The sequence below is a fragment of the Haloferula luteola genome (genome assembly GCF_014201715.1).
Taxonomy (GTDB): domain Bacteria; phylum Verrucomicrobiota; class Verrucomicrobiia; order Verrucomicrobiales; family Akkermansiaceae; genus Haloferula; species Haloferula luteola.
Genome location: NZ_JACHFD010000002.1, coordinates 115,343 through 230,685 on the forward strand (window position 1 = coordinate 115,343; position 115,343 = coordinate 230,685).

Below are 115,343 nucleotides of genomic sequence, written 5' to 3' on the forward strand. Positions count from 1 at the left end.
GAAGCCATCCGGCGCGCATGGTTCTCGCATGAAACCTCTGGCTACCGGGGTGAATCGGCTTCTCCTCCCCTTCCCAAGCCCACCCCTCCTCCCCGCCGTCCACTCGCTTTGCATCCATCGCCCGCACCGCAGGCGCCCCCTGACCGATCCCTCCAACCACCCGCCCAAGCCACCGCACCTAAGTCGACGAAACATCAGGAGTCCAACCGCTCCCCCTCCCATCCTTCGACACTCCCACCGCGCGCCTCCGAGAGTCCTCCTACGACGCCGCCGCCTTCGATCTCAGCTTCAACACCGTCGATTCATGCCACCCCATCGGAAAAACCGCTCACACCTTCCCCATCTCAGGTCAATTTCCCCACCGCGGTGCCGATTCCCGGCCGCAAAGGCATGGTGAAAATTCCTGTCGACGGCCAAGAACGCATCCTCGACGTCAAAGGGATCCCCTCCGGCAATCTCGTCGAGGACCCCATCACCAAAATCCGCTTTTACGTGCCCTGATTTTCCACCGGAGATTTCCGTGGTCGGTGCACCCAGCGGGCCGTCAATTCACAGCCGATCGGCGTGCTTCCATACTTCATCAGCCACCGCACCATCCGGAGGGCCATGGAGATGAGCTTGCGGGACTCCCGCGGCTTCGTCTCGCGGAGCGCCCACGGGTTGGAGAGTGAGGTGTTCTTCATAACGCCCGCAGTTTGCCCGAGATCCGAGACCAAAAACAGATACACAAAATGAGTTTTTCATGCAGTACAGAGATCAAACGGCAATCTGTACTGGTCGCATGGAGCCCGATCTGTCACCACGAACTCGCACTCACCCATCAGCGAGGCAAATCATGGCAGATGCCCTTTATCAGGAACTGGCCGATCGCATCGGCAACCTCATCCGTGGCGGCACCTTCGCATCCGGAAGCCGACTTCCGTCGGTAAGACGCCTTAGCCGTGAACAAAACGTCAGCGTCACCACCGTTCTCGAGGCCTATGGTCGCCTCGAGGGTTTGGGAATCATCGAATCGCGACCGCGCTCGGGCTACTTTGTGTGCCCACCGAAAGTCGTGAATGGCCAACTTCCCCGGCCCGCGGCCGCGCCCAAGCGACCCGTAGCCGTGCGGAGCCCTGAGATCTTTCAGGCCGTCATGGAAGCCGCAACCGATCCAGGCATCGTCCCATTCGGAGCAGCGGTCCCCGGCGACGAAACCATTCCCGCCAAGCGACTCACCTCGATCGCCAGTTCGTTGGCACGACGCCTTGGACCCGGAGTCTACCAGTATTCCATGGTCCCCGGTCGCCATGAACTTCGGGCCGCCGTATCCCGCCGTCTGCTTTCCGCCGGCGTCCAAGTCACCCCCGACGAGATCATCGCCACCCAAGGAGCCTCCGAAGCGCTGGCTCTAGCACTCCGCGCCACGACTCGCCGCGGCGACGTGATCGCCGTCGAAGCTCCCACCTACTTCGGCATCCTCCACCTTGCCCGTGACATGGGACTGGAAGTCCTCGAAGTTCCTATGGACGCCAGCGAGGGCATGGACCTTAATGCCCTCGAAGAACTCTCCGGTCGCCATCCGATCAAAGCCTGCGTCGTCCAGCCAGTCTTCCAGAATCCTGTGGGATCGCGCATGAGCGACACCGCCAAACAGCGTCTCGCTGAAATCGCGCGTCAACGTGACTTCGCCATCATCGAGGATGACCTCTACGGCGAATTGGGGCATTCCGGGACCCGGCCCATGGCTGTAGCCCACTATGATACCGATGGCCGCGTCCTGCTTTGTGGGTCCGTTTCCAAATGCATCGCGCCGGGCCTGCGCATCGGGTGGATCGTCCCGGGCCGCTATCTCGATCAGGTCAAACGTCTCAAAACCACCCATTCGCTCGCCAACCCGACTCTCTCTGAACTCGTCGTCGCCGAGTACTTCCGAAGCGGTGCTGCCGAGCGCCAACTGCGCCGCATCTCTTCCCTCTTTGCCGCTCAATGTGCCCGCATGCGGGAAGCCGTCCTGCGCGAATTCCCAGAGGGGACCCGAGTCAATCAACCCCGAGGCGGTTTCGTCATCTGGGTCGAAATGCCCGAAGGATACGATGCTGAAAAGCTGGCCGCCGAAGCCCTCCAACAAGGGATTGGACTGATTCCAGGAACCATCTTCTCAGCAAGCTGCCGTCTCCAAAATTGCCTGCGCCTGAGCTGCGGTTCCCGCTGGGATGAACGCTCCGAGCATGCCGTGCGCACACTCGGGCGACTCGCCTCCCATTGTCGGGTCGATGACCCGGCCTGAGGCCTTAAAAAGAAATCCTCGCACCCGAGTGCCAAATCCAACCTTCGGTATCGAAGCCAAGCCCGCTCTGGTCTTTCATGCTGGCATACTCAAGACCATTCATGATCACGACCTTGTCCTGATAGAGATACAGGTTCGTTCCCAGATAAAAGGAATGGAACTCGTCACCCACATACAACGGGGTGCTGTCGAAGAGCGGATCGTCATTCACGCCCAAACCACCAACTAAGCCTCCTGCCGTATCCGTGTCCGCATAATGATAGCGGCCGACCACTTGCAGCCGTTCAGGAAGAATCCAGTAACTCGGAGTCAGAGTCATGCCCCAAGCATTCAGATCACCATTGGCGAGCATGAAGTCCCCTTCCACGCCAAATCGTTCTCCCTCTGCAGAGAAGCCCGTCGAAACCAAATGCCGGAATGCCGGGTTGCTGATCGGCCCCTGGAATCCATTGCGAGCCGTCTGACCGGCCACCGAGTAACGAGGGACCGACTCACTCTTCCGGTGATCCATGTTATTGATGTAGTCGAGGTGCCAACGGACCCGCATGGCTTCTCCGTCTTCCATCCGTTCATCTCCCTGATAAGCGATGCTCGCTGCAATGAATCCATTGCCCTCAAATCCGGGAATCGCGCGGTCACGATCTCCAGAAAACCAACCCAAGCTCCAATCCCAATGTTCATTGTCCTGGGAAAACGACACCCCCAGCGTTTCCGCAGGCATCAGCATGGAAGTTAGCAAGGCGCGATTGGGAGTCAGCATCTGTTGAGGCTCCTTCGACCCCTCAATACCAAAGTGCGGACGGAACTTTCCGTACTCCACAGCCAAACCCTTGGGCAACTGGGTCTTTCCCTTCAGCCGTTCCAGCCGCTGATACTCATCGTCGCCGGCAAATTCTCCAACCGCCTCGATCTCCGTATGGCCGAAAATCTTCATTCGCGCACCCAGCCGTGCCCGACGAGTCCGAGTGGTGTCCACATCGACCACCTTCTTTCCCGCGACCTCGGCCTCACCCCAAGCACCGCGAAATTCGAAGAACCCCATCACCGCCAGTTGCTGGATCCACGGATCATCCGGGTTCTCATACAACACCGCACGCGACCAAATCGGGTCCAGCGGGCTCGGCGACCAAGTTTTTTCCTGAAAGACTACGGGCTTGTCCTCGGCTGCCGGGTCGTCCGCCCCTTCCGGCAATGGAGGCAAAGCGACCTCGTCGACCTTCTTGTTACCCTCGAGAATATCGAGAGCATCGTTGGCGGATGCGGTTGCGAGACTCGCCACCGCCCAGACGGAAATAATCGGAAGTTTCATGGGAATATCGGAACAGGGACTCATCGCTTGGTTTTCTCCTTCGCTTCGCGATCGGCAGCTTCCCGCTCCTCACGCTGGCGCTGGCGGTCGGCTGCTCGCCGCACCTTATTGACGTAAGACTTCAAATTCTCACTCGGTTTCATTTGCTCGGCACGCTCAAGGTAGGGCAGCGCCTCGACGTACTGGAGCTCCCGTGTCAGAAGCTGCCCCAGCGCGAGATTCCCCCCGTATCCCGTGTCTCCGTCACGACCCGACGCCACCTGCAAACGAGTCTTGGCCTCCATCAAATATTTGCGCTTCTCCTCTTCGCTGTCTGCTTCCTTGGCCAACTGATCGTAATGCTTGCCAAGCTCCAACAGAACTTCGCCATTCGCGGGATCACGCGCCAGCAAGTCCTCTAGCAAAGCTCCCACGCGCACCAGATTGCCGTCGGCCCGAGCAATCTGAACTTCGATCAAATCCACCTGCAGTCGATCCTCATCGGACAATCCATCGCCCGCCTTGCGCCGGACTTCCTCGACATAACTGGAGGCCTTCTCGGGAAAGCCGTAGTCGTTCAAGATTTTCGCCGATTTCAATGCCGTGTCGATATTGAGCGACGGTGCCTTCTCCAAGGCGGCCAAATACGCGAAAAGAGCCAGTTGAGGTTCGCTCTGATCCATGTAGAGATTACCCAAAAGGTTCAGCTCCGACTCTCCGGCCAGTCCCTTCATGCGCAGGACTTCAAGATTGGTCGCTGCCTCGATCTTCTTCTCCTGCGCGAGCAGCGCATTCGTCTGTTGCAGCCAAAGCTGAGGATCCTCAGGAAACTCCTCGATCAAATCCCCGAGCAAGGAACTCGCTTCGTCATACTTCTCCTGTTGGAGAAGTGCCTGGGCGAGGCCCAACTTCCAGTCCTTCGACTTTGGATCGAGCAGATACGCTTGCCGATACGCATTCTCTGCCGCCAGCGCCTGCTGCTGGAGGAGATACGTGTAGCCCAAGAGCCCAAACACTCGAGGATTTCCTTCCCCCAGCGAAATGGCCTCCTGGAAATGGCTCTGCGCCTTGTCGAACTCTTCTTTCGACACATACAAATAGCCCAGATTCACGTGGGCCCTGCGGAACTTAGGGAACCGCCGCAGCGCTTCGAGAAATGCGCGCCGCGCTTCATCGGTGCGATCCGCCGAGAAATACAAATTACCCAAAACAAAGACCATCGCGGCACTGATCTCCTTGGGCTGCTGTTCAGGATCGCTCGGTGCTTCCGTTTCCTTGATGAAACGGACCAACTCCGTCTCTGCTTCGGAGAACTTGGACTCCTCGAACCACTCTTGGATCTTCACCAGCACACGGCTTTCCTCCGGAGTGACTTTCGGCTCGACCTCCGAAATGAATCCGTAGCTGCCGACGAAATCCCGCACAAACTGCGGGTCGCGGAACATGTTGGAAGGTGGGATGATTTTTTCACCAAACGCAGGAGCCCAGCAAGCCGCCACGACTGCCCAAGCCCATAGATCATGGCTCCAATCGCGCCCACGCGCACTCCATCGCAGTTTCACACTCATCATCGCTTCACTTCGAAATTGAACGGCACGAGGGCCGTCGCCTGAATCTTCTTTCCGCCACTCACCGCCGGCCGGAACGTCCACTTCCGCACAGCCTTCAACGCGGCATCATCCAAATCGCGGTTGCCCGACGAATCGCGAATCGTCGCACTCGCCACCTTTCCCTCCGCATTCACCGTAACGGCGACCACGACTTTGCCACCGATCCCTTTCGAGAGCAGGCGGTTGGGATAGATCGGTTGCGACTTTGTGACGGGCTGAGGAGGGCTATCCAGATCCCCGCTACCAAACGGATCGTCTTCGCCAGCAAGGGCAAACTTAGGAATCTCCACAATGAACGATCCGCCTGTTCCCACCGATAGATCTCCCAGATCGAGCCCCAAATCGAGATTCGCGGGTTCTTCCATCGGTTCCTCCGGTGGGGTATCCTCCACCTCTTCCGGCGGCTCCTCCAGTTCCATCGAGAAGTCTTCCGGCGGCTCCAAAGCCACTTCGGGCATCGGAGCCACCGGAGGGTCCAGCGTTTCCGAAAGCTTTTGGGAAAGGGGAATCGCCACGAACACCGCAATCGTCGCCACCACGCCCCCGAGAATCGCAAAGATCCCGGTAAAGCGCCCGCGCGGCGGCCGATAAACGTGGAGTTTTCTCGCCATTTATTTGGTGGAAACCGAGATCTTGTCCTTCTGCGCACCGGCCAGCATCACCTGACCATGAACACGCTGCACCATTCCGTGGCTGGCCTCCTTATCCCCTTGGATGATCACCGGCATGTCGGGAGTCTCCGCCAACAGGGGCTTCACCTTACCGATGATCCCTTGAATGCCGATGCTCTCGCCCCCGTAGAAGACTTTGTCATCCTTGGTCACCGCCAACAGAATCGAATTGCTGTCCAGCGCACTCGCCGCAGCTCCCACATCCGGCTTGTTCACCTTCACCCCCGTTTCCTCGACGAAGACCGTCGAAACGATGAAGAAGATGAGCAGAATGAAAATACAGTCGATCATGGGTGAGAGGTCGATGTGAACCTCGTCATCCGAATCGTCTCCTAGAGATTTTCCGAACATGGCGTCTTAGTGTTCGCGGTGAAAGCGGGTGATGAGAATGAGAGATTCCAGCCGCGCCAGCGCAGCGGAAACGGCATCGCGCTTACTCTTGACGATCAGCGCAATGAACAGCCCAGGCAGGGCAATCGTGAGTCCAGTCTGGGTGGTGATGAGAGCTTCCTGCATTCCCTTCGCCACCGCTTGCATTCCGGCCTGCCCTTTGCCGTGGGCCAAACCTGAAAACATCGCCAGCATGCCCATGACAGTACCGAGCAATCCTGCCAGCGGCGCCGCCGCCGTTAGGGTTCCCACGACCAAAAGCCGACGATCAATGGCAGCCACGACGTTCATCCGAACTTCGCTCATCCGGCGCTGAACGGTCTTGATCGTCAGTCGCTCCCCGTGGACCACATAGCGCAGGGCTTCTCCCAGTCTCCCGGGAGCATTGGCCGGATCCTCCAGCCACTTCGGCCAGTCGGCAGCCTCTTTGTCATTGAGATTTCCCCGTGACACATAGGCCAGCGCCGCAAACGCCGTGGCATAGAGAATGAAGGCCACGCTCGCGAGCATGTACATGATGCCCCCACCGGTCAGGAAGGTTTGGAGGGCATCGCGAAAGATCGACCACATGAGCGTTAGATAGGATTGGGAACCAACTCAGAATCCTCGTCGTCGCCGCCATCCTCCTTGGCAGATCCACCCTTGGATTCCTGAACACGCTCCAGCTCGGTGGTGCCGTTCATCAAGGAGATCGCCACGCCCTCAACCTCTGAGAACTTGCCGCGCGCCAGACTCTTCATCAGCCCGTGAAGAACCAGCACCGGGATGGCCACGACCAGCCCTTCAGCCGTGGTGATGAGCGCCTCGGAAATCCCCTGAGTGAATGCCTTCTGATTACCCGAGCCATAAAGGGCCATCGCCTTGAAGGTCTTGATGATCCCGAGCACCGTTCCGAGCAATCCCATCAGCGGCGCGGCCGCTGCCGTCAGCCCCAAGAACGGAAGGAAGCGCTCGAGCTTTGGTTTGATGGCCACAAGCTTCTCAAACAACGCCTCTTCCAAAACCCGTCGTTTCTCGTAGAAGCGCTCGACTCCCGTTCGAACCAACTCCCCGGATAGACCTGAAATGGTGGCCGCCTTCTTCGCCGCAGCGCTCTGCCGATCGGCCAACAGGTCGTCGAGGACCTCGTTGACCAACCGTCGCGACGGCACGGGAAAGCGAGTGATCTCGATCACCTTGAAGACCGTCAATCCCAGAGCAATCGCACCAAGGAGAAGAATGGCATGGCCGACATAACCCCCTGCCTCAATCGTATCGCCCAGCGATTCCTCGGCGGCCTGAACTTCGATGGCCTTGCCCATCGTGGGATCAAAGGGCAGCGAGCCCGTTCCTGAATCGACCACTGTGGTGATGCCGCCTTGTTCCACGCCCTGCAAAGCAACCACTGTCGGCAACGCGGTGCCTCCTGCGGTGAACGTTGCGACGCCTTCGAAATCGCCGCCCTTTTCCCTCATGTAGACCGACGGCCCAAGAATGAGAAACTTCCCCTGGATCGCCTCACTCCCGTTGCGCAGGCCCTCTCCATCAAACCGATGCCCACCCAGGACCGCGCCCAGTCGCTCGATTCCTACCCGAGCCGCAACCAGCCGCTCATCCAACTCGGTGAGCAGGTCGTCGCCTGCTGCAGTCGCCTTCGCTGCAGCATCGTCGATACGCTCTTTGTAGAGTTGGTTTTCGGCGGGATGGAGCCGCGTCAAAAAGGCGTCGCCATATTGATTGAGAATTCCTGTCGTGTAATTGAATCCAGCTTCACGACCTTCGATCTCACGCTTGAGGGACTCCCGTTGGTTGTTCCTCAACTCGGCTTCGCGTTCGAGCCCTCGCAGCTCCGTGCCAAGCGCGAGGGCCTCATCGTCCAGCTTATTGATCTGTCGAAACAGATCCGTGCGCATCGCGGTGTACTCCGAACGCGTCGTCTTCAGCTCTTCTCGAGCATCATTGAGCTGTTTTTCGGATGCCGTTTGGGCGAACGCAGCGCCCGCCAGAAGAAGAAAGGCGAGGGAAATTCGGCGTTTCATTTGAGGGAAATCGGAAGGGTGATGAATTGGGCATCGGCATCGCCATTGAGCACGGCCACCATCTTCAAAATGTCCGGAGCGAGATCATTCTGCGGAACAAAGTCCCACCCGGAGGGGCTCGGAGTTCCGACCAGCGCGTAGTCTCCGGCCTCATTCACAGCGTAGGCACAGCCAAGACCGAAGTAGACCACCTGCATGTTGAACTTGTGACCATCCGGCGTGGTCCGTAGCTCCTCGCGGAGGTGGACGGTCTGCTGCCACTTCTCGGCTTCGGTCAGCAGATTCAGGATGTTATTGAGGCGCTTTGTCTGGCCTTTGGACGCCTCTTCACCGGTGGCCATGGAGTCCTTCTGCACCTGCTCCATGAGTTCCTTCACTCGGGGATCCTCTTTCAGGGGCGGCGGAAACAATGGCAATTGGGCGAGGAGAGACGACTCCAGTTCTCGGACCTTCCCTGCCAGAGTTTCATCCGCTTTCAGCAAGGCGTCGCGACGGGCAACTTGATCCACCGACTCCTTGTCAGCTCCCGCCTTCTCCGCCCGCGCGTCATCGAGACGCTTCTTCAGATCGACAATCTCACTATCCAAGGAATCCCGCTGACCCTCCAGAAGTTCCTTATCCCGTTCCCAGGACGTCTCTTCCGTTTGAATTTCACGCATGGTCTCGATCCACTCGCGAACCGATTCCTTGAGCTTAGCCGTCTCGGAAACCTGGGCTTCCTGGGAGTGAACCTGAACCGCCAAAAGCGGAACGAGGGCGGTGATGAGGATGGGGACACGCATGGGGTCGTGGGAAAGCGGGCGCATCAAATCAAACCGCGAGAGTTTGCCCACGGGTTCGATGTGACGCTTTTGTCAGATGGCGATCCGCTCTAGCAGGCAGGTCCGTCACACGAAAAAGCCGCCCGGCTCGATCGAACCGGGCGGCCTGAAGCGTTGAGATGTGGCGGGGATTATTGCGCCCCGTTCACATCGATGCGGTAGAACTGCTTGTTGCCTTCCATCGGAAGGGTCAACTGCAGATCACCCGCAGGCGTCCACTCATTGAGGTCACCCGACTTGTAAACAGGCAGAGCCAACTCCACGTTCGATCCTTCCGCTTGCAGGATCACTTGGCTGTCGGTGACAAGGTCAAGGATCGAGGATTCGGTGTAGATCGAGTCGAACAGCGCGCTATCGTTGACACCCACTGAGAAGCCGAGGGCTTGCAGTTCGGCGGTCGCTTCGAGCGTGTCGGAGATGCCATCATTGTCGACGTCGGCGAAAGGAGCTTCACCACCACCCGTAGTGGGCGCTTCACCCAGCAGGATGCCGGAAGCACTGAATGACGTCCAGCCAGCGGCCCAGTTGTCGGCACCGAAGGCACCACGATAGGTCGTGGCAACCGGAGCACCGGACTGAAGCTTGTTCGTCCAGAGCGGGGAACCCGAAGCTGGACGAGGGTCAAGGGCGAGGAGCTCATTGAACCCATCACGGGAGTAACTGCGATACATCGGATTGGTACCTCCATTGGAGTTGCCATTGATCGGCGAACCCGACGCATTGAAGAACGTGTTGGCGGCCCCTGCTCCATTGAGGAAGGTCAGGTTGCTGGCGTTGCTGCCAGTGTAGCTTCCGCCACCGAAACGTCCGATCGTGTTGTAGGCAAAGGTCAAGCCGGTGCCCGGACCATCCGAAGAAGACTCGATAAGGTGCTCACGATAGTCGTCGAAGACCGAGTTGTAGACCTTTCCGGCGAAACGGTCATCGATGTAGATGGCATTGTTCCCCTTGTCGTTGCCGACAGGAGCGGTCGTTCCCGCACCGATGAAGGTAGCATTGTAGATCGTCGGGCTCGAGTTGGCCGTGCTATCCACGATGGTGCCGGTCGTGCCGTCCCATTCGCCACCGTTGTCGTGGCCCGATGAGGCTCCATCTTCCGCGAACGGGGTTTGGACCGCGAACCAGAACTGGTGAGTGCCCTTGTGCCCTTCATCGATATCGAAGGAATCGTCCTGGTTGAAGGCCATCACGAAGTGATCGGTGTTGACCGTGCCACCGAAGAACTCGACGCCGTCATCCGCATTCGCAAAGACTTCAATGTGACTCAGGGTGGTTCCGTTTCCGACGCCGCCCAAGGTGAGACCGTTGATCTCGTGACCGGCCGAAGCATTGTAGACGTAACCGCCATGGCGGATGCTGCAGTAGGTCATGATCCCGCTGCTGTCGGCCGCATTGCTGCCACCGTATTCGATCACATCGGCGCGACCGTCATCATCAACGTCGGCAGAGGCACCTGGTTGGAAGCCCTCGATGCTGTTCTCAGCCGAACCGTCACCCACACCACCAATGGTGATCGGAGCGGAGCCAAGAAGCACCACGCCACCCCAACGGGCATAAGTGGTGTAAGTCGGAGCGGTGGCGACGAATCCATCGCCATCGATGTCCAATGCACTGGCAGCTTCCAGTTCGTCGGTCGTGGTGAAGATGATTGGCTCTTCAGCCGTTCCTTGGGCATCGATCTGCGAGCCGCGAGTCACCACAATGGCGCCGAAAGCATCGTCGTCCTTATTGCTGGTACCCTGGTCATTGAGGGTCGAATAAACCTTGGTTCCCGGCTCGATGGTCAACGTCGCACCGTTGGTCACGAAAACCTTGTCGGTGAGGATGTAGACCTTGTCGCTCGTCCAGGTGGTGTTGGTGTTGATGGCGTGTACCAAGGAACCGAAGGACGTGTTCGTCACAGTTTGCTCGGCGATGACATCCACCTTCACGCTGGTGTAGGTGCGGGCGTCAAAGGTCGTCCAGCCAGCCAACCAGTTGTCCGAACCGAAAGCACCGCGGTAATCCGTGGTCACCGGAGCACCGCTTTGCAAGGTGGCACCATTCGAAACCAGAAGCGGAGAGGTCGATGAAGGACGTGGATCGAGATAGCTCAGCTCGTTCGTCGAGGCATCGCGCGAGTAGGCAAGGTAAGCCGGATCGGTGTTGGCGTTGGAATTGCCGTTGATCGGATTGCCCGATGCGTCGAAGAAGGTGGTCGCTGCGCCTGCTCCATTGAGATAGGTGAGGTTGGAGCCAGGGGTTCCACCACCGAACCGGCCCACGGTGTTGTTGGCGAAAGTGAGACCCGTCCCTGGACCATCCGACGAAGATTCAATGAGATCCTCGCTGTAGTCGTCAAAGACCGAGTTGTAGACCTTTCCGGCGAAACGGTCGTCGATGTAGATGGCATTGTTGCCCTTGTCGTTGCCGACAGGAGCAGTGGTGCCGGCACCGATGAAAGTGGCGTTGTAGATCGTCGGGCTCGAGTTGGCCGTGCTGTCCACGATGGTCCCGGTCGTGCCGTCCCATTCGCCACCATTATCGTGACCCGATGAAGCTCCGTCTTCAGCATAAGGAGCCTGAACCGCGAACCAGAATTGGTGAGTGCCCTTGTGGCCCTCGTCGATATCGAAGGAATCGTCTTGGTTGAAGACCATCGCGAAGTGATCGGTGTTGACCGTGCCACCGAAGAACTCGACGCCATCATCCGCGTTCGCGAAAACTTCGATGTGGCTCAGCGTCGTGCCACTGCCAACACCACCCAAGGTAAGGCCATTGATCTCGTGACCCGCCGAAGCATTGTAGACGTAACCGCCGTGACGAATGATGCAGTAGGTCATCACCCCGCTGTTGTCGGCGGCATTGTTGCCACCGTATTCGATCACATCAGCGCGACCATCATCGTCGACGTCCGCAGACGCACCTGGCTGGAAGCCCTCGATGCTGTTCTCAGCCGAACCGTCGCCCACACCACCGATGGTGATTGGAGCGGAACCGAGAAGCACCACACCACCCCATCGGGAGTAGGTCGTGTAGGAAGGAAACTCAGCAATGAATCCGTCGCCATCGACATCATCCTGGAGTTCGAACTCCAACTCGTCAGTCGTGGTGAAGAGAATGGGCTCATCGGCCGTGCCCGCCGCGTTGATCTTCGAACCGCGGGTCACCACGATGGCACCGAAAGCATCGTCGTCCTTGTTACTGGTTCCTTTGTCATCAAGAGTCGAGTAGACCTTCGTGCCCGGCTCAATGGTGAGCGTAGCACCACCGGTCACGAACACTTTATCCGTGAGCACGTAGACGTTGTCTTTCGTCCAGGTGGTGTTGGTATTGATCGCGTGCACCAAAGAACCGTAGGTGGTGTTGGTGACGGTTTGCGTCGAGATCACATCGATCTGCGCGGCCTGCATCACGCACGGCATGGCCGCCGCTGCGAGAAGAAGTGAATGACGCGTTTTAGAGTGGGATGCGTGTTTCATTGGTTTGCTGACTGATTCGGAACCAAAGAGGCGCCTTGAGGGGGTGCCTTGGTTCTGTGGCGGGCCGAAACTGCAACTCCACCCTCACTGTCACGACCGATTTACTGTGTCGATCTCGACACCTGCTTCGTTTGACTTTCGTGTCACAAACGACTCCTTCCGACACGGAAACGCCGGGAGGAAAGATCCCCCCGGCGCTCGCCTTAAAACTTCCCCTTGAACTCGAGGTAAGCCTCTCGTCCTGGGGTCTCAGTCGTGTAGGTAAGCCCCGCATAAGGCGCAGACCCAGTCTCCGGGCCACCCCGGTATTCGTAGTGGCGGTCTTCCTCGGTTAGATTGCGGATCCCTAACGTGATGGTTCCCGTGAACCAATCGAATTCAAACTTCCGTGCAACCGTCAGATCGAGCGTGAGATTGGGCAAAGTCCACACATCGTACCCGTCCGGCTCACTCCGCAAGATTGTTGGATACTCGTCGGTAAAGTTCGCCGTTAGGTAGACCGCCCACGGAGAATCTTCAGGCGCCCACCCAAGCGTAAGATTGAGGATTTGGCTCGGCTGGAACGGGAATCGGGTTTCCAGGGGGGTGATCACCAAGCCCTGATTGACCTCATAGTTGAGGATCGAATTGATGTAGGCGTAGTTGCCCGTTACCGAAAATGGACCGTAGTTCCAGCTACCCTCCAACTCGAATCCACTGATCGAGCCAGTGTCCCCATTGACGTAGGTGTTGCTGTTGATGCCGAGGTCGACGCGCTGAACGACGACAATCGGATCCGTCAGATCCTTGTGGAAGGCCGAGACCCGCCCCGACCAATGGTCACCGAAGCGGAGGTCTGCCGAGATATCGAAGTTTGAGATACTCGTCTCGGTCAGGTCCGCATTTCCGCGACGGACGATGCCGGTATCCTGAGCCACCGATTCGATTGGCAAGAACTCATGGAAGGTCGGACGCGCAACGGTCCGCGACCAAGCCATGTTGACGATCGCCTTGTCAGGCACGACATCGATCCCCGCCATGACTGCCGGCATGAACGCATCGGTCGTCATCGAACCAAACCGGGAGGGATTATCTTCGGGCAGACGAGTCAACGGGTCAGCGGCCACCGCATAAGCTTTCTTCTCCTGCTCCCATCGCCCACCCAGCCCAGCGCGCCACCAATCATCGTAGTAAGTTGCTGAAGCGTGGAAGGCGAGCAAGGTGAGGTCCGAGTCGACATTGCGCACTTCGAGGCCGGAACCGTTCAAATAGTAAGGAGCATCCGGCAGAACATAAAACGCCCTCGACGAACCTGATCCAGTCCCCGGCACGGCGCCCGTGTTTTCGCTGGCGTAGCCGTTGTAGTAATCGATCAAGGCATCGGGATGGTCCGCAAGATACTGGCCGAGGTTCACATACCCTGCCGGGAGGGGACTTCCGTCCAACAAGGTCGTCGCATCCAAGGGAGAACCACTGGACAAGGGCGCAATCTCCGGATGATCCGTCCACCAGGAACGCAGACTCCGCTCCACCCACTTTTCCCAGCTCGCGGTCCGCAACAGATAGACGCGTCCAGACTGCTCTCGATCTTTGTCCAGGTGGCTACCGCCAATCGTGATGTCGAGCCGCCGACCGTCCTCTTCGTCGTCGGTAAAATAGATGCTCTGCGTCAGGCTCAACGAAGATTCCAAACCGGTTTCTTCCGTCGTCTGGGTCTCACGGGAAGAATCCAGACTGCCAATCCCGTCGTTCACGAAAGTCGAGTACTGCAACGTCGAGATCTTCCCGAGTGCGGGATTGTAGATGATCGTTGGGTCAATGGCGGCGGCAGCGGCAATCGATGGATCCGTGAAGTCGAGCATCCCGTTTTGGAATGTGCTCGTGTGAGGTCGGGATTCTCGTGCAAGCGACTGAGTGATCGACCATTCCAGCTTCGTTCCGGCGTCGTTTTTGTGAGTGCCTTGGAGTTGCTTGAGTTCCGTATCCCGGATGACCGGATCGATGGTCCAAAACTCTTTCGTGTAAATCGCAGAAGCGCCGTAGCGGCTGATCACCGCATCGTTCTTCGCCAACGCACCAAACACCCCGTCACCCTCCACCCGATAGTCGGTGCCGTGGGTGATGTTATCGGAGACGATGTGCTTTTTGAAGTAGGTCGCATTGATCTGGTGGTTCTCGCCGAGCTTCACCCCTGCACCGAGGTAGGCCGACCAATCGAGCTCGCGAGTGTAGCTTTCCTCATTCCAGCTTCGGGCGGGTTCGGTCACTCGGTTCTCCTCACCCGTCGCATTCACCTCGTCATGAGTGCTGTGCTGAAAGGCGCCGATCAGGCCAAGCTCGATGCCATTCTCGAATTTCTTACGGTCGCCGTAGACCAATGAAAATGACTCCGAGGGCTCAGGCTCGTCCACTTTCGGCATAAACGACTGGCTCTGATCGAGCATTCGCATCTGCTGAACATGCTTGTCGGCGAGCGCCTGCTGGGCGAGCGCCTCCGCGATCTGGCGAGCTTGCAGGGTGGCATTGGTCGTATTGCCAGGCACCACTCGATTTCCTCCCGCCTCGAAGGACTCTGGATCACCATTTGAGTCGAGACTCCACAACAAGGAATCGGGGATGGGATTGTCCACATCTCCCCAAAAGCCCAGCTCCCGATTCGGATGAACCAGCATCCGATCCTCGTGGTTGGAATTCGTGCCAATCTTGTATTTGAACTCGGCAACCCGCTCTTCTGGGATGTTGAGGGAGTGAATCTGGATGGTGCCCCCGCCAAAGTCTCCTGGCAGCCCGGGCCAGTAGGTCTTGTTCACGTCGATTCCCTGAATCGCCGTCGTCGGGAAGATATCCAACTGCACCGCCTTGCGCGAAGGGTCGGCGGAGGAGATCGCCGCGCCGTTGAACAGCGTGGTGACGTAACGGTCCGCCAACCCCCGCACCACAGCAAACTTGCCCCCGACAATGTTGGCACCCGCAACCTTGCCCACAGCTCCCGCCGCATCACTCACCCCGGTCTTGGTAAAGTCCTCCTTGGACAGCCCCGAGCTCAGCGTGTTGGTCAGATTGAGATCGAGATTGAAGTCCCCCTGATTGGCTTCGGTGTATTCGCCAACAATGGACTCTTCGGCGAGCATGTACTCCCCCTCTTGAGTATCCTGAGGTTTCACACGGAGTGCTACCCGAACTTCAGAGGTGTTGCCGTTGCGAAGGGTCGTCGGAGCCGTGCCCGTGCTGTAACCCAGTTTGAGCACTTCCACATTGGCATTCCCTTCGGGAAGTCCCTCGATGCGAAAGCGCCCTTGCGCATCTGTCTCATCTTCGCGGCCCGTTCCGGGCACCGAAACGATCGCTCCTGCAATCGGCTCCAGAGTGGTCACATCGGAGACTTCACCCACTAGGATCGCCGTCCCAATGCGTTGCTCAATCGGCAATGGCGTGCCCTCCAGTACTTCGGCCACCTCCTGGACTTCACCCTCCGGCACCCGCCCGGGCACCCAGGGACCCATGCCCTCAACATCGGGTAGCGATGGCACATCCACTTCCAGGACGGAGACCTCTGCGAGCACCTCGGGACTCCATGGCCCCACAGGCTGAGTCCACTGCAAATACGTCCACCCTAGTGGATCCATCCCGCTCATCGGCCCGGCAACTGCCAGAAGCTCGAACATCGAACCACTCGCCACCCAGAGTTTTTGCCGCGCTGCGCCATCCTTCTCAGGAAGAAGCAAGCTCCCTCCACCCGGCACCTCCGAGCCCTCCGCCTGAGGCAAAGCCAGCTCACCCGCCTGCACAGGCAGGAGGGTCGAGAACATCATTCCGGCGGCCACCACTCCTTGGAGCATGGCATCTTTCGGAAAACAGCTTGCGGTAGGGGACGCTTGCATCAGGCGGATCGCGGCAAGCCCCTATCCCCCCTCCTCATCGGGATGAAGTCGCCCCATGTGACGCTTCCGTCACGACGACTCTAGCAGCGTGTGACAAGTTCATGGCGTGACCCCTTTCGAGGTCCGAAAACCGCCCCGTTCGGAGACGAAAATGCCATGTGAAAGTAACGGCACAAGAATCTCAATGCCAGCGCTTGAGGGATTCCCCAGAGGCTAGCCGCCCCGGCACTCACCAAGATGAGTTCACCGGGAGCACAGCAAACCACAACATCCATGATGAAACGCCTTGTCACCCGTCGCCAGCTTGCGTTGGCCGCCCTTGTCGCCGGCTCCGCCAGCACGTTCGCCGGCACGCCTACCTGGTTCATCCCTCTGACCGAATCTGCCCCTGTCACCTCACCGGTGTCCGCCGAGGAATTGACCTCTCCTTGGGCCACTCCCGCCGGCATCAGCCAGAAGAACGCTGTGAGTCTGCGCGAAGTCGAAGACGAAATCCTCAGCTATGGCCAATCGATCGGCCGTGCCGCCAACCTTGGCAGCAACGCTTCGATGTTCGACATGATGGCGTACGACCCGCAGGGCGAGTACCTCTTCATTCCTCACGAAACCCAATGGAGCGCTGGCGTCACTCGCTACAGCATCTATGACAACCATGCGGAACTGATCTTCCAGGGCGATGGCAACGGAGAGTCCGGTGACTACACTCAAGACTTTGGGGCTTTCGACCCCTGCCGTTTCACCCCGAATGGCACCCTCTTTCTCGCCGAAGAATGGGCCGGCACCGGCCGTGTGCTGGAAGTTCTCAACCCCTACGCGCCAGTCGAAGAAATCGAAACCCGCGTGCTCGAAAGCATCCCCAATGTTTCCCACGAAGGCATCAACTTCTCCAAGAAATACAAGGACACCATCTACTTCGTCGACGAGGACAACTCGGGCTCGATCTACAAGTTTGTGATGTCCACCCCAGGTGACTACACCAAGGGCCAAAGCTTCGTACTTTCCGTCGATGATTTCGACGGCGTCGCTTCGGAAAACTGGAACTCCACTGCCAATGCCACTGCCACCCGCACCGGCAACGCCACCTGGATCCCGCTGACCGATGAAGACGGCAACGCTCTCCCCGGAATCACCGATCCTTTCGTCGATGACTTCACCAACTTGAGCTACCGTGCGGGTCGGGTCGCTTCCGACAATGCCGGAGGCACCCCGTTCGGCCGCCCCGAAGACTGCGCCGTTTCCCACCTCCGCAATGGCCGCGAGGTGCTCTATTTCGCCGCCACGTCGGAGAATGCCGTCTATTCTGTGGAAATCCTCGGCAAGCGTCGTGTCCGCGGCGCGGGCAAGGTCGACCGCGCCATCGTTCGCGTCTTCGCAAGCGAAACCGACACCCCGAAAAACCTCGGCTTCGACGCTACCACCGCGACCCTCAACTCTCCGGACAACTTGTCCGTCGATGCTTTGGGCAACGTCTACGTGGTCGAAGATGCCCCCAACAGCTCCAGCACCGGCGGGGACATTTGGATGATTCGCGATACCAACAGCGACGGTGTCGCCGAGTCGCTCGATCACTTCCTCAGCATTCGTGTCGACGGCTCGGAAGCGACCGGCATGATCTGGAATCCGGTGATCCCCACGGAATTTGCGGTCAACGTCCAGCACCCCGACAGCACGGACCTCGCCAACGTTCCGAACGGACTCGGTGATGCCGTTTGGATCTTCAACGTCACCAACGTTGCCGATCAGAAATTCGTGAAGCGCCTGAACAAGGCGGGCAAGAACCGCCCGTTTGGCGAATAAGCCTTTCCAGGGTACGGTGCCCATCGTTGGAGGGCGGGCCTTTGGGTCCGCCCTCATTTTTGAGTCGGGCGCGCCCGTGTGCCAATTTCGTCGCAGCCCCCCGATTTCCAAGGTCTCGCAGCCCGACAAACCTCCGCGCACTTCGCAGATGAAAGCCTTGCTCATCGCCCTCGCAGCCTTTTCAGGCACCCTCGCTCTGGCCGAGGATTCCGTACCCTCCGTGGTCGATCACGCCACGCCGGAACGCATGATCGAGGCACTGAAGGCCTCCCGTGGAGTGCTCCCGCCGGTTCCTGATGTCCACCCGAAACGGATCCTTTCCAATGCCGAGGCCGTCGTGCCACCCCAGTGCTACACGCAGACCGAAGCTCGCTACAACCCTTGCTACGTCTGCCACCAGGACCCCATCAACGGTCGAGAAAATGTCCTCGGCGATGGCGATCTGCAACGCGACTACGCCTTCAGTGATCTCGGCATGACGAATCACTGGAAGAACCTCTTCGAAGATCGGAGCGAACGCGTTGCCGCCATGACGGACGAAGAAATCCTCGCCTACATTCGGCAGGACAACTACTCCGAACTTCCCGGTCGCCTCCGTGAGGTCGATTTCGATGGTTGGATTCCCGACCTCGCCGATTTGCAGCTCGGCGACGCTGCCTTCGACGCACACGGATTTGCGCGCGATGGCTCAGGCTGGGTAGCTTTCAACTACAAACCCCTGCCCAGTACCTTCTGGCCCACCAATGGATCCACCGACGACGTGATGATCCGATTGCCCTTGGCCTATCGGACCCTCTCCGATGGTTCCCCTAGCCTCGACGTTTACCGGAGCAACCTTGCAATCCTAGAAGCTCAAATCAAAGGGCTGGACTCGATCTCTTGCCTCCCGGTGGACGAAAAGGCACTCGCCGTCGACCTTGATGGCAACGGCACGCTCGGCACCGCCACTCGCATCACCCGACTCGACAGTTGGACAGGGGCCGCCGCCGGCGAATTCATCGACACCTTCCTCTATCCCAAAGGAACCGAATTCCTCCACACCGTGCGCTACGTGGGGATCGACGACACGGGAAAAATCGGTGTCTCCACCCGCATGAAGGAAGTGCGCTACCTGCGCAAAGCTCGCGCCGCCAACAAGCCGGTCTACGCCCGCCGCTATCAGGAAGAAGGCTATGAGAAAGACGCCGGCAATCTGCCCGATTACCTCGGGCTCGGCAACAAGGGCATCGACAACAAAAGTGGTTGGGCCGTCCAAGGTTTCATCGAAAACGCCGAGGGCCGACTTCGCGCCCTCACCTTTGAGGAAAACTTCTCCTGCATGAGCTGCCACAACGCCATCGGATCCACCATCGACAAAACTTTCGCCTTCCCACGGAAGATCGACGGCTCCGCTGGCTGGGGCTACATCAACCTCAAAGGCATGCCTGATGCGCCCAGCAAGGGCGAGCGCACCGGGGAAATCGCCACCTACCTCGCCCGCGTGGGCGGTGGCAGTGAGTTCCGCAACAATCCCGAAATGGAAGATCGTTGGTTCTCCCGCGGCCGCGTTGACCACCAAAAACTCGCCAGCGCGAAGGATGTCTACGATCTCATCACCCCCTCCCGCGAACGCGCGCTCGCTCTCAACAAAGCCTATCGCTGCATCGTTCAGGACCAGGATTTCATCAACGGGAAGGACGCCACGATCTCACCTCCCAAGAACGTCTACGACGCCATCGACAACGACAAGACGCCGACGCTTCCTGACGATCGGGTCTTTTCCTACAACCTTCTCCTCGAGTGGCCCGAAAGCTCTTGAAGCGGGCGATCAAGCCCGGTCCAGCTCTGCCATCGCGCCGACCAGAAACAGATCCACCACCTTTTTGACCACCTCTTCGCGCTCGCCGGGCTCCAAGGCGGGCTCATGACCCAGCACCTGCGGCCAAAACCCAAACTCCGAGAGCATCGCACAAAACTTCCGTGTGACCGATCGCCAATCGCCCGGTCGGATCACCCCCGCCGCGATCGCTTCTTCCATCCATCGACCCAATCCCGTCTCGCCACGACGCAACCGGTCGAAAGCTCCCTTGGCCAATTCGGGATTCCTGACCCGTTCCGGCAGGATCACCCGGGTCATGTTCATGAATCCCTTGCAACCCACCAAGTCGAGGTGGCGGCGCGCCAAATCCTCAAGCTGATCCCGCACACTGCGGGATGGATCATACGGCATCGAAGTCGCCCCAATCAGCTTCTCGCACAGGATTTCCGCCAGCTTTAGAAACAATCGCTCTTTGCTCTCGAAGTGATTGTAGACGGTTCGTTTCGAAACCTCCGCCCGCGCGGCAATGTCATCCATGCTCGCAGCCGCGTAACCAGAAAGGCTGAACTCTTCGACAGCTGCAGCCAAAATCGCCGCACGTTTTTTCTCACTTTGGGTCATCAAGATCGGGACGGCCGGAGGTAAGCGGGGACCGGCTCACACGAAAAGTAAACTTTACGGTTTACTTTCGCCAGAGAAAAGTAAACTCTCCGGTGTAATTTTTCGGCCGGCGGGCATGACGCCCACCGAACGAGCCACCCACATGAACGCTTCCACCCTCTTTCCCCGGGGAATGACTGCGGCCACACTCTTGGCGGCAGCAGCAACGATGATGACCAGCTGCCAGAACGGCTTCATGGTCGGTCCCGACTACCAGACACCTGGCACAGATTTGCCGTCGAGCTACCGATTTGATTCAAAAAAGAACGGTCGCTCCGCCGCCAAGCGCGACGAATGGTGGCGGGTCTTCAACGACTCGGGACTGAATCGACTGATCACACAGGTCCGCGCGTCCAATCACGATCTCAAGGCAGGCCTCAAACGCGTCGAACAAGCCCGGGGCGCCATCCGCCTCGCCGCCGCAGACGCCCTTCCCAACATCGCAGCTTCTCCCGCAGCCACCCGCAGCCGCAGCTCCGCGGAAGTTCCTAATGGGGGCTCGACTGGCAACCTTTTCAGTGCGCCTCTCGGTGCTCAGTGGGAAATCGACCTCTTTGGGCGGATCCGCCGCGGTGTGGAAGCTGCCGGTGCCGACGCCCAAGCCAGCCAGGAAGCGCTTGATGCTCTGCGTCTGTCCATCGAAGCCGAAGCCGCTTCAGGTTACTACAACCTACGCGCGATCGACCGCGAAATCGACATCGTCCAGGAAGGCGTCAAAAGCCGTGAGGGATCGCTCAAGCTCACCCAAGACCGCAATGAACTTGGCGCGGTGAGCTCGCTCGATGTCTCCCAGGCTCGTGCCCTTCTGGCCACCAGCAAGGCCGACTTGGCTGCGCTGCGCCGCCAACGCACCGCCCAGGAAGCGGCCCTCGCGGTTCTGGCCGGCCAACCCGCCTCCGCGTTTGCCATTCCTCACTCCCCCCTGAGTGGCAAGGCACCTTCGATCCCAGCTGGGCTTCCGGCTGAGCTGCTTCGTGCTCGACCCGACATTCGCCAGGCCGAACGTCAGCTCGTGGCCGAAAACGCCCGCATCGGGGTGGCCACCGCCGCCTTCTATCCATCGATCAGCCTTTCCGGGAACCTCGGATTTCAGGCGTCAGATATCGAAAACCTCTTCAACCATGGTGCCCGATTCTGGGGCATTGGTCCTGAAGTCTACGTCCCCATCTTCCAGGGCGGCCGCAACAAGGCCAACCTCGGCATCACCCAAGCCCGCTACGAAGAAGTCGTCGAAACCTACCAGCAAACCATCCTCGAAGCCTTGGCAGAGGTCGAAATCCGACTCTCCGCCAGCCATCTGCTCGATACCCAGACCGTCGCCCAACGGGAAGCCGTCGAGGCTTCCACTGAGGCCCGTGATACCGCCACTGAGCAGTACGACGGCGGCACCGCCAGCTACCTGACCGTGCTCGATGCCGAACGCACAGCCCTCGATGCCCAACGCCAACAGGCTCTCCTCCTTGGCGCGGAATACACCAACACCGTCAACCTCATCCGCGCCCTCGGTGGCCGCTGGTAAACCTCTTGCCCCGTTCTATTTCATGTACTCTCACGCCCTCACCACCTCCCTCGTTCTCACCCTCGCGCTCGGCGCTTGCCGCAAGAACGACGGCCCGGCACCTCAACAACAAGCGCCTGTCGTGGAATTCGTTCAGCCCACTCAGGAAACCATCACCTCCTGGGACGAATACAACGGCCGTCTCGAAGCCATCGACAGCGTCGAAGTCCGCGCCCGCGTCGGCGGCATGCTGGAAAAAATCCACTTCACCGACGGCCAAACCGTTGAGGAAGGAGACCTTCTTTTCACCATCGACCCCAAACCCTTCGAGGCTGCCCTGAAAGCCGCCCGTGCCGAACTCGATCAAGCCAGCGCCTCGGAAACTCTGGCAAAACAGAACTACGAGCGCGGCCAGCAACTTCTCGATCGCAATGCCATCGCCCGTGAAGAGGTCGACATCCGCCAAGGTTCCCTCGCCGAAGCCCAAGCGCGCACCAGCGCCGCCGAAGCCCAAGTCGAAACGGCCGAACTCAACCTCGGCTACACCCAGGTCCGCTCCCCGATCCACGGCCGCATCGCCGACCGTTTCATCACTCCGGGCAACCTGATCAGCGGAGGCTCCGCCGAATCGACTCTGCTCACCACCATCGTCTCCATCGATCCCATTTACTGCCGAATCGATGCCGACGAAGCCACCGTGCTCAAGTACTTGCGACTCCAAAAGGAAGGCAAACGCGAATCGGCACGCAATAGCCGGGTTCCCGTCGAGATGGCAGTGGATGGCGATGAAGGCTACCCACGTGGCGGCTACATCGACTTCGTCAGCAACGCCTTCGACCCCGCCACCGCCACCCTCCGCGCTCGTGCGCTCTTCGAGAATGGCGATAGCTTCCTGGCCCCTGGGATGTTCGCCAAATTGCGCCTCCCCGGCCGCGGCGAGTACACCGCCACCCTCGTCCCCGAGATCGCGATCCAGACCCAGCAGGACATCACCTACCTCCTCACCCTCAACTCGGAAAACATCGTCCAGAGCACCGCAGTCACCCTCGGGCCGAAGCACGGAGACCTTCGGGTCATCGAAAGCGACCTCCCTCTGGACACCCGCGTCCTCGTCAGCGGTATCACCATGGCGCGTCCCGGCATGCCGACCTCGCCCAAGCCCGCCGAAACCAAGGCTCCTAACGCGCCGGAAACTCAAGGCCACTGAGGCCGACCCGGACACCCGTATCTCATGAAATTTCCCCAGTTCTTCATCGACCGCCCGATCTTCGCGGCCGTGCTGTCGATCGTGATCATGCTTGTGGGCGGCATCGCCTACAAGACACTCCCGGTTTCCCAGTACCCGGAAATCGCCCCGCCCACCATCCAGGTCACCGCCACCTATCCGGGGGCCAGCCCGGATGTGCTCGCTGCCACCGTCGCCACACCGATCGAACAGGAGATCAACGGCGTCGATGACATGCTCTACATGACCTCGTCGTCGACCAGCAATGGCGCCGTCCAAATCACCATCACCTTTGCCCAAGGCACCGACGTCGACCAAGCTCAGGTGCTCGTCCAGAACCGCGTCGCCCGGGCCGAACCGAAGCTCCCCGAAATCGTCCGCCGCACCGGTGTGGTCACCGAAAAAGCCAGCCCCGACCTTCTGCTCGTGGCGCACTTGATCAGTGACAATGATAGCCTCAGCCAGCTCTTCGTCGGGAACTTCGCCTTCCTGCGCGTCCGCGACGAACTCCTGCGCCTCGACGGCGTCGGTAACGTCACCGTCTTCGGCGCCTCCGAATACGCCATGCGCGTTTGGCTCGACCCCCAAAAGCTGGCCGCCCGTGACCTCACCGCGGGGGATGTTCTCGACGCCCTTGGCGAGCAGAACATTCAGGTCGCCGCCGGCACCATCGGCCAAGAACCGATGAACACCTCCACGGCGTTCGAAATGAACGTCATCGCCCAGGGACGTCTCAAAACAGAGGAAGAATTCGGCGACATCATCGTCAAAACCGGCGACGAAGGACAGGTCGTTCGCCTCGGCGATGTCGCTCGCCTCGAACTCGGCTCCCAAGAATATGCCCGCGAGAGCTTTCTCGATGGTAAAGCCGCCATCGGTATCGGCATCAGCCAACGCCCCGGTTCCAACGCCCTCGCCACCGCCCACGAGATTGAGGAAACCCTCAAGCGCCTGGAGAAAGACTTCCCGGCCGGCCTGAGCACTGCGATCGTCTACAACCCCACCGTCTTCGTGGAGGAGTCGATCAACTCGGTGATGCACACCCTTTTTGAAGCGGTTCTCCTCGTCGTGCTCGTCGTGCTCGTGTTCCTCCAGAACTGGCGTGCCTCGCTCATCCCGCTCCTCGCCATTCCCGTCTCGCTGGTCGGCTCGCTCGCCGTCATGGCAGCCCTCGGATTCTCGCTGAACAACCTCACCCTGTTCGGCATGGTACTCGCCATCGGGATCGTCGTCGACGATGCCATCGTCGTGGTGGAAGGGGTCGAACGACACCTTGAAGAAGGCATGGGACCCAAGGCCGCGACCCGAAAAGCCATGCACGAAGTGAGTGGCGCTCTCGTTTCGATCGCCCTTGTGCTCAGCGCCGTGTTCATCCCCACCGCCTTCATCACCGGCATTTCGGGGCAGTTCTACCAACAGTTCGCGATCACCATCGCGGCAGCCACCATCATCTCCGCCTTCGTTTCGCTCACCCTCAGCCCGGCCCTCTGCGGCATTCTCCTGCGGGGTCCGGAAGCGAAGAAAGACTGGTTCCAACGCTTCCTCGATGGCGCCTTCGGATGGTTCTTCCGTGGCTTCAACCGAGTCTTCGGCAAAATGTCGGATGGCTATGGGGGCTTTGTGAAGCGCATCACCCGTGTGCTGGCGGTGATGCTTCTCCTCTACCTCGGTCTCGTCGGTCTCGGCAGCTACGGCTTCAAAAAAACCCCTGGCGGATTCATCCCTCAACAGGACCAAGGTTATCTGATCCTTGCCGTGCAGCTCCCCAATGCCGCTTCGATTTCGCGCACCCGTGAGGTCGTCAAGGAAGCCGCAGCCACCGCCCGCTCCATTGATGGCGTTGCCCACACGGTGGAAATCGCCGGTTTCTCCGGTGCCACCCGGGCCATGGCCCCCAATGCAGGCGCCGTTTTCATCATCCTTGAGTCCCACCACGAACGCGCCAAGCGAGGTCGTTCGGCGTCCCTTATCAGCGCCGATATCCAACGCGCCGTCGGCTCCATCACCGATGCCATGAACGTTGTCATCGAGCCGCCTCCCGTCCAGGGGATCGGCACCGGCGGGGGCTTCAAGTTCATGCTCCAAAATCGGGCTGGGGCCAGCTACGCCGAACTGCAGCAGCAAACCTATGCTTTCATGGGCAAGCTCAACCAAGACCCCCGGATTTCGCGGGCCTTCTCGACCTTCCAAGCGAACACGCCGCAGTACTTTGCCGACATCGACCGCACCAAGGCCAAAATGCTCAATGTTCCGATGTCGAATATCTTCGAGACCCTACAGGTCTTCCTCGGCTCGTCCTACGTCAATGACTTCAACGAATTCGGCCGCACTTACCGGGTGATCGCCCAAGCCGAGTCCGAATACCGCGACGACGCCAGTGATGTGCGCCTCCTCAACACCCGCAGCTCGGACGATCACCTCGTCCCCCTCGGCTCGCTGGTGGAAATGAAGCGCACCACCGGCCCCGACCGGGTCGTCCGCCACAACCTCTACACGGCTGCCGAAATCAGCGGTCAAACCGCCCCAGGCGTCAGCACCGGTGAAGGTCTCGACATTGTTGAGGAACTCGCCAAGGAACTGCCCGCGGGCTATGACATCGAGTGGGTCGACATCGCCTACCAAGAACGCGCCGCGGGCAACACCGCCGCCTTGGTGTTCGCCTTGGCCGTGGTGTTCGTCTTCCTTCTCCTCGCCGCCCAGTATGAAAGCTGGGGATTGCCCATGGCCGTCATCCTGATCGTCCCGATGTGTCTGTTCAGCGCCATCGGGGGCGTCCTCATGCGGAACATGGACAACAACATCCTCACGCAGATTGGCTTCGTCGTGCTCATCGGCCTTGCCGCCAAGAACGCGATTCTGATCGTCGAGTTCGCCCGCCAAATCGAAGACGAAGGAAAAGACCGCTTCGAAGCTGCCATCGAGGCCTGCAAACTTCGCTTGCGGCCGATCTTGATGACCTCCTTCGCCTTCATCTTGGGGGTGGTGCCGCTGGTCATCGCCTCCGGCCCCGGTGCCGAAATGCGGCAGGCTCTCGGCACCGCGGTATTCGCCGGCATGTTGGGTGTGACCTTCTTTGGCCTCATCTTTACCCCGGTGTTCTACGTCTTCATCCGCGGCCTGTTCCAACGGCGTAAAGACGCTGACACCGCCGCTGCCTAACCTCAACCCAGCCCCCCCCAGCCGGACCCCAGCGCGCCATCTCATGCCAGCGTGGCGCGCTGGAATCCTCTCTCTCCTAAGGCCCACCGGAATTCCCTCCGGTGGGCCTTTTGCTGCCATGCAGCGGTCTTCCGATTTTTGCTGAGGTTTCCTGCGGTGTCGCTGGGTCGCCAAACGCCGAGGACGGAGATTCCTCGGCGCAATCCGTTTTCCGACTTCGCAGCCGCACCCGAATCTCTTCATGATTCGCTGCAAATGGATACCCCCTCCTTCGAAAAGCTCGGTTCTTTCTATCTCGGAAAAACCTACGACCTCGAAACCGCAGCTCCAACGGAGGAGCAGGTCCTCTACGACTCGAAAGATTTGGTCACTCACGGGGTGGTCCTCGGCATGACCGGGTCCGGCAAAACCGGTCTTTGCATGGCCCTTCTCGAAGAGGCCGCCATCGATCACATCCCCGCCATCGTGATCGACCCGAAAGGCGATATCGCCAACCTCCTCCTCACCTTTCCCCACTTAGCCGCAGAAGATTTCCGGCCATGGATCAACGAAGACGATGCTGCCCGCAAAGGGATGTCCCCTGATGACTTCGCTGCCAAAACCGCGGCACAATGGAAACAAGGACTCGCGGACTGGGGTCAATCGCCTGAGCGGATTCAAAACCTTCGTGATGCTGTCGATGTCAACATCTTCACTCCCGGATCCCAGGCTGGCATCCCCGTGTCCATCCTCGCCTCCCTTGCCGCTCCTCCGATGGAGATCGTCGAAGAGAGCGAGCTTTTCGGAGAGCGCATCGAATCCACCGTCGCCTCACTGCTCTCTCTGGTGGGAGTCGATGCCGACCCCATACAATCTCCCGAAGCCATCCTCCTCGCCAACCTCTTCGGGCACGAATGGCGCGCAGGCCGCGACCTCAGCCTCGAAAACCTGATTCGCCACCTTCAAAAGCCTCCTTTCGACAAAGTCGGGGTGATCGACTTGGAAAGCTTCATTTCCAGCAAGGACCGACAGTCCCTCGCCCTCAAATTCAACAACCTGCTTGCCTCCCCCGGCTTTCAAACGTGGCTCGAAGGCCCGCCACTCGACATCGCGAAAATGCTCCACACCCCCGAGGGCAAGCCACGCATCTCGATCTTCAGCATCGCCCACCTTTCCGACAGCGAACGCATGTTCTTCGTCAGCCTGCTGCTCAACCAAATGCTCGGTTGGATGCGCGCTCAGAAAGGCACCACCTCTCTCCGAGCGCTTCTCTACATGGACGAGATCTACGGCTATCTTCCACCGACGGCCAATCCGCCTAGTAAAAAGCCCATGATGACCCTTCTCAAGCAGGCTCGCGCCTTCGGAGTCGGGTGCCTCCTGGCCACGCAAAACCCCGTCGACCTCGACTACAAGGCACTCTCCAATATCGGCACTTGGTTCCTTGGCCGATTGCAAACGGAACGCGACAAACTCCGGGTTCTCGACGGACTGGAAGGCGCCGCCGCCTCGCAAAACTCTCAATTCCATCGAGCCGCCCTGGAGAAGCTCCTCTCCGGTCTCGGCAATCGGGTTTTCCTCCTCAACAACGTCCACGACGGTGCCCCGGAGCTCTTTCATGTCCGCTGGGTCATGAGCTACCTCGCAGGCCCGCTCACCCGCAGTTCGATCAAAACCCTCATGGACCCCAAGCGGGCCCCCTTTGCAGCGTCTGATCACCAGAATCCGTCCAGCCCTCCCGTCAATCCCATGTCCATGGGTTCCGCCACCGCAACATCGGCGCATCCAGTCGTGCGACCGATCGTCGGCCCCAACGTCTTGGAGCACTTCGCACCCCTCGTCGGCCCTTCTCAGGGCGTCACCTATCATCCCCATCTCCTTCGGGTGGGAACCGTCCGCTTCGCCTCTGCCAAGGCCGGAATCGATGGCTCCCGAGTCATCCGCAAGGTCAATCCCATCAGCGCCACCGGCATCACCTGGAACCAGGAAATTCCACCGCCGCTCAAACCCGAAAGCCTTACCTCTCAGCCCAGTGAAGGAGCAGGCTTCGCAGAGCTTCCTGGATTCGCCATGAACGCCGACAACTATAAAGCTGTCACCCAAGAGTTCGACGACTGGCTCTATCAAAATGAACGCGTCGAAATCTTCCGCTGCGCGGAGCTCAAACAGTATTCCCAACTTGGAGAATCCGAATCCGATTTCCGTGCTCGACTCGGCCATGCCGCTCGCGAGGCTCGCGACCAGGCAGTCGAGCAACTTCGGGACAAAGCCGAAGCAAAACTCAAAACTTTGGAAAACCGCCTCCGCTCGGCGGAAACTGCTGTCGCGAGAGAGAAAGGCCAAGCCAACTCCGCCAAGCTCGAAGCCGGCATGAGCATCCTCGGTTCTCTCCTCGGTGGCGTCCTCGGGGGTCGCCGTCGCAGCGCCCGCACCTCCGTCTCCCGCGCTAGCCGAGCTTTTCAACAACATCGCGATGTCGCCTTGGCCGAGGACAAAGTCGAAGCCATCGAGTCGGAAATACAATCGCTCCAGAGGGAACTTCAAGACGACATCGCCAACCTCGATCGCAACTACTCTCCCGAAGCGCTCGACCTCGACACGGAAAGCCTCAAACCCACCCGCGCCAACGTGCAGGTCAATCGCGTCGCCCTACTTTGGCTCCCTTACGATGACCGCGGCAACCCGGCGTGGTAGGGAAACGGCCCGATATGAAGGCCCCATTCTCCACGACCTTTCCCCTGTCCATTTTCTCCCAGCATCCCTAGAACCCCGCCGTGGCGGCGAAACGCAATACCCAACTTGACGGCTGGCGGGCCTTGGCCGTGCTCGGCGTGATGTGGCTGCATTGGATCCCCGATGAATGGGAGGTTCCTCTTCCCCTTGAAACCGGCCTCTACTTTTTCCTCACCCTCACCGGCTTCTTCATCACCCGCGTGGTCCTGCGGGATCGCGCCTTGGGCAAACCTGGCATCTACTCGACCATTGTCCGTCGCCGGGCCTTGCGCATCCTCATTCCCTGCTTTGCCGCCTTCGCCTTTGCTTGGTTGGTCCGGGCTCCCGATTTCGTCGCCCACCCTTGGTGGTATCTCCTTCAGCTGGCCAACTTCCACATCGCCGGACTGCCGGGATGGCCCTCGGGCACCTCTCACTACTGGACGCTGGCCATCCAATCCCAATTCTACCTGATTTGGCCATTGGTGGTTCTCGCCCTACCCCGCCGCTGGCTCGCGCCTGCCTGCCTTTTCACCGCGCTCCTGGCGCCCCTTTCGCGGATGCTACTCGAACGCCAATGGTCCCACCTCCCGCAAGGCGGTGCGATCACGACCTGCTGTCTCGATTACCTTGGTCTCGGCGCCTTTCTCGCAGTGCTGATGCAAGGAGGCATGCCTGCCGACGATCGACGACTGCGCACCGTCGCGTGGATTTCCGCCGCGATCTATGGAGTCCTCTATGCTCTCGAGGAAGCAGGGCACCCCCTCGCCGGTGTCCGCTATTTCAAGCAAACCTTCCTGACGATCGCCCTCTGCGGACTGATTGCTGCCAGCCTTTCAGGATTGCCCCAATGGCTTGCCGGGCTCCTGCAACATCCGATCACGCAACACATCGCCAAGATCAGCTACTCCCTCTACCTGCTTCATTCGCTGGTCCCGCTGGCCCTCGGATGGGTCATTCCCTGGCTTTGGCAGCTTCCGGAAACACACGCCACCAGTGCCCTCAAAATGGTCATCTTTGGGCTCTCCTCATGGGGACTATGCTGGTTGTCGTGGCGCTACATTGAAGTGCCGGTCGAGCGATGGCGAAATCGCGCCAAAACCGCGACTCCTGCCGTCGCGGAACCAACCGCCTGAACTCGCACATTCCAGATCGGAACTTCAACTACCCTGCTCAACTTGATAGGCACGGCGATCGTGCTCCTGCTGGCGATCGCTCGACCAACTGGACACACGCTTGAGGTAGCCAATGATGCGTGTGGCGTAGTCGATGTTGCGGGACCCACAGTGAGGACAATCATCCCGGGTCCATTTGTCGATCCGACCACAATCATTGCAGCAGGTCACCCGGACATTGGTGCAGAAATAATTGCAACCCGTCCGAATCGCCGCCCGAATCAATTTGGCAAAAGATTCCTGGGTCGCATAGCTCTCCAAATTCAAATGCAGGGCCGAGCCTCCGTCTAAGTACTGCGTCACCTGCTCTCCATGCAGGATCAGCTTGTCGAGCACGTTCACATCCTCCCGCTCAACCGGGTAAAAGTAAGAATTGTAGCAGTCGCGCGGCACGCTGTAGCCCGCTTCCCGATCCCACCTCGCAAACTTCACCCCCAAGTTTTCAGCGGGTACAAATTCCGTATTGAATCGCGCTCCAAACTGCCGAGACGCGTCCCGGTTGAGGAGATTGATGGTCCTAAGCTGCCCAGAAACCCAAGAAATGTAGGCTTCATTGTTCGAAGGATCGAGACCGAGAAACTCCGCAGCTTCGACCATCCCATTCACGCCAATCGTGAGGTACTGCTTGTCCAAAGTGATGCACTTCGCCGTGTAAATCGGCAACAGCCCAGCTTGATCGAATTCCTGGATGATGTCCCTCCTCGCCACGAGATAGCGGTGCAACCATTTCACTTGTTCGGTCAGATCTCGGCCGTCCTGAACCAGACGGTTGAAATTGATCGTCATGACTTGCATCGATCCGGTCATCACACCACCCGCTCCCAACGAGAACGAAAAGTCGTTATCGCCATCGAGAGCATTGCGCAGACGGCAGCAGGACGACAGCGAATCCACGCTGTCACTGGAGTAGATAAAAAACGAATTTCCCCGAGATAACTCGCTGGCCAACAACTCGGCAAACTCAGCATCCTTCGCCTCTTCGCGATCGTGCACGAAGGCGGCGGTGACCACGGGAAAGGTCAACAGCGACTTCTCTCGTTCCGAGTTGAACCAACCCAAAAAGTACGCTTGGAGCCGTTTCACACTCTCCCATTTCGAGACGTCTCCATCCGGAAAGACAAAATCGCCAAACATCCCTTCGAAATAGTTCTCGTCGAACAGGGAAATGTTCCAAAACACGCTTTGATAGCTGCGTGCGGCTGCAGGTTGATTGAGAGCATAGATGACATGCTGGAGGTGGTTGGCAATCGCGACCTCGTGGTCCACCAGGTAGTGATCGCCATAATCCTTCCGTGCAAAATGGTCGAAGCAGTTCAGAAACTCCACCGTCGCACATGCCCCTGCCAGATTGGCCGAAACCGCAAAAACATAGTTGATGAAACTCCCACAGAACGAGGCCAGATGCTTTGGAGCCTGGCTTTCGCCCCCCAGCGGGACCAAGCCCTCCCTCAACATCGGATACAAACTCACGCTCGCGCAGTAGGGCATGAACGGCGCCGTTTCATCGTGAGTGTAGATCTCATGATTCTCCAGCTGGGCTCGGTAATGCGCGGCAGATTCCGGACCAAAGCGCCGCGTCAGTTGGCGCTCCATCAACGCACGATGAATGCGGATATTCGCTTCTTTGTGGATCTCCGCCGCCAAGACCGCGGCATTCTTCGAAGTGACGTTGGCATTGGCGTCGACCAAAGATCCGTCCGCCGAGTTGCGAGCGGCGATGAAGCGGTCGATGAATTCGAGAGAACGTTGCATAGTGGGCATTAGGCAGCTTGAGAAATGGACGCAAAACCGGCGGTAGTGCGTTGGAAGCGATGCGTCAGATCGACTCCCCGCCGCAGATCGAGAAAACGTTGATTGGTCCCAGGTCGGTCCAGCCCCCCACGAGCCGCAACCCACGGGCCCAGCTTCACATAGTCCAACTCCACTGCGATCCGATCCTCCACCGCATTCCGACCAGTATAGAGACACGTGGCATACCCCTGCCTGCGAGCCTCCCGCAGCAGCGAAATGAGGGCATCAGGTCGCCACTCCCCTCCCAAAAAACACACGCAGGTGGCCAAGCCCCGATACCGCGCCAGTTCTTCCGCCAAAATATCTACCCCAAGAAGTCGTCCCCGATCCGCATTTCTCAAATCCTCCGAATGACACCCCGGACAGCGCAATGGGCAGCCCGATAGGGTGTAAACCAAGGCGATTTCATCGGGCACTTCGAGGGTCCCAATCGTATGGGCGGCAGAGCGAAGGACATCAAACACAGCACCACCAATCTCCGCATATTTTGCTCCTCCAATCAAACATATTGTATCCAAAATTCTCTCCGTACACCACATATTGAATCTACCCTCTCGTAGTCTTCATCATGTTTGGGGCCGCAAAAGGCACTCCATCAAGCAATTGAGCTCCACTCAGCCAGCGGAAAGTTTTTTCGCCCGATCAAGATCTTGCGCTTTGCCTCCTCACACTTTTCCTCAATCACGGCACTCAGCGTGCATGCCAACTCCCTGACTCGACAACCGCTCCCCCTTGCCTCAGGCGTAGGCGCCAGCCATCCTTGCAACCCAAAAGGTCAGGATCTTACCGAACTCCACCACACCACGGCCGTTCCAAGAACGGCCCCACTTCTTCGGACCCCAGAACGCCCTCCATCTTATGGCCACTTCGTTTCTCCCCGAACCGTATTCCCATCCCTACGAGATCGACCCGAAATACGCCAAAAGCGCCGTCTATTTCTGCTGCGAGTTTGGCATCGATCAGTCGTTCAAGATCTACTCCGGAGGCCTCGGCTTCCTCGCAGGGTCCCACATGCGCTCCGCCGCCGCCCTGAAGCAGAATCTCTGCGGCATCGGAGTCGTCTGGACCTGCGGCTATTACAACCAAACTCGCGGCGAAGGCCGTGAAATGGCGGTCCAATTCCGGCGGAAGGAATATGCTTTCCTTCAAGACACCGGCATCCGCTTCCAGATCCCCATCTACGGCAAACTCGTCTGGATCGGCGCCAAGTTCCTGCCCTCCGAGGTCTTTGGAACCGTGCCGATGTTCTTCCTCACCACGGATCTCGACGAGAACACTCCCGAGGACCGCCAGATCACCCAGCGCCTCTACGACAACGATCCCGGTCGGCGGATCGCCCAATACACCGTGCTGGGTGCCGGAGGCGCTCGTCTGCTCGAAGAACTCGGCGTAGACCCCGAAGTTTGGCACCTCAACGAGGCCCACGCGCTTTCCGCAGCCTTCCGCGTTTTGGAAAAGCACGACGGCCAGGTCGCAGAAGTCAAAAAGCGCTTCGTCTTCACCACTCACACCCCGGAAGAAGCCGGAAACGAGAAGCACTCCTTTCAGCAACTCCTCGGAGCCAGTTTCTTCGGAGGCCTCGATGAAGGCACCATCCGCCACGCAGTGGGACTTACCGACGACCTCTTCAACCACTCCCTCGCCGCCCTCCGACTCAGCCACATGGCAAACGGCGTTTCCAAACTTCACGGTGAGGTGTCTCGTCAAATGTGGGGACACTACGATAACATCTGCCCGATCACCCACGTCACCAACGCCCAGAATGCCCGTTATTGGAAAGACCGCGGCCTCGAAAGGGCCCGGGAAAACAACGACCTCGAGTTTCTCCATCAACGGAAGCGCGAACTCAAAGATGGCTTGATGCGCATCGTTGCCGATCAAACCGGGAAGCTTTTCAACAAAGACGTCCTCACCCTCGTTTGGGCACGCCGCTTCGCGGGCTACAAGCGGGCCGACTTGATCACCCGGGATGCCAAGATGTTCCAGCAACTCGTGCGTGATTCCGATCGCCCCATCCAAATCATCTGGGCCGGCAAGCCCTACCCCTTCGACTACGGTGCCATTGAGACCTTCAACCATCTCATTCGCCTCACCACCGACTTGCCCAACGTTGCCGTCCTCGTCGGCTATGAGCTCGAACTCTCCCGCACCCTCAAACTCGGCTCCGATGTCTGGCTCAACAATCCTGTCGTCACTCGGGAGGCCTCCGGAACCTCCGGCATGACCGCTGCAATGAATGCTTCGATCAACCTTTCCACCTACGACGGTTGGATCTGCGAATTCGCCGAGGATGGGGTCAACTCGTTCATCGTCCCTCCCGCGGATCCTGCCATGTCCGAGGCCGATCGTGACCGCCATGACCTCGAAGGACTCCACGCGGCCCTCAATGATCGCATCCTCCCCCTCTACTACGACGATCCCGATGGCTGGTGGGCCCTCGTAAAGAAAAGCATGGACGATGTCCTCCCGGCTTTCGGTTCGGACCGCATGGCAGCCGAGTATTACGAAAACATCTACGCCTGAGCCTCCCCACTCAGAAGGTTCTCCAAGGTGCCTCGCCTCCGGGCGAGGCACCTTGCTCGTTTCGAGACCTCACTTTCCTGGCGCAAGCTCCGCATATTTTGCCGCAAAATACGCACCGCTCCCGGCATCGCATGCGGAGCCCCTTTTGCGGGCAAACGGTAGTCTCCCTGCACTGCCATGGCCACCCCCGCGCCGAAACGCCCTAACCTCGACTCCGTCACCACCATCAATGATGACGGATCTCGCTACTTTCTCCATCCTGCCGACGTCCACGGCAAATGGACCGTTTTTCGACGGATCTTTGGCATTCTCCTCATCGTCCTCTACGTCGCCCTTCCATGGATCCCCATCAATGGCGAGCCCGCCCTCTTTTTTGATGTCGAAAACCGCCGCTTTCACGTTTTCGGACTGACGCTTGTCCCTCAGGACCTATGGGTGATGTTTTTCGGCATCACTGGCCTTGGTTTCTCCCTGTTCTTCATCACCTCCCTCCTCGGACGACTTTGGTGCGGCTGGGCCTGCCCCTACACCGTCTTCCTCGACCACATCTTCCGCCGCATCGAACGCTGGATCGAAGGCGACGCCCAAGCTCGCCGCAAACTCGATGCCGCCCCGTGGACATCCTCAAAAGTCGCCAAGCGTGTCACCAAACACCTCCTCTACGCCCTTTGCTCGACACTCATCGCTCACGTCTTTCTCTCCTACTTCGTCTCCCTGGAGCGCCTCTACGCTTATATGGGGCAAGGCCCCATGGCCCACGCCACCTCCTTCGGCATCGTCGCCTTCCTGACTCTCGTCCTGTGGTTCTGCTTCGGTTATTTCCGCGAACAGTTCTGCATCATCATGTGCCCTTACGGCCGGATCCAGAGCGCTCTGACCGACGATGACACCGTGATCATCGGATACGACGAAGGTCGCGGTGAACCCCGGGGAGCGAAAGGGAAAGTGGAGGGCGACTGCATCGACTGTCGCCGTTGCGTCAACGTCTGCCCCACCGGCATCGACATCCGCAATGGCCTCCAACTCGAATGCATCGGCTGCGCTGCCTGCATCGATGCCTGCGACGACATCATGCGGAAGGTGGGACGACCCACAGGGCTTGTCCGTTACGACTCTCTCAACGGCCTCACCCAGCAAAAACGCCGTATCCTTCGGCCCCGTATCATCGCCTACACCTTTCTCGGTCTTCTGGGTCTGACGGCCTTTGGTTTCACCGCCTCGCAAAAAGCCCGGCCCTATACCGCCGCCTTCAAAAAAGTCGCCATGGCGGGCCAGCCGTTCCAGGCCGATGCCATCAGCGTGCGCAACTTCTACGAGCTGCGCTTCCTCAACAAACGCAATCAGGAAGCCACCTTCGCCGTGACCCTCGTCGATCCCCCCACCGGGCTCGTTCTGAGCGGCGGAGATCAACAGGTCAAAGTGCCCGCGCAGGGAGAGATTACACGCCAGTTCGTCGCCATTTCGCCCATCGACTCTTACCAAGGGAGGGCGACCCTCACCCTCCGAGTGACGGCGCAGCCAGGCGATGTCACCATCGATCAAGCCGTCACCTTTCTCGGCCCCAGTCCGGAATCCCTGAAGTAATCCCCGCCATGCCTCGCAAGCATCCCTGGCTCCTCGTCGTGCTCGCTTTCCTCCTCCTCATCGGAGCTTGGTCGGCGCTCATCACCCTCGCCGTGAAACACGCACCGGAATCCCTCGAATTGCCCGCTGAAAGCACCGGCGGCCACTGACCCCTCTGCGCCCCACTCATGGACCCCACCACCACACTCGGCGCCCTGGCCGTCGGCCTCGCCACTTCGCTTCACTGCGCGGGCATGTGCGGGCCGATTGCCTGTGGGGTGGGCACCCTTGCCAAATCCGAATCCGAGCGCCTCACCGCAGCGACCCTTTACCACGGGACCCGGCTGCTCGCCTACGGCATCATCGGAGCCATCTGCGGAGCCATCGGGAAAGAGCCCCTCCATTGGTTTTTCGACTCCCCCGCCGTCCTCCTCCCTTGGGCCTTGGTCGCCGCCCTCCTCCTTCTCGCCACCGGCCTCGATAAAAAAATTCCGCGCCCAAAAATCCTCAATCGGCTCACCGCACGAGCCCGTCTCAAGGCCGGGCGCTTTTCCGCACTCGGAGGTTCTGCTGCCATGGGACTGCTGACACCCTTCCTCCCCTGCGGCCCGCTCTACGCGGTTTTTATTGCCCTCATGGCTTCCGGCTCGGCGGCCCGCGGCGCGGAAGCAGCCCTCGCCTTCGGCCTCGGGACCGTGCCGCTCCTTTGGCTCGCCCAGCATCAATTCCACCGCCTCCGCCTGCGGCTCACCCCCCTACGACTGGCCCGCCTGCAACGCGGCCTCGCCTTCGCCACCGCCCTCCTCCTCGCCTGGCGCCTCCACGACACGTTGCCATTCCGCAACTCCGACCCCGCCCCACCCGGCGAAGTCGAAGAACTGCCAAGTTGCTGCCATTGATTTTCTCTCAATCCAACCGACGCCGACGCATCGCTCCTACTCCGAGCGAAGTCATGGCCAATGCCGTCACCGAAATCTCCGGCACCGCCCCAATCGTCATGCTCGTCGGTTGAAAGGTCACGATCTCTCCACTTTCCAGCTGCAGATAGCTCCCATCCTGGTCATTCACCGCATAGGTCCCATAGATCGTCGAAAAATAGGCCTCGGGATTGGTACCCGGAACTCCCAATCCAGGTAACAACTGAGGCGTATTCAGCCCCAAGAATACATACTTCACAGGGGCACTGCCAACCATCAACCCCATTTGCAGGGCCGGGCCTTCATCCACTCCTGCAATGAACATCAGGTAAGTGCTGTTCGGAACCCCCAAGGTTCCAAGATAGAGATACATCTCCGCTGCATTCCCTCCGGGGTTCACGAAAAGTCCTGAAGACCCGGTAAACGAGAGGTCGCCGAAGATGGGCGCATCTCCCACCTCTTCCTGAGCCCAGTCATACTCCTGAGGCTCGTCACCAAAATCGACCGGATCGCCTGTCAATTCATAGTTCGCGAGAACAAAGGTCATGCTCAGAGGATCGCCCGCATGGTAACTGGGAGAGTCTGAGGATCCGACCAAGCCATTCAAAGTGATCGAAGTGGAAGCCTCGACCAATGGGACCAAAGATGCCAGCGCCCAAGCGCAAAACAGGAATTTCATGGGTGATGGCGGGATCGAATCCGAACTCTAATAAAAGGCAAATCTTAACGATTCAGCCAACTCAACTTCTCCCCTCCATTCATCCATCGCCTCATCTCCGTCGCAACCTCGTTCCCTCACCACCCACACCTCAATGGGAACGAGTTGCACCCCTGGCAATCGCCTCCTCCTCCAGCCTAGCACACCACCCTTGGAAAATCCGATGATAGGCTGAGCCCTTCATCGCCGTTGGGCTCTTCGCAGAATACCCAAGATGCGCCCAAAATCCCTTCCTTTTCTCGTCGCCGCCGGTGCCGGGCTGGCTCTCGTCGGCCTGTCGATCCACCATAGGGCTCCCTTCGCCTCCCCATCGGTGAACTTCTCACCAGAAACCCTTGCCCCCTCGGAATCGGGTGAAATCCCGTTCACGGAGCCCGTGGTTCCCTCCATCGACGCCCGGGAAGCCTTTTCGCAGATCGCCCATGCGAACAAAGATCAGGTCATTTCTCTCCCCCTTCCCGATGGATCCACGCTCGAAGCTCGACTGAACTACGTTCGCACCATCGAAAATGGAGCGATCATCGCCGGAGGCCGCCTCGTCAAGGACGGCTCCATTTTTCAAGTCGCCCGCGAACCCTGGGGATATCGTGGCTTCATTCTCCAACGAGAACAGGGCATCGCCTACGTTTATGGCACCGACGAAAATGAGACCCTTACCGTGGCTCGACGGCCCCTTGGAGAGGTCATCTGCGAACCCGATCCTCATTGGGAACCCTTCACCCCCACGGAAACCCCGGACCTTCAAGCCATCCCCATTTCCAACCAAGGCCGCTCCGTCGGCGTGCTCGCCGAGCCAGTCCCCCTTCTCCACAGCCTACCCCGAGCCAAAGCCACCATCTACCTCGACTTCGATGGAGAAGTCATCGAAGGCCACTCATGGGAGGGGGGAGCCCGCATCGTCGCGCCAGCTTTCCTTCTCACCGCCGATCGCATCGAAGAAATCTGGCGCCAAGTCTCGGAAAACTTCGCCCCCTTTGAGGTCAATGTCACCACCGATCTTCAGACCTACCTTCAGGCACCCGAAGGCTTGCGCATCCACTGCATCTCCACGTCCAACAACTTCGCCAGCGCCGGCGGAGTGGCCTTTAACAACACCTTCCGCGAATCAGGATCGCCCGTCTGCTGGAACTTTGATCCCAACAGCGGCGCCGCTCTCGTCATTTCCCACGAAGTTGGGCACACCTTCGGCCTCCACCACGATGGGTTGAACGACCAAGGCTACTACGGCGGACATGCGAATTGGGGACCGATCATGGGTGCCCCCTACGGCAAGGAAGTCACCCAATGGAGCCAAGGCGAGTATGCCGGCGCCAATCAGCAACAGGATGACATCGCCTTCATTGGGGCCTCCACCCCCGAACGAGCGGACGAAGCCCCCGATCTCATCGACGAAGCCGTTCCCCTGACTCTCACAAGTGGGGGCAGCGTCGAACAATCGGGCCTGATCATCAACCGCCACGACCTCGACCGCTACTCCTTCACCACCGGTGGGGGGACACTCAATCTTCAATTCACCGGTGCCGAGTCGTCCCCGAACCTCAATATCGAGGCCCGACTCTACCATCCCTCCGGCAATCAGATCGCCCTATCAAGCCCCGGCGATCAACTCAGCGCCTCCCTCTCTGCCACGCTCGGTGCCGGGACCTACACTCTCACCATTGATGGAGTGGGTGACGGCGGATGGGCCGCCAATCGCTACGATGACTATGGCTCGATCGGACAGTACCGCATCACCGGCACCGTGCCCAATCCAGGCTGGCAATTTCATGTCGATCCCACCGCACTCAGCGGCACCACCCTTGGCGCCGTCGATCCCGGCGCCGGAACCTCCTATCGTATCCGCAGCGGCAATACCGACGGATCCTTTTCCATCGCCTCGAACACCGGCCAACTCAGTGTGGCTGGCCCGCTTACTCCAGGCACCTTGTTTCTACTCCAGGTCCAGTATTCCCGAAATGGATCCTCGATCATCGTCCCGGTGAACATACGAGTCGATCGCATCCATGGCCTGAAATATGAACTTTGGACCGGCCTCGGAGGAAGCGGAATCAGTGGCCTCACCAGCCATAGCAACTACCCCAACCGCCCCACACAAACCGGCCGCGCACCCACCTTTCAGGCCGTCTACCCCGGCGAGAATTATGGTCAGAAACTGAGCGGATTCCTGATCCCCGAAGAATCAGGAAACCACACATTCTGGACCACCGCAGACGATGCCAGCGAACTATGGCTGTCCACCGATGCCGACCCGAATCACAAGCAACGCATCGCCTGGAATACCTCCGCCACCGGTCAGGATAACTGGACTCAGCAGGGCACCCAAGAATCGGCACCCATCACTCTGGTAGCCGGACAACGCTACTACATCGAATTTCTCACTCGCGAGAACCGCGGTGGCGATCACTCCAGCGCCGTCTGGCAGACTCCCAGCCGAGCTCGCCAACTCATCCCCACCCAGGAGCTGGAATACCCGGGGATTCCTGAAAACCAAGCTCCCTGGATCGCCAGCCGAACCTATCGGGTTCGCGAAGATCAATCTCCCGGATCCGCCATCGCCGTCGTCACCGCCGGCGATCATGAGCCCGGGTCCATTCTCTCCAATTTTGCCATCGTCAGTGGCAACCTCGCCAACGCCTTTGCCATCGACCCCTACAGCGGAGAACTCCGCGTGGCAGGCAACCTCTCCTTTGCCAATCGCCCCAGCTACTCACTGCGAATCTCCGCCCGCGACTCCGGAGGTCTCTCGACCACCGCCGACATCGCGCTTGAGATCGTCCCCCTCGCCGTCAAACGCGATTTGTGGACCGGCATCTCTGGCAATGCAGTCAGCAATCTCACCGCCGATGCCCGCTATCCCGATCAGCCCACTCTCACCACCTACGAAACTCACTTCGAAACTGGCATCAATATCGACGACGCCTACGGACAACGTCTCACCGGCTATCTTCGCGCGCCCGACACCGGGGATTTCACCTTCTGGATCGCCTCCGATGACCATGGCGAGATCTGGCTTTCCACTGATACCGACCCGGCCAATAGGCAACGCATCGCCTACCACACCGGCGCTACGGCCTACCGTCAATGGGGTCTCTACAGCACCCAACAATCCGATCCCATCCCCCTTGAAGCAGGCCGTTTCTATTTCATCGAGGTCCTCCAAAAAGAAGGCGGAGGGGGAGATCATTTGTCCGTCGCCTGGCAGGGCCCCCAATTTTCTCGCACCATCCTCGGCGCTCCCCACGTCACCCAATCTTTCTACAACCATGGTGCTCCCGTCCTAAACGATCTCGCCGCCACAGCCTACACCCGTGATGTTGGGGTCACCATTGCCACCCTCACCGCAGAAGATTGGGCCGACCCCGGCACCACCATCCGCTACTCCATCACCGGCGGCAATGAAGATGGCGCCTTCGCCATCGATGAACTCACTGGAGAAATCCGTTTGGTATCCAACTCTCTGTCTCCCGGCACTCGGATCCTCAGCGTCACCGCCACCGACAATTCACCCACCTCCCTTTCCGACACCGCCACGGTCACCCTCGACATCCGCAGGCCCGCCCTGAAGCGGGAGGTCTGGACAGGTCTCAACAGCAGTCAGGCCCTCACCGGTCTCACCACTTCCATCACCTATCCCGGACGCCCAAATGAAACGGGTTACACCGCCAGCTTTGAGGCGCCCAATGGATGGGGTGAACGCTACGGCCAACGCCTCAGTGGCTTTGTAACGCCTCCCACCACCGGCAACTACACCTTCTGGATCGCTTCGGATGATGGCGGCGAGCTGTGGCTCTCCACCGACATGAATCCAGCCAATCGACGCAAACTTTGCCAGGTCAATGGCTCCGTAAATGCCCGGGATTGGACCGCACAAGGAAATCAACAATCGGCAGCCATCGCCCTGGTCGCCGGTCAACGCTACTACATCGAGGCACTCCAAAAGGAAGGCACCGGAGGCGATCACCTCGCTGTCGCCTGGCAAGGACCCAACTTGAGCCAACGGGTGATTTCAGGAGACCATCTCGAATACCCGGAATCTTTCCGACCTGGGCTCCGGCGTGACCTTTGGTACGGGGCCGACTGGAGTTCTTTCCCCACATCCCGTCCGGATTTTTCCGGTACGATTCTCGACGGCGAGGCTCCTCGGAACACGGGAGACCAATATCTCCAACGACTCACCGGATACCTCATCCCGCCCACCACCGGCACCTATCGCCTGTGGCTTTCGTCGGACGACGACAGCACGCTCTCGCTGTCCACCTCCGAAGATCCTGCCGATCTCGCCGAAATGGCCTCCGTCTCGGGTTACGTCGATCCTGATACCTGGAATGCTCAAGCCTCCCAACGATCCCGGGCAGTGCACCTCGTCGCGGGTCAGCGATATTTCCTTGAGGCACGCCATCGCGACGGAATCGGCGGAGATCATCTCAGCCTCGCCTGGCAAGGCCCTGACTGGAGTCGGGAAATCATTGCCAATCGTTTCCTCGAACTGCCTGAGGCTCCACAAGACCGCAGCCGCCTTCTGGTTGAAACTTGGACCGGAGTTTCCGGCACGTCCGTCTCCAACCTGACCAATCTCATTCCCTCCACGCCCACTTCGGTCGGAATTCTTCCCGAACAAGCGGGCTTCGAAAGCCCTTCCAACACCGGCGATCAGTTCGGCCGGCGCATCTCCGGCTACCTCGTCGCTCCCGAGACGGGCCGCTATACCTTCTGGATCGCATCCGATGACCAGAGCGAACTCTGGATGGGAACCGACGCCAACCCCGCGAACCGCATTCTCGCCGCCCACGTTTCCTCCGCCACGAGCGTCCGTTCCTGGGACGAACAAGCCGGTCAGCAATCCGTCCCCATCGGCCTCGTGGGCGGACAACGCTACTACCTCGAAGTCCTCCACAAAGAAGGCGCTGTCGATGACCACCTCGCCGTAGCATGGCAAGGCCCCGGACTCACCCGCCAAATCATCTCCAATGCATGGCTCGAACACCCCGATAGCCTGCCCGGCACCCCATCGCTGCGACGCGAAGTTTGGACAGACCTCCCCGGTGCAACGGTTTCCGACCTAACAAACTCCAATGCCTTCGCCACCGCCCAACCCCAAAGCCGAGGAGTGCTCACGTCGTTCGAATCCCCCCAAGGATTCCATGACGAATTCGGCGAGCGGATTTCCGCCCATCTCATCGCCCCTGAATCCGGGAACTTCCAATTCTGGATCGCCGCCGACGATGGCAGCGAACTCTGGCTATCCCCCGACGACGACCGCAATCATCGCATTCTGTTGGCCAGCACCCCGGATTGGACCGACTTCAGACAGTGGGATAAGTTCTCGTCCCAAGCATCCCCACTCGTCCCACTCGTCGCAGGGCGCAGCTATTTCCTGGAAGCTCTCCACAAAGACCACCAATTCGGCGACCACCTCTCCGTCTCTTGGCAGGGTCCTTCGTTCTCGCAGCAGATCGTTGATGGTCGATTTCTCCGCTATCCCGGCAATCCCCCTCCCATCGTTTCACTACGCCGTGAAATCTGGACAGGCATCACCGGCAATGGCCTCTCCAACCTCACCAATCATTCCCGCTTCCCGAATCGCCCTCATCAGGTCGAATCATTGGACACCTTTGAATCCCCCGCGAATTGGGGCGACAACTACGGCCAAAAGATTTCGGGATATCTCATCGCACCTCGGTCCGGTGACTACACCTTCTGGATCCTGTCCGATGATGCCGGCGAACTTTGGCTGTCGACCGATGGCAATCCAGACAACAAAGCTCGCATCGCCTGGGCCGACTCCGCCACCGGCAGCGACAACTGGAGCAACTTCGCCAGCCAGCAATCCGCCACCATCACCCTCGCCGCCGGCCAACGCTGCTACATTGAAGGTCTCCACAAAGAAGGGGCTGGCGACGACTACTTCACCGCCGCTTGGCAAGGTCCCGGATTCGATCGCCAAATCCTCGGCGCTCCTCACCTTGAGTACCCCGGACTTCTGCCCGCTGAGACCGACCCAGGCACACCCGCCGCGGCCGCCCCTAGCGATATCGGATTCGCTTTCTGGGTCGACTCCAAGAACCTGACGGGCGATGACCGGCTTCCTTCCGCTGATCCCGACCGCGACGGCATTCCCAACGCGCTTGAATTCGTTTTCGGAGGAAATCCCCTCAGTTCCTCATCTCCACATCCCTCGCTTCAGCCAAAACTCACCCTCGATGACGATACCGCGATTTTCACTTTCCGCCGTGCTGCCATCGCCTCGGCAAGTCAGCCACGCGTTGAAATCACCACCCGCCTTGGCACTTGGACCACTGCCGTGGATGGCATCGGAGAAATCACCATCGATGTCGAGCCCGATGCTTTTGATACCGGGATCGATCGCATCTCCGTACGAGTCCCCCGTACTTCCTCCGCCCTGTTCCTTCGCCTCGTGAGTGACCTCTGAGACTTCCGGCGGAGTCTGCGGGGCGGCCCTCTCCCTCGGGGAGATTCTTTATGTCACAAGTCCGCCCGATGTCACCGGTTGCAGGGAGGCTCCCAGATTCCTATGCTTCGCTCCTCATGAAAATCTCCCGCCGACATCTGCTCGGAACCGGTTTGCTCGGTTCCGTTGCCAGCCTCCTTCCCACCTCCCTCCCTGCCGCCCCTCCCGTGGGCGCCAAATCCGGCAAGGTTCGCGGTGTCATCTTCATGGTCTCCGATGGCATGAGCCACGGAGTTCTCTCCATAACCGAGGCCTTTTCCCGCCAAGTGCGGGATTGCCCGACCCGTTGGTGGAACCTCATGTCCGAGAAGTCCTCCTTCCAGGGTCTCATGGACACCGCCTCCGGGAACTCTCTGGTCACCGACTCCGCCGCGGCCTCTTCCGCCTGGAGCTCGGGCCACCGGATCCCTAATGGACAAATCAACGTCGACGCCAACGGACGCCAACTTCAGTCCATTGGAGAAGCCGTCGTCGCAGGAGGAGCTCGGCTCGGCCTCGTAACCACCGCTACCGTCACCCACGCCACCCCTGCGGGCTTCGCCGCCCAGACTCCGGATCGCGATGCCGAAGATCGCATTGCTCCCCAGTATCTCAACCGAGCAGAAATCGTTCTCGGCGGAGGATCGAAATTCTTTGATCCGGCTCAACGAGCCGACCAAAAGGACATCTATGCCGACTATCAGGCGGCCGGATACGATATCCTCCGTACTCGCGATCAACTCCTCGCGGCCAAATCAGGCAAGCTCCTCGGCACCTTCTTCCCTGGGCACCTGCCCTACATGGTCGACCGCGAACAGGACGCTCAACTTCAAGCGAATGTCCCAACACTTGCGGAAATGAGTCGTGCAGCCCTTGAACGATTCCTTCCCTCCGACCAATCCTTCCTCCTGCAAATCGAAGGCGCTCGAATCGATCACGCCGCTCACGCCAACGACATCGGCGCGATTGTCCGCGAACAGATGGCCTTCGATGATGCTATGGCCACAGTCCTCGAAATGATCGCCGATCACCCAGACGTTCTCGTCATTGCCACTTCGGACCACGGCAATTCGAACCCAGCCCTCAACGGAACTGGCGCCAAATACGGCCAAACCAATGAGCACTTCAAGCGCATCGCTGACATTCACTGCTCCCACGAAAAACTCCTCGCCGATTGGACCGCGAAAAATGGCAACCGTTCCGACCTCCAGGAAATGATCGAGCAAGGCTTCGGGTTCCGACCTGACGATCAGGAAGCAGAGGCACTTCTCGCCACCCTTGCCGGCAAAGCTTTCATCCAGTGGTCCCACCAACTCTCGAATCCTCCCGGCCTGCTCGGACAAATCACCGGCAACCACACCGGGACTGGCTGGACCAGCGTCAGCCACACTTCGGATCCTACTGCGATTACAGCGACCGGCCCCGGCGCCGACCAATTTGCAGGCCTCGTTCGCAACGACCACGTTCGCGGAAAAATCCTCGGCCTCCTGCAGATAGCATAAGCACCTCGATTCCATAGCCTGATCAAGGCTCAGAATCGCCGACCACTTCCATCACCGCACCTCAGGGCGAAACTCTGAGGTGCGGTGATGAAGTCAGCCCCCCAAAAATCGCCTGTTGAGAAACGGGTGAAGTGGTCCCCTGAGCGAAGCCAGGTCCGGGCGGGTTATCGTTATGGTGTGGTGGGTCGGTTGGCTGGTGTTGTCGGTTTTGGTTGCTTCCGCCCTTGGAGGAAAGTGGTCCATCGGGTTCCGGCGCGAGAATGGGCCGGGTCGTCGCTCATCGGAGCGGCGGGTTCCTGTGGGCAACTTTCCGCAGCGGGTTGTCAGCGGATCAGGCCGCCTCGGCAAGCCCGGGTTGCGGCCGGTAGACCGACCATGGTGTGGCGTAGTCGTGGTGCTGATGGATTCGCTCACGGTTGTAGTCGGCCATCCAGCGTGACACTCCGGCCTCAAGCTCCACGAGGTTGCAATAGTCCTTCAGGTAGATGTCTTCGCATTTGAGGCTGCGCCACAGCCGCTCGATGAAGACGTTGTCCATCCAACGGCCCTTGCCGTCCATGCTAACGCGTGCGCCTGTTTCCTCGACCGCGGCGACCCATTCACGGCTGGTGAACTGACAGCCTTGGTCGGTGTTGAAGATGTCCGGTGCGCGACCGGCTACCTTCACCGCTTCGCCAAGTGCCTCCAGGCAGAACCGGGTGTCGGCCGCGTTGGAGATCCGCCACGAAAGGACTGCTCGGCTGTGCCAGTCCATGATCGCCACCAGGTAGGCGAAGCCGCGGCCCATCGGGATGTAAGTGATGTCGGCGCACCCGACTTCGTCCGGCGTGGTGACCTCGCGGTCCCGTAGCAAGTAGGGATACTTGCGGTGGTTCTTGTCCGGCACACTCGTGCGCGGCTTCGGCACCACGGCGGCGAGCCCCATGATCTGCATGAGCCGACGCACCCGCTTGCGGCCAACCTTCCAGCCACGCTTGCGCAGCTCCACGACCAGCTTGCGGGCGCCGTAAACGGGCCAGCGGACGTGCAACTCATCGAGAGCACGCATGATCGCACGGTCCTCTTCGCTGATACGTTCCGCCGTTTCGAGGCGGTTGCGGTTGATGCCGAGCATGGCGGACTGCTTGCGGATGCTGAGCTGAGGATGGTTCTTTTCGATCATGGCTTTTCGTTGAGATCGATCCCCAGCTCCCCGCACTTTTTTTCGAGGAACTCCTTTTCGATGACCAACTGGCCAACCTTACGCTCGAGGCGCGACAGGTTGCGCTCGGATTTTTCCTTCTCGTCGCGACCGGACTTGGCCGAGGCGAAGACTTCCGGCAGGCGCTCCTGGAGCTCCTTCTTCCACTGGCTAACCTGCACTGGATGAATGCCCTCGTCCTGCGCGATTTGATTGATGGTCTTGATGCCCTTGAGTGCCTCAAGGGCCACCCGCGCCTTGAACTCGGCGCTATGCGTTCTTCTTTTTCGTTTCACGGTGGTTCGGTTGGCTGCGCCACCCGAACCCTACCCCATCATAACAAGCTCCCTGGCTCCGTCTTGAGGGACCACTTCAAGATCGCAAGGCCGGGAAGTCGGGGCCTGCAGCACCTCAGAGCCACGTTTCGCAAAGTGCGAGGGTCTGGTCGAAGGGCATGCGTTCTAGCAACCCGAAGGCGTCGTGACGAGTCAGGCGCGCTCGCTGGGCTGCCGGGCTGCTGATACCACAGAGAAATCGGGCAAGCTGCCGCGGTGACTTCAGGGCAGCGTGCTGTTCATTGCGCAACTGCTGGATGCACTCCAAGTCCTCGAAGCTGGGCTCCGGCCATGGAGATCGCGGCAGGGGTGTGGCGAGGCGGCCGCGACAACGATCACAGTGTCCGCAGTTCCGCAGGACTTCGCCAAAATGCCGCGTCACTCCAGCGGTCAAACACTCCGCCCCTTCCACCAGATCGACCACTTGCCGGAGTCGATCGAGATCCGCCTGTTCCCGTTGATGAAACCGTGCTTCCAAGCGATCCGCAACATCACGGACCCGCATGTCTTCCCTCAGGAGGCGATATCCCTGACGCACGCCCGATTTCTTCAAAATCACGTCTCCGGCTTCTTCGAGATAGGTCAGCGCCGCGACGATCCGCTCGCGAGACTCCGCCGTGGTGGCCGCCACCTGATCCAGTTCAAACGTCAACCAGCTTCGCCCATCCTTGGCCGCAGAAAAAATTTTGCGCAAGAACGTCTTACGACGAGCATCGTAACCCGCCAGAAGACCTTCAAAGTCGCGCAAGAGGCGGACCGCATACGTTGCATAGAAAGGCTTGGTCGCCATAACAATCCCCTCCAACTCCAGATAGGTGAGAAGAGTCGTTACTACCAATGGCCGGATGTCATTGACGGTGGAAAGCTCATAAACCGAGACGTCAAATTCGTGGCCTAGGCGCAAGACATGATCCACCAGATGGCGCACGGCCTCCGAGGTCGGTGTATCGCCGTAGGTAAAGTTCTCCAGAGTCACCAGGTCGTCGCCACAGGCAAGCATTTCGCAGATCGACTCTCGGCCATCGCGACCCGCTCGCCCAGTCTCTTGCGAGTAGTTCTCCATCGATTTCGGAAGGTTGTAGTGGAACACCGCTCGGATGTCCGCCTTGTCGATCCCCATGCCGAAGGCGATGGTCGCCACCATGATGCGGATTTCACCCTGCATGAACCTTTCCTGCGCTTCCGCCCGAAACTCTGGAGGCATCCCCGCATGATACGCCTGGGCCGCATGACCATGACGCTTGAGAAATGTCGCGACCTCTTCCGCCGTGTGCTGCAGGGTCACGTAGACGACGACCGCTCCTTCCACCCCATCGATGCGCTCCTTCAACAAGGTCTTGCGATCGCAGGCGGCCACAGGTGAGACCCTCAGGTCAAGATTCGGGCGATGAAAGGACAGCTGGATGTGATCTCCTTTTTCCACTCCGAACTCCCGCCGGATATCCTCCGCGACTGCCGGAGTCGCCGTCGCAGTAAGACCCAGTACGCGCGACACTTCAAGATCCCGACAGAGCTTCGCCAACTTGAGATAATCCGGGCGGAAATTGTGACCCCATTCGGAAATGCAATGGGCTTCGTCGATGGCAACCATGCCGATTTTCATGCGGGCCAATCGTTGCCGGAATCCCTCGTTGGCAAGCCGCTCGGGGGCGACATAGAGAAGTTTCACCGTTCCGTCGCGCAGACCCTCCATGACATTTCCATAGTCTTCCTGGCTCAGCGACGAATCAAGGCGCGCGGCACCGATTCCCTTGGCACGCAGGGAATCGACCTGATCCTTCATCAGGGCAATCAGCGGCGACACCACCAGCGTCAGGCCATCGATCATCAAGGCGGGGAGCTGGTAGCAGAGCGATTTGCCCCCTCCGGTCGGGAAGACCGCAAGCATCGAGCGCCCAGCGAGCAATCCTTCCACCACTTCCCGCTGGCCCTCACGGAATCCCGCATGGCCGAATGTTTCCCTGAGTAGCGCCTCCGGCATGACGCCGATCGTGAACCGAGGCAGGACCTCCGCTCAAGTGGACAATCCAAAGAAGCGGAGAGGAGTCACCAGCCGAAGACCAGAGGGGGCACGACAATCTTGACGCGCCCCGAGCCTTCCTCTGATTCACTTTTCTCGATCGCCGTCACCAACTCGTTTTCGAATTCCACCGTCGTCCGGCCCTTCTCCTCCTGGGTGACGTGAGAGAGACGGCGGAAAACATTCCCCGTGGCCGGATCGCGAACATAGGTGTAGTGCTTGACCTCTTCGTAATCGATGAATTCCCACTGCCCGGATCTTCCTTCGGCCGTTTGCCTCACCTTCTTTTTGGTGGGATCTCCCAAGGCACGGGAGACTTCATCCATGGTCATCCCGATCGCCGCCCGCTTTTCAGCGATGAGGCGCTCCACTTCCAACTGTCGCTGATAAAACAAAGTGAGGTTTTTGCTCACATCAGGATCCTCCTTGGAGGCAAAGGCACCGCTGCCAACCCACCCGATCGTCTTGTTCCCCCCCGTCCGCGCACTCACTCGATAAGCCCGTTCGGTGATGGCTTGAATTTCCACCTCCTGGTCCGGCAACACCGTGCCCAGCTTACGTTGACCCTGTTTATCACTGTAAATCGGAGCCGCTTTGATGATCCAAAGTCTTAGCGGCCTCTGAAAATGGGCATCCAGATAGACCACGTCAGGATCCGCATCGAGCAGGGATCGCTTCGGCTCGGCATGCAGAACCGGCAACGCGAGCAACAGGCAGGCAAAACGAATGGCTCTCATAGTGGGAATCATAGCGGTGAAGTCGCCGATGAGAAGGCGCCAAATTCGACTCGCTTAGCGCTCCCTCTATTCATCCCAAACATCGGCAAAATGCACGGACAGCGTCGAGACCACCCGTGCATTCAGCATGAACTGTCGCCTCCATTTCGAACTCGATTTCACCAAGTCCTTATTTTCTGGGACTTCCAGAGGATGGCACCGCACTTGCGAAAACATCCCCGCCGGATGAGCCGGCAAAGAAACCTCCCTCAAACGTCATGAGCCTTGTCACACTTGCCATCATTTTCGCCATTCTCGCCGTCGTCGCCGCCATCTTCGGCTTCGGGGGTATCGCTGCTGAATTCGCCGGGATCGCCAAGATCCTGCTCGTGGTCTTCATCATCCTCGCGATCCTCTTCTTTGTGCTCTGAATCCCAAATTTCCCCCCGGGGCCAGGCTCCGGGGGGCATTTCCGTTCACAGGATCGACCAAGCGATCTTCACGACGCACCCGGTGCCGGAATCGGTTGGCCGAGGTGACGCTCGAAGAAATCGACGCGACGCCGCTGCCCATATCGAGCCTCGCCAGCTCCGTGGTTTTTCCCGGTAAAGGGTAGAAACTCGAAGTCCTTGTCGGCATCAATCAACGCATCGATGACCTGATAAGTGGAAGACGGATCCACATTGGTGTCCAATTCACCCACTGTGAGCAAGAGCGCCCCCTGAAGTTCCTTGGCATGAGTAACATTGGAATTGTCGGCGTACTCGGGTCCAACAGGCCAGTCCATCCATTGCTCATTCCACCAGATCTTATCCATTCGGTTGTCATGGCATCCGCAATCAGCAACGGCCGCTTTGTAGAAGTCCCCGTGAAACAATAAGGCACCGAGGGCATTCTGTCCCCCGGCCGATCCCCCGAAGATCCCGACGCGATCCAGGTCCATTGCGGGCTCCTTTTTCGCCGCGGCTTTCATCCATGCAATGCGGTCGGGGAATCCGGCATCCTTGAGATTTTTGTAGCAGAAATGGTGGAATTCCCGGCTGCGATTGGCTGTGCCGCGACCATCGATTTTCACCACAATGAAGTCATTCACCGCCACCTCGTGCATGGGAGCCATCCATGGATTCCATGCCTTCGGAACAAACGAATCCTGAGGTCCGGCGTAGATGTTCTCCACCACGGGATACTTCTTCGTGGGATCGAAGTTCGGGGGCCTGAGAATGATTCCCCAGATGTCGAACTTACCATCGCGATCCTTTGCCACAAAAGGCTCAGGCAGAGGCCATCCCGTGGCTCGTAATGCCGAGTCATCGCCCTCAGCCAGCACGGAAATCAGCGCCCCATCGGACCAACGGTGAAGCTCCGTCACCGGGGGATGATCGACTCGTGACCAGCGGCAAGTGTAGTAGCTGCCGCCGGAGGAGCGCTCAAAACGATCATGCGTGCCGTTCGCAGAGGTCAGGGGCACCAGTTTCCCGGTGTCGATCGAGACCCGCGCGTAGTGAATGAAATACGGATCCTGATCGGCCTCTCGTCCGGAAATCTTCAGCAAGACTTCACGCTTCTCCTCGTCCACTTGAACGACTTCTCGGACGATCCATTCGCCTTCGGTCAGGTTCCGAATGACCGAGCCGTCCTTTCCATTGAGCAAGAACAAGTGCTTCCAGCCATCGCGCTCGGACATCCACAGGATTTCTTCACCATCATCGAGATCGCGGCGGAAGGAATTCCCATATACGAAAACGAAAGTGTCGCTATCTTCCTGGATGAGAGCTCGCTGGACCCGGGTTTCACTATTGATTTCAATCACGTGCTGTTTCCCGAATCCCCGCTCAACATACTCGTAGGTCAGCCGCTGGGAATCCTTTCTCCAAGCCAGGGCATCGCATTCATATGGATTCGGAATCAACGACATCTCTGGAGCGAGGGGCTCGCGACCATCGATGAAAAAGACCCACGGTGCTCGAGTATCGATCTCATCTCCGGGTTTCGGGTAGCTCTGGGTAAAATGTTCCGGTTGGAGTTTTCCATCGGGAGCCGAATCGATGTAGTGAACTTCCCGCTCCTTCACATCGCGCGTCTTCCAGATCGCAAATCGAGAGCCATCAGGCGACCACACCGGAGCGTCCCGAAACACCCCTGACTTGTCGTCTTCCACCAGCACACGAGGCTTCTCCCCGCGCTCCGAGAGCACCAAATCGCCATCACGCACCGCCACCTCATATTCCCCGTTTGGCGACCTCCACTCTGCGGGCACTCGGCGGTCCCAGCGCATCCTCGGCCGGCCTCCACGATCTTCAGGGGCCTCACGACGCGCAGCCCCTTTCGGATCGCTCCACCGTCCCTCCGTCCAAGTTCGGTCGCCCTGGGGGGTTTCGAGTAGCAAACCTTCTCGCGTCCAGCGGAAACCCGACCACTCGGAGCCCGGATCGATGGTTTCCAGCACTTCACCCGTCTCTGTGGCACGAATCACAAGCCGCTTGCCATCCGGGCCTTCCAACTCCTGCACCAATCTCTGATCGTCAGGCGCAAAGGCGACGCGAACCGATTCATTGGGGACCGCGGTGCGAGCGACCTGATACCATTTCCCGGTCACTTCCTCGAAGCCCTTCAACCCTCCACTCTCGGCACTCACCGATGCACCCAAGGCCGCTAAGCCCCACATCACGACGGAAAAACTCCATGGGAAACGTTTCATTTGCGCCGGAAACGTGAGCAAAAGCCGCGCCCTGTCAGTTCATTTCCCCTCCTTCCGAAGAAAAACTCGGATTGGACCTTCGCAGCCGAGAGTTCAAGCTGGCCGCATGTCTGTCGGCCCGCTCTCCCAAAAACTTTTCGCCACCGCCAAAAATCTGATTCCCGGCGGCGTCAATTCACCCGTCCGCGCTTTCCGCAACGTCGGGGGCGAACCGTTTTTCGTCAGGCGGGCCAAAGGGAGTCGCATTGAAGACGTCGATGGGAAACACTACATCGACTACATCGGCTCCTGGGGACCGAACATTCTCGGCCACGCACCCACCGTCATCACCAACACCCTCCATGAAGTCGCCAAGGACGGGATTTCCTTCGGCATTCCGAATCCCTTTGAGGTAGAAATGGCCCGAACCATCGTCGATTGGGTTCCCTCGGTCGAAAAAGTCCGCATGTGCAACTCCGGCACCGAGGCCACCATGTCAGCGATCCGCCTGGCGCGCGGCTTCACGGGTAGGGACCTCATCGTCAAGTTCAACGGTTGCTACCACGGCCATAGTGATTCCCTCCTGGTCGCCGCAGGATCGGGAGCCCTCACCCACGGCGAACCGGACTCCGCCGGTGTTCCCGCCGACTTCGCGAAAAACACCCTCGTCCTCCCTTACAATGATGATGAGGCGCTCGAGGCTCTCTTCACGGAACGGGGTGACCGCATCGCCGCCATCATCGTCGAGTCCTATCCCGCCAATGCCGGTCTCGTTCTCCCGAAGCCGGGATACCTCGATCTTCTCTGTTCGATCACCCGCACCTACGGCGCATTGCTGATTTTTGACGAAGTCATGACCGGCTTTCGCCTCGGCAAGGCCGGGGTCCAAGGAATCGAAGGCATCAAGCCAGACTTGAGCTGCTTTGGAAAAGTCATCGGTGGTGGGCTTCCTGTGGGAGCTTTCGGCGGCCGAGCCGACATCATGGACCTCTTGGCTCCGATCGGTCCGGTCTACCAGGCCGGCACCCTGAGCGGAAATCCTCTCGCGATGGCCGCAGGACTCGCCCAGCTCCGTGAACTCGATAAGCCCGCTGGATTTGCCCGGCTCGAACAACTCGGCGCCCACTTCGAGTCCGGCCTGCGCGCTTTGATGCAGGAAAAGGGAATCCCCCACCGACTCAACCGGGTCGGCTCCATGTTCTGCTTGTTCTTCACCGATCGCGAAATCGTCAATGTCGACGACGTCATGCAGCAGGATCTCGAACTCTTCAAAAAGCTCTTCTGGGGGTGCCTCGACAAAGGCATCTACCTCGCTCCCAGCCCCTACGAAACTGGCTTCCTGAGTCTCGCCCACACGGAAGCCGACCTCGACGACACCCTCAGCGTCATCAACGATGTCCTGTCCACCCTCTGATTCGAATCCATGAAACTCAGCCTCCTCTCGGTCATCTGCCTCACCGGCTTGGCGCACGCCCAGATCGTCCCGGCCCGCCAGCCCGGTAGGGCCAATCCCATCCTGCCCGCTTACCAAGCCGATCCCAGTTGCGTGACCGTGGAGGGGACTTCGTACCTCTTTGCCACTCTCGATCCCTGGGGCGGTGAGTCCCTCGGTTGCTGGAAATCTCAAGATTTCAAAAACTGGACCTTCGTTCCCCTCAATTGGCCGACCAAGGAGGCCTGCACCAGCCCAACTTCCAAGGATGCTCTGGTATGGGCACCATCGGTCGTGAAAGGGACCGACGGCCGGTTTCACATGTACGTCTCCGTCGGCAACGAGATCTGGGCTGGCGTCGCCGATCACCCCACGGGCCCGTGGAAAAATGCGCTCGGCGATCGCCCATTGATCCCTGAGAACTTCAAGCCCGGATACCACATGATCGATGCCGAGGCATTCATCGATGAAGACGGCCAGGCCTACCTCTACTGGGGCTCGGGGTGGAATTGGGTGAACGGCAAATGTTGGGCGGTACGCCTGAAGGACGACATGGTCACCTTCGACGGTGAAATCCATGACGTGACTCCTCCCCACTACTTCGAAGCGCCCTTCATGGTGAAACATGACGGTCGCTATTTCCTCATGTATTCCAGCGGCCGCACCGACCAGACCACCTATCAGGTCCACTACGCGACCGGCGACCAACCTTTCGGCCCCTTCACCGAAGGCCCAAATAGCCCCATCCTCTCCACGCAGGACACCATCGACGTCATTTCCCCCGGCCACCATGCAGTCATCGAGCGCGAAGGACGTCCTTACATCCTCTACCACCGTCATTCCGTTCCCTTCGATCCGGCATTTATCGGCCGCCAAATCTGCGTCGATGAACTCCATTTTTCCGCCGATGGCGGCATCGATCGAGTTCTCCCCAGCCATGATGGACCGGCGTTTCTCCAAGACAGAAATCCAGATCGCCCTCAAAGAATCGTCGCCATCTCAGCCTGCTGTGAAGCGAGCGAATCAACTTCTGCCGCCTTCGCCATCGACGACAACTACGCGACCCGCTGGGCGGTCACCCAGGGTGCCCAAGGCGGCTGGTTGAAGGTCGACCTTGGAACACCTCAACCTGTCCACTCCATCGAGCTCCGCCCGGAATATCCTTGGAAGCCCTGCGCCTTTTCGGTCGAAAGCTCGATAGATGGCGAATCGTGGACGCCGATCCCCGACGGCCAGCTCAAGGCGGAAAGCGGTTCACCGCTCACCCTTCCGCTTGATCTCTCCACCCGCTGGCTGCGCGTGGTCTTTGATGACTCCCTGACGGACGTTTCTCTTTGGGAAATCGGAGTTTTCTAAGAATCCACGAAAAGAGGAGACCGGCGAACGCCAGCTCCCGAGAACCAATGACGGGATGAAAGGCGGATTCTTGGATCCCCTCTCCATTTGGCGCGCCCATTGCCAGATGGGAGGGGGCGAGGGGCTCGTGCTCGGGATCCGCCATGAATTCTGAAGCCTCTCGCCAAGCTTGACCGGCATCAAAAACTCGGTCTGTTGGGGCATCCATGCCTCCGGCTCCTCACCGCATCACCACTCGCCTCCGTCCTTTCCTCGAATGCCTCGGCGTCACGGGCGCCGGCCTTCTCTACGCTGCGGCCCTCAAATACTTCGTCTTCCCCGCGAAAGTGATCCTCACTGGCTTTGAGGGTCTCGCCGCCGCCACCGCCTACTTTTTCGACCAACCACACCTGTTTCTTGCGATCTACATCGCGTCCCAGGCCGTTCTCATTCTCTTTGCCTTCGCAAAGATCAGCCGGACCTTCGCCATCCGCACCCTCCTGACCGTTGGTGCGGTGGTCGCGGGGCTAGCCCTGCTGCCCTCCCTCGAGTTCGCCTCTCCCGAACCCCAGAACGAACGCATCCTGCTGGTTCTTTTCGGCGGTATCCTCGCCGGACTCGCCAAAGCCCTCTCTCTTCGGCTGCGCGGATCGACCGGCGATGAAGACATTCTCGCCGCTTGGTTCGCGATGAAATATCTCAAACCTGTGGGCAACGTCGCCATCGCGGCAGCCACGGTATCGACCCTCTACGGCCTTACTTTGTCGTATCTCAAAAGCGGGAACATCGAACCGGTCATCAACACCCTGATGTACACTGCCATCTACATCTTCACCTCCGCTGAGACGCTGAATAACTTCTTTCGCAAATTCAAACTGGTGGTCCTCACTGCCTTTGGAAACGATCCAAAAGCTCTGGGGGAAGCCATCCGTGAGGTGGCTCCTCACCGCACCTACACCATCCAGGATGCGGTCGGAGGATACACCTCCGAACCCATTCGCCTCGTCCGCACGATCATCACCCACGAGGAGCTTCCTGAAGTTTTGGATTCCATCCGAAGGACGATCCCCGACGCCTTCTGGTTCCATCATGATATCGAAGGCATCTCCAACCGCTACGAAATCAAGCCCATCGGCTGATTCGCCCAAGCATTCAAAGCCCCAATCTTTGATCTGCCTTTGAGAAATTTTCGCTCATCGAGAATTTCTTGAAAATCCAGATGTCATTCTTCGATTGATTCTTTGGGGGCCGGTCCCACTCCAGCAGGAGCTGAATGGTCCCCTTTGTCATCGCCAACTCAATCGCTCCTCCGGAGCACATCGGCACGCATCGGCTGGGGGGCCGGGCGCCGACTGGAACCGTAAGGTTCCGCTTCGGAATGAGTGCAAAAAGCGCATGGTTTCGGGGGAAACCATGCGCTTCTTCATTTCCGTTGGGAGAGGTATTCCGACGATCATCGGCCCTTACGCGATCACGTATCCCGTGAATCTTTTCTTTATCTTCCCATAAGCGATGGGATGACTCTCTACCTCCATGGCGTCGCTTTTGCGGCGTCGGGACTTCAACTTGTGTGTGTGTTGAGGGGGCGCGGGGCCCGTCCGGGTTCCGCGTCCCGATTTCGGATCGCTCCCTCCGTCATCACGCTTCCCCAGAGGGCACCATCATCGAAGCTCGGTCCTGCCAGAGGTTCCGCGCGACCTTGCGCAAGTCCGCATCGCGGTCCGTTTCGTCGAGAATCTCCGAGCCAATCACGGTCTCCAAGACATCCTCCAAGGTCACCAAGCCCACAATGGTGCCGAACTCGTTGTGCACCACCAAAAGATGGCGCCCTTCGCGCAGCATTCGGGAAAACAAGCGGTCCACGCCAATCTGCTCCGGGGTCGCCGCCAATGGCAGCATGACCTCGGAAATCTTTCCATCCGGCGCGCGCAAACACCTCAGCAAGGCATCCGACTTCAACACAAAACCGCGAATCTCATCCGGACTTTCACCATAAACCGGAATCCGCGAATAGGGCTCGTCGGCCACCCGATCGACAAATTCCGCAAAGGAAAGGTCATGAGGCAGGGTGAACATCACCGTCCGCGGCGTCATGATCTTCGCCACAGTGGTTTCTGAGAGCTGCAGGATGTTCCGCACCACCGCACTCTCGTGTTTGCCAATCTCTCCCAGGCGCTCGCCAAGGTTGGCCACGGCGATCAACTCCTCGCGATGCACCGGACCCTGATTGGCCTTCCCGAAGGTCACCAAACGCGTGACTTGGCGACACAACCATACCAAGGGACCCAAAAGACGTTCCATCCACGGCAAAAGCCACGCCGTCGGAGCGGCAAAGAAACTCGCATATCTTGCCCCGAGGGTTTTAGGAATGATCTCTGTAAAGACTAGGATCGCCAACGTCAGGAAACCTGCAAACACCCCGCCGGTCGCATCCCCATACAGCTTGACATACTGAGCACCAGCACCCGCCGCACCCATGGTGTGAGCCACCGTGTTCAGCGTCAAAATCGCGGAAAGGGACCGATCGATGTCACTCTTCAGCCGCTCCATCGCCACCGCCCACTTTTTGCCCCGCTGCTTGGCGGTCTCAATCGCTGAAGGAGTGACCGTCAACAGCGTCGCCTCCAGCAAAGAACATAAAAACGAGCAGCCAAGAGCGAGAAGGACGTAACCGATGAGCAGGAGCATGGAATGAAGGCTCCGAAACAACACGAAGATCCCGCCGGGTCAATGGGACAATCCCCCCTCAGTTTCCAATTGCCTCTTTGATGGCTCTTTGTTGCATTTTGTTTGCATTTGCTCTTCGATTGCTTTTCCCTCTGACGGCAACGCGATCTTCCACCTCTCCTTTATGGGGAATTCTTCGATCTCCATGAGGATCGAGACCTCCGTGCACTGGGCACCTTCCGATCCAGGAGATCCTCTCCGCCCTCGGCGATCCAGGCGAGAAGTCGCACAACCTGCTCCTCATCCATCATGCCCATCTACCTCTACGAAACCCTCTCCGGGGCCACGACAAACGAGGCAACTCGCCGATTCGAAGTGAAGCAATCGATTCACGACGCCCCCCTGACGCACGATCCGGAGACCGGCTTTCCCGTCCGCCGCGTGATTACGGGCGGGCTCGGCTATCTCAAGGGGCCTTCCACCGCCCCCCCCCACCCGTCTCACCGTGGGGGATGCTGCGGAAATTGTTAGGCCACACCAATCTTATCAACTCATGGTGAAACCAAGCCTTCCACCACTCGCGAGCTCAGCGAAACCCCTTGTTTTGCTCACCGGCTTTCTCGGCGCAGGGAAAACCTCCCTTCTCCGCGAAATTCTCGACGCCTCTGCTGCCCGTTCGTTGTCGGTCGATGTCATCCTCAACGACTACGAAAACGCCGAGCTCGATGCCGAAACCCTCTACGAGCGCGCCGCAACGGTGGCTCCGATTGCGGCTTCGTGCGCCTGCTGCTCCGGATTGCAACCCCTTGTTGAACTCACACTCGCGGCCGCTTCTTCCCGCCATGATCTCGTCGTCGTCGAAGTCAATGGCACGGCCGATCCCACTCCTCTTCTCGAAACATTCACCTTGTTGGAGTCCCGGATTCCACTCCAGCCACGTTGGCAGGTCGGTGTGATCGACGCCCGCCATTTCGGGCATCGCGGACCTTTTGATTCCCTCGAGATCGCCCAGTTGGAGACCGCCAGCCATGTCGTGATTCGCCACGCCGAAACTCTCTCCTCACCTGAACGACAGCAGCTCATCAATGCACTGCGCAGGTCCAACCCCCAGGCCAGCTTGACCTCCGCCTTCCCCCTGGTGGAACAGCTCGTCGACATCCAGACCCACCGTCGGAAACTCCTCCTTCCGTCCCCGCAGCCAGCACAACGCATGGCCCCGCTGCCCTCCCTCGGACACCCTTTGGCGCACGCATTTACTGGGTGTCAAATCCTGCTCCCTCGCGAAGTCGATCCCGATCCTCTTCGAGCCTTCCTCCGCCACCTTCCCCTTGGCGTCCTGCGCGCCAAGGCCTTGGTCACTCTTCGGAGTGAGCCCGATCGCAGAAAACTCTTCGAACGAGTCGCTGCCGACATCACGCCCGAACCCCTGGATGTGCCATTCAGCGATCGTGTCCCTTCATCTGCGATCTGCATCGGCCCCGATCTCGATCCCCTCGAACTCCTTTCTCTCGCCCGCCCAATCCTTGGCCCCGATTGCCAACTCCCTTGCTCACTCGTTGCATGAATCCATCTCCAGCTCCCCTCCCCGTTCTCATCACGGCCGGCTTTCTCGGTTCAGGAAAAACCACCCTCATCCGAGAACTCCTTCCCCAACTCGCCACCGGCTCACGAAAACCCTTCGTCCTCCTCAATGATTACCTCAATGCCGAGATCGACGCGTCGTCCCTGCGCGGTCTTGGCGCCGAAATCCTGACCCTGCCGGCCAGCTGCGTTTGCTGCGATGACTCCGCCGGATTGATCGACGCCATTCTGAAGATCCCCACCGATCCTCCCGCCCTGCTCATGATCGAGGCAAACGGCACCACCGACCCCTACCGCTTGATCGAAGTCCTGACTCTCACTCGATCCCTCCGCCAGCGACTCGGCCCCATTCACCAGGTGACCGTCCTCAACGAAAGTCGCTTCGGCAAACGGCTCCTACCCGGTGACAAACGCCTCGAGCAAGCACAAGTGCGGACCGCCAGCGCCATTCTGACCAATCGTTCGGAACGTGCATCTCCCGCGCAGCGACAGCGCGTCCGTGAAGCGCTGATGGAACTCAACCCCCGAGCTCCCGTCCTCCATCTCGAAGCTTTCGCCAATCTCCTCGTGGAAGAAACGCCCCTTCTCTCACCTGACCTCACCGATCCCCCCGAACACGTTCACCACCACGTCGCCGTGCGTTTCCCGCTTCCTCGCATGACGATTGAGCGACTCCGCACCTGGCTTCTGATGCTCCCTCGAGATGTCCAACGGTCCAAAGGCGTCGTGCAAATCTCTCAAGAGGAAATCTGCTACTTCCAACGGACCGACGACCCCTTCGAGTCTCCCAACCTGCACACCTCTCTCATCCCCGACGGCTTCGAATCCACCGCCGTCTTCATCGGTCACGGACTCCAGGAAAGTTCGCTCCGAGCCACTCTCGAATCTCCAGCGTTCAAAATTTTCTCCCTTTCTCCATGAAACGAAAACTCCCCGTCACGGTCCTATCCGGATTTCTCGGCTCCGGCAAAACCACCTTGCTTAACCACATCCTCCGCAACCGCGAAGGCAAACGCGTCGCTGTGATCGTCAACGACATGAGCGAAGTGAATGTCGATGCCGACTTGATCCGTCATGGTGGCGCCGCCCTCTCTCACACCGAAGAAAAAATGGTGGAGATGTCCAATGGCTGCATCTGCTGCACGCTGCGCGAAGATCTCCTTATCGAAGTCAGCAAACTCGCTCAAGAAGATCGGTTTGACCATCTGCTCATCGAGTCAACCGGTATCGCGGAACCCATGCCTGTCGCGGAAACCTTCACCTTCATGGATGAATCGGGGAAGTCCCTTTCGGACATCGCCACCATCGATACGATGGTAACCGTCGTCGATGCCTACAACTTCCTTCGTGACTTCAACACCTTCGAAAAACTTCAGGAAAGGGGAGAGTCGCTGGGCGAAGCGGACGAGCGTACCATTGTGGATCTCCTCAACGACCAAATCGACTTCGCGGATGTGATCCTCCTCAACAAGATGGATCTCATCCATGAGGATGAGCGGCGCACCGTCCACGGCATGATCCGGGCCCTCAACCCCCAGGCGAAAATTCTCGAGACCACCCACTCCAAAGTTCCTCTGGATTCCGTCATGGGCACCGGGCTTTTCGATCTCAACCGCGCATCCCAGCATCCTGGCTGGCTCGACTCTCTCGTCGAACACACTCCGGAAACCGAAGAATATGGAATCTCCAACTTCGTCTATCAAAGTCGCGTCCCTTTCCATCCCCAACGCTTTTACGACGTATTGCATCAGGAATGGCCAGGTGTGATTCGGTCAAAGGGTCTCTTCTGGCTCGCCACCCGACTCAAGCACGCTGGGTTCTGGTCGCAGGCCGGTGGGATCTCCCAATACCAGTGGGCAGGACGATTTTGGGCTGCTGTTCCTCGCAACCAGTGGCCACAAGACACCGCAGCGATCGAACGAGTATGGCAAAAACCGAATGGCGATTGCCGTCAGGAGATCGTTCTCATTGGCATTGGCCTCGATCGAGAAGCCCTCACCGCCATGCTCGATTCCGCCCTCCTCACGCCCGAAGAATACGCTCTCCCAGAATCTCTCTGGCCCACACAGTTCTCGGATCCATTTCCTTCATGGGGGGATTCTGCCCACAACGATCCATTTCCAGAAAGTTAGGCGAAACCCCCAACAGAAGGGCCTCGATTCTCTCCGGGGGATGAAAGATTCGAGGCCCTTGGGGGAATGGCGGTAGGGGCCGCCAGGTGGTGTGTTGCGGGCGGAACCTTTCAGGAAATCCAACAGTCGACAACCTCCGCGATGGCGGGGTGGGCCTGAGCAATCATCACGGGTCTCCCGATAAAACGAGCGGGTGCCCGGAAGAAACCGGGCACCCGCTATTTGCCATGGATTTGGGGCTTTTTTTATTCAGCCAACTCCACCTTATAGAAGGCTTTGCCTTCTGGAGGAGCGGGATCGGTCCAAGTGCCGGTGGTGGCATCCGCAGTCACCGTTGCCACCTCGGTCCAGGTCGCCAAGTCGGTGCTCCGGCTGATCGAGAACTCCAATCCGCTCGCAGCGGGCCAAGTAATCGCTCCTTCGCCACTGGCCATCGCGACAAACATCGAACTTGGATCCATCGGGTCGAGCCCCAGAAGGAACTCCGCCATGTTGGAAGTGCCGTCGCCATCTGGATCATCAGAAGCCCCACGCTGGGTCTCATCCGTGATGTTGGCTGCCGCCCAAGTATCGAACTCGGAAGAATCTCCCCCTTCGAAGAACAAGAACTCCTCCTGAGGCAGCACCACGGCGCTGATACGAACTTCGTCAATCTGGCCTTGGAAGCCATCCGTGCTCGTTCCGTTCCACTGCCCGCCGCCGACGTTCCAGGCGTTCTCCAAGGGGCCTTCAGCAGGAACATACCATGCTCCAGAGATGGCCACCGTGCCTTCGACTTGATAGGTCGTGCTGCCAGGCGTTTTCAGCCACAGCGTCATCGTCGTGGCGTCCACCGTCACCGCCGCGGAATACCAAGAGTTGGCTTCGATCGTGGTTCCACCGATGATCTCACGAGCCGTCATCGATCCATCCACCAATCCTGCGCGGAGCTTGTTGGAAGTATCGATCTTGATCGAGAACGGTGGTTGACCACCCACAGGGTTGCCGAATTTCGCGACAGGAACCATCCACTGCCCACTCACCGTCGGCCGGAACGTGGCTTCCACCGTCATCGCATTGAATGCATAGGACCGCAGAACGCCACTTCCCTCACCATCCGGAATCTGACCCACCGGAGTGGTGAACACCGATTCCACGAAATACTGACCGCTGGCGTTGCGGGCGAAATACAGGGAACCCGCATTGCTCTCACCAGTTCCGGGGACGGTAGCGGCGGGAATCACGTTGCTATAATTCGGCCGCACGTAGGTCGCCCAGGCCATCATCGGATTTCCGTAAGCCGACTCATCCTTCACCGAGGTCGGATAGAGATACTCTCCATTGCCACCCGCCGGAACCTCTTCGTCGGGTCCCAGTTCCTCAAAACGCCAGTAAGCCAGCATCGTGTCGAAGGACGTTGCATCCAAAGGATTCGTGCCTGCGGCATATTCGAGGAGGTTGTTGAAGCCGTCACCATCCGGATCATCCTGACCTGTGTATTTGGCCGTGATCGTTTCCAGATCTTCCCCTTCTTCGCCGAACCAGAAGACCTCCCACCCGTCCGGAAGCCCGTCACCCACATCGAAGTCTTCGCCGTCCGGAGAGGAGAACTGATTCGTCGGATCCGTCTCGTAAGTCGCCTCGTAGGAATTGGTGTAAAGGTCACCATCGGGATCTTCATCCGGATCGCAATCTTCCACCGTCGCGAAATACAGAAGCTCCCAACCATCGTTGATGAAGTCTCCGTCGACGTCCGGGTAGCTGAAGTAGTCGTTCGGATCGGTGCCCGCCAACATCTCGGCATAGTTCGAGTTGAAGTCAGCATCCGCATCCCCCTCTTTGGTCTGATCCAAGTTGCCGAAGTTGGCAATTTCCCAACCATCCATCAGATCATCCTCGTCCACATCCGGAAACGATGCCACGTCATCCGGATCCGTGCCGGCCAGATACTCGTCGTAGTTGGAGCTATAATCTCCATCGGCATCGTCCCCAGGATTGGCATCAAGGTTCCCGAAATACTCCATCTCCCAGGCATCCGGGAGACCGTCAAAGTCGGAATCACCCGTCAACACGCTCAGGACACCCGTGCGCTCATTGAACTGATAAACCCCGGAGGCCGAGGTCCAGAAACCATCGACCTCTGTGAACCCATCGATCGCGAAAGTATCTCCAATCGTCAACGCTCCCGCGTCGACAATCGACCAAGTATCACCCTCAGCACTCGAAGCATTCGTCAGATCGAGAGAAATCGTGCCATTCAGAGTCACGCTTCCCGTGCCCGTGATCATGTTGTCGACATTCGTGCCATTAAGCACGAACTCCATCGATCCGGTATCGGCGAGGATGAAGGCCGTATTCACAACCAGATCCGTGCTCAGGTGGGTCGGTCCGCCGAATGTCACCGCGTATCCGTTTCCACCCGTCGAATCCAGAGTCAGCTGCGCGGTCGCCGTGATCTCTGAGAGGATCACGATCTGCCCCTGCCGAGCGTCCACCGAGGAGGCGAAGGGAACCTCCACCGTTCCGTCGACCGTGAAAACATCCGTGTAGCTCGAAGCATGATCCAGTTTGCCACCATCAAGAATCAACGGATCCACCGTGATCACGCCCGTAGAGCCCGTTCCCTTGTAGAGGAAACCACCTCCCGTGTAGAGTGTCAGGGAATCCCCGGCAAAGGTATAGCTATTGGCATCGGCTGGAGTCCGCAGGAATTGGACCGAAACCAAGTAATCATTTCCGGCCGAAGGAGCAGCAGCCGATGACCAGTTTCCCGCCGTATTAAAGGAGGTGGAGCCAATGGCGTCAGCAGCAGTGAGCGTCACTTCCTCCGCACCGGCCTGAGCCAAGATGACAGCGGAAAGAGTCGCCGGAAGGGCGCAGGCCATGATCGTCGATCGGACACTGCGTCCCCGTACGGAACCGTGAGGTCGTAGGAAGTCAGAGGGGTTCATTTCACCTCCACTCCAAGCAACTGCGATACCCGGAAAATCGCTCGAATCTCGGATTTCTTAGAACCCTTCGTTCGCGTTTTCCCGCTTGTTGAATTCCCGGGGAATGTCTCGGGAATCCGCCAATTTTCCCCGCCATTCATGACTATCACTCATTCCGATCGAGTTTTTCCATCTGAATTTCTCATCTTCAATCTCGGCACAGGCCGAAAGTTTCTGAGGCTGTTTGGCGTCCCAAAACCACCCAACTCCTTGTGCCACGTAGCTTTACGCAATGAAAAACCTCCCCACCCCCTCCAGTTCCCCCACCAGCGCAATACCAGTCCCTCTCAAAGAGAGCAGGTGCCCGGAAACCCGGGCACCTGCCACATTCATGGATTTAACATTGGTTTTTTTACTCCACCAATTCGACCCGATAGAAGGCTCGGCCTTCTGGCGGTGATGGATCCGACCAGCTGCCGGACGAAGTGTCCGGACTGCTCGTCGCCACTTCAACCCAGGTGGAAAGATCCACACTTCGACTGATGGAGAACTGAAGGCCGCTCGCAGCGGGCCAGGAAATCGTGCCGGTCACATCGACCGATGCCATGAACCGCGAGCTGCTGTCGACCGGATCCAGGCCAAGCAAGTACTCCACATGGTTCACCGTGCCATCGCCGTCGGCATCGTCGGACTCACCGCGCATCGAGCTATCGGGGATATTCGCCGCCGCCCACAGATCATAGGGGCTCGCCTCAGAATCCTCATGGAAGAGGAACTTCGACTCGGGAAGGACAAACTCATTGATGCGAACTTCATCGATCCATCCCTTGAACCAATCCGTCTCACTTCCATTCCAACGAGCACGACCCACTGCCCAGGCATCATTCAGACCTGTGAAATCATTGTAGAAAGCTCCATCAATACTCATCGAGCTATCGAGCGTGTAAGCCGCCTCTCCTTCTCCCTTGATCCACAAAGAAAGTGTCGTTGCATCCGCCGTCGTCGCAACGGAGTACCACTCCCCTGCATTGATCGTGCGATTGCTGACCAGGTAGCGGACCGTGCCTGAGCCATCGATCAAACCGACCTCAAACTTTTGGGTGGCTCCCAGGTATTTGAGATGGAAAGGAGGTTGGCCTGTCCCACCCTCGGGGTTTCCATCTTTGCTCATCACCGCCTGATTGGCCGTTCCATTCAGGGTCGGATCCAACTTGAAACTCGCTTCAATGGTCCACGCTTCGAAGGTCTTCCACCGCAACGGTGCCTGCGTGTCCGTCCACACAATATCACCCCAGGTGCCATCCGTGCCGGCGTCGAAGTAGAGAGACGCCGTATTGGCTTCACCCGTGGCCGGGATCACACTCGCAGGGACATCCGTCGTGTAGGCGGGCGCGGTCTGCTCGTTCCAGGTCCGCAGACTGTTGTTCTCATTCACCGAGTCGAGAACCGCCATGGTGTAGGTCCCCGTCGCCTCTCCCCCCGGGACCGAACCCGTTGTCGCTTCCTCAAAGCGCCAGTATGTCAAACCCAAGGGAGCATCGTTCGGATCAGTCGGGTCCGTCCCCGCTCCATACTCGGAGAGGTTGGAGAATCCATCTCCATCCGGATCATCTTCGCCGGTATACTTGGCGATGATGGTCTCGAGCGATTCGCCTTCAGCGCCGAACCAATACACTTCCCAACCATCCGGCAGACCATCGCCCACATCGAAGTTCTCACTGTCCGGAGATGAGAACGGATCGGTCGGATCGGTTTCGTAAATCGCTTCGTCAAAATTGGTGTAAAGATCGCCATCGGAATCCACCGAAGGATCGCAATCCTCGATGGTGTCGAAATAAAGCAACTCCCAACCATCATTCATGCCATCGCCATCCTCATCAGGAAAATCGAGGAAATCCACCGGGCTCGTCCCCGCGAGGTATTCGGTCAGGTTCGAATTGTAGTCCGCATCCGCATCCCCTTCCGGAGTGGCATCGAGATTTCCAAAGTAGGCGATCTCCCAGCCATCATTCAGACCGTCGGTGTCCGTATCCGGGAAGGATGCAGCATCGAGCGGATCGGTTCCCGATTGGTATTCGAGGAGATTACTCGCAAGATCCCCATCGGCATCTCCATCGGGAAGCGCGCTCAGGTTTCCAAAATGCTCGGTCTCCCACGAATCAGGCAGACCATCGCCATCCGAGTCATCCGTCACCACGCTCAAGATGCCGGTCCGTTCATCAAATTGGTAGACGCCGGATGGCGAGGTCCAAAATCCGTTCACTTCGGTGAAATCTTGAACCGAAAAGGATTCGCCGAACGTCATTCCAAGGCTGCTATCCACAAGGGACCAGCTGTCACCTGGAGAGCTCGTCGCCAAATCGAGATCAATATCGAAAACTCCGTTGATCGTGACACTGCCCGTGCCGGTGATCATGTTGACGTATCCACCACTTTCCGGCGTGAACGACATCTTCCCGGTGGCATTGAGAACGAAGCTCGTGTTGGTCACAAGATCGGAGGTCAATGCCACGCCTCCGCCAAAGGTCACTGGGTAGCCATTCCCACCCGAAGAATTCAAAGTCAGTTGGCTGCTTCCGGAAATATCCGAAAGGAAGGTGATCGGCCCCTGCCGGGAATCGATCGTGGAGTTGAATGAAACCTCCATGGTTCCATCAATCACCATTTCGTCGGCATTGCTGGAGGCATGGTCCACCAGGCCTCCATCCAGGATCAAAGGATCAATCGTCAACACCCCGGTCGTCCCCGTCCCCTTGTAAAGAAGACCGCCCCCTGAATAGAGAGTCAGAGAGTCGCCCGCAAAAGTGTGGCTCTCCGCGTCGGGAGGAGTTCTCAGATACAGCGCATAAACAATGTAGTCATTGCCTGCCTCCGGCGCCAAAACTGACGACCAGTTCCCCGCTGTATTGAAGGACGACGTTCCAATCACGTCCGCGGTTTCCATCGTCACTTGATCCGCCATGACCAGTGAGGCGCAGGCCAGAGGCAGTCCCGCGACGAGGATTTGAAACCTCGACGACTTCCCGACTGCGGATTGCGCAGCGGCTCGACGTTCATACCTTTGGGAGCGATTCATTTCGCCATCCCGAAAAGCAGGCCCAATACCCGAAATGGAGGGGAAAACATGCCAGATTTCACCTCCCAAAAATCACTCCGCCTCACTTGTCGAATTCGAAAGACGCCACCCAACAATCGAACAAAACCGGAAGCCCAAGATTCGCCGGCCCTATCACGTCCGTCAGGATCAATGAAAACTTCTCATCCTACGTCTTCCACACTCGGGCTCCCATCTGGCACCCGCTCCGAGAACCTCCGTACCTCACTGCAAAACAAAAAGCGCCGGAACGTTTCCGCCCCGGCGCTGATCTTCAAACAGGTCTCGATGACATCAATCGGATCATCCCTCCGTCCGCCGAATTCCCAGCGGATTGGCTTCCTGCAATTCCGCGGGCAATGCCGCATCCGGGAACGATTGCCATGCCACCTGCCGGCAGAATCGGCCAATCGCCAAAGTTCCGACCGAGCTACTACGCCCGTCGGAAGTTGCCGGAAATGGGCCACCATGCACCATCGATGGGCACACCTCAACGCCGGTCGGAAAGCCTCCAAAAAGCAGCCGACCGCAACGACCCCGAAGGGCGGCGACCAACTCCTTCTCTTCTGACAATTCCTCAGGGGTCGCGTGCAACGTGCAGGTTAGCTGCCCCTCAAGAGCTCGAATCGCCTCCGTCGTCTCGGCAGTCGATCCACGGACAATGACGGCGGCGGGACCAAAGACTTCCGCCTGCAGTTCCGAACTATCGAGGAAGTCAGCTGCGGACACCACATGCACGACAGGCACGGCGCCAGCGCCTTCCACCCCACGGGCCAGCGTTTCCACACCCGCCACTTCGGCGATCTGCGAACACCCTTTTTGATAAGAACGGAGGATCCCTTCGTGCAGCATGGTGCCAGCAGGTGCTGCCGCCACCAATTCTGCCAGTCGGCCCAAGAATGCATCTCCACCTTCAGCAGGCAGAAAGACCAATCCCGGATTGGTGCAGAACTGACCCACGCCCATCGTCAGGGACCCGAAATAGGCTTCCGCGAGAGCCTCCTCGCCCTTCGCCAGCGCTCCGGGGAGAATCACCAAAGGATTGATCGAACTCATCTCAGCGAACACCGGAATCGGCTCGGGCCGAGAGGCCGCCATCGCCATCAGGGCTGAGCCCCCCGCGCGCGAACCCGTGAAGCCGACAGCCTTGATGGCCGGATGCGTCACCACCTCCTTGCCGATGTTTCGGCCTCCACCATAAAGCAGAGAAAACACCCCTTCCGGCATGCCGGTTTCTTGGGCGGCCTCGATCACGGCTCGGCCCGCAATTTCCGCCAGACCCGGATGGGCCTCGTGCGCAATCACGACCACAGGGCAACCCGCCGCCAATGCCGAAGCGGTGTCGCCACCGGCCACGGAGAAGGCCAATGGAAAGTTGCTGGCGCAAAAAACCGCCACCGGGCCCACCGGCACCAACATCGAGCGGAGATCCGCCTTGGGCAGTGGTTGGCGATCCGGTTGGGCACGATCAATCCGGGCATCCACCCATGAGCCTTCCTCAATGAGATGGGCGAACATCCTCAGCTGACCACAGGTCCGACCGGTTTCCCCCCGCATGCGAGCTTCGGGCAAGCCGGTCTCTGATGGACCCCGCACAGCGATTTCCTCAACTGCCGCCTCCAGGCGGCTGGCGATCGCCCGCAGAAATCCCGCTCTTTCCGACCCCGAAATGCCGGCGTACTCGGGGAATGCGGACTCCGCGAGAAGCACCGCACGTTCCACCGCTTCCTCGGGTGCGCGGAAGTAGGTGGGCGACAGAGTTTCACCCGTCACCGGGTTCACCCCTTCGCCGCAACTTTCCGTACCCGAGACACGGGTATAGCCGACAAACGATTCTCCTCGTAGTTCACTCATGGCACCTATCCTCGCAATGAGGTCATCAAACTTCCGGAGCCGTGGCAATCGCCGTCTCGATGATCGCCGTCGCCGCGGCGAGCTCTTCGCCGACCAATTCCAAGCGAGGGGCACGCACCAAGTTATTGCCGAACTTACCTCCGGTCGCCAAGACCTGCTGCAACTTGATGAGCTGCACGAACTTCACCACCGTATCCATCCGCAGCATGGGCAGCATCCAAGTATAAATCGGCATCGCTTCTTCGATCTTTCCGGCGAGGGCAAGTTCCAGAAGTTTCACATTGTGACGTGGGAAGGCACCACCCACCCCCGTGATCCAGAATTTGGCACCCATGCCAAAACCTTCGAGTGCGCAGTCGTCCACTCCAACACCCAGCACGAGACGGTCGCCACAAACTTCGCGAATCCCAGCAATCCGCCGAGCATCCGTCGATGACTCTTTCACCGACTCAACGTTGGCAAATTCATCAGCAAGCTCCTTGATCTGGAGCGGCGTGAAGTCCGTTTTGTAAGCAACCGGGTTGTTGTAGATGATGCACGGCAAATCGGTGGCCCCAATCACTGCCGACATGTGGGCTTTCATCTCGCGCCAGTCCGAGGCGTAGAGATACGGAGGAAGCACCATCAACCCGCGGCAACCATTGTCCTTGGCCGCCTTGGCAAGATCGACGGCTTCCTTCGTGGAAAGCGCAGCGATACCGGGAATGATGGGCGTCTCTGGAAGCGCATCCACATAGGTCTTTTGCAGGGCGACCTTTTCCTCGAACGACAAAGTCGCGCCCTCGCCCAATGATCCATGGACGACGATGGCGGAGCAGCCGTTTTCGATGAGCCATTTGCCATGATCAGCCATGAGGCCGTGGTCGATGGTCAAGTCGGCGTTGAACTGGGTGAGGGTGGCGGGCATCACGCCCTTCCATTCGATACTCATGTCGATTGCTTACGTTGGGGATTGAGAAAGATGAGTTTAGAGAAAGCTAGGAATGCCGCAGGCAAAGGGATCGGCTTCGTTGAAGAAATAGGTGGCCTCGCCGTTCACCCAGGCGCGCCCGGAGATGCGAGGAAGAATCGCCCCGTCTGGGAGCAAGTCATACCGACCACAGAAAACGGTATTGAGGATCGAGGCCTGGCGCCACACCTCTCCTGGCTGGAGCCGACCCTCCGCGTGGAGGCAAGCGAGCTTCGCACTGGTTCCTGTTCCACAGGGAGAGCGATCATAGGCCTTGCCGGGGCACATCACAAAATTGCGACCATCAGCCAGCTCAGGATCTGCCGGAGGCCCGAACGACTCCACGTGGTCGATCTCCATGCCATTCTCACCCGTGATCCCCTGAACCGCGAGAGCGGTCTTCACCGCCCAAGTGAACTCCGTCAGCTCAGCCATGTTTTCAGCCACCACCTCAGGACCCTGAGAATCGATCAGGAAAAACCAATTGCCTCCCCAGGCGATGTCTCCGCGCACCCGACCCCAGCCGGGGACCTCCACCGATACGCCGCTCGCCAAGCGATAGCTCGGCACATTCGCCACTTCGACCTTACCGTCGTCACCCACAGTCGCCGTCACCACTCCCACCGGCGTGTCGATGCGGTGGACACCTGCACCGATTTTCCCGAGGTGGACAAGCGTCACCACCAAGCCGATGGTGCCGTGGATGCACATGTTGAGCGTCGAAACATTGTTGAAGAAAATGACCCCGGCGACGCAATCCGCTTCGTGCGGCTCACAGAGCAAGCCTCCGACCATCGCTTCGTGGCCGCGGGGCTCATTGCAGACGGCCTGCCGCAGCCAGTCGTGTTTCTCGCGAAAAATTCGGGCTCGATCCGCCATCGGACCGGTCCCAAGGTCCGGTCCACCGGACACAACGATGCGAGTGGGTTCCCCTTCAGTGTGGGAGTCGACAACTTTGACGGCGGGCTTTGACATTCGAGCCCTTGTTTTATCACAGAAGTCTTGTCGAAACCGCTAGCAGAGACTTCCGATCAGGCATAAGTCCTGCAAGCAAGGCATCCATCATGAAGCCAGAATCCTCCATTCCCCAAGAATTCCAAGAAGTTGCCGGTGGATTGATCCCCGTGGACCGGCTCTTCGACGGCGTCCCCGACATCGTCTTTTTCGTCAAAGACGCCCGCGGGCGGTACGTGTCGGTCAACGATACCTTGGTCGAAAGATGCGGGCTCAAAAGCCGGCACGACCTCATCGGCCGCACCGTCGAACATGTTTTCCCACCACCCTTGGCGGGTGAATTCGCCGGCCAGGATGTCGAAGTCCTGAAAACCGGCACCCCCATCCGCGACCGGCTTGAACTCCACCTCTATCCCGGCGGCTCGTCAGGATGGTGCCTCACCTACAAAGAACCGGTCCGCGGACGCGACGGACGCATCGTCGGACTTTGCGGCATCTCCCGGGACCTTCATGCCCCCTATCGGCAAGACGACGAATTCGGGGCATTGTCGACCGCCGTCGATCACATCCACCGGCATTTCGACGAACCCCTCCGATTGCCCATGCTCGCCGAAATGGCAGGACTTTCGGTCTACCAATTCGACCAACGCATTCGCTCGTTGTTCCACGTCACCGCCGGCCAATACCTGGTGAAAGTCCGCCTCGACGCAGCCTGCGAGCGCCTCTCCACCACCAAAGAGCCCATCGCTCAAGTAGCGCTGTCCTGTGGCTACTCCGATCAGTCGGCGTTCTCCCGCCAATTCAAGCAGGCCGTCGGCATCAGCCCTCTCGAATATCGCAAGAGGTTTGCTGCCGCTGAATGATCCCCTGGAGGCTTCAGAAACGCCCCGGAGCCATCGCCTCGATGGGTCGGAACGGGGCGTCTCCCGCCAAGAGGTCCGCCACCACCCGACCCGTGACAGGCCCGAGACTGAGCCCCATCATCGCATGCCCAGAGGCAACGGTGAGGTTCGGCAGCTGTTTCAACCGTCCAAGGTAGGGAACTCCATCAGGAGAAACCGGCCTCAGCCCAGCCCAGGGTTCCACACTGCGGAAATCATCTTCAGAGAATTTGGGGAAATACGAGGCGACCGACTTCACGATGCCATGAACCCGCGAGGGATTGACCGATAGATCAAGCCCCCCCACTTCCATGGTGCCTCCAAAGCGGAGCTTATTGCCCATCGGAGTGATCGCCACCTTGGCCTCCGTGAAGATCGAGCACAGTCGGGGCAGCTCCGGTGGAGAGGGCAACGTCAAGGAGTACCCCTTGCCCGCTTGGAGGGGGAGCTTGATGCCCACCAATCGCAACAGCGGAGCCGTCCACGAGCCCCCAGCAATCACGAATTCATCCGCCTCAAAAGTTTCACTCCCACCACTCACCGAGACGACCCTTCCACCGCGAGTCGCAACGCGGTCGATGGTCACGCCGCTGTGAATCTCTGCTCCTAGCGCCAGAACCCTCTTCAACATCGTCGCCATGAAGCGCGATGGATCGAGATGACAGTCTTTCGGAAAATGGACCGAACCCACGACATCCATGGTCACTCCCGGATCCAGCTCTGCGGTGGCCTTGGCGTCCAAAACCTCTGCTTCCACTCCGATTTCGTGCGCCGCGTGGGCCATCTCTGCCTCTTCCTCGAGGCCCTTCTCCGTTTTGCAAAGCATCAGCAAACCACGATCCACCAAGCCAAAGGATTCTTCCGATTCGAGCTCCAAAAACAGTCGGCGGCTTTCCAAATTCAGGTCCCGAAGCAATTCACGGCTGGCCGCCACATGGCGTTCTGTGGCGTGTCGATAAAAGAGCCATCCCCAGCGCACCAATGACGGGTCCAAACTAGGCCGCACAAAAAACGGACTCTCTGGATTCATCATCCACCGCAACCCCTTGGAAATCATTCCCGGCGCGGCCAAAGGCACGAAGTGACTTGGGACAATCATGCCTGCGTTGCCCATCGAGCAATTGTCCCCGCCCTCAGGCTCACGCTGCACCATCGTCACGGAGTAACCTCGCTTGAGCGCGTAATACGCTGAGCACAAGCCCACCACTCCGCCGCCAACGATGCATACCCGCTTCGAATCCATATCAGGCATTCTAGCTCCCGATGTCTTGTCTCCTAGCCAAGTTTTCGCCTCAGTTTCGGTCGGTTTCTAGCTCACTTCGCCCCCCTTCACCCCTACCCCCATCGCAGGGGGCCATGGGATCGCTTCCCCATACCCCCCGAATCGGTTGCCTAGTCGCCAACAAATCTCTCCACGAGGATGGTCCGAAGATCGCCCGCCCACACCCTCAGCGGGTCTGAAACGTCAGCACCACGATCGAATGAGCCGGCATCTCATAATCGGACTTCCTCTTCACCCCCTCCCATTTGCCCACTTCAGGGATCACCGCCACCGGCTGATCGAGGCGATTCGTCGCATCCATTCCCGCCGCCATCACCTCAGTCTCCACCGTACTATCAAGGCTACGGAATCCCTTCATCACCAGCGTCACCGTCTGCGGCTCCAACTCGGGATTCACCAGCTTCACGAACACCTTTCCATCCTCCTTGCGACGAGTCACCGAGGTGAATACCTTCGCATCCGCCGGCAACTCGGCCTTGAGGATCTCGTCACCAAAATTCGTGCTGAACATGCGCAAGGCATAGTAGCTCGGTGAACCATAGGCCGTCACCGCATCATAACCAATCAAGTCCGGGCGCCATTGTCGCCCGTTCAAATTGACGAACAACGGCGCATACGCCTGCATCGTCACGATGTCGGAGTTCCTTTCCATGTTGGTCATGAATGCAGCATCACCGATCGCCGCCGTCATGTTGGGAGTGGCGGGCTCCTTCGCCGAGGCAGGCTCCCAGGGAGCGAAGGGGGTTTCATGGGCCGCCCATTCGCCCACAAAAATCTCCGGTCCTTTGCGATCAAAGCCGTCGTAGTAGTCCTTGGCCATCTCCCGGAAAACCTCCGCCCGCCGGTAGAAGTGCTCATCCAGCACGTCCGGCTTGCGACTTTTCACCCATTTCTCCTTGGGCTGCTCCGATCCCACCGAGGAGATGCATTTCAACTTCGGATACTTCTTTTTGATCGCATCGTAGAACTGAGCAAACCGCCCGTCATACGATCCGGATTTGTCGAACCAATCCTCGTTCCCAATCTCCACGTAACGCATCTTGAACGGCGCGGGATGCCCATCCTTTGCCCTCCGCGCCCCCCATTTGCTGGTGGGCGGGCCCATCACATACTCGATCTCGTCGAGTGCCTCTTGGACAAAGGGTTCCAAATCCTTGCCCGGCGCCACGAAATCTCCCTTGAGGGAATATCCGGCATAGAGCCCGAGAACCGGCTCCGCACCCATGTCTTCACACCAAAGCAGAAATTCCATCAGGCCCATTCCATCCGAGGACCGGTATCCCCAGGGACAGGGATGGCCCGGACGCTCCGTCACAGGACCAAGGGTTTCCCACCATTTGAACCGCGTCTCAATCGTGTCGCCCTCCAAATAGTTCCCGCCGGGAAAACGCAGGAACTTCGGCTTCATGTCCACCAGCATCTGCATCAGATCCTTGCGCAATCCATTCGGACGATCGTTCCAGGTCGGAGGAAAAAGCGATGCGAAGCCCAGCCAACAGGTTCCAGGTTTCGCCAACTCGATCTGCAGCCGGGCATCCGCCGTCGTCGGAGCATCCGCCGCAGTCTCCAAAACCAAGTCGATGGCCAGCCACTCCTCTCCGAGCGCCGGAGTCGTCGCCGAGGCATACACGGTCGCGCCGTCGTTGGAAACGAGTGAAACCTTCAGTGTGTCGTGAAAATCCTTCCCTCCCTTCACCCGCAAACTCGCGCGATATTGAGTCGCCGGATGAATGGGAATTCCCCAATAGCCCTCATTCGTCACCCCTTCCCCTGCTGCCTTCGCTTCCACGCGCAAGCTGGCCGGGATCGCCTCATTGAAAGGTTGCGCGGCATCCAGCGAGATCACGGCGCTCCCCCACTCGCTCCAGTGCACTGCCGCTTCCGGATCATCCCGAAACGATCGATTGCGCACCAACTCGGCATAAAGGCCACCATCATAGCAAAAGTTGATTTCTTCGGTCATCAGACCGTAGTGAATCGGGCTGGCCATGGCCACGGCCTTAGAGCCATCGATGGTGAGTAACGTGGCGGCACCGGCCATCGCGGCGCTCGCCAAGAACAACAACAGGGACTGGGTTTTCATGGATTTGCTTGGGTTCACTTCCCAATCGGGATGCCTTCGCTCCCCTTGGGAAAAGGTTCGTCGAGGGGATCCATCGGCAGGATGTGACCCTCCTCATCAAACTTCATCTCCACCAAGCACACCTGCCGCCGGTATCCACTGCCGCCGGGAACGGCATGACGGTGATACGCGACGATCCACCGATCGGTCCCTGGCACATTCACCACTCCGTGGTGAGCCGTCGCCACCGCATTGCCGTGCTGGCGAAGGACAATGAAATTCTCCTGCGGGGACTCCACGGGCCCGGTCGGAGAATCCGACCACCCCCACCCTACCCGGTAATCCGGCGAACGCGCATCGTCGATGGACCACATGAAGTAGTACTTCCCCTTGCGCTTGAAGACCACAATGCCCTCACGAAACTCACGGAGGTGCATTTCCTTCGGTTCGCCCTTGAACGAGATCATGTCGTCGTTGAGCTCCCAAACCGTCGGCGTGCCATTGCCAAAATAGAGGTAGGCCTTCCCATCATCGTCGATGAACGCGTGAGGATCGATGCTGAATGTCTTGATTTCCGAATCCTTCACCAAGGGCTTGCCCAAAGCATCCTTGAACGGACCCGTCGGCGAATCTCCTACGGCCACGCCGATGTTATGCTCCCCACAGAAGTAGAAGTAATACTTCCCATCGCGCTCAATGCAGTCCGGAGCCCACGCTTTCACATTTGCCCACGAAACATCCTTCCTCAGGTCCAAGAAGACGCCTTCCTTTTTCCAGTCAACCAGGTTCTTGGATGACCAAACGGCAAACTCATAGGTGTTCCAATTCGGCCGATCCGAAGTCGGATAAATGTAGTAGGTGTCCCCAAATGCACGAATCGAAGGATCGGCAACAAATTCATCAATCGCAGGAGCCGGCACCGACGCGATTCTCTCTTTCTCCACCGAACGCACACCTTCCAAAACCTCAGCCGAAACCGGGAGGATCGATCCGTGGCGCTGACCGGAAATCACATTGGTGGAACCACTGACATCCTGCCATGACTTCAGATCTTTCGAAGCGCGTGCGCCGTAACGATGTTCGACGTAATAATCGAAATAGACTGTCACTTCATCGTCGATCACCACCGGAGCAGGGCCTTCAGCGCGTTCCTTCTCCACCACCGGCTGGTCGACCAATCGGTAAGGGCCAAGGGGTTGGTTCGCCACTGCGGCTCGGATCGGCCCCCAAATGCCTTTTTCCTGATCATCCGTCTGTTTCAGGAAGATCACCGACTTCCCGTTCATCGTCACCATCGTCGTGTCGATGTTGTTGAAGCCCGGGTCAAAAAAGATCTTTGGTTCGGTGAATGTCTCAAAATCGGGGGTGAGCACATACCAAGCTCGGTGCTGAGCTCCCTGCTTGCCCACCATCGGGACAGCGGAAGACCAAACGATAAGGTAGTTCTTCTCCTTCTCCAGCCAGTAGATCTCTGGCGCCCACGTGGTCTCCACCCCCTTGAGCTTCTCCGTCAGAGGAAGGAACTTCTGCTCTGACCATTCCATCAAGTCCTTCGACTTCGCGTAGCCGATGCCCTTGTCATGCCATCCGCTCGTCCACACCATATGAAACCATCCATCGGGCCCTTTGAGAATGTGGGGGTCTCGCAACAATTTGGAACCCACCTCCGGCTTCAGGAAAACGCGATCAAGGTCCGTCCAATCATGGGCGTCCTTGCTGTATGCCAGATGCAAACCGTCACCGTTGTCCCGAAAGGAAGTGAAAAGATAACCAGCGGGGGCCTCTTGGGCGGCCGCCGGAAACAAGCAAAACAGCAAAGGAACAGTGATCCGTGCGAGGTTTTTCATGAAATCGATGCGTCAGTCGTTGTGGAGGCCACCATGAAACGTTTCCTTGGCGAATTCTATGCGTTTCCCGACGAAATCGGTCGGAATTTCCCAAAAATGACACGAAAAACCCGCATCGCGGCTTAACGCCGAAACCGGAGTTCGTCCCTCAAGGCCTCCACCTCTCGCAAGAGCTCGGCAATCATCCGGATCGCCGCCCAATTCATCCGGTGATCCCTTCGCAGCCGCTCAATCTGTTGGAGAAGGCGCACCGAATCATCGTCAAACTGCATGTCGGGAGCCGACTCGACCAAGCCACTCCGGCAATAGAACACGATTTTTCGCCGCGAACTCCCAGTCATGCGGACGACCGTTTCCAGCGAATGAAGAATATGGGGATCTGGTTCGTAGGATTTCATTTCAGCCTGCCTCGGGTTGGAACGAAGAAAGATCACGCAACTGTTCCCACAGCTTGCGCTCTTGAGCTTGAATGGAGTCGGGAACTTCGATCGCCAGCACCACATACAAGTCCCCGGGGGCGTCCTTCTTTGGAAGCCCGTATCCCTTGAGCCGAAGTTGATCCCCCGCTTGGCTCCCTTCAGGGATTTTGACCTGAATCCTCCTGCCCCCAGGCAAGGTCACAGGCACCATCGCCCCCAACACTGCATCCCAAGGAGCCACGCCCAGATCCCGATAGAGATCATGGCCGTGAGTGCGAAAATCGGGATCGGCCGCCAGGCGCACCCGCAAATACAGATCCCCTGCCTCGCCACCCTGCCAACCCGGCCCACCATGGCCAGGAACCCGCAATCGCTGCCCTTCGCGAATGCCCGCAGGAATCCGGACCTGCACCTCTTCGACACTCACGTGACCCGTCTGCGGATCCACTCTTCGCAAAGAGATTCGCCGCATCGATCCCGTCATCGCTTCCTGCAGGGTCACCATCAAGTCCCCTTCCACATCCGATCCACGAACGGGCCCCCCACTGCGTCGGAATCCCTCGGCCCGGGCTCCGTGGTGATGACCACCCCGATGGCCGGAAAAATACCGCTCAAAGAAGTCGCTGAAACCCGTTCCTCCAAATTCAAAGTCCGCAGTTTCGTCGGGAACGGATCCACTCCACGCACTCTCCCTCGGAGCCGCTCCGCCCGGCGAGTCCCAATTCGCTCCCAAGGCATCGTAACGCTTGCGCTTCTCGGGATCCCCCAGCACTTCATAGGCCTCATTGATCTCCTTGAAACGCTCTTCCGAGCCCTCCTTGTCTTTGGCAACATCGGGATGATGCTCCCGCGCTCGTTTGCGAAAGGCCTTTTTGATCGCGGGCCCATCTGCGTCCCTCGGCACACCGAGAATCTCGTAGTAGTCTCTGAATTCCACCGACATGACTTGATGGAAACCCATTGCACTCCCTTGAAGACTTGTCTAACCCATGAGTCAAATTCTCCTGTCATGAGATCGCTCCACCTGCTTTTTCTCCTGCTACTCAGCAGCATCGGCTCCGCCCAAGACAGGGTGATGGGGCGGGTAGAAATCGTTGAGGCAGCGCGCAGTCAAATCGGGAAGACCATTCGGTATTCACCGGACTATATGGTGATCGACTACCCGGGGGGCGATATCCCCCTCGATAGCGGCGTCTGCACCGATGTCGTCGTCCGCGCGCTTCGCCAAGCTTTCCAATTCGACCTCCAGAAGCAGGTCCACCAAGACATGAAAGCTCACTTCTCGGCCTATCCCGCTCAGTGGGGGCTGAAACGTCCGGACCGCAACATCGACCACCGCCGCGTGCCCAACCTCGCCACCTTCTTCAAACGCCGGGGTCTTGCGATCCCGATCACCGATCGGCCCGAAGACTATCAACCGGGTGACATCGTCACCTGCACGGTGCCACCTCACCTCCCTCATATCATGATCGTGAGTGATCGCAAAACCTCCGATTCATGTCCTTTCGTCATTCACAACATCGGTGCCGGGACTCGCGAAGATGATTGCCTTTTTGATTTCCCCATCACCGGGCATTTTCGATTCAAAGTCCCGCCGGACGGTGACTGATGCCTTGTGTTCTCCTGCAATCCTGGTTCAGATGCTTGGCATGTTGCATCGATCCGTGCTGCTCGGCGGGTGGCTCTTGTTGATTTCCCCTTCCCTGAAGTCCGAGGAGCTCCCACCACCCACAAGTCCCAGTGGACTCTCTGAAGCGGATCAGGAGAAAATCAAAAAGGTCGTTCAAGAGCACTTCAACTCGGTGGTGCTGGTCGAAGGCGATCAATCGGCTGGGAGTGGATTCGTCGCCCACGCCGATGGCAAAACCTGGGTCTACACGGCCGCTCATGTCTTCTGCGGAAATAAGAAACTCAGCCTGGCCACTGCCGATGGCCGCAAACTCAAAAAATTCGGCTCCTTTCAGGCCTCCCGCGACGCGGATTTGGTTCGAATCGAATTGCTGGATGAATTCGATTCGAAGGTTGAGATCGGCGATCCCGGAGTGGCGCAGGTGCAAGACCCGCTGCTCGCCGTCGGCAACAGCGGCGGAGCCGGAGTTCTGACCGTGTTGAGCGGACAGATTCTGTCTCTCGGGCCGGCTCAGATGGAAGTTTCTGCAGGCGTCATTCAAGGGAACAGCGGCGGACCGATTTTTTCGGGCGAATCGGGAGAAGCCATCGGAGTGGTTACCCACCTCGTTGCCGCACGCGAAGACTTGTGGGCCAAGGATACCGACTTTTCCGAAGTGCGACGTTTTGCCACTCGTCTCGACCGCGCCATCGAATGGGATGAAATGCCCATCGGCCGTTTCCTCTCCGAAAAATCCCGCCTCGACGAATTCAATCGCAATACCCAGGTGTTGTTCGCGCTCAGCGCGCTCGATCCCGGTCAGGCAGGATTGCGCCTTAACACCCGCGTGAGTGAAGAGGGCCCCACGCTCCTCAGCATTCTATCCGAAAATGAGGACAAGCGAGTGGTCAGCGAACTCATCGAAATGAATCGCAGTTTGGGAGAACGAAGCCTCCGCACTTCGGAATCGGATCTTAAAAAGCGCTTCTCGCGCTTCTACTCCACAGCACTTCGGGATCTCAATAAGGACCGGAAGGACCTCCAACCCGAAGGGTTCTCAGGATACAACCGCGCCTCCGCTCGCAATGCCTTGGAGTGGCGTGATGACGCGGTCCAACGCCTCGAGCGGGTCTCCTCCGCAATCCGTTGAACCCCCTCACCAAAAAACCGGCTTTCCCGTGGAAAAGCCGGTTGGAAATGCGTTGTTTGGAATCGAGGATCAGGCAAGAGCCTCCAGCTTAGCCTTCAGCTGGTCTTTGGTGACATTGGCACCCACGATCTGATCCTTCACCTCTCCGCCCTTAAAGAAAAGCAGCAGGGGAATGCTGCGGACTCCATATTTCACGGAAAGCTCACGAGCTTCGTCCACATTCACCTTACCTACCTTGGCTTTGCCTTCGACCTCGCCCGAAAGCTGCTCGATCACCGGGCCAATCATTTTGCAGGGACCACACCACTCCGCCCAGAAGTCCACGAGGACCGGAACGTCGGAATCGATCACCTCACTTTGGAAATTGCTGTCGTTAAGTTGAAGCGCCATGGCCGAACCATGCCGCTCGAATGACGGATGTCAACTACCGGGGATTCCCCTCATCTTGCAAAAGAAAAGCCCGGCCTCCCTAGGGATGACCGGGCTTGCAAGAATCGGATTGTCGAAGATCACTCGCCGAGGTCGACCGGCTCATCCGCCGGGGCCTCTTCAGAATCCATCGCTTCATCGCTCCCCATATCCGAGGAGTCCGAAGCCGCTGGAGCGGAGGTGTCAGCCATCTTGGTGTCCACCAACGAAGTGGTGAAGGTCAAACCAGCGACAGCGAGAGCAAGAACGAGTGCGATGATGGGCGGAACCATGAGATTCGGATTGTGAGAGCTTGGTGCTTAGAACAATTGGGACCACTCGACATCCTTCGGAGCGGCATCTTCATCGTGGCCGAGCCACAGTTGAGCGGTCGAAATCTGCAGGAACAAGACCACTGCAGCGGCAACGGCGGTGAGGATCGAAAGACCGACCACCACCGGGCTGTCCACGCCTTCTTCCTCCTCCTCGTCATCCAAGGCACCCATGGTAGCCATTTGCGAGGCGGCAGGAGCAGAGGCGCCCATCGGTTGAGTGGGCGGCTGAAGCTGAACCGTGGCTTTCGGGAGGCTCGGTGAGCTCGCACCTGCGGTAGCAAGTTTGATGGTCGGAGCGGGAGCCGGAGCGGCGCCTGGGGCGGAAGGAGCCGCACCCGTATTCAGCTTGATCGTCGGAGCCGGGGCTGGGGCAGGAGCACCCGCCGGCTTGGTCGCCACAGGAGCCGCCGTCGGAGGCTTAGGAGCTGAAGGAACCGGAGCTGCCGTCGGCGGGCGAGGAGCAGCGGCCGTGGGAGGCATCGGAGCGGAAGGCTTTGGAGCCGAGGGGGCCGGAGCTGCTCCCGCAGGTGCCGAAGGGGCATCGGCAGCTTTGAGGGTCACACGGACCGTTTCCTTTTTGAGCGGGACGCTCGAAGTGTGCTTAGACGGCTGATCTTGATCGCTCATGGAGTGGGATTTTTGGGAATTTGAGTTTGTGTGAAAGACAACAAGCATTTGCGCCCGGGGCGTGTCAAACCTCCTTCTCACAAAGGAAGCACGGGATTTCACCCGGCCCAGCCAGCCTTATTGGTTTAAAAAACCACGGCATGGGGAGCCACCAGAGTCCAGCCTGCCTCCTCCAAGCTCAGCCGCAGAAAAGTCAGCAGTTTCACCGCCGCCACCCCATCGCCATGAACGCAAAGGGTTTCCACCCGCTGGGCAAGGTCGATCGCCTGAACGAGCGCTTCCTCCGGGTCGTGAATCACCGCGTTCGGTTGACCTCGCGGCACCAGTTTCCCATCGCCACCATACCGGCGATCGGCAAATCCCTCACGGATCACACGCAGTCCCCTCCCCCTTCCTTGATCCTCCAGCCACCCATCAGGCGGCACGGTGACTCCCGCCTCAGGAAAATGATGCGCGACCTGATTCAAAAAAACATCGGCCCAGTCGGCAGCACCGTCCAGCTGGTGATAAAGCGCCCCATGAGCTTTCACGTGGGCGACCTCCACCCCGACCTCCTCGGCCAATTTCCGAAATCGTGACAACTGCCGAACCAGCAGCTCCTCCAATGCACCCATCTCCATCTTCATCGGCCGACGCCCGAAATGCTCCCGATCTTCGTGCCCCGGGTGGGCCCCCACCGCCACCCCTTGAGCTGCCGCCCACTCCATGGCCCTGCGCAGAGTCATTTCATCCCCTGCATGACCCCCGCAGGAGATGTTGACGGAAGTCGCCAACGCAATCAGGGCTTTGTCGGCATTTCCCCCTTCCCCAAGATCCACATTCAGGTCGATCCGCTGCATGGCTAGGGCATAAGAAACGACAGCCCGAGACGCAACCGCTCGAGGTCTCCCGTCAATTCCTGCCAAGCGAGGATCGCCTCATCGAGCTCCACCTCGCGGAAGTGGACCACAGTTCCCGGCCAGACTCTGGCCAAGCGTGGTAGATCCGCCGAAATCACATGAGCCACCTGAGGGTATCCCCCGAGAGTCTGGGATTCCGGCATCAGCACAATCGGATGTCCATCCGGAGGAACTTGGATCGATCCCGCCACGACCGGCTGTGACACCATTTCGCGCCCGGCACTCTCAAGCCTCGGACCTTCGAGACGCATCCCCATCCGATCAGATTGCCCACTGACTCGGAATGCCTTCGATAAAAAGGTTCTTCGGGTCGAGTCGTCAAACTCATGGGCTTGAACCCCGCGCAGCACGCGCACTTCGACCTCTCCGCCGGGCAATTCCAAAGGAGGCCATCCCACCCTCCAACCGCCAGGCTTGGGCACTCTCGCCTCATCCAACCCCAGCCCCAAGCGATCTCCTGCCATCAATCGCCGCCCCTGGAATCCCCCAAAGCCGGCCCGGCAATCGGTGGCTCGACTTCCCATGAATTCGGGAACTTGTACCCCCCCAGAAACGGCGATCACCCCGCGCACGGAACCCAACGGAGAGCGGAGATCGAGCACCTCTCCCGCCAAGACATCCACCATTTTTCCTCCGCCCCGCCACCCCAACCACGCCACATGCGCCGCGCGGTCGAACCTCAACCGTGGACCACTCAAGGTCACCTCCAGGACCGCCGCATCGCCCGGATTTCCCACCATGGCATTCGCCGCAATCATCGAAACCGGATCCGCCGCCCCTCCGGGAGTCACTCCCCAGCGCCGAAATCCCTCGCGAGCTTTGCTCTGGATCGTCGTCATCGGCCCGGCCTCCAGCACCTCCACTTCACCCCGATGATTTTCAGGAATTCCTACGTCCTTGGGGAAATGAAGGCCCTCCCTCGTCGGAACAAAACGCACGCGGTCTCCAGGATTCAGCGTACCGGGGACATCCCGGCTCCCATCAAACAAAACGAAGTCGGTTCTTCCCAGCACCCACCATCCAGCTGGCGATGCGCAGGGATAAATGCCGGCCTGAGCTCCAGCGATGGCCACCGCACCCGGCAGAACCATCCTCGGGGTCGCCTTACGGCCGAGCTGCAAAGCCTCCGGCAATCCAAGCAAATAAGGGAATCCTGGAGCAAACCCAAGAGTCGCCACTTGAAAGACCGCCTCTGAGTGCAGGGAGACCACCTGTGACTCCGAAAGTCCCAACCGGATCGCCACTTCCTCCAAATCCGGTCCGTCCTCCCCTCCATAACGAACGGGGATCTCGATCAAACGACCTTGCAACCGATCCGCCCCGTCATCATCCGTGCTCAATTCCCTGACTCGCCTTCCCACCTCCGTCAGGTTGCCGGGATCGGTATGCACCGCCACCGTGTCGTAACTGTTCACCACATCGGTGACGCCATCGATCGCAGCAGCCCGCAGACGTTCCGCCAACCTCAACACCCGCTGCAAATTCGCGCGGACCTCCCGGCCGGAAGTTCGAAAAAGCCATGCGGAATCACCCAGTGTTTGCCAACCCACGCCCGCACCCTCCCCGACACCACGCCAAGATCAAGCCGTCGCTGCCGTAAAAAAAACTTCGCACTCGGCGCGAGCCGAATGCGAAGCGTCATCAAACGGATGGCACGACCTCTTCAGAGGCCCTGCATGGAGAAATCACTTCGAGTAATCCACCTCAGCAGCCGGCATCTCCGAAAAGGCCGGAAGCGGGCGAAGACCAGGAGCCTTCGGCTCGCTGGTGCAGCAGCAAGAGGCACCGAGGAAAGCGAACACGGAAGCGAGAACAGCGGCAAAGATTCGGATCGTCATTGGATTTTTGAAGTTTGACTGGCCTTGCTCTCCAAAAATCAGGGCGGACTGTCAAGCAGTCCGCCCCGAATCAAGGTCATTTCCCCAGCGAGGTGCCGGGGAAACGAATGAAATCACTTGGCAGGAGCCACGTAGGTCGGCGCAGCCGGGGCCGGTGAACTCGAGCAGCAGGAAGCAGCCAGGAAAGTTCCAGCGGCGGCAGCGGCAAGAAGGGCGATTTTAGCAATTTTCATGATCTCGTTCTGAATTCGGTTAGTTCGGTTGCGACCTGCGCACGATAGCTCAGGGTCCTCGCAGTCTAACGGGGACCCCAAACCGCGCAAGGGGAAATCAGAAACCGCTAGGCACGGAATTGCCACGCATTTTTCTGTGTTCACGAAGTTCGCTCCCCTGAATGCCAGAGGGTCCCGGAAGTCCCACGAACACACGATTCGATTGCCAGAACGCTTCCCGTCCGTATGCTGCCCGCCCTTTCGCGAAAGCCATGAACGAACCGAAGAACGTCGCCATCGTCGGGGCCACTGGAGCCGTTGGCGTGGAAATGCTGCAGTGCCTTGAACAACGGAACTTCCCCGTGAAGAACCTGACCCTCCTTGCGTCCGCTCGTTCCGCTGGCAAACGCATGACCTTCCGTGGCGCCGAAATCGAAATCCAGGAGCTCACCCACGATTCCTTCCAAGGCATCGACATCGCCCTGTTTTCTGCAGGAGGCGGAATCTCCAAAGAATTCGCACCCTCCGCCGCCGCTGCCGGAGCCATCGTCATCGATAACTCGTCCGCCTTCCGGATGGAGGATGACGTGCCCCTTGTCGTGCCGGAAATCAATGGTGACCAGGCCCTCAAGGCACCTCGTGGCATCATCGCCAACCCCAATTGCTCGACCATCATCACCTTGATGGCCTTGGCGCCCCTCCACTCGGCCTTCGGACTCAAGTCGATCATCGCCTCCACCTATCAGGCAGTCTCCGGGTCCGGCGCTCAGGGCATCCTTGAATTGGAAGAACAGATTCAGGCCATGGCCAAGGGCGATCCCATCACCCCCAAGGTCTACCAACACCCGATCGTCTCCAACGTGATCCCTGAGGTCGATGCCTTCACGGAGAGCGGCTACACCAAGGAAGAACTCAAGATGCTCCATGAAGGCCGGAAAATCCTGAACCTTCCTGAACTTCGCGTGTCCTGCACCTGCGTCCGGGTGCCCGTCGTCCGCTCCCACTCCATTTCGGTCACCGCCCAATTTGATCAGGAAGTAAGCGTCGAAGCCGCGCGCGCCGCCTACGCCGGAAAGCCAGGTGTCGCGGTTCGCGACAATCCTGCCGAACGACTCTATCCGGTTCCATTGGACACCACTGGCAAGGACGACTGCCTCGTCGGGCGTATCCGCAAGAACCTCGTCTTCAACAACGCCCTCGATCTCTGGGTCGTCGGAGACCAGGTCCGCAAAGGCGCGGCTCTCAACGCCGTGCAGATCGCCGAACTTCTCTGATCCGGCTTCATCCGCAGCTTCCATGGACCTCAAGGAATACCTCGAAACCAGCGCCGCTCAGGTGGATGCTGCCCTCGATGGCTTTTTGCCCTCGGCCAAACAGCGCCCTGCCAAGATCCATGAGGCCATGCGCTACAGCCTGTTTGCGGGTGGCAAACGTCTGCGACCCGTGCTCGCGCTGGCCGCAGCAGAAGCCTGTGGCGGCGAGATTGAGCTCGCGATGCCCGCGGCCTGCGCGGTCGAGTTGATGCACACCTACTCGTTGGTCCACGATGACCTGCCGTGCATGGACGACGATGACCTCCGCCGAGGTCGTCCGACCTGCCATAAGGTTTTCGGAGAAGGGATGGCCGTGTTGACCGGTGATGCTTTGCTCACGGAAGCCTTTCTCATTCTCTCCGAGACCGCCCCTACCGCACGCTACCCCCTTTCCGCATTCATCGCGGAGTTCGCCATTACAGGGGGCTCAACCAAACTCATCGGTGGACAAGTCCTCGATCTCGAAGGGGAAGGCCGGGAATTGAAGAAGGCGGAACTGGTGCGCATCCACGAGGCCAAAACGGCTGCGCTGCTGACTTCAAGCCTGCGCTTAGGAGCCATGAGCGCCAATGCCACCCCGGCAAAACTCGATGCCGTCACTGACTTCGGCTACCACCTTGGATTGGCCTTCCAGGTCATCGACGACATTCTGGACGTCACCCAAACCACCGAAGTTCTCGGCAAAACAGCGGGTAAGGATGAAGCCGTCGCGAAGGCGACCTATCCGGCGATCCTCGGCCTCGACAAGGCACGCAAAGAAGCGGCTCGATTGACCAAAAAAGCCATGGAGTCCTTGGAGCCGCTAGGCGGCAAGGGCTCAAGACTGCGCGAGATCGCCGCCTACCTCCTCGATCGGGAATACTGAGAACGTCGGAGTCGAGGCCTCAGCCAGCGGCATCACCCCTGCCGGCTTATTGCGCCGCCTCCTCGATTTCATTGCCCAATTTCTGTACATCCCGGCCCACCCCCGCAGCGGTCGAACAGGACGTCATGGCAAACACGAGCAGGTAAAGGACGCCGAACACCACGCTCAGCCCCATCAATCGCGGACCCGAGTTGGATCGAAGGTAATCTTTAGGATTCATCGCGGCCCGCTATCGCAAACCCTGAGCCAGAACCTGGATGTCGCATTTTCAGTGACTTCCCTCCTCGCGCTCCTCGGCGACGGTGCAAAATCGAATCCTTTCCCGTGCACTCTGCACGGAACCCACCTCTAAAGCCGTCCCCTCTCGAGGCGCCATTTCGTTGGCAGCCAAGGCGTCAGACCTCAAGCTTCGCGCATGGAGCAGTGTTTGCTGGGAATTCGCAGCACATGAAAGCTTCATCCACGAAATCCAAAGCGAAAACCACAGAAGATCTGCGCATCGGCCTCGATGCCAAACAGCGTGATAAGGCCGCCTCCTTGCTGAAGTCGATCCTCGCCGATCAACACGTTCTCTATCTGAAAACGCGGAATTTCCATTGGAACCTTATCGGTCCCCGATTCCATTCCCTCCACGAATTCCTCGAAACTCAATACGGCGAGCTTGCCACCGTCATCGACGCCACGGCCGAGCGGATTCGCATGCTGGGACATGTCAGCCCGGGATCGATGCAAGAATTCCTCGATGCGGCCACCCTCAAGGAATCCTCCGGCGAGGCGATTCAGGGACTCGACGCCCTCTCGGTTCTCCGCGCCGACCATGAAACGGTGACCCGCGACCTGCGTAAGGCCATCGAGACTCTTTCCGAGATCGGAGATGCAGGAACCGAAGATTTCCTCACCGGCCTTCTTCAGAAACATGAGCAAACCGCTTGGATGCTCCGCAGCTATGAGGGCTGAACGAACAGCATCGCTCGCGTTTCCTGGCACCGCCGCCTCTTGGGCAGCGGTGCTGTTTTGCACGACATTTTGCTCAATTCGTGCATTTTGCTCCTGATTCGACGCTCCCCCTCTCTCCCAACCCGCCCTCTCCCCACTGATGATAAGCCACTTTTGCGCGAACTTTGCAAAAGGCACGCTATCTGTTGGGGAACTGCTCGCTGAACTATGGACATCCTGATCATCGATGACGAACGCTCCATCCGCCTGACCACTTCGCTGGCACTGGAGAATGAGGGACACTACGTTGAGTCAGTGGACTGCTCGGAAGCAGCCCTCCGGCGGCTCCGAGAAGAAAAGTTCGACCTCATCTTCCTCGACCTTCGGTTGGGCGATGAAGATGGGCTGGAGGTGCTCCCGAGAATTCTCGAAAAGCATCCTCGGCAGCTCGTCACCATCTTCACGGCCCATGCTTCGATCGAAACGGCAGTGAAGGCCACCCAGGCCGGAGCATTCGATTATCTGGAGAAACCCTTCACTCCCGACCAGCTTCGGGCGATTCTGGTCAAGGCGAAGAAAGCCCTCGCGACTCAGGGAGAAGTCGTTCGCCTCCAGGAAACCGTCCAGGAGCTCAAATCCGAAGCGAGCCAGAACACTCCACCTCTTGACTTTGCTTCGGAGGACACCCGCACCAATCAGGAGTTTGATACCCTCTTCAGGGCGGCCGCATCCCCCGCCTCGGTTCTGATTCTCGGGGAAAGCGGCACGGGAAAAAGCGTGATTGCCCGTGAGGTGCATCATCGCAGTCACCTTCGGGAGAAACCTTTTGTCACCGTAAGCTGCCCGAGCCTTTCTCGGGAACTTCTGGAAAGCACCTTGTTCGGACACATCAAAGGATCCTTCACGGGAGCGGTGAAAGACACCTGGGGCAAGGTTCACGCCGCGGAAGGTGGCACGCTGTTCCTCGACGAAATCGGGGAACTGCCGATGGAAATTCAGCCCAAGCTCCTGCGGTTGCTGCAAGAGCGTGAATACGAACGCCTTGGCGAAAACAAAGTCCGCCCCGCCAACGTTCGAGTGATCGCCGCCACCAATCGCGATCTGGCCGCTCAGGTCGCCGCAGGTGAATTCCGCGAAGACCTTTACTATCGACTCAACGTCATCAGCGTCCGAGTGCCCTCCCTGCGCGAGCGGCCGAAAGATCTGGTCCGGTTTGCCGAGAGTTACCTTATCCATTTTTCCAATCAGATTGGTCGCAAGCTCCGTGGATTCAGCCCAGAGGCCATGCGGGTCATCTCGACCCATTCGTGGCCGGGCAATCTCCGCGAACTTCGCAATGCCATCGAACGCGCCACCATTCTTGCTCGTGGAGAGTGGATTGAGCCGATCGACCTCCCCCGTCCTGAAGCCTCCGAGACCATCGCCGCCGGCAAAAGCTCCCAGGGAACGGGACCGAACGTCGGGGGCGAATTCAGCCTCGATCAGTTGGAGGAAGCCCACATGCGCCGCATCCTTGAATGGGCGCCCACCCTCCAGGAAGCGGCCTCCATTCTCGGCATCGACAAGGCCACCCTCTATCGAAAGCGGAAGCGCTTCGGCATCTCCTGATCCTCCCTTCTTCTCATGCTCCGCGCCCGTTTGTTTCTCGGCCTCCTCACCCTCGTCATCCTCCTTTGGGCGACGGGGGCGGCCGCGTTGGTCATCCTCAACGACGCCGACACTCGATTTCAGGGTCGTCTCAAGCAGGATTACCAGGCCATCGACCTTGCCCAAGGGCTCAGGTCTTACACGTCGATGCTCAATTCGACCTACATCACCACCCTCGCAGGGCCTGCGCCCGAAACCGCACCCGATCGTCAACTTTTTGACGAAACCCGCACCAAGGTCGAAGACACCCTGCATGCCCTCCGTCTCCTCGGTGGTGGGAATGAACGATGGGAAAGCTCCCTTTCCTCGCTTACCGAAGCTTTGGGATTGTACTTTGGCGACTACGAACGGCTGCTCACCAACGAAGTCGTGGATCGCACGGAACGCTCGGATCTCCTCAGAACCTTCGGTGCCCACACCCAGCGCATCACCGACCTCGGAGAAAGCCTGACGCACCTTGCTGAAGAACAACTCTTCAATGCCAGCCGGGCATTGGCGGCGGAATCGGGCAAAAACACTGCTTTTCTGGCAACTTTGGTCGTGCTGGGGACGGCCATGGCGGTGATGATTTACTTCCAACTCCTCCGCCATCTCGTGGAACCGGTCGTCGGGCTTCGCGACTCCATGGAACAAGTGACCATGGGTAATTTTGAGCTCACCCTGCCCATGCCCACGGCAGGGAGTGAATTTGGATCGCTCGTGACCACCTTCAATTCAATGGCGGAAGAGTTGCGCATCCGCCGTCGTGAGACCGACGAACGACTCTTCCGGAACAACCTCGTGAATCGCGCCCTCCTCTCTGCCATCCCCTCTCCCGTGTATGTGCTCGACCTGCACGGTGACACCGTCCGCCTCAATCCTGCCGCCGAAGACCTCAACGAGTCCCTCGGTCTCGGGACGCGACTTCCCGGAAAAGTACTCCGCCTTTTCCAAAACTGTCAGCAGCAGGGTCACAACCACCTTCCTGAAGATCCTCGAGAAGCACTCCTTTTCCGGATCGATGAAAAGGAGCATTTCTTCCTCCCCCGCATCTTCCGCTTCTCCGCCGGGCGCAATGAGCAAAACCCCTACGCTGGATGGGCCGTGCTGCTGCATGATGTGACTCGCATCCGCTGGCTCGACGACATGAAGACCAACCTCCTTTCCACGGTCAGCCATGAGATCAAAACTCCGCTTACCGGGATCCGCATGGTCTTGCACCTTCTCCTCGAAGAAGAAACCGGACGCCTGTCGGACATGCAGAGAACCATGCTTTCGTCCGCAAGTGAAGATTGCGAGCGTCTGCTCTCTACCCTCAACACTCTCCTCGACATCTCCCGAGCCGAAAGCGGTTCCACTCATCTTGATCTCCGGCCCACCAATCTCCGAGACCTCGCAGATCAAAGCATTCACCTTTTCGAGAGCAAAGCCTCCGCATCCCGCATCACCCTCCGAATCGACGCCGCCGACAACCTCCCGCAGGTGATGGCCGACCCCATGAGAATCAGCGAGGTAGTCCACAATCTCGTCTCCAATGCCATCAAGCACAGTCCCCCTGGAGGCAACGTCGACGTCCACATCGCCCGTTCTGGGGCCGACTTTGTGAGGCTCTCTGTGCTGGACGACGGGCCCGGAGTCCCCGAGGAAAGCGAAGGTCGAATCTTCGAACGCTTCTACCGCGCTCCCAACCAGCGCACCGACGGCATCGGACTCGGCCTTTTTATCTCCCGTGAAATCATGCGCGCCCACGAGGGACGCATTGGTCTCAGCGAACGAAACCCCGACCAAACCAGAACCGAATTCTTCATTGATGTCCCGACTGCCTGACAGCACCCGGGCCAGCGATCGCAGCCCCCTGCGAATCCTCGTCGTCGACGACGAGCCGACTCTTCGGCTCGGCTTCGCGTATGCCCTCACCAACGCCACCACTCAGGCGGAAACCGCTTCGAATGGGGCAGAGGCCCTCGAACGTCTCGCCGAGAAGTCGTTCGACGCCGTGGTACTCGACCTCCGCATGCCGGATGTCGACGGGCTTGCTGTCATTGAAGCCCTTCGCCGGCGGGGCGATTTCACCCCTGTAATCCTGTGCAGCGCTTACATCACGGTCCATTCAGCCGTGAAGGCCATTCACCACCACGTGGTCGATTTCCTCATGAAACCGGTCAAACCCGTGGAACTGCGATCTGCAGTCAAATCCGTCATTCACCCTGGCGACTCATGGCTTGAAAAGGGACTCGCCTCCGCACGCGCCGGTCGACTCGATCAAGCTCTCGATTTCCTCGATGCCTCCGATCAGGGAACGCTTCGTGAAAGTTCGTGGCGGCGCATTCTCAAAATCATGCACGAGCATCCCGGTGAACTCGAGCGCATCGAGTTTGAGCTTTCAGAGTCCGTCCTCGGTCAGTTGGCCCACCAAGCGGACAACGTGCGCACATGAAGCCCTTTCGCTTGATCGTGATCGGTGGAGGGAGCGCTGGCCATGCCGCTGCCCGGACCGCGGCGCGATTGGGGTTGGAAACACTCTTGGTCGAGGCGGCACCCACCCTCGGCGGATTGTGCATCCTCCGGGGTTGCATGCCTTCCAAACTCCTCATCGCCACTGCCGATCGCATGCGCGAATGCCGCAGTGCCGACCATTTCGCGGTTCGAAACAGCTCTCCTCGCCTCGATGAGGCACAATTGCGGAGGCGGCTCCATCAAGTCATCTCAGGCTTTCAGGATGCGCGGCGACAAGAAATGGCGGCGGCCCCCTATCGACTCATTCGGGATCGCGCTCAATTCATCGACCCCCATACCCTCCGTCTCGAAAACTCCGGAGACACCCTCCGAGCCGACGCTTTCATCGTAGCAACAGGATCCACGCCGTCGATTCCTCCCATTCCTGGCCTTTCAGACACCCCCTTTTGGACCAGCGACGAGGTGACTCAATTCCCCTCCTTGCCGTCGAGCGTTACGATCATCGGCAGTGGAGCCGTCGGCATGGAATTTGCCCACCTTTATGAAGGTCTCGGCAGCCAAGTCACGGTGCTCTCCCGATCCTCACGGATTCTTTCGAAACTCCATCCCGACCTCGGCCAAACGGTCGCCGCTGCCAGTGAGCAACGAGGAATCGACATCCGATTCCAAACGGAAGCTCAATCTGTTCGCCACGACGGCTCACGATTTCATCTTCACCTCAGCGACGAGTCTCACCTCTGCTGCCAGGCCCTGATTCTCGCCACGGGGAGAAGTCCATCCACTTCATCTCTCCATCTCGATCAGGCCGGCCTGACCACCGACGACACAGGCCGACTGCCGATCAATGAGCTGACACAAACCTCCCAGCCGCACATCTTTGCGGCAGGCGACTGCGCTAGCCCCTTGCCCGTCGTTCACCTCGCCGTCGTTCAGGGAGAAGTCGCAGCCCACCAAGCCGCACACTTGAGAACCGATCATCAGGTGACCGATCGAAGCTGGGAGCCTCATCTCAAAATGCAGGGCATCTTTACCCATCCCGAGGTCGTTTCTCTCGGAGTGGATCCCCATGACGATGAACTGGAAAGCCAAGGTCTCCAGCAACATCGCTACTCATTCTCCGATCTCGGAAAAGGGGAAATCCTCAACGCTCAAGGGCACATCCGATTGGTTTCAGAAAAATCAACCGGGCGGCTCGTGGGCGCTCACGCCGTGGGCCCTGGAGTCGTCGACAGCTCCCACGTCATGCTGCTTGCCATCAAGAATCGCATGACTCTTGACGACCTTCGCCGCACTCCATTCTACCACCCAAGCTTGGCAGAAATCTGGAGTTATGCCCTCGATTCGGACTAGAAGCGAAGCTTGACCCCTACCGTTCCCACCTGCGCGATCCCTCGCTGGGTTCGGTACTCCTCCGTCCGCCAAGTGTGCGCATAGCTCAACTCAAGACGACGGTAGCGAACGCCAAATCCCGCATAGACTTCCGCAACAAATGGGCGTCGTTGAATGCCCGTATTGAAGTCGCTGAACATCGGGCCATCCAGAGTCGCATCGTGCGCCACTCCTGTAAGGCTGCCGCCAGCAAGAAGAAAGACTGACCAATCGCTGTCATAGTCGAAACCGGAATTGAAATACCGGTGAGTGTACGCCGTGGGCGACAACCGAGGATCTGAAAAGTCCGGCGGCAAGTTGTATCCGACTCGAAACATTCCACCGAGATGCGCGTCCGTGCGAAACGTCCCCAATCTCACACCCCACTCACCAATGCCGTCCACCCGCAGGATCCCATAACCCATTTGGGCGAAATCCAGTCGGCGCTTCTGGATGAAGCTCAAATCCACTGTCAATTCAGACGGGATCTGCTGGTCCCAACCGTTGAACTTCTCCACCCCACGCAGATCGTGAATGAAATCCTGTGTCGCCTCAGCAAAGGAGTCAGGCCCTGTGGTCCCAACACTCAATTCAACGGAATTGAGAATACGTTCATCTTTTACATGCAAAGAAAATCCGACCCCGGTCCATCCCGCATATCGCCTTTGAAATGGGGGCTGCGCATACGAGGCATTATCTTGAGGCGTGTACATCAGCTGAGTCAGTGAAAAGCCGTAATTGTACACGATCTGTTCGGGGTGCTCGAAACCCGTCACCTTCTGGAAAACTTCGAAACTGTCTGCATCTCCTGTGAGGCGCCTCAGGTAACGCTGAACCCCTATCAGGTCCTCCACCCGCTCACTTCCTGAAATCCACGCCAGTCGAGCTCCATTCGTGTAGTCGCGGTCCTCACCGCCAAAAAGGTCGTTGTCCAAATAGAAGGTCAAGTAGCCGTCATCATCAAATGTCGGATCCGGCAAAGCCGCTTGTGCCGAAATCAAGCCCATCACGCCCAAAGCTCCAAAAGTTCGCAGGAAGTTCTTCATTCTAACAGAAGTGCATATTCAAAAATGGGGGAGGCATTGAGCCTCCCCTTGGAGAAGTTCTCATCGGGATCTTGGCGAAGAATCTCAGTGCCGCAACCCACCCGTGGGACGGCGCGCTGGCAGCGCGCGCGCCCACCTTCGGGAGATCACAGAGCCGAAGACACCCGCCAGCAACATTTGCGATTTTAAAATCAGCATCGCTTCAAGGAGTTTGCGGTGGAGTTCAGAATCGGTCGCTTGCTCCTTACGGAGTGCCCCCCCTGACAGCGCGACTGATGGCGGAAATCACCAAAAGCACGAGGAAGATCACGAAGAGCACCTGCGCCACCGTCGAGGCAGCCCCGGCAACTCCTGAAAAACCGAGCAAGCCGGCGATCAAAGCCAGCACGAAGAAGATAAGAGTCCATTTCAACATAAGTTTCCTTTCGTCGTTTCATGTTCGTCATCGCAGTCCCGATGCCGACCTAGCCACGACCCCCTTTTCATGCTGATATTGAGCGTCTTGCACTGTTCGAACGATATCTCCGACGCCTTCTCAGCAATGCAATCTGCATCGTTGCCATCCCCACTCATCGTTTCTCGCAATCCGCTTTCCGCCCGTCACTCAACGCCAAGGCCAAACGCGCGGAAATACGGCCAGATACTCGACAGTCGAGAAGGGCAGGTACATCCTAGCCGCATGCTTCGCCTCGCCCTTGGCGTTCTCGCCCTCACGATCAGCTGCATTTCCGCGGCCCCGGAGATTGCGGGGGTGCGGATCGCCGACATCTATCGTCAGCTCAAATCTTCTCAAGAGATCGCTATTCAAGCGGAAGCGGCAAAAACGGCCGTCGCCGAAGACCCCCGCTTTGACGCCCTCCGAGAGGTGCAGCTGCAAATGGAGGACCTCAAATCCCAGATTTCCACGCTCGAAGAAGGAGATACGGCGGCCGCCGAACGGCTGCGTCAGCAACTCATTGTGAAAAGCGACGAGGAGGTTTCGCTTCGAAAAGAAGTGATTGTTTTCCAAGGCGAGCAATTCAAGGCCATCCACCGTCGTATGGTGGACCAAATGGAGGCAGAACTTGCGAAACTCCACGCGAAAGCTGCCGAAATCGCCACCACCCACGGATACCCGTTGCTCATCGACCTCTCCGGGAAAACCAATACCACACTTCCCTTCGTCATCTATGCCAAGGATCCGGTAGATCTCACCGACCTGGTACTTGCCGATTGCGAACTCATCGATTCGACCGAAACTCCCGAACCCTGATCACTCCTCCCCATTTCATGGAAAACTTCACCGACATTTTGAAGCAGCCCTTCGTCTGGGGCTTGGCACTTGGCCTCATCCTCGCCTTCTTTGCGTGGAAATCTGGCATTTCGACCAAGATCCGCCTGTCTCGCGACATCCGGCGCCTCGAAAATGAACTACGCGAGCTCCAGGGCCACTTGAATACCCAGCTCAAAATCAACGCGCAGGGCAATCAATCCCTGCAGGATGAGCTCAAGACTCTCAAGGAGCAGAACGAAAACCTTCGGATCTCCAATGCCACCCTTCAATCGAAACCCGGTCGGGCTGAAGTGAAGCAATACCAGATCATGGAGGCGGCCGTTCGCCAAATGCGTGAGCAGGCGCCTGGATTCGCCCCAGCTTGGGAGAAAGCCCTGCGGGATGCAGAAAGTGAATTTGAAGCAGGCGAAAATGGTCTGCGCCGCCTCGTCCGCAAAGTCATGCCCGCCATCGGCTACCAAGCCGGCAACGGCGGTGCCGGTGACGACAAAGACGATCCCAACTGAGTGTCTGCCCCGGTTCCCCAACCGTGAGCCCACTCCAAGCACTGCTTCACGCTCTCGACCGCTCCGCCATCGAGTGGGAAAACCGGCGAATCACAGCTCTCGAACTTCCCCCAGGTCCAAGCCTTGACGAGATCCTCGTTCTGGAAGGGCCTGGGATTTTTTTTTCTTGGGACAAGAAGGGAAAATCGCTGACGACCAGCCCGATCCTCCCAGGCCGCTGCGCCACGTCTGCCGAAGGAGGCTCCTGGCTCGCCCTCACCTGTCCCGATCAAAGCCTCATGATCGGACGCCTGAATGCCCCGACACTTTCCCTTTCCGATCCCGAGTGGATCGCAGAATTCCGTCCTCAAATTCTCGATTGGGCCACGACTCCAACCCCATGGGATCCACCAGCTCGTTGGATGGGGACCCTTGGCAAAGCAGCTCAGGCCATCCACCTGATCGTCCGACTACGACAAGCCTTGGCTGAAGCAGTCACCCTAAAATCGCATCAAGCTCCCCGCTCTCGCCACCAAAACCTCCCGGGAGAACTCCACGAATGGCTCAATGCGCAGTGGCCGCATGCTCCGACCATCGAAGAGGCCGCAGAGCATTTCTCCATCAGTCGGCGCCACTTTTCCCGCGCGTTGGAGCAAACCAGCCACTTTCCCTACTCCCGGCATCTCGCCGTTTCCCGCAATCTCCTCGCTCGTGATCTCCTCATTCGCAGTTCGGACGGCATTAAGGAAATCGCCGCTGCCTGTGGATTTGCCGGCCATGAACCGTTCATTCGCTCTTTCAAAGAGTGGACCTCATGGACCCCTCTTCAATTCCGAAAGGAATGGCAACGCCGCCTCAAGAAACAAGCTACCTTGAAGGAGCTGTGTCAAATGGGGCCCCGCCAAAGACTCGCTCAGCAATCGGAATTCCCCACCGAAGCCTTACCGGAGCCATTCCCTTCCTTCCATACGCTGATCGTCGCGAATCCTCACCGTACCCCGTTGGAGGTCTTCCATCATCCTTCCCCCGGCGTTCGTCACCGCATGGCACTGCTCTCCGAGGGCCAACTGCATTTTCTTCCCTCTTCCGAAGCGGGGACGATTTGGCAAATTGAGTCGCCTCACACAAATGGGCCTCAATTCTTCACCATGCCCGCCGATCACGCTGAGATCGTTCTCGAGACCACCCGTTCTTCCTGAAAACCAAAAAGCCGCATCCTTATCGGATGCGGCTCTGAAATGGGGTCATCTCTGAAACTCAGCCGGCAGCGGCGCCGTCGGCGACCTTCGGCAGCGGGAGTTCCTTGCGGCGCAGCGCCTTGCGCATTTTCGTCAGTGCCACGTTCTGGAGCTGGCGAATCCGTTCACGGGTGACGCCAAACTCACGACCCACTTCCTCCAAAGTCATCGGCTTTTTGCCATTCAAGCCAAAGCGCTCGTCAATGATACGGCGCTCCCGCTGATCGAGGATGGCCAACAGATCGTCCAATTCTCCATGCAGGTTCTTGTCACTCAGCGCGTCGAGGGGATTCTCCGCACGATCATCGCCAATGATTTCACCATACTCGGTCGCCTCGCCTTCGTTGACTGGAGCATCGAGAGAGGTCGGGCGTTGCGAAGCCTGCTTGAGCATCGCTAGCTTACGGCGCGGCAAGCCAATCTCATCCGCCAATTCCTCGTCGGTAGGCTCGCGGCCCAGAACCTCGGCCAACATCGTGGAGATGCGGCGCATCTTGGCGATCTTATCGACCATGTGAACAGGCAGACGGATCGTCTTGCTCTGATTGGCCAAAGCCCGCTTGATGGATTGCTTGATCCACCAGGCTGCGTAAGTGGAGAGCTTGCCTCCCTTTTCAGGGTCGAAACGCTCGACAGCCTTCATAAGGCCAATATTGCCCTCCGAAATGAGGTCGGAGAGGGGCAAACCATAACCTGCGTAGTCCTGGGCAATTTTGACCACCAGTCGCAGGTTTGCATTGATCATGTGAGTGCGAGCCGCCTTGTCTCCCTGCTGGATGCGGGCGGCCAACTCGACCTCTTCCTCTGGAGAGAGAAGAGGAGTTTTCGAAATTTCGCGAAGGTACAGCTTCAGATTTGAGTCGCTTTCCATATCCGTCAGTGAGGTTTAGATTGAAATGCAGGAAATCTGGTTTCCATGAGTGAAACGCCGCAGAGGGAACTTTTATTCCAAATTTCGCCTCAGAATTTGTAATCACATCGTGGTCACCGAGGGTGCCCGCTTGTTCTCGCAAAATAACCAGCAAACAACGTACCTTGGCACCGATCAGGTGTCAAACTCTCCGTGAGACCCTAAGATTAAGGCCCTTTCAGCCTTTGGGGATCCTCGCTAGCCTATCCCCGCCATCGGTCAAATCGTCCCAACTGTGGCAAAACGCAGCGGGCAAAGTGCAATCTTGTCGCACTTCACCGAGATTTCCTGATGCTCGGGCCGATTTCCTTCCTTCCCCGCGAAAGATCCGCTTCTTTCGAACCGAACGTTAGATCCACCTCATCGTGCTCGAACTCCAAGACGTATGCTTTTCCATCTCCAAAGGCGGAGAAACCGTATTGTTGGTGGATCACGTTTCCATCCGCGTCCCGAAGGGCCATTTCATGGCCATCGTAGGCCCTTCGGGATGCGGTAAAACCACGCTCCTACGCACCATCGCCGGCTTGAACCCAGAGTCGGCCGGCGCCTTGTTTTGGGAGGGCCGAAATCTCTCCGAGGAGCAGGATTTTGAGCCTTCCGAGATCGGCTATGTTCCTCAGTTCTCCATCGCCTACGATCCTCTGACGGTAGACGAATCCATCGAGGCCGCCACACGTCTCCGGGTGAAAACCCGCAATGCCCAGGATCTGGACCATCGCATCGACCGGGTGCTCGAAGAAACCGGCCTCACCGCGATTGCTGACCGCCAAGTTCGGGTCCTTTCAGGAGGACAAAAGCGACGGCTGGGCCTGGCCATGGAGCTGGTATCCAATCCCAAGCTCCTCTTGTGTGATGAAGTCACTAGTGGACTCGACCCCCGGTCAGAGCGGGAAGTGGTGCGCCTCCTCCACGATCTCTCCCGACACGATGGCCGAACCGTCCTCTCCGTCACCCACTCTCTGGCTCACTTGGAACTCTACGACTCCATCCTCGTGCTGCACGAAGGAAAGGTCGCCTTCCACGGCCCGCCGGAGCTCCTTACCCACTACTTCTCCGTCGACGATACCGAAGAAATATACCCAAAGCTCGCCACACAGCCCAGCGAGCGCTGGCTGACGTCGTGGTCAAAACACCGGGAGGCCTATGAGGGCAAAATGTTGACCAGCGAGCCTCCGCTCCCTTCCGAAGTGCCAACACCCGCCGAGACCTCAGCTCTCCCCGCCCCTGGGTTTCTCGTGCAACTGGGGACTCTGCTCTCTCGACGGTGGCGGATCTTCTTCCGAGATAAGGGACAAATCTTCCTCCAGCTGGCGATCATCGTCTGCTTTCCGATTCTCGTCACGCTGTTCTCGGACAAGGCCGAGGGCCCGATTTCAAGCTTATCCGATGCCCGCCAAGAGAGCCTCCAAGCCGAACTCCAAGAGCAACGCATGGTTCGACAAGAGCAAGTCAAGGTCGGCTCAGCGGTGAGCGGGATCATCATGTTTCAAGTCATTCTCCTTTCCCTGATGGGCTCAAACAATTCCGCCCGAGAAGTCGCGGGGGAACGACCCATCTTCGAAAAGGAGAAATTTGGAGGCCTGCGGCCCTCCGCCTACCTGGCCAGCAAGATCATCTTCCTCGGAGTTCTGGTGGTCGTTCAATCGACATGGATGGCAGCATTCGTGAACTTTTTTGGCAGCTTCCGGGGCGACTTCACCAGCCATCTGCTGTTTTTGACCTTGGTCAATGCCGCGATGACTGCGGTGTGTCTGGCCATCTCCGCCCTGATGAAAACCGCTGAACAGGCCTCCCTGCTGTCGATCTACTTGGTGGGCTTCCAGCTTCCACTTTCAGGAGCCGTCCTTGCGCTTCCCGAACAAGTCGAAAACTGCACGCGACCCTTCATTTCTGCCTACTGGGCTTGGTCTGGAAGCGTCAGCGCGTTGGATGGTAAGGTCCTCAATGCGGTCAAGTCCGTGATCGACACCTCCCTATCCACCCATTCATCCTGCCTGTTCACGCTGTCACTTCACGTCCTGGTCGGTCTGATTGCCGCTTCCATCGGCATTCGCCGCCACCATTGGCAACATTGATCCCCCCTATCCACCCTTACCCTTCACTCGCCTATCATGCCTCGCCGCGCCAGTTCTGGACCCAAACCCACCCTTATCGTCAGTCTCATCGCGATCGCGGTGCTCGCCTTCGTCGGGGGCAAGGCGTGGATCGGTCAAAAGGGTTCCTCCTCGCCCCTCGACGGCGCCCCCTTGGATATGGTTCAGGTCGAAATCAATTCCAATGCCCTCCGCGGCAACAGCTACGTTGTCGATGGCATGATCGATGGAAAACTCGCATGGACCGCCGATCAGGGACAACTCATCTCGCTCCAAGTGGGCGAGAACGATCAGGCGCGATTTCTCGGAATCGAGATCCCCGCCGAACTTTCCAAAATCAACATTGAGCGGGGCCGCCACTACGCCTTCCGCGTCCGCTTTCGGGACCGCGGCATCGCCGTCGCCGAAGCGGTCCAGCCGCTCTAAAACCATCGCATCCCTCTCTCGATGAAGCCGCTCTGCCTTCTTGCTGCCACCAGCTCGCTCGCCTTCTCCCAGGTCTACGTTCCCCCTCCTGCCGATCATTCGCAGGCGGACCGCACGCCACAGGACACCGTCGTCCGACGCGATTCCAAGCCGACGTCCGCCCCACCGCTCGCCGGCAACGAGCTCCCTTTTCTGGACCCATCGAGCGAACTTGTCTCCTGGAACGGCCACAGCTGGTCCGCCACGGACAACCGACTCGTTTCGGCACGATTCGAGCGTTACCTCAATGAACCGGCGGACGATTCCGAGCAGGCAGTCGAATACCGCAAGACCATTGCCGAAATCCTCGCCTGCATTTCACCCCACCACGAAGGAGGCCCGGATTTCTCGGGAGGAGTCGCCTTGCTCCCCCGAGCCTCTTCCTACCCGGGCGACGCCAAGCTCTGCGATTCCCTTTCCCAAGCGATCTATGCCGCTGTCCTCGCCAAAAAGGACGTCCGCGCCACCAAGGCCTTGATGGAGGCGATGGAGCAGGAAAAACAACGGATGATCCACAATGCTGACGTCATGGCAGCAAAGACCCGTGTCAACCAGACGCGAGAGACAAAAGGAGGAAACAACGAGACGGTCACCGAAAGGGTTCCGAAAAATGGCACCGGAACCGACTCTCTTGAATACAAGGACACCGTCAAGCGGGCCGCCGAGATCGATGCGCTCTCCAAGGCCAATCGCGCCAAAGGGGAACTTCAGATCATCCAGGCCAAGGCTCAATACCAAGCCTTGATGGTTCAGTTCTTCGGTCAACGGCGATTTGAGCACGTCCTCATGGCAGCGAGGTTCTATCATCAGGTCTTCAAGGATGGCGACAATGAGCTGAGGATCGACAAGAACTCCGACCTTTCCAAGATGCTCCTCGAAACTTTCGGCACCAGTCCGACCGTCGCAGCTCTCGACTCTCTGGCGAGTGAGGCCATCCGAGATGTCGACAAAGGCGTCGAAGCCTTCGAATTCCTTTCGGAAAGAGGCGAACTGGAAAGTGCCTCCAAACGCCTCAGCGAAGCCTACATGGTCGGTGAATTCATGCCGACGATTCAGACCCTGCCCCGGGAAAAGAAGCGGAAGATCCTCGAATACGTACGAGAGTCATACAAGTTGATCGCCGCCATTGACGCCAAGGATTACGCCACCGCCGAATCGCTGATCGATGGCCTGAAAGAAACAGCATCCGATTTTGATGCCACCAAACCGACGGCAGCGATTGCCACCTTCACGCGGGTGAGCAACATGCACATCGATGCCGCCAAGCACGCCGCCGCTCAAGGCGACACCGACAAGGCCGCATCCGAGATCCAAAGCGCCATGGAAGTTTGGCCACAAAACCCCAAACTCGCGGAATTTGACCAACTCGTCTCTCAAAGCAGTGGCCTCACTCAGATTCGAAATGATTTCGATCGCCTGATCAGCGAGAGCAACTTTCGCGAGATTCACCGCCGCCAATATGAGATCGCACCGGCAATCCACGGGGATGCCACTCGCGAATCCGCCTTCAAACAGATCATCGGCAATATCTTCCGCATCGACGGAGCTCTGGCCAAAGCGTCTGAGTTCGAAAAGATGGATCAATCCTATGCCGCGTGGGAGCAGCTCGCGACACTTCGGGAGGAATTCCCAGATGACCCCAAACTTGGGCGCAAGCTCGAACAACTTGCTCCCAATGTCGCGGATTTCACCAAAGCACTCGACCAGGCCCAAACTTTCGAGAACCGAAGCGACTCTCAGGTGGGTTCCGCTCTAAGCTGGTATCTCAAAGCCCGATCCATCTACCCGGCTAGCTCGCTGGCTCAGTCTGGGATCGACCGCCTCACCGAACAAATCCTTCCAGGGGCCACACCTTGATCATGGCGCCGACGCGGCTTGTTCAGTTTTCGGCTGCAGCCGCCAGCTGGCGCAAAAGAGGATAGCTGTAAATCCCTGTGGAGTGGCCATCCGCCCATCGGATCTGCAAACCGTATCCTCCCACGGTCTCCATCCCGGTCACTTCGCATCCCCGATCCCCAATGGTGCTTGCCGGCACCACCACGCGCCCCAATGCATCGGGTTCGCCCTGACATTGCGCACACGGGCAAGCACGACGAAGCAAAAGGAGAGGTATGTACGCTTCGATGCCGTCGTCGAAAGCCAAGGCCAATTCACTGCCAATGACGGCGGTATGTTCCAGTTTCATGCCGGATAAAATCGATCTCCAAAGATTGCCGAGCCCACACGAACCAAAGTCGCACCCTCGGCGATCGCCACTTCGTAGTCCCCACTCATCCCCATGGAAAGCTCGGGCAATGCATGGCCAGAGCTTTCCTGCAGCTCATCTCGCAACTCGCGCACCTGCCGAAACCATTTCGCGGCCATCGCCGAACTTGCTTCTTCCGGTGGAATCGCCATCAGACCTTGCCATTGAAGATGCTCCAATGCCATCAGCTCGGCAAACTCCCCGTGAAGGGTTTTGATGGGAAAACCTCCCTTCGAGATCTCCCCGGCAATATTGATCTCCAAAAAAACCTTCGGTCGCACGCCCATCTCGTCGGCGATTCGGTCAATATGTCGCGCCAATCGGAGGGAACTCACGCTGTGAATCACGGAGAATGCTTCCAGCACCTTCCTCACCTTGTTGCGCTGAAGAGTTCCAATGAAATGCCACTCAATATCTGAGGGCAACTCCCTGATCTTCGCCTCTGCCTCTTGCTGGCGACTCTCTCCGAAACTTCTCTGACCTGCCTGGTAGGCCTCTTGGATGCTCTCCCAACCAAAGGTCTTCGATACGGCAAGAAGCTGAACTTCGTCACGCGCCCGCCCTCCTTGGTCACAGGCGCGATCCATTCGACTTCGAATCTCCCGAAGATGATCGACGATGGGCATTACCGAAGATTCGACGACTTCAGCATCCCTGCCATTTTTGCGTCCCGAGTCACGTCGATGAGATCCCCTAAAACCGACAATGCTTCGCGTTTGAACGGATCCAAACCACTGGGCCACTCTGGAGTCGTATCGAGTTCTTCAGTCTTATCCTTGGCCCGGCGCATATTGCCGCTCGCCTCCTCCGTCGGATCAAAGAGCTTCAACGCCTGCTCCTCATTGGCATCGTCCAAAGTGAGCTTGTAGAAAGTGAATTGCTTCTTGTCGCCTTCCTCCATCGTGGCAAAGCGCTCCCGGCGTTCAGCATTTCGTCCCTTCTGCAACTTGTCCGCGTCGGCCAATTCTGCTTGGCGTGTCGCCAACACAAGAGAAACGTCATTGCCCTCGCGCCGCTTTTTCTCACGAGCCACATCCTCAAGGATATAACTGAAGTCCTTCGACGCCTCGACACGCTTTTCGCTGAGTTCCTGCAATCGAGGAACGAACAAGTTCGCCTTGGGCATCGGATCAAATCCAGGAGCAGGACGAATCACATCGTGATCCAAGGCGTGGTCCAGGTACTTTTCGCCGATCTCCAGGGCATCCATGAGGCTGGGCAAAAGGACGTCTGGAATCACTCCTTGGTTTTGCGTCGAAGAACCCGAGGGACGATAGAATTTCTGGATCGTCACCTTCAAGGTCCCCGCCCGACGGCTTTCGGCAAAAAGCGGCATGTGACGACCGATATCCATCGGCTGCTGCACCGTTCCTTTTCCAAATGTGGAAGATTCGCCTACGATCACCGCCCGGTTGTCATCTTGCAAAGCACCGGCAAGAATCTCACTTGCAGATGCGCTGCTCTTGTCCACGAGAACCACCATCGGGCCGGAATACATCGGACGCCGATTGTCCGATTCCTTCACCTGCACCTGACCCAAAGTGTTCTTCACTTGAACGACAGGAAGCCGATTGGTGAAGAAGCCGGTCATCCTCCGAACTTCTTCGAGGGAACCGCCACCGTTGTTTCGAAGATCCAACACCAGACCGTCGATTTTCTCGTCAATCAATCGCTGCAACAGGACCTCGACGTCGGTAGAGCAACGAGTATCGCCTGCATCAAAATCCGCGTAGAATGAAGGAAGCGTGATGAAACCAATCCGCTGTTTTTCTTCCTCCTTGCCAGCGACATCGATCACCTCAGCCGTGGCCTGCTCATCCTTAAGCTCCACCTTGCCTCGCTGGATCACGATCATTTGCGTCTCCCCGGGAACTCCTCCAGCAGGCTCCACCTTGAGCCTCACTTCACTTCCCTCGTTCCCGCGGATCAGATCGACCACTTTGTCGATCTTCATGAACATGATGTCGACCATGTCCTCTGGTCGCCCCGAATTCGTCGGATCCACGCCCACCACCCGATCATTCAAACGGAGTTCCCCGGCACGGTCCGCTGGGCCATTCACCACAATGCCCATGATCTTGGTCGCCCCATCCTCTTCGGCTTGGAGCAAGGCGCCGATCCCCACCAGCTGATTCCGCATATCATCTCGGAAGCGCTCCATCTGCTTGAAGCTGAGATAGTCCGTATGCGGATCAAAGGTCTTGGCAACGGCACTCAGAAAGTACGTCGCGACGTCATCCGAATCCACGTCCTTCACCGAATGAAGAAACCTCTCATAGCGCAGCTTGATCTTGTCCTCGGGACTCCGTTCGTCTTTGAAAAGATCCTCTTTGGACTGCTCCTTCGCCAGCTTCATCAGCATTTCGCGACGCAGCTTCTCAGAAAGAAGCGACTCCTTGATCTGCTTACGAAACAGGTCTTCCGCTTCCTTTTCATCCTTCGGCCATGCTGCATCCTTCCGTGTGCGCATGATCGTTTCAGGTTGGGTGAAATCGAACTCATCCCCCGAAAGGAGCTCGTTGGCCTGGGCAACACGAGCTTCCACGCGCTCCACAAAGATCTGATAGATGTCGTTTGCGGCATCCATGCTGTCCTCTTCTAAAAGCATCGAAGCCAATCGTTCACCGTACTCCGATTGGAACCGGTCGACGTCCTTTTGGGTGAAGTAAATCCGTCCGTAATCGAGATCCCGAAGGTAGGTTGCCAAAAAGTCGTCGCTCAGTTCTTTGAAGGACTGATTCGCTCGATCAAAGTGGCTGTTCTGGAGCATGATCGCCATCTGGCGTCCCACCTTGTTGAAATCCGTTTGCTCCGCACAGGCCACCTGGGTTCCGGCCAATGCCAACGAAAACGCGGCGGCCACTTGTGATTTCAGTCCGAACATAGAATGGAACTTGGGAAAGAGGTCTCAGGAGCGTCGCACACCACCTCGGCTTGTCGAACCCAAAACCCTGAGACGTTTCCTAAGAAGCGTCACGAACTTGGGTTTTGTCTCGCGGCCTCTTCCTTCAACCACTGAGAGAAGCGCGCTTCCTTCGCCTCCTCCTCCCTCGCAGGATCAAGCGCACCATCCAGAGTGGGAACACTCCACGGATGTCCGCTCAAGACGACCTCCCACTCCTTCATTTCCCCATCTCTTGAGACCCAAAGGTGGACTCGATCACCCGGACTCAGTTTGGAAATCATTTCCCGAAAAACAGAGCGGGCTGTTGCTCCCCCAACCTCCTTATCCTCGACCTTAAGAATCAGGTCCCCAGGCATCAAACCCGCCTTCTCTGCTGCCAACCCAGAAACTGTCCCGTCGATTCGAACCCCATCAGGATCAAGTCCCATGACAATTCCCAGAAAGCCCGGACCATCACCCTGAAGCTGCTCCAAAATGACTTCTCTCACCGTCACCCGGATCCATGTCCGAATCTCAGGATCGGGCTCCAAAGTGGCCATTTCCAGCAGAACGCCTACTCGAGCGTCCTTCTTCTCCCGAAGCCACCGATCGAGAGCCTTTTGACCAGCAATGCGGATCGGGTACTGCTCACTCCCCAACTGCTCGCAAATCGCTGGGGGGATTTTCTCACCTCCAAGAACAAAGCAAGGGATCCCCGCCATCGCGAAGATCCCTCGAAATAGGGCGCGGAGCCAAAATCTGGCCCAGAGCGACTTCATCACGGCATCACCGCCCAAAGATGTTCTTCTGAGGAACTTCGATAGTGTCGTTCGGCTCAACCGCCACCGTCTTCGAAGCAATTTCCGTCAAATCATACTCTTTGACCTTCCCGTCTCGAAGAAGGCGAACCCGGTGCATGCTACCAAATTCATTCGCTCCTCCTGCGGCCTGCACGGCGTTGTAGAGGGTAAGACCGCGGAAATACTTCACAGGTCCTGCCTTCCGAACGTAACCACCCACCGTCAGCATCAGTTCGGTAAGCGTTTCATCGCTGCTCGAAATGACTTGGATCGTCGGGCTGGTGTAGATCTTTGCAGCCCGATAACTGGCCTCGATACTCTGCGCGAGGGCCTCGGGACGAAGTCCAGCAGCCCGAACATTTCCGATGTAAGGCATCCGAACGTAGCCACCCTCAGACACCGGGTAGGTGTTGTTGACCCGGGCCGCCTCTTCCGGCGGCACCCCGACGATACGGATCTCAATTGCACGCCCAGCCTGAATCGTCGTCTGTGCCTGAAGTTGGTGCCCAAAGGCGACAAACAAACAGAGGAGAGTAAGAAGAAATTTCATATTTTGAGAATCTAGAGGTTTCGGACCAACCGCCCATCAGTAGAGGTCGTCCTGATCCTTGGAGGAGGAGCTTCTTCCCGATCCGTCGGAACCTGCCACAGACTTTGGCTTCGCGCCACCCGAAGGTTGAGGCGAATCCGATGGAGCGTAGTAAGTGTAATAGCTCGTGTAATATTGATATTGGCTATCGCTGCGGACATCCACGTTGTTCAGAACCACGCCAATCACGTGACCGCCCACCCCTTCAACGGTCGACTTGACTCTTTGAAGCATGTTGCGCGGAAGCTTGCGATGCTGGACCACAATCATCGTCAAATCCACCTCACTGGCCAAAACCGATGCATCGCTCACCCCAAGGATTGGCGGGGAGTCGACCAATACCAGGTCAAACCGTTGCTTCACATCCTGAATCAGTTCGGACATGCGGCGCGAGTTCAAGATCCCAGCGGCATCGGCCGGAAGGATCCCCGAAGGCATGAAGTAGAGATTATCGACCGGAGTCTGCAGGATCACATCCTCAAGCATCAGGTCCGTGGTGAGGTAATTGGTGAGGCCCACCGAATTGTTGATGTCGAAGAATGTATGAAGTCGCGGACGACGAAGGTCGGCGTCGATCATCAGCGTTGTGTAGCCGCCTTGCGCACAAATGTAGGCCAGGTTGACAAGAGTCGTCGACTTCCCTTCACCGGCTCCACCAGAAACCACTGTAATCGCATTGTCTTCAGGGTTCTTGCGATTGAACTCGATGTTGGTTCTGAGGATCCGGTAAGCCTCCGCATCGGGGCTCATGCCACTCTGCTTGTAAAGCACACCCACATCCTTCGGAATCACCGCCAAAACGGGAACTTGGAGATAGCGCTCCACGTCTTCCAAGGTCTTCACGGAAGTATCCAGATACTCAAGGAGGAACGCGATCCCCACTCCGAAAATCAAACCTACAATCGCGCCCAGAGCCAAATTCAAGGTGACGTTGGGAACGACAGGCGCCTGAGCTTCCACAGGTTCTTCGTGAACAATCACTGGGTCCTCCGAAATTCGGCGCTGCATCTGCTCGCCGATTTCTTTGATCTTCAGATCTTCGAGGAGCGCTTGCGCTGTTTCGAAATCGGCCCGGGCATCATCAAAGCTCTGACGGGCAATCCCCATGGTCACGGCTTCGTCCTCTTTTTCATTCGCCGCTTTCTTCAGTCCTTCTGCCTGCCGTTTGCTCAACTCGAGCTGGGCATTCAAAGTTTCACGCAAGGCGACCACCCCGTCTTGAAGTTGGCTCCACAAACCATCCAACACCTCCTTTTGCTGCCTCACGTTCGGGTGATTCTCACCCAATCCACCCGCCTTGAGAGCATCCAAGGTGCGCTGAGCCTCCAAATACTGAGGGTGCAGGGTACGAATCACGTTCTCCGGAAGATTCAAGCCCGCAGCATAGGTCATCAATTGAGGCCCCGAGTAACGAAGCAGCGTCTCAATCTGACTCTCCAAACGCACCTTCTCCGCCTCAAGCTCCGCATACCGTTGGGCAGCCACACGAGCATCGTCGATTTCGTTGTAGGCCTGACCCTGGCCGGAACGCGTCGGCACATAAGGAATGCGTTCGGTCCGAATGAGAGTGGTGAGAGCCCGTCGTTTTTCCTCCACCAGGTCCTCTTGAGCAATCACAGCCTCACGCAACTCGGCCAAGGCTTGGTCGGATCGCTTGTTCTCCAGCTCAGCACGACGGAGGCGGTAGGCCTTTGAAACCCGCTCGGCAATCATCCTGGCATCACGAGGGTTGGAAGCGCGCACCTTGATCTTGATGAGCTCCGTGCCACGAATGTTCTCTGCATCAATCATTCCCGCAAGCGACTGCCGAACTTCCTCACGATCAAGGTTCCAGTGATTCGTCAGATCCAATTCATCAATCACGATGTCCAGAGTCTTCTGGGCGGTGATGACCTCAAACTCCGTTTGAAGGAAGGACTGGGTGACTGCAGATGCCGTTCTTGAGACGATCCCTGGGAGCACTTCCAATGAAGGAGCACTCGATCGCACCTGTAAGGTGGCCGTAGATTCATACTTCTTGGGCATCACGTAGGTGATCACCAACGCGGTCATGAAGACCAAGAGGAAGGCCAACAAGATGATCCCGTAGCGATTTCGGATCACCTGCCAGTAGTCGACGGCGTGGAGGCCAGCCTCAGCGCTCTGCGAATTTGGAGAACTCATGAATGTGGATTGGGGGTATTTGCCTAAACCCAAGGCAGCTTATCAAACGAAAAACTCCCGCAATGAAGATCATTGCGGGAGTTTGGTAAATTGCGCGAATTGGAAAGCTGTCGAAAAAATTTAAGCGACGTTAACCAATTAGCAGGATTCCATTAGAACTCGGCGCGAACTCCAACGCTCACCCGGTTACGATCGTAGGAGTAGCCCACGAAGTCCGAGTTGCTGTCGGTGTAGTTGTAGGACACGGTGCCATAAAGGGAATCCGTGAACTTGACGGACAAGCCGAGGTAAGCATTGACGAGATCTTCATCAATCCCACTCAGAGTTGCAGCGCCAGCGCCCGCCACCAAGCGACCGTCATCGAACTTGGCAGTGATGTAGTCAACACCCCCAAACACGCTCAGCATGGGCGAGATGGCATACTCACCGGTGATCCCCAGACGCATGGTGCGGCGGTCATCGAAGTCATAAAGCGGACCGAGCGGAGCCGTTTGACGAACCGTATCGTAAACTTCGGACCCATACCGGGCGAATCCGCGAATGGAGAAGACATCGTTGATGCGAGAACGAAGGGCGACTTCCACGAACGGGCTGGTGCCATCGCTACCATTGACCGCGTCCGTCTCACGAACTTGAGCACCACCACGGGCGATCAAAATGGTATTCGGGCTGAAGCGATGCTCGAGACCGAGGAGGAAGTAGTGAGAGTCCGAGTCGGCTGCGAGACCATCGGCATCAGTCTGCGAATAGCGGTAATCAAAGGTCACCACCGACTGAGGAGTCAGCTGGTAACGGAATTGTTGATAGAGACCCCAGATCGTGCGATCCGAATTCGAAACGTTGTTTTCGTAATCGAGGATCGAGAAGTTGAAACCGGTGTAGGTTGCAAGACGCTCGGTCCAGCGGTAGCCGATCGAGTTGTCGGTCTGAGCGTAGAGGTAAGCATCAAGCTGACGCGAGGAAGCGAATCCGTAAGCGTAGTCAGGCTCAAGCTCGTAGGAAACAAAGTTCCGGCTGCTAAAGCGAAGACGCTCGTTGAAACGGTGAGTCCAGTTCACACCCACTCGAGTTTGTGGGTAGAGATCGTCGGTGCCGGCAGCGGCAGGCTCATCGATGTAGTAGATCAGACCGAGGCGAGCGTAGACATCGAGAGTCGACTGCGGAGTGATGTTCACGAACGACACACCCACATAGGGGTTAAGGCTGAAAGCCTCGTCATTGGCACCAGCGCCAGTGGCGGTCGGCGATACATTGTCGTCCCACACTGCATTCATGCCCACCACCCACTTGAGGGGAAGGCTTTCCTGAGCTTCGGAACCGATGTAGTAGAGACCCTCAGCGGCAGAAGCAACGTTGAGCGCTGCTGCAGTCGCAAGAAGGGCGGCAAAATGGGATTTCATACTGTAGATGGAAAATTAAGTTGGCAAAGCGAGGGGCGGAATCGCCCCTCAGATCATTGCAAAATCAGGATCTCAGGAAGGCATGTAGTAGAAATCCGTGTAGGTCGAAGGGGGCGTCACCGGAGGAAGGATCACCGGAGGAACGATTTGGATCGGACCATCGGTCGAAGGACCCAAAGGAATCAGACCATTGCCACCAGGACCGCCAGGCGTCGGACCCACTGGGCCTTGACCAGGGAAATCGAGAGGATTCCAAGCTGGCTTCACTTCCACCGGAGTCTTCGGATCCTTAGAATCACTCATCACGGGCTCACCGCTACCGGGATCGATGCGGGCCATGACCATCTGAACTTCGTTGATCGAGTCAGGTGCCACGGCAACGGCGCACTGAGCGACCATGCGGACTTGGTCAGGAGCCGAAGTGCCGGCCACCTCGACGATGGCAGCCACCGTCTTGGCATCTGCCTCCGAGGCAGAAATAGCAGCCTTGACGATTTCGCAGGCGCAATCGGGGCTGGCGGCCACTTGCTTTTCCACCACTTCCAAAACCTTGGAAGCATCGGCGGACACAGCGTGCTTAACGGAAACGGAAAGCTCGACGCAATCCGCCGCGGAAGCCGCATGCGCGCCAAGGGCGGCTGCAGCCAGAATCAGGAGGCGAGACGTTGATTTCATGACGCTTATTGTAGAGAGATGGTTGATTGGAGCGGGTAGCGGGAATCGAACCCGCATAGCTAGCTTGGAAGGCTAGAGCTTTACCACTAAGCTATACCCGCGCTCTTGGATGTCCCGTTACTAACCGCTTCGACCTTCACCCGGCAAGGCTTTTTTCAAAATGAACGGGGGTTTTTAAGGTCGTTCGCCCAATCGCAAAAACTCATTGATTTCTTGGAAGGTGAACGCTACCCCCCTGCCCGCCGACCTGCGGGTGTAGTTCAATGGTAGAACGCGAGCTTCCCAAGCTTGAGGCGTGGGTTCGATTCCCATCACCCGTACCAGCGTCGAACGCTCAAAATGCGCGGCTGAGATAGGCGGAACCCGCCTCCCCAAATCTCCAAGGGAGATCCACCGCTCGGCGGATTCCAATTCTTGGACCTGCCACGACGCGTATGTTTTCCGAGGAGACCGCCAATCCACGTTTCTCCTCCGAGAGAAAACAGGATCCGTGAGCCGACCCCTCAATACCAAGGGCTTGACAGAGCCTGCCGGGGCCTGAGCACAGCTCTCGATCTCTCCTCCCGCCACGACGTTGCCGCATCATTTCCAATCCTGTTCGCGGCTCAAGGGCCCGGAGAAGCACAAAGCCTGAGCCATCGGCGTCACGCGTCAGAATATTAAAGAGCCAGTGGACCCCGTAGTTGAGGTAAACATAAGCCGCACCCGGAGGATGATTCTCCACAAATGTCCGAGCTGACGGCCGAAAGAAGGTATGGCATGCCGGGTCCCCTCGATCCGAGTACGCCTCGGTTTCGACAATTTTTCCCGAGCAGCCATCCCATCGAAACTCCGCTCCAATGAGATCCCGGGCGCAGTCCACGGGAGAGCGTTCGAAAAACTTCTCCCTAAGGGCGCTCATTTTTCAAAGTCCCGAGGGATGATCCAAAAATTGCGTTTCGAGAGAAAACTTCCGTCCCAGCTCCGCGACCAGTCGCCTGACCCCAAAGGTCTCGGTCGCGTAATGACCCGCATAGAACACATTGACTCCCAATTCTTCGGCCAACGGAAAACTCCAATGGGGGCCCTCACCGGTAATCAAGGTCCGTACGCCCCTCTCTGCTGCCTCAGCGATTTGAGAGCCCGCTCCTCCCGTGCAAAGGCCCACCAATCCCAAATCTTCCGGCCCGCCTGGACAGACGTGAACAGGCCCAGCCACCGCGGTTTCGAGGCGTTTTCGCAAATCTTCGCGATGACTTTCCATTTCCCCAAGCAAGCCAATCGGTAGCCCTTTCCACTCAAGAAAGGAACCCGTCACCTGCAGTCCGATCGCTTGAGCCAAAAGGATATTATTCCCCCATTCACCATGCACATCCAAGGGCAGGTGGGCCGAATAGACCGCCAGCCCGCCCTCGATCGCTGTCTTCCATTTGCGATAGTTTCCCCCGACCAAAGGACGTGCACCCTGCCAAAAAAGCCCGTGATGCACGACGAGGAGATCCACATCCTGCCGAACGGCCTCTTCCATCACCGGGAGCGAGGCATCGACCGCAGCGGCCACTCGCAGGACCGGACGATCATTCTCAAGTTGGAGTCCATTGACGGCTCCCGAATAATCCGGAATTTCGCGAATTCGTAGCTCGCGGTCCATCCATTCACAAACATCGGCCAAATCCGGCATGCGCCCTCTCTAGTCTAGGCAGCACCCAGAAACCGAGCCAAATCCCTCGCCATCGGACACTCCCAACGATGGACCTCACCTTCCCACTCGAGTGCCAATTCGGCGGCGTGCAATGCCTGTCGGCTCAACAGCAGAGCCCGCGCATGAACCTCATCCAGCCCATCCTCCATTTGGGCTAAGTAGGCGGATCCATCCGTCCCGTAAATCTTGTCCCCCACCAAGGGATGCCCCACATGCTCCAGGTGAGCCCGGATTTGATGGGTCCTTCCCGTCTCTGGAACACATCGGAGAAGACAAAATGGACGAGCTTCTTTCTCAAATCGTTTCAACACACGAAAGTGAGTCGTCGCTGGCTTCCCACCAGGATCCACACACTGCCGAAGCCATATTCGGCTCTCCTTCACCTCCCCCGCTCTTCGCAAGGGACCGTCCACCACCATTTCGTCCCATGATGGCCAACCGTGAGAAATCGCGTGGTAGCCCTTGAAGGCGGTTCGACTCGCCAAGGGCACCGACAAGGCTTTCGCCGCGGCAGCGTGCTTGGCCACCAAGACCAAGCCACTCGTTTCTCGATCAAGACGCGTCAAGATCGACAGCCCTCCCCTCCCTCCTGCCAGCTCCGCGGCCAGCAGCACTTCAAGTCCGCTCAGCAATGTCGGCTCCCGACTGCCATTCGCCGGGTGCACCATCAAAGGCGCCGGCTTGTCGACAACGATCCAATCCGGTGACTCGTCGATCACCTGAAAATCACAAATCGCCCGCACCCCCGGGATTCTCCGCAGCGCCACGCCCGACTCAACCCTGCGTTTCCAGAATTTTGCACTTTGATCTTAGCCTCCGGAAGTTTCCCCTCCTCCCATGTCCGCCGCCGCGCAACACACTTTGGCGTCCTCCGCCACCCTTGAGGGCACTTCGCTCCATACTGGCTCCAAGGTCACCCTTACGTTGAAGCCTGCCCCGGTGAATCACGGCTTCAAGTTCCGCCGGACAGATATCCCTGATCAGCCTTTCATCGATGCCGACGTCGACAAGGTCCAGACGGTCGAGCGGGCCACCACCCTCGCGGAAGGCTCGGTCAAGGTCCACACCGTCGAACACGTTTTATCCGCACTTTGCGGCATGGGGGTGGACAACGCCATCATTGAGATGGACGCCAACGAGCCCCCCATTGCGGATGGCTCATCCCTCCCATTCGTGGAGCTGATCAAGAAGGCTGGCATCGTCCCTCAAGATGCTCCTCGCAAAACGTGGGAAATTCGTGAACCGATTCATCTCGAAACCGGCGACGGGTCCTTGCTGACCATTGTTCCTTGTAAGACCTTTCGGGTGTCCGTCACGAACATCGGACCTGAGGGTCGCTTCACCCAGTATTTCTCATCGGAGGTCACTCCTGAGACCTATGAAGCCGAGATCGCGCCCGCCCGGACCTTCGTCTACTACGAGGACGTCAAACCGCTCCTCGACAAAGGGCTGATCAAAGGAGGTTCACTCGAAAACGCCGTCGTGGTGCGGGGCGATCAAGTCATGAGCAAAGAGGCCGTTCGCTTCCCCAACGAATTTGCTCGCCACAAAGCGCTCGACGTCATCGGCGACCT

Annotated in this window: 89 protein-coding genes and 2 tRNA genes (2 of these 91 running past the window's edge); 41 read left to right on the forward strand and 50 right to left on the reverse strand. The window is 58.4% G+C overall.

Annotated features, from left to right (window positions below; translation table 11 throughout):
• A protein-coding gene (locus HNR46_RS02405; protein WP_184015456.1) for a hypothetical protein crosses the window boundary here: on the forward strand, positions 1 to 501 show its 3' portion. The gene continues 222 nt to the left of window position 1, outside the view; 501 of the gene's 723 nt are visible here — the last part of the coding sequence; its start codon lies beyond the left edge, outside the window; its stop codon occupies positions 499 to 501.
• Here HNR46_RS02405 and HNR46_RS02410 read toward each other — a convergent pair.
• On the reverse strand, positions 489 to 683 hold the full coding sequence (locus HNR46_RS02410; RefSeq protein WP_184015458.1) for a hypothetical protein: 195 nt from the start codon (positions 681 to 683) through the stop codon (positions 489 to 491). The two genes, HNR46_RS02405 and HNR46_RS02410, sit on opposite strands and share 13 nt — an antisense overlap.
• 152 nt (positions 684 to 835) lie before the next feature.
• Here HNR46_RS02410 and HNR46_RS02415 point away from each other — a divergent pair, with 152 nt between their 5' ends.
• The gene (locus HNR46_RS02415; protein ID WP_184015460.1) at positions 836 to 2,269 is read left to right on the forward strand and encodes an aminotransferase-like domain-containing protein; all 1,434 of its coding nucleotides are present in this window, start codon (positions 836 to 838) and stop codon (positions 2,267 to 2,269) included.
• A 4-nt stretch (positions 2,270 to 2,273) separates the two neighbouring features.
• Here HNR46_RS02415 and HNR46_RS02420 read toward each other — a convergent pair whose 3' ends face one another.
• From HNR46_RS02420 to HNR46_RS02460, 9 genes are all read right to left on the reverse strand, one after another.
• The gene (locus HNR46_RS02420) at positions 2,274 to 3,578 is read right to left on the reverse strand and encodes a porin (protein ID WP_184015461.1); all 1,305 of its coding nucleotides are present in this window, start codon (positions 3,576 to 3,578) and stop codon (positions 2,274 to 2,276) included.
• A 20-nt stretch (positions 3,579 to 3,598) separates the two neighbouring features.
• A complete protein-coding gene (locus HNR46_RS02425) occupies positions 3,599 to 5,002 on the reverse strand; it encodes a tetratricopeptide repeat protein (protein ID WP_221284969.1) in 1,404 nt (467 codons plus the stop codon).
• Between the two features lie 122 nt (positions 5,003 to 5,124).
• Positions 5,125 to 5,778, reverse strand: coding sequence for an energy transducer TonB (locus tag HNR46_RS02430; RefSeq protein ID WP_184015465.1), 654 nt, complete (start codon positions 5,776 to 5,778; stop codon positions 5,125 to 5,127).
• Complete coding sequence (locus HNR46_RS02435; RefSeq protein WP_184015467.1) at positions 5,779 to 6,189, reverse strand: ExbD/TolR family protein; 411 nt, start codon at positions 6,187 to 6,189, stop codon at positions 5,779 to 5,781.
• A gap of 6 nt (positions 6,190 to 6,195) precedes the next feature.
• On the reverse strand, positions 6,196 to 6,798 hold the full coding sequence (locus HNR46_RS02440; protein WP_184015469.1) for a MotA/TolQ/ExbB proton channel family protein: 603 nt from the start codon (positions 6,796 to 6,798) through the stop codon (positions 6,196 to 6,198).
• Positions 6,799 to 6,803: 5 nt separating this feature from the next.
• The gene (locus HNR46_RS02445; protein WP_184015470.1) at positions 6,804 to 8,246 is read right to left on the reverse strand and encodes a MotA/TolQ/ExbB proton channel family protein; all 1,443 of its coding nucleotides are present in this window, start codon (positions 8,244 to 8,246) and stop codon (positions 6,804 to 6,806) included.
• The gene (locus HNR46_RS02450) at positions 8,243 to 9,028 is read right to left on the reverse strand and encodes a DUF3450 family protein (RefSeq protein ID WP_184015471.1); all 786 of its coding nucleotides are present in this window, start codon (positions 9,026 to 9,028) and stop codon (positions 8,243 to 8,245) included. The genes HNR46_RS02445 and HNR46_RS02450 overlap by 4 nt, the downstream gene beginning before the upstream one ends.
• Before the next feature lie 170 nt (positions 9,029 to 9,198).
• Positions 9,199 to 12,528, reverse strand: coding sequence for a hypothetical protein (locus HNR46_RS02455; RefSeq protein ID WP_184015472.1), 3,330 nt, complete (start codon positions 12,526 to 12,528; stop codon positions 9,199 to 9,201).
• Between the two features lie 203 nt (positions 12,529 to 12,731).
• On the reverse strand, positions 12,732 to 16,388 hold the full coding sequence (locus HNR46_RS02460; protein ID WP_184015473.1) for a TonB-dependent receptor: 3,657 nt from the start codon (positions 16,386 to 16,388) through the stop codon (positions 12,732 to 12,734).
• Between the two features lie 273 nt (positions 16,389 to 16,661).
• Here HNR46_RS02460 and HNR46_RS02465 point away from each other — a divergent pair, with 273 nt between their 5' ends.
• Together HNR46_RS02465 and HNR46_RS02470 are read left to right on the forward strand one after the other, a co-directional pair.
• Positions 16,662 to 18,185, forward strand: coding sequence for an alkaline phosphatase PhoX (locus HNR46_RS02465; RefSeq protein WP_221284970.1), 1,524 nt, complete (start codon positions 16,662 to 16,664; stop codon positions 18,183 to 18,185).
• 148 nt (positions 18,186 to 18,333) lie between these two features.
• Entirely contained in the window at positions 18,334 to 19,983 is a 1,650-nt protein-coding gene (locus HNR46_RS02470; protein ID WP_184015475.1) for a hypothetical protein, read from the forward strand.
• A 9-nt stretch (positions 19,984 to 19,992) separates the two neighbouring features.
• Here the strand turns inward: HNR46_RS02470 and HNR46_RS02475 are convergent, their stop codons facing one another.
• Positions 19,993 to 20,604: a TetR/AcrR family transcriptional regulator gene (locus tag HNR46_RS02475; protein WP_184015476.1), complete on the reverse strand. Its 612-nt coding sequence runs from the start codon at positions 20,602 to 20,604 to the stop codon at positions 19,993 to 19,995.
• A gap of 172 nt (positions 20,605 to 20,776) precedes the next feature.
• Here HNR46_RS02475 and HNR46_RS02480 point away from each other — a divergent pair, with 172 nt between their 5' ends.
• The 5 genes from HNR46_RS02480 (at position 20,777) to HNR46_RS02500 (ending at position 30,352) form a co-directional block, all read left to right on the forward strand.
• Complete coding sequence (locus tag HNR46_RS02480; protein ID WP_221284972.1) at positions 20,777 to 22,162, forward strand: efflux transporter outer membrane subunit; 1,386 nt, start codon at positions 20,777 to 20,779, stop codon at positions 22,160 to 22,162.
• 22 nt (positions 22,163 to 22,184) lie between these two features.
• The gene (locus HNR46_RS02485; protein ID WP_184015480.1) at positions 22,185 to 23,348 is read left to right on the forward strand and encodes an efflux RND transporter periplasmic adaptor subunit; all 1,164 of its coding nucleotides are present in this window, start codon (positions 22,185 to 22,187) and stop codon (positions 23,346 to 23,348) included.
• Between the two features lie 24 nt (positions 23,349 to 23,372).
• On the forward strand, positions 23,373 to 26,525 hold the full coding sequence (locus HNR46_RS02490; RefSeq protein ID WP_184015482.1) for an efflux RND transporter permease subunit: 3,153 nt from the start codon (positions 23,373 to 23,375) through the stop codon (positions 26,523 to 26,525).
• Between the two features lie 156 nt (positions 26,526 to 26,681).
• The gene (locus HNR46_RS02495) at positions 26,682 to 29,198 is read left to right on the forward strand and encodes an ATP-binding protein (protein WP_221284973.1); all 2,517 of its coding nucleotides are present in this window, start codon (positions 26,682 to 26,684) and stop codon (positions 29,196 to 29,198) included.
• 80 nt (positions 29,199 to 29,278) lie between these two features.
• The gene (locus HNR46_RS02500; RefSeq protein WP_184015486.1) at positions 29,279 to 30,352 is read left to right on the forward strand and encodes an acyltransferase family protein; all 1,074 of its coding nucleotides are present in this window, start codon (positions 29,279 to 29,281) and stop codon (positions 30,350 to 30,352) included.
• A gap of 24 nt (positions 30,353 to 30,376) precedes the next feature.
• Here the strand turns inward: HNR46_RS02500 and nrdD are convergent, their stop codons facing one another.
• Both nrdD and HNR46_RS02510 read right to left on the reverse strand, forming a co-directional pair.
• A complete protein-coding gene (gene nrdD, locus HNR46_RS02505; protein WP_221284974.1) occupies positions 30,377 to 32,143 on the reverse strand; it encodes an anaerobic ribonucleoside-triphosphate reductase in 1,767 nt (588 codons plus the stop codon).
• Between the two features lie 8 nt (positions 32,144 to 32,151).
• Positions 32,152 to 32,646, reverse strand: coding sequence for a 4Fe-4S cluster-binding domain-containing protein (locus tag HNR46_RS02510; protein ID WP_221284975.1), 495 nt, complete (start codon positions 32,644 to 32,646; stop codon positions 32,152 to 32,154).
• Between the two features lie 394 nt (positions 32,647 to 33,040).
• Here HNR46_RS02510 and glgP point away from each other — a divergent pair, with 394 nt between their 5' ends.
• The 4 genes from glgP to HNR46_RS02530 all read left to right on the forward strand — a co-directional run bounded on the left by glgP (position 33,041) and on the right by HNR46_RS02530 (position 37,167).
• Positions 33,041 to 34,705, forward strand: a complete 1,665-nt coding sequence (glgP, locus tag HNR46_RS02515) for an alpha-glucan family phosphorylase (protein ID WP_184015492.1) — start codon at positions 33,041 to 33,043, stop codon at positions 34,703 to 34,705.
• Positions 34,706 to 34,882: 177 nt separating this feature from the next.
• Positions 34,883 to 36,289 (forward strand): cytochrome c oxidase accessory protein CcoG, encoded by a 1,407-nt coding sequence (gene ccoG / locus HNR46_RS02520; RefSeq protein ID WP_184015494.1) that lies wholly within the window; start codon positions 34,883 to 34,885, stop codon positions 36,287 to 36,289.
• Between the two features lie 8 nt (positions 36,290 to 36,297).
• Positions 36,298 to 36,438, forward strand: coding sequence for a hypothetical protein (locus tag HNR46_RS02525; RefSeq protein WP_184015496.1), 141 nt, complete (start codon positions 36,298 to 36,300; stop codon positions 36,436 to 36,438).
• A gap of 18 nt (positions 36,439 to 36,456) precedes the next feature.
• Complete coding sequence (locus tag HNR46_RS02530) at positions 36,457 to 37,167, forward strand: sulfite exporter TauE/SafE family protein (protein ID WP_184015498.1); 711 nt, start codon at positions 36,457 to 36,459, stop codon at positions 37,165 to 37,167.
• Positions 37,168 to 37,174: 7 nt separating this feature from the next.
• Here HNR46_RS02530 and HNR46_RS02535 read toward each other — a convergent pair whose 3' ends face one another.
• A complete protein-coding gene (locus HNR46_RS02535) occupies positions 37,175 to 37,864 on the reverse strand; it encodes a hypothetical protein (RefSeq protein WP_184015500.1) in 690 nt (229 codons plus the stop codon).
• 253 nt (positions 37,865 to 38,117) lie between these two features.
• On the opposite strand from HNR46_RS02535, the gene HNR46_RS02540 reads away from it, so the two are divergent.
• Both HNR46_RS02540 and HNR46_RS02545 read left to right on the forward strand, forming a co-directional pair.
• Positions 38,118 to 44,333 (forward strand): PA14 domain-containing protein, encoded by a 6,216-nt coding sequence (locus HNR46_RS02540; RefSeq protein ID WP_184015502.1) that lies wholly within the window; start codon positions 38,118 to 38,120, stop codon positions 44,331 to 44,333.
• Positions 44,334 to 44,449: 116 nt separating this feature from the next.
• Positions 44,450 to 45,853 (forward strand): alkaline phosphatase, encoded by a 1,404-nt coding sequence (locus HNR46_RS02545; RefSeq protein ID WP_184015504.1) that lies wholly within the window; start codon positions 44,450 to 44,452, stop codon positions 45,851 to 45,853.
• 331 nt (positions 45,854 to 46,184) lie between these two features.
• Here HNR46_RS02545 and HNR46_RS02550 read toward each other — a convergent pair.
• The 3 genes from HNR46_RS02550 to HNR46_RS02565 form a co-directional block, all read right to left on the reverse strand.
• Positions 46,185 to 47,329, reverse strand: a protein-coding gene (locus HNR46_RS02550; RefSeq protein ID WP_425491672.1) for an IS3 family transposase whose coding sequence is annotated in 2 segments (ribosomal slippage) — positions 46,185 to 47,059 and positions 47,059 to 47,329 — 1,146 coding nt in all. Because the reading frame shifts where the segments join, the coding sequence is not laid out codon by codon here.
• A gap of 115 nt (positions 47,330 to 47,444) precedes the next feature.
• Positions 47,445 to 49,349 (reverse strand): RecQ family ATP-dependent DNA helicase, encoded by a 1,905-nt coding sequence (locus HNR46_RS02560; protein ID WP_184015510.1) that lies wholly within the window; start codon positions 49,347 to 49,349, stop codon positions 47,445 to 47,447.
• Positions 49,350 to 49,414: 65 nt separating this feature from the next.
• Positions 49,415 to 50,125 carry a hypothetical protein gene (locus HNR46_RS02565; protein ID WP_184015512.1) on the reverse strand — a complete coding sequence of 237 codons (711 nt, stop codon included), beginning with the start codon at positions 50,123 to 50,125 and terminating at the stop codon, positions 49,415 to 49,417.
• 257 nt (positions 50,126 to 50,382) lie between these two features.
• Here HNR46_RS02565 and HNR46_RS02570 point away from each other — a divergent pair, with 257 nt between their 5' ends.
• On the forward strand, positions 50,383 to 50,535 hold the full coding sequence (locus HNR46_RS02570; RefSeq protein ID WP_184015514.1) for a DUF1328 domain-containing protein: 153 nt from the start codon (positions 50,383 to 50,385) through the stop codon (positions 50,533 to 50,535).
• Between the two features lie 68 nt (positions 50,536 to 50,603).
• On the opposite strand, the gene HNR46_RS02575 is transcribed toward HNR46_RS02570, so the two are convergent.
• Entirely contained in the window at positions 50,604 to 52,802 is a 2,199-nt protein-coding gene (locus tag HNR46_RS02575) for a S9 family peptidase (RefSeq protein WP_184015515.1), read from the reverse strand.
• 106 nt (positions 52,803 to 52,908) lie between these two features.
• On the opposite strand from HNR46_RS02575, the gene hemL reads away from it, so the two are divergent.
• The 3 genes from hemL (at position 52,909) to HNR46_RS02590 (ending at position 56,687) form a co-directional block, all read left to right on the forward strand.
• Positions 52,909 to 54,195 (forward strand): glutamate-1-semialdehyde 2,1-aminomutase, encoded by a 1,287-nt coding sequence (hemL, locus tag HNR46_RS02580; protein ID WP_184015516.1) that lies wholly within the window; start codon positions 52,909 to 52,911, stop codon positions 54,193 to 54,195.
• A 9-nt stretch (positions 54,196 to 54,204) separates the two neighbouring features.
• Positions 54,205 to 55,569, forward strand: a complete 1,365-nt coding sequence (locus HNR46_RS02585) for a family 43 glycosylhydrolase (protein ID WP_184015517.1) — start codon at positions 54,205 to 54,207, stop codon at positions 55,567 to 55,569.
• 206 nt (positions 55,570 to 55,775) lie between these two features.
• Complete coding sequence (locus tag HNR46_RS02590; RefSeq protein ID WP_184015518.1) at positions 55,776 to 56,687, forward strand: YitT family protein; 912 nt, start codon at positions 55,776 to 55,778, stop codon at positions 56,685 to 56,687.
• Between the two features lie 499 nt (positions 56,688 to 57,186).
• On the opposite strand, the gene HNR46_RS02595 is transcribed toward HNR46_RS02590, so the two are convergent.
• Positions 57,187 to 58,236 carry a hemolysin family protein gene (locus HNR46_RS02595; protein ID WP_184015519.1) on the reverse strand — a complete coding sequence of 350 codons (1,050 nt, stop codon included), beginning with the start codon at positions 58,234 to 58,236 and terminating at the stop codon, positions 57,187 to 57,189.
• A gap of 288 nt (positions 58,237 to 58,524) precedes the next feature.
• Here HNR46_RS02595 and HNR46_RS02600 point away from each other — a divergent pair, with 288 nt between their 5' ends.
• The 4 genes from HNR46_RS02600 to zigA are packed head-to-tail and all read left to right on the forward strand — an operon-like array spanning position 58,525 to position 61,928.
• Positions 58,525 to 58,746, forward strand: coding sequence for an FmdB family zinc ribbon protein (locus tag HNR46_RS02600; protein WP_184015520.1), 222 nt, complete (start codon positions 58,525 to 58,527; stop codon positions 58,744 to 58,746).
• Positions 58,747 to 58,768: 22 nt separating this feature from the next.
• A complete protein-coding gene (locus HNR46_RS02605) occupies positions 58,769 to 59,779 on the forward strand; it encodes a CobW family GTP-binding protein (protein WP_221284976.1) in 1,011 nt (336 codons plus the stop codon).
• The gene (locus HNR46_RS02610) at positions 59,776 to 60,717 is read left to right on the forward strand and encodes a CobW family GTP-binding protein (RefSeq protein ID WP_184015523.1); all 942 of its coding nucleotides are present in this window, start codon (positions 59,776 to 59,778) and stop codon (positions 60,715 to 60,717) included. The genes HNR46_RS02605 and HNR46_RS02610 overlap by 4 nt, the downstream gene beginning before the upstream one ends.
• On the forward strand, positions 60,714 to 61,928 hold the full coding sequence (gene zigA / locus HNR46_RS02615; RefSeq protein ID WP_184015525.1) for a zinc metallochaperone GTPase ZigA: 1,215 nt from the start codon (positions 60,714 to 60,716) through the stop codon (positions 61,926 to 61,928). The genes HNR46_RS02610 and zigA overlap by 4 nt, the downstream gene beginning before the upstream one ends.
• Positions 61,929 to 62,173: 245 nt before the next feature.
• Here the strand turns inward: zigA and HNR46_RS02620 are convergent, their stop codons facing one another.
• The 5 genes from HNR46_RS02620 to HNR46_RS02640 all read right to left on the reverse strand — a co-directional run bounded on the left by HNR46_RS02620 (position 62,174) and on the right by HNR46_RS02640 (position 71,709).
• A complete protein-coding gene (locus tag HNR46_RS02620) occupies positions 62,174 to 64,858 on the reverse strand; it encodes a LamG domain-containing protein (RefSeq protein ID WP_221284977.1) in 2,685 nt (894 codons plus the stop codon).
• A 391-nt stretch (positions 64,859 to 65,249) separates the two neighbouring features.
• Positions 65,250 to 67,913 (reverse strand): LamG-like jellyroll fold domain-containing protein, encoded by a 2,664-nt coding sequence (locus HNR46_RS02625; RefSeq protein ID WP_184015529.1) that lies wholly within the window; start codon positions 67,911 to 67,913, stop codon positions 65,250 to 65,252.
• A gap of 321 nt (positions 67,914 to 68,234) precedes the next feature.
• Positions 68,235 to 69,785, reverse strand: coding sequence for an aldehyde dehydrogenase (NADP(+)) (locus tag HNR46_RS02630; protein ID WP_184015531.1), 1,551 nt, complete (start codon positions 69,783 to 69,785; stop codon positions 68,235 to 68,237).
• 25 nt (positions 69,786 to 69,810) lie between these two features.
• Positions 69,811 to 70,716, reverse strand: coding sequence for a dihydrodipicolinate synthase family protein (locus HNR46_RS02635; protein WP_184015533.1), 906 nt, complete (start codon positions 70,714 to 70,716; stop codon positions 69,811 to 69,813).
• A 36-nt stretch (positions 70,717 to 70,752) separates the two neighbouring features.
• A complete protein-coding gene (locus HNR46_RS02640; protein ID WP_184015535.1) occupies positions 70,753 to 71,709 on the reverse strand; it encodes a proline racemase family protein in 957 nt (318 codons plus the stop codon).
• Between the two features lie 89 nt (positions 71,710 to 71,798).
• Between HNR46_RS02640 and HNR46_RS02645 the strand changes: the two genes are divergently transcribed.
• Entirely contained in the window at positions 71,799 to 72,551 is a 753-nt protein-coding gene (locus HNR46_RS02645; RefSeq protein WP_184015537.1) for an AraC family transcriptional regulator, read from the forward strand.
• A 13-nt stretch (positions 72,552 to 72,564) separates the two neighbouring features.
• Here the strand turns inward: HNR46_RS02645 and HNR46_RS02650 are convergent, their stop codons facing one another.
• The 5 genes from HNR46_RS02650 to HNR46_RS02670 all read right to left on the reverse strand — a co-directional run bounded on the left by HNR46_RS02650 (position 72,565) and on the right by HNR46_RS02670 (position 79,122).
• Positions 72,565 to 73,812, reverse strand: coding sequence for an NAD(P)/FAD-dependent oxidoreductase (locus tag HNR46_RS02650; RefSeq protein ID WP_184015539.1), 1,248 nt, complete (start codon positions 73,810 to 73,812; stop codon positions 72,565 to 72,567).
• 205 nt (positions 73,813 to 74,017) lie between these two features.
• Entirely contained in the window at positions 74,018 to 75,934 is a 1,917-nt protein-coding gene (locus HNR46_RS02655; protein WP_184015541.1) for an alpha-L-arabinofuranosidase C-terminal domain-containing protein, read from the reverse strand.
• 14 nt (positions 75,935 to 75,948) lie between these two features.
• Entirely contained in the window at positions 75,949 to 77,760 is a 1,812-nt protein-coding gene (locus tag HNR46_RS02660; RefSeq protein WP_184015543.1) for a glycoside hydrolase family 43 protein, read from the reverse strand.
• 122 nt (positions 77,761 to 77,882) lie between these two features.
• Positions 77,883 to 78,158 carry a chaperone modulator CbpM gene (locus tag HNR46_RS02665; protein ID WP_184015545.1) on the reverse strand — a complete coding sequence of 92 codons (276 nt, stop codon included), beginning with the start codon at positions 78,156 to 78,158 and terminating at the stop codon, positions 77,883 to 77,885.
• A gap of 1 nt (position 78,159) precedes the next feature.
• Positions 78,160 to 79,122: a DnaJ C-terminal domain-containing protein gene (locus HNR46_RS02670; RefSeq protein WP_184015547.1), complete on the reverse strand. Its 963-nt coding sequence runs from the start codon at positions 79,120 to 79,122 to the stop codon at positions 78,160 to 78,162.
• A gap of 66 nt (positions 79,123 to 79,188) precedes the next feature.
• Between HNR46_RS02670 and HNR46_RS02675 the strand changes: the two genes are divergently transcribed.
• Positions 79,189 to 79,788 (forward strand): DUF1287 domain-containing protein, encoded by a 600-nt coding sequence (locus tag HNR46_RS02675; protein WP_184015549.1) that lies wholly within the window; start codon positions 79,189 to 79,191, stop codon positions 79,786 to 79,788.
• Positions 79,789 to 79,828: 40 nt separating this feature from the next.
• On the forward strand, positions 79,829 to 80,938 hold the full coding sequence (locus tag HNR46_RS02680; protein WP_184015551.1) for a S1 family peptidase: 1,110 nt from the start codon (positions 79,829 to 79,831) through the stop codon (positions 80,936 to 80,938).
• A 69-nt stretch (positions 80,939 to 81,007) separates the two neighbouring features.
• Here the strand turns inward: HNR46_RS02680 and trxA are convergent, their stop codons facing one another.
• The 5 genes from trxA to pxpB form a co-directional block, all read right to left on the reverse strand.
• Positions 81,008 to 81,328, reverse strand: coding sequence for a thioredoxin (gene trxA / locus HNR46_RS02685; protein WP_184015553.1), 321 nt, complete (start codon positions 81,326 to 81,328; stop codon positions 81,008 to 81,010).
• Positions 81,329 to 81,447: 119 nt separating this feature from the next.
• Positions 81,448 to 81,639 carry a hypothetical protein gene (locus HNR46_RS02690; RefSeq protein WP_184015555.1) on the reverse strand — a complete coding sequence of 64 codons (192 nt, stop codon included), beginning with the start codon at positions 81,637 to 81,639 and terminating at the stop codon, positions 81,448 to 81,450.
• A gap of 27 nt (positions 81,640 to 81,666) precedes the next feature.
• A complete protein-coding gene (locus HNR46_RS02695; protein WP_184015556.1) occupies positions 81,667 to 82,308 on the reverse strand; it encodes a hypothetical protein in 642 nt (213 codons plus the stop codon).
• A gap of 125 nt (positions 82,309 to 82,433) precedes the next feature.
• Entirely contained in the window at positions 82,434 to 83,147 is a 714-nt protein-coding gene (locus HNR46_RS02700) for a LamB/YcsF family protein (RefSeq protein WP_184015558.1), read from the reverse strand.
• A gap of 2 nt (positions 83,148 to 83,149) precedes the next feature.
• The gene (gene pxpB, locus HNR46_RS02705; RefSeq protein WP_184015560.1) at positions 83,150 to 84,757 is read right to left on the reverse strand and encodes a 5-oxoprolinase subunit PxpB; all 1,608 of its coding nucleotides are present in this window, start codon (positions 84,755 to 84,757) and stop codon (positions 83,150 to 83,152) included.
• Between the two features lie 772 nt (positions 84,758 to 85,529).
• Here pxpB and HNR46_RS02710 point away from each other — a divergent pair.
• Both HNR46_RS02710 and HNR46_RS02715 read left to right on the forward strand, forming a co-directional pair.
• A complete protein-coding gene (locus HNR46_RS02710; RefSeq protein WP_184015561.1) occupies positions 85,530 to 86,531 on the forward strand; it encodes an aspartate-semialdehyde dehydrogenase in 1,002 nt (333 codons plus the stop codon).
• Positions 86,532 to 86,553: 22 nt separating this feature from the next.
• On the forward strand, positions 86,554 to 87,435 hold the full coding sequence (locus HNR46_RS02715) for a polyprenyl synthetase family protein (RefSeq protein ID WP_184015562.1): 882 nt from the start codon (positions 86,554 to 86,556) through the stop codon (positions 87,433 to 87,435).
• Between the two features lie 46 nt (positions 87,436 to 87,481).
• Here HNR46_RS02715 and HNR46_RS02720 read toward each other — a convergent pair whose 3' ends face one another.
• The gene (locus HNR46_RS02720; RefSeq protein WP_221284978.1) at positions 87,482 to 87,655 is read right to left on the reverse strand and encodes an entericidin A/B family lipoprotein; all 174 of its coding nucleotides are present in this window, start codon (positions 87,653 to 87,655) and stop codon (positions 87,482 to 87,484) included.
• 227 nt (positions 87,656 to 87,882) lie between these two features.
• Between HNR46_RS02720 and HNR46_RS02725 the strand changes: the two genes are divergently transcribed.
• From HNR46_RS02725 to HNR46_RS02745, 5 genes are all read left to right on the forward strand, one after another.
• Positions 87,883 to 88,392, forward strand: coding sequence for a Dps family protein (locus tag HNR46_RS02725; RefSeq protein ID WP_184015563.1), 510 nt, complete (start codon positions 87,883 to 87,885; stop codon positions 88,390 to 88,392).
• 207 nt (positions 88,393 to 88,599) lie between these two features.
• Positions 88,600 to 89,979 (forward strand): sigma-54-dependent transcriptional regulator, encoded by a 1,380-nt coding sequence (locus tag HNR46_RS02730; RefSeq protein WP_184015564.1) that lies wholly within the window; start codon positions 88,600 to 88,602, stop codon positions 89,977 to 89,979.
• 15 nt (positions 89,980 to 89,994) lie between these two features.
• Positions 89,995 to 91,824 (forward strand): sensor histidine kinase, encoded by a 1,830-nt coding sequence (locus HNR46_RS02735; RefSeq protein ID WP_184015565.1) that lies wholly within the window; start codon positions 89,995 to 89,997, stop codon positions 91,822 to 91,824.
• Positions 91,808 to 92,434, forward strand: a complete 627-nt coding sequence (locus tag HNR46_RS02740; RefSeq protein WP_184015566.1) for a response regulator — start codon at positions 91,808 to 91,810, stop codon at positions 92,432 to 92,434. Before HNR46_RS02735 ends, HNR46_RS02740 begins: the two co-directional genes overlap by 17 nt.
• Positions 92,431 to 93,804 (forward strand): dihydrolipoyl dehydrogenase family protein, encoded by a 1,374-nt coding sequence (locus tag HNR46_RS02745; protein WP_184015567.1) that lies wholly within the window; start codon positions 92,431 to 92,433, stop codon positions 93,802 to 93,804. The genes HNR46_RS02740 and HNR46_RS02745 overlap by 4 nt, the downstream gene beginning before the upstream one ends.
• Here the strand turns inward: HNR46_RS02745 and HNR46_RS02750 are convergent.
• Complete coding sequence (locus HNR46_RS02750; protein WP_184015569.1) at positions 93,801 to 94,868, reverse strand: lipid A deacylase LpxR family protein; 1,068 nt, start codon at positions 94,866 to 94,868, stop codon at positions 93,801 to 93,803. The two genes, HNR46_RS02745 and HNR46_RS02750, sit on opposite strands and share 4 nt — an antisense overlap.
• A 244-nt stretch (positions 94,869 to 95,112) precedes the next feature.
• Positions 95,113 to 95,283, reverse strand: a complete 171-nt coding sequence (locus tag HNR46_RS02755; RefSeq protein ID WP_184015571.1) for a DUF1328 domain-containing protein — start codon at positions 95,281 to 95,283, stop codon at positions 95,113 to 95,115.
• A gap of 264 nt (positions 95,284 to 95,547) precedes the next feature.
• On the opposite strand from HNR46_RS02755, the gene HNR46_RS02760 reads away from it, so the two are divergent.
• The 3 genes from HNR46_RS02760 to HNR46_RS02770 are packed head-to-tail and all read left to right on the forward strand — an operon-like array spanning position 95,548 to position 97,825.
• Positions 95,548 to 96,120, forward strand: a complete 573-nt coding sequence (locus HNR46_RS02760; protein ID WP_184015573.1) for an OmpH family outer membrane protein — start codon at positions 95,548 to 95,550, stop codon at positions 96,118 to 96,120.
• Between the two features lie 17 nt (positions 96,121 to 96,137).
• On the forward strand, positions 96,138 to 96,647 hold the full coding sequence (locus HNR46_RS02765) for a hypothetical protein (protein ID WP_184015575.1): 510 nt from the start codon (positions 96,138 to 96,140) through the stop codon (positions 96,645 to 96,647).
• Positions 96,648 to 96,670: 23 nt separating this feature from the next.
• Positions 96,671 to 97,825, forward strand: coding sequence for a helix-turn-helix domain-containing protein (locus HNR46_RS02770; RefSeq protein ID WP_184015577.1), 1,155 nt, complete (start codon positions 96,671 to 96,673; stop codon positions 97,823 to 97,825).
• Between the two features lie 58 nt (positions 97,826 to 97,883).
• Here HNR46_RS02770 and HNR46_RS02775 read toward each other — a convergent pair whose 3' ends face one another.
• Entirely contained in the window at positions 97,884 to 98,735 is an 852-nt protein-coding gene (locus HNR46_RS02775; RefSeq protein WP_184015579.1) for a sigma-70 family RNA polymerase sigma factor, read from the reverse strand.
• A gap of 404 nt (positions 98,736 to 99,139) precedes the next feature.
• Here HNR46_RS02775 and HNR46_RS02780 point away from each other — a divergent pair, with 404 nt between their 5' ends.
• The 3 genes from HNR46_RS02780 to HNR46_RS02790 are packed head-to-tail and all read left to right on the forward strand — an operon-like array spanning position 99,140 to position 103,189.
• On the forward strand, positions 99,140 to 100,849 hold the full coding sequence (locus tag HNR46_RS02780; RefSeq protein WP_184015581.1) for an ATP-binding cassette domain-containing protein: 1,710 nt from the start codon (positions 99,140 to 99,142) through the stop codon (positions 100,847 to 100,849).
• A gap of 36 nt (positions 100,850 to 100,885) precedes the next feature.
• Entirely contained in the window at positions 100,886 to 101,293 is a 408-nt protein-coding gene (locus HNR46_RS02785) for a hypothetical protein (protein WP_184015583.1), read from the forward strand.
• Between the two features lie 21 nt (positions 101,294 to 101,314).
• On the forward strand, positions 101,315 to 103,189 hold the full coding sequence (locus HNR46_RS02790; protein ID WP_184015585.1) for a hypothetical protein: 1,875 nt from the start codon (positions 101,315 to 101,317) through the stop codon (positions 103,187 to 103,189).
• Between the two features lie 22 nt (positions 103,190 to 103,211).
• Here the strand turns inward: HNR46_RS02790 and HNR46_RS02795 are convergent, their stop codons facing one another.
• From HNR46_RS02795 to HNR46_RS02835, 9 genes are all read right to left on the reverse strand, one after another.
• Entirely contained in the window at positions 103,212 to 103,517 is a 306-nt protein-coding gene (locus HNR46_RS02795; RefSeq protein WP_184015587.1) for a DUF971 domain-containing protein, read from the reverse strand.
• Positions 103,514 to 104,164 (reverse strand): YggS family pyridoxal phosphate-dependent enzyme, encoded by a 651-nt coding sequence (locus HNR46_RS02800; protein ID WP_246417877.1) that lies wholly within the window; start codon positions 104,162 to 104,164, stop codon positions 103,514 to 103,516. The genes HNR46_RS02795 and HNR46_RS02800 overlap by 4 nt, the downstream gene beginning before the upstream one ends.
• 38 nt (positions 104,165 to 104,202) lie before the next feature.
• Positions 104,203 to 106,461, reverse strand: coding sequence for a carboxy terminal-processing peptidase (locus HNR46_RS02805; RefSeq protein WP_184015591.1), 2,259 nt, complete (start codon positions 106,459 to 106,461; stop codon positions 104,203 to 104,205).
• A gap of 89 nt (positions 106,462 to 106,550) precedes the next feature.
• Positions 106,551 to 107,183 carry a PDZ domain-containing protein gene (locus HNR46_RS02810; RefSeq protein WP_184015593.1) on the reverse strand — a complete coding sequence of 211 codons (633 nt, stop codon included), beginning with the start codon at positions 107,181 to 107,183 and terminating at the stop codon, positions 106,551 to 106,553.
• 64 nt (positions 107,184 to 107,247) lie between these two features.
• Entirely contained in the window at positions 107,248 to 107,811 is a 564-nt protein-coding gene (locus tag HNR46_RS02815; RefSeq protein ID WP_184015595.1) for a polysaccharide biosynthesis/export family protein, read from the reverse strand.
• A gap of 36 nt (positions 107,812 to 107,847) precedes the next feature.
• Complete coding sequence (locus HNR46_RS02820; RefSeq protein WP_184015597.1) at positions 107,848 to 110,013, reverse strand: GumC family protein; 2,166 nt, start codon at positions 110,011 to 110,013, stop codon at positions 107,848 to 107,850.
• A 152-nt stretch (positions 110,014 to 110,165) separates the two neighbouring features.
• Positions 110,166 to 111,413, reverse strand: coding sequence for a porin family protein (locus HNR46_RS02825; protein WP_184015599.1), 1,248 nt, complete (start codon positions 111,411 to 111,413; stop codon positions 110,166 to 110,168).
• A 72-nt stretch (positions 111,414 to 111,485) separates the two neighbouring features.
• Positions 111,486 to 112,088, reverse strand: a complete 603-nt coding sequence (locus HNR46_RS02830; protein ID WP_184015601.1) for a hypothetical protein — start codon at positions 112,086 to 112,088, stop codon at positions 111,486 to 111,488.
• Positions 112,089 to 112,115: 27 nt separating this feature from the next.
• Positions 112,116 to 112,189 (reverse strand) — tRNA-Gly (locus tag HNR46_RS02835).
• 148 nt (positions 112,190 to 112,337) lie between these two features.
• Here HNR46_RS02835 and HNR46_RS02840 point away from each other — a divergent pair.
• A tRNA-Gly gene (locus HNR46_RS02840) sits at positions 112,338 to 112,411 on the forward strand.
• Positions 112,412 to 112,422: 11 nt separating this feature from the next.
• Here HNR46_RS02840 and HNR46_RS21320 read toward each other — a convergent pair.
• Genes HNR46_RS21320 through HNR46_RS02855 form a run of 3 tightly spaced genes read right to left on the reverse strand, consistent with a single transcriptional unit; the run spans position 112,423 to position 114,536 of the window.
• Positions 112,423 to 112,989 carry a DNA-3-methyladenine glycosylase gene (locus HNR46_RS21320; RefSeq protein WP_184015603.1) on the reverse strand — a complete coding sequence of 189 codons (567 nt, stop codon included), beginning with the start codon at positions 112,987 to 112,989 and terminating at the stop codon, positions 112,423 to 112,425.
• 3 nt (positions 112,990 to 112,992) lie between these two features.
• Positions 112,993 to 113,748 carry a Nif3-like dinuclear metal center hexameric protein gene (locus HNR46_RS02850; protein ID WP_184015605.1) on the reverse strand — a complete coding sequence of 252 codons (756 nt, stop codon included), beginning with the start codon at positions 113,746 to 113,748 and terminating at the stop codon, positions 112,993 to 112,995.
• Positions 113,749 to 113,762: 14 nt separating this feature from the next.
• Positions 113,763 to 114,536 carry an RluA family pseudouridine synthase gene (locus HNR46_RS02855; protein WP_343076008.1) on the reverse strand — a complete coding sequence of 258 codons (774 nt, stop codon included), beginning with the start codon at positions 114,534 to 114,536 and terminating at the stop codon, positions 113,763 to 113,765.
• 70 nt (positions 114,537 to 114,606) lie between these two features.
• Between HNR46_RS02855 and HNR46_RS02860 the strand changes: the two genes are divergently transcribed.
• Positions 114,607 to 115,343, forward strand: the 5' portion of a protein-coding gene (locus HNR46_RS02860; protein ID WP_184015607.1) for a bifunctional UDP-3-O-[3-hydroxymyristoyl] N-acetylglucosamine deacetylase/3-hydroxyacyl-ACP dehydratase. 577 nt of this gene lie beyond the right edge of the window; only the first 737 of its 1,314 coding nucleotides appear in the window; it begins with the start codon at positions 114,607 to 114,609; its stop codon lies off the right edge, out of view.

Coding starts and splice junctions, on each gene's coding strand:
- HNR46_RS02410 (WP_184015458.1), bottom strand. CDS start 683: ATGAAGAACACCTCACTCTCCAACCCGTGGGCGCTCCGCGAGACGAAG.
- HNR46_RS02415 (WP_184015460.1), top strand. CDS start 836: ATGGCAGATGCCCTTTATCAGGAACTGGCCGATCGCATCGGCAACCTC.
- HNR46_RS02420 (WP_184015461.1), bottom strand. CDS start 3,578: ATGAAACTTCCGATTATTTCCGTCTGGGCGGTGGCGAGTCTCGCAACC.
- HNR46_RS02425 (WP_221284969.1), bottom strand. CDS start 5,002: ATGTTCCGCGACCCGCAGTTTGTGCGGGATTTCGTCGGCAGCTACGGA.
- HNR46_RS02430 (WP_184015465.1), bottom strand. CDS start 5,778: ATGGCGAGAAAACTCCACGTTTATCGGCCGCCGCGCGGGCGCTTTACC.
- HNR46_RS02435 (WP_184015467.1), bottom strand. CDS start 6,189: ATGTTCGGAAAATCTCTAGGAGACGATTCGGATGACGAGGTTCACATC.
- HNR46_RS02440 (WP_184015469.1), bottom strand. CDS start 6,798: ATGTGGTCGATCTTTCGCGATGCCCTCCAAACCTTCCTGACCGGTGGG.
- HNR46_RS02445 (WP_184015470.1), bottom strand. CDS start 8,246: ATGAAACGCCGAATTTCCCTCGCCTTTCTTCTTCTGGCGGGCGCTGCG.
- HNR46_RS02450 (WP_184015471.1), bottom strand. CDS start 9,028: ATGCGTGTCCCCATCCTCATCACCGCCCTCGTTCCGCTTTTGGCGGTT.
- HNR46_RS02455 (WP_184015472.1), bottom strand. CDS start 12,528: ATGAAACACGCATCCCACTCTAAAACGCGTCATTCACTTCTTCTCGCA.
- HNR46_RS02460 (WP_184015473.1), bottom strand. CDS start 16,388: ATGCAAGCGTCCCCTACCGCAAGCTGTTTTCCGAAAGATGCCATGCTC.
- HNR46_RS02465 (WP_221284970.1), top strand. CDS start 16,662: ATGATGAAACGCCTTGTCACCCGTCGCCAGCTTGCGTTGGCCGCCCTT.
- HNR46_RS02470 (WP_184015475.1), top strand. CDS start 18,334: ATGAAAGCCTTGCTCATCGCCCTCGCAGCCTTTTCAGGCACCCTCGCT.
- HNR46_RS02475 (WP_184015476.1), bottom strand. CDS start 20,604: ATGACCCAAAGTGAGAAAAAACGTGCGGCGATTTTGGCTGCAGCTGTC.
- HNR46_RS02480 (WP_221284972.1), top strand. CDS start 20,777: ATGACTGCGGCCACACTCTTGGCGGCAGCAGCAACGATGATGACCAGC.
- HNR46_RS02485 (WP_184015480.1), top strand. CDS start 22,185: ATGTACTCTCACGCCCTCACCACCTCCCTCGTTCTCACCCTCGCGCTC.
- HNR46_RS02490 (WP_184015482.1), top strand. CDS start 23,373: ATGAAATTTCCCCAGTTCTTCATCGACCGCCCGATCTTCGCGGCCGTG.
- nrdD (WP_221284974.1), bottom strand. CDS start 32,143: ATGCAACGTTCTCTCGAATTCATCGACCGCTTCATCGCCGCTCGCAAC.
- glgP (WP_184015492.1), top strand. CDS start 33,041: ATGGCCACTTCGTTTCTCCCCGAACCGTATTCCCATCCCTACGAGATC.
- ccoG (WP_184015494.1), top strand. CDS start 34,883: ATGGCCACCCCCGCGCCGAAACGCCCTAACCTCGACTCCGTCACCACC.
- HNR46_RS02525 (WP_184015496.1), top strand. CDS start 36,298: ATGCCTCGCAAGCATCCCTGGCTCCTCGTCGTGCTCGCTTTCCTCCTC.
- HNR46_RS02530 (WP_184015498.1), top strand. CDS start 36,457: ATGGACCCCACCACCACACTCGGCGCCCTGGCCGTCGGCCTCGCCACT.
- HNR46_RS02535 (WP_184015500.1), bottom strand. CDS start 37,864: ATGAAATTCCTGTTTTGCGCTTGGGCGCTGGCATCTTTGGTCCCATTG.
- HNR46_RS02540 (WP_184015502.1), top strand. CDS start 38,118: ATGCGCCCAAAATCCCTTCCTTTTCTCGTCGCCGCCGGTGCCGGGCTG.
- HNR46_RS02545 (WP_184015504.1), top strand. CDS start 44,450: ATGAAAATCTCCCGCCGACATCTGCTCGGAACCGGTTTGCTCGGTTCC.
- HNR46_RS02560 (WP_184015510.1), bottom strand. CDS start 49,349: ATGCCGGAGGCGCTACTCAGGGAAACATTCGGCCATGCGGGATTCCGT.
- HNR46_RS02565 (WP_184015512.1), bottom strand. CDS start 50,125: ATGAGAGCCATTCGTTTTGCCTGCCTGTTGCTCGCGTTGCCGGTTCTG.
- HNR46_RS02570 (WP_184015514.1), top strand. CDS start 50,383: ATGAGCCTTGTCACACTTGCCATCATTTTCGCCATTCTCGCCGTCGTC.
- HNR46_RS02575 (WP_184015515.1), bottom strand. CDS start 52,802: ATGAAACGTTTCCCATGGAGTTTTTCCGTCGTGATGTGGGGCTTAGCG.
- hemL (WP_184015516.1), top strand. CDS start 52,909: ATGTCTGTCGGCCCGCTCTCCCAAAAACTTTTCGCCACCGCCAAAAAT.
- HNR46_RS02585 (WP_184015517.1), top strand. CDS start 54,205: ATGAAACTCAGCCTCCTCTCGGTCATCTGCCTCACCGGCTTGGCGCAC.
- HNR46_RS02590 (WP_184015518.1), top strand. CDS start 55,776: ATGCCTCCGGCTCCTCACCGCATCACCACTCGCCTCCGTCCTTTCCTC.
- HNR46_RS02595 (WP_184015519.1), bottom strand. CDS start 58,236: ATGCTCCTGCTCATCGGTTACGTCCTTCTCGCTCTTGGCTGCTCGTTT.
- HNR46_RS02600 (WP_184015520.1), top strand. CDS start 58,525: ATGCCCATCTACCTCTACGAAACCCTCTCCGGGGCCACGACAAACGAG.
- HNR46_RS02605 (WP_221284976.1), top strand. CDS start 58,769: ATGGTGAAACCAAGCCTTCCACCACTCGCGAGCTCAGCGAAACCCCTT.
- HNR46_RS02610 (WP_184015523.1), top strand. CDS start 59,776: ATGAATCCATCTCCAGCTCCCCTCCCCGTTCTCATCACGGCCGGCTTT.
- zigA (WP_184015525.1), top strand. CDS start 60,714: ATGAAACGAAAACTCCCCGTCACGGTCCTATCCGGATTTCTCGGCTCC.
- HNR46_RS02620 (WP_221284977.1), bottom strand. CDS start 64,858: ATGAACCCCTCTGACTTCCTACGACCTCACGGTTCCGTACGGGGACGC.
- HNR46_RS02625 (WP_184015529.1), bottom strand. CDS start 67,913: ATGAATCGCTCCCAAAGGTATGAACGTCGAGCCGCTGCGCAATCCGCA.
- HNR46_RS02630 (WP_184015531.1), bottom strand. CDS start 69,785: ATGAGTGAACTACGAGGAGAATCGTTTGTCGGCTATACCCGTGTCTCG.
- HNR46_RS02635 (WP_184015533.1), bottom strand. CDS start 70,716: ATGAGTATCGAATGGAAGGGCGTGATGCCCGCCACCCTCACCCAGTTC.
- HNR46_RS02640 (WP_184015535.1), bottom strand. CDS start 71,709: ATGTCAAAGCCCGCCGTCAAAGTTGTCGACTCCCACACTGAAGGGGAA.
- HNR46_RS02645 (WP_184015537.1), top strand. CDS start 71,799: ATGAAGCCAGAATCCTCCATTCCCCAAGAATTCCAAGAAGTTGCCGGT.
- HNR46_RS02650 (WP_184015539.1), bottom strand. CDS start 73,812: ATGGATTCGAAGCGGGTATGCATCGTTGGCGGCGGAGTGGTGGGCTTG.
- HNR46_RS02655 (WP_184015541.1), bottom strand. CDS start 75,934: ATGAAAACCCAGTCCCTGTTGTTGTTCTTGGCGAGCGCCGCGATGGCC.
- HNR46_RS02660 (WP_184015543.1), bottom strand. CDS start 77,760: ATGAAAAACCTCGCACGGATCACTGTTCCTTTGCTGTTTTGCTTGTTT.
- HNR46_RS02665 (WP_184015545.1), bottom strand. CDS start 78,158: ATGAAATCCTACGAACCAGATCCCCATATTCTTCATTCGCTGGAAACG.
- HNR46_RS02670 (WP_184015547.1), bottom strand. CDS start 79,122: ATGTCGGTGGAATTCAGAGACTACTACGAGATTCTCGGTGTGCCGAGG.
- HNR46_RS02675 (WP_184015549.1), top strand. CDS start 79,189: ATGAGATCGCTCCACCTGCTTTTTCTCCTGCTACTCAGCAGCATCGGC.
- HNR46_RS02680 (WP_184015551.1), top strand. CDS start 79,829: ATGTTGCATCGATCCGTGCTGCTCGGCGGGTGGCTCTTGTTGATTTCC.
- trxA (WP_184015553.1), bottom strand. CDS start 81,328: ATGGCGCTTCAACTTAACGACAGCAATTTCCAAAGTGAGGTGATCGAT.
- HNR46_RS02690 (WP_184015555.1), bottom strand. CDS start 81,639: ATGGTTCCGCCCATCATCGCACTCGTTCTTGCTCTCGCTGTCGCTGGT.
- HNR46_RS02695 (WP_184015556.1), bottom strand. CDS start 82,308: ATGAGCGATCAAGATCAGCCGTCTAAGCACACTTCGAGCGTCCCGCTC.
- HNR46_RS02700 (WP_184015558.1), bottom strand. CDS start 83,147: ATGCAGCGGATCGACCTGAATGTGGATCTTGGGGAAGGGGGAAATGCC.
- HNR46_RS02710 (WP_184015561.1), top strand. CDS start 85,530: ATGAACGAACCGAAGAACGTCGCCATCGTCGGGGCCACTGGAGCCGTT.
- HNR46_RS02715 (WP_184015562.1), top strand. CDS start 86,554: ATGGACCTCAAGGAATACCTCGAAACCAGCGCCGCTCAGGTGGATGCT.
- HNR46_RS02720 (WP_221284978.1), bottom strand. CDS start 87,655: ATGAATCCTAAAGATTACCTTCGATCCAACTCGGGTCCGCGATTGATG.
- HNR46_RS02725 (WP_184015563.1), top strand. CDS start 87,883: ATGAAAGCTTCATCCACGAAATCCAAAGCGAAAACCACAGAAGATCTG.
- HNR46_RS02730 (WP_184015564.1), top strand. CDS start 88,600: ATGGACATCCTGATCATCGATGACGAACGCTCCATCCGCCTGACCACT.
- HNR46_RS02735 (WP_184015565.1), top strand. CDS start 89,995: ATGCTCCGCGCCCGTTTGTTTCTCGGCCTCCTCACCCTCGTCATCCTC.
- HNR46_RS02740 (WP_184015566.1), top strand. CDS start 91,808: ATGTCCCGACTGCCTGACAGCACCCGGGCCAGCGATCGCAGCCCCCTG.
- HNR46_RS02745 (WP_184015567.1), top strand. CDS start 92,431: ATGAAGCCCTTTCGCTTGATCGTGATCGGTGGAGGGAGCGCTGGCCAT.
- HNR46_RS02750 (WP_184015569.1), bottom strand. CDS start 94,868: ATGAAGAACTTCCTGCGAACTTTTGGAGCTTTGGGCGTGATGGGCTTG.
- HNR46_RS02755 (WP_184015571.1), bottom strand. CDS start 95,283: ATGTTGAAATGGACTCTTATCTTCTTCGTGCTGGCTTTGATCGCCGGC.
- HNR46_RS02760 (WP_184015573.1), top strand. CDS start 95,548: ATGCTTCGCCTCGCCCTTGGCGTTCTCGCCCTCACGATCAGCTGCATT.
- HNR46_RS02765 (WP_184015575.1), top strand. CDS start 96,138: ATGGAAAACTTCACCGACATTTTGAAGCAGCCCTTCGTCTGGGGCTTG.
- HNR46_RS02775 (WP_184015579.1), bottom strand. CDS start 98,735: ATGGAAAGCGACTCAAATCTGAAGCTGTACCTTCGCGAAATTTCGAAA.
- HNR46_RS02785 (WP_184015583.1), top strand. CDS start 100,886: ATGCCTCGCCGCGCCAGTTCTGGACCCAAACCCACCCTTATCGTCAGT.
- HNR46_RS02790 (WP_184015585.1), top strand. CDS start 101,315: ATGAAGCCGCTCTGCCTTCTTGCTGCCACCAGCTCGCTCGCCTTCTCC.
- HNR46_RS02795 (WP_184015587.1), bottom strand. CDS start 103,517: ATGAAACTGGAACATACCGCCGTCATTGGCAGTGAATTGGCCTTGGCT.
- HNR46_RS02800 (WP_246417877.1), bottom strand. CDS start 104,164: ATGGATCGCGCCTGTGACCAAGGAGGGCGGGCGCGTGACGAAGTTCAG.
- HNR46_RS02805 (WP_184015591.1), bottom strand. CDS start 106,461: ATGTTCGGACTGAAATCACAAGTGGCCGCCGCGTTTTCGTTGGCATTG.
- HNR46_RS02810 (WP_184015593.1), bottom strand. CDS start 107,183: ATGGCGGGGATCCCTTGCTTTGTTCTTGGAGGTGAGAAAATCCCCCCA.
- HNR46_RS02815 (WP_184015595.1), bottom strand. CDS start 107,811: ATGAAATTTCTTCTTACTCTCCTCTGTTTGTTTGTCGCCTTTGGGCAC.
- HNR46_RS02820 (WP_184015597.1), bottom strand. CDS start 110,013: ATGAGTTCTCCAAATTCGCAGAGCGCTGAGGCTGGCCTCCACGCCGTC.
- HNR46_RS02825 (WP_184015599.1), bottom strand. CDS start 111,413: ATGAAATCCCATTTTGCCGCCCTTCTTGCGACTGCAGCAGCGCTCAAC.
- HNR46_RS02830 (WP_184015601.1), bottom strand. CDS start 112,088: ATGAAATCAACGTCTCGCCTCCTGATTCTGGCTGCAGCCGCCCTTGGC.
- HNR46_RS21320 (WP_184015603.1), bottom strand. CDS start 112,989: ATGAGCGCCCTTAGGGAGAAGTTTTTCGAACGCTCTCCCGTGGACTGC.
- HNR46_RS02850 (WP_184015605.1), bottom strand. CDS start 113,748: ATGCCGGATTTGGCCGATGTTTGTGAATGGATGGACCGCGAGCTACGA.